The 99,544-nt window shown below is 36.8% G+C and carries 84 protein-coding genes and 1 pseudogene (1 of these 85 only partly in view); 55 read left to right on the top strand and 30 right to left on the bottom strand.

Going from position 1 to position 99,544, the window contains the following annotated elements; genetic code table 11:
- Positions 1 to 1,298: 1,298 nt before the first annotated feature.
- Both C1634_RS03630 and C1634_RS03625 read right to left on the bottom strand, forming a co-directional pair.
- Positions 1,299 to 2,345: a PA0069 family radical SAM protein gene (locus C1634_RS03630; protein WP_103231931.1), complete on the bottom strand. Its 1,047-nt coding sequence runs from the start codon at positions 2,343 to 2,345 to the stop codon at positions 1,299 to 1,301.
- 122 nt (positions 2,346 to 2,467) lie between these two features.
- The gene (locus C1634_RS03625) at positions 2,468 to 2,662 is read right to left on the bottom strand and encodes a hypothetical protein (protein WP_103231932.1); all 195 of its coding nucleotides are present in this window, start codon (positions 2,660 to 2,662) and stop codon (positions 2,468 to 2,470) included.
- 175 nt (positions 2,663 to 2,837) lie between these two features.
- On the opposite strand from C1634_RS03625, the gene C1634_RS03620 reads away from it, so the two are divergent.
- On the top strand, positions 2,838 to 3,188 hold the full coding sequence (locus C1634_RS03620; protein ID WP_103231933.1) for a hypothetical protein: 351 nt from the start codon (positions 2,838 to 2,840) through the stop codon (positions 3,186 to 3,188).
- Between the two features lie 111 nt (positions 3,189 to 3,299).
- On the opposite strand, the gene C1634_RS03615 is transcribed toward C1634_RS03620, so the two are convergent.
- Positions 3,300 to 5,951: an AsmA family protein gene (locus C1634_RS03615; protein ID WP_103231934.1), complete on the bottom strand. Its 2,652-nt coding sequence runs from the start codon at positions 5,949 to 5,951 to the stop codon at positions 3,300 to 3,302.
- A 24-nt stretch (positions 5,952 to 5,975) separates the two neighbouring features.
- Positions 5,976 to 6,770 carry a DUF2797 domain-containing protein gene (locus C1634_RS03610; protein ID WP_103231935.1) on the bottom strand — a complete coding sequence of 265 codons (795 nt, stop codon included), beginning with the start codon at positions 6,768 to 6,770 and terminating at the stop codon, positions 5,976 to 5,978.
- A gap of 89 nt (positions 6,771 to 6,859) precedes the next feature.
- On the opposite strand from C1634_RS03610, the gene C1634_RS03605 reads away from it, so the two are divergent.
- From C1634_RS03605 to msrA, 10 genes and pseudogenes are all read left to right on the top strand, one after another.
- Positions 6,860 to 7,888, top strand: a complete 1,029-nt coding sequence (locus tag C1634_RS03605) for a GDP-mannose 4,6-dehydratase (protein ID WP_103231936.1) — start codon at positions 6,860 to 6,862, stop codon at positions 7,886 to 7,888.
- A gap of 136 nt (positions 7,889 to 8,024) precedes the next feature.
- Positions 8,025 to 8,246, top strand: a complete 222-nt coding sequence (locus tag C1634_RS03600; protein ID WP_002662059.1) for a DUF2795 domain-containing protein — start codon at positions 8,025 to 8,027, stop codon at positions 8,244 to 8,246.
- Between the two features lie 125 nt (positions 8,247 to 8,371).
- The gene (gene secA, locus C1634_RS03595; RefSeq protein WP_109737903.1) at positions 8,372 to 11,446 is read left to right on the top strand and encodes a preprotein translocase subunit SecA; all 3,075 of its coding nucleotides are present in this window, start codon (positions 8,372 to 8,374) and stop codon (positions 11,444 to 11,446) included.
- A 150-nt stretch (positions 11,447 to 11,596) separates the two neighbouring features.
- Positions 11,597 to 13,804: a TonB-dependent siderophore receptor gene (locus tag C1634_RS03590; protein ID WP_103231938.1), complete on the top strand. Its 2,208-nt coding sequence runs from the start codon at positions 11,597 to 11,599 to the stop codon at positions 13,802 to 13,804.
- A 33-nt stretch (positions 13,805 to 13,837) separates the two neighbouring features.
- Positions 13,838 to 15,997, top strand: a complete 2,160-nt coding sequence (locus C1634_RS03585) for a TonB-dependent siderophore receptor (RefSeq protein WP_109737902.1) — start codon at positions 13,838 to 13,840, stop codon at positions 15,995 to 15,997.
- Between the two features lie 41 nt (positions 15,998 to 16,038).
- Complete coding sequence (locus C1634_RS03580) at positions 16,039 to 17,238, top strand: PepSY-associated TM helix domain-containing protein (protein ID WP_103231940.1); 1,200 nt, start codon at positions 16,039 to 16,041, stop codon at positions 17,236 to 17,238.
- Entirely contained in the window at positions 17,238 to 19,352 is a 2,115-nt protein-coding gene (locus C1634_RS03575) for a TonB-dependent receptor (RefSeq protein WP_103231946.1), read from the top strand. Before C1634_RS03580 ends, C1634_RS03575 begins: the two co-directional genes overlap by 1 nt.
- A 51-nt stretch (positions 19,353 to 19,403) precedes the next feature.
- Entirely contained in the window at positions 19,404 to 20,612 is a 1,209-nt protein-coding gene (locus tag C1634_RS03570) for a PepSY-associated TM helix domain-containing protein (RefSeq protein ID WP_103231941.1), read from the top strand.
- 79 nt (positions 20,613 to 20,691) lie between these two features.
- Positions 20,692 to 21,660, top strand: coding sequence for an ROK family protein (locus tag C1634_RS03565; RefSeq protein ID WP_103231942.1), 969 nt, complete (start codon positions 20,692 to 20,694; stop codon positions 21,658 to 21,660).
- A 331-nt stretch (positions 21,661 to 21,991) separates the two neighbouring features.
- Positions 21,992 to 22,635: pseudogene (msrA, locus tag C1634_RS03560) on the top strand (peptide-methionine (S)-S-oxide reductase MsrA).
- A 207-nt stretch (positions 22,636 to 22,842) separates the two neighbouring features.
- Here the strand turns inward: msrA and C1634_RS03555 are convergent.
- Both C1634_RS03555 and C1634_RS03550 read right to left on the bottom strand, forming a co-directional pair.
- Positions 22,843 to 24,603, bottom strand: a complete 1,761-nt coding sequence (locus C1634_RS03555) for a RagB/SusD family nutrient uptake outer membrane protein (RefSeq protein WP_109737901.1) — start codon at positions 24,601 to 24,603, stop codon at positions 22,843 to 22,845.
- Between the two features lie 18 nt (positions 24,604 to 24,621).
- Positions 24,622 to 27,666, bottom strand: coding sequence for a SusC/RagA family TonB-linked outer membrane protein (locus C1634_RS03550; protein WP_109737900.1), 3,045 nt, complete (start codon positions 27,664 to 27,666; stop codon positions 24,622 to 24,624).
- 332 nt (positions 27,667 to 27,998) lie between these two features.
- Here C1634_RS03550 and C1634_RS03545 point away from each other — a divergent pair, with 332 nt between their 5' ends.
- Positions 27,999 to 29,075 (top strand): phosphatidylinositol-specific phospholipase C1-like protein, encoded by a 1,077-nt coding sequence (locus C1634_RS03545; protein WP_109737899.1) that lies wholly within the window; start codon positions 27,999 to 28,001, stop codon positions 29,073 to 29,075.
- A 129-nt stretch (positions 29,076 to 29,204) separates the two neighbouring features.
- On the opposite strand, the gene C1634_RS03540 is transcribed toward C1634_RS03545, so the two are convergent.
- A complete protein-coding gene (locus tag C1634_RS03540; RefSeq protein WP_109737898.1) occupies positions 29,205 to 30,992 on the bottom strand; it encodes a metallophosphoesterase in 1,788 nt (595 codons plus the stop codon).
- A gap of 73 nt (positions 30,993 to 31,065) precedes the next feature.
- Positions 31,066 to 31,878 carry a hypothetical protein gene (locus C1634_RS03535; RefSeq protein ID WP_103232121.1) on the bottom strand — a complete coding sequence of 271 codons (813 nt, stop codon included), beginning with the start codon at positions 31,876 to 31,878 and terminating at the stop codon, positions 31,066 to 31,068.
- Positions 31,879 to 32,259: 381 nt separating this feature from the next.
- On the opposite strand from C1634_RS03535, the gene C1634_RS03530 reads away from it, so the two are divergent.
- From C1634_RS03530 to C1634_RS25790, 8 genes are all read left to right on the top strand, one after another.
- Complete coding sequence (locus C1634_RS03530; RefSeq protein WP_103232122.1) at positions 32,260 to 32,460, top strand: hypothetical protein; 201 nt, start codon at positions 32,260 to 32,262, stop codon at positions 32,458 to 32,460.
- A gap of 153 nt (positions 32,461 to 32,613) precedes the next feature.
- Positions 32,614 to 34,209, top strand: coding sequence for a tetratricopeptide repeat-containing sensor histidine kinase (locus C1634_RS03525; protein ID WP_123921366.1), 1,596 nt, complete (start codon positions 32,614 to 32,616; stop codon positions 34,207 to 34,209).
- 13 nt (positions 34,210 to 34,222) lie between these two features.
- Positions 34,223 to 34,888 carry a response regulator gene (locus C1634_RS03520; RefSeq protein WP_103232124.1) on the top strand — a complete coding sequence of 222 codons (666 nt, stop codon included), beginning with the start codon at positions 34,223 to 34,225 and terminating at the stop codon, positions 34,886 to 34,888.
- A 124-nt stretch (positions 34,889 to 35,012) separates the two neighbouring features.
- Complete coding sequence (locus tag C1634_RS03515; protein WP_103232125.1) at positions 35,013 to 35,276, top strand: hypothetical protein; 264 nt, start codon at positions 35,013 to 35,015, stop codon at positions 35,274 to 35,276.
- Complete coding sequence (gene yidD, locus C1634_RS03510; protein ID WP_103232126.1) at positions 35,248 to 35,535, top strand: membrane protein insertion efficiency factor YidD; 288 nt, start codon at positions 35,248 to 35,250, stop codon at positions 35,533 to 35,535. Before C1634_RS03515 ends, yidD begins: the two co-directional genes overlap by 29 nt.
- A 5-nt stretch (positions 35,536 to 35,540) precedes the next feature.
- Positions 35,541 to 35,873: a YegP family protein gene (locus C1634_RS03505; protein WP_103232127.1), complete on the top strand. Its 333-nt coding sequence runs from the start codon at positions 35,541 to 35,543 to the stop codon at positions 35,871 to 35,873.
- An 11-nt stretch (positions 35,874 to 35,884) separates the two neighbouring features.
- Positions 35,885 to 36,952, top strand: coding sequence for a type I restriction endonuclease (locus C1634_RS03500; protein WP_103232128.1), 1,068 nt, complete (start codon positions 35,885 to 35,887; stop codon positions 36,950 to 36,952).
- Between the two features lie 100 nt (positions 36,953 to 37,052).
- Positions 37,053 to 37,367 carry a hypothetical protein gene (locus C1634_RS25790; protein ID WP_123921364.1) on the top strand — a complete coding sequence of 105 codons (315 nt, stop codon included), beginning with the start codon at positions 37,053 to 37,055 and terminating at the stop codon, positions 37,365 to 37,367.
- 137 nt (positions 37,368 to 37,504) lie between these two features.
- On the opposite strand, the gene C1634_RS03490 is transcribed toward C1634_RS25790, so the two are convergent.
- The 3 genes from C1634_RS03490 to C1634_RS03480 all read right to left on the bottom strand — a co-directional run bounded on the left by C1634_RS03490 (position 37,505) and on the right by C1634_RS03480 (position 39,394).
- Positions 37,505 to 37,954, bottom strand: coding sequence for a GNAT family N-acetyltransferase (locus tag C1634_RS03490; protein WP_103232130.1), 450 nt, complete (start codon positions 37,952 to 37,954; stop codon positions 37,505 to 37,507).
- The gene (yihA, locus tag C1634_RS03485) at positions 37,947 to 38,570 is read right to left on the bottom strand and encodes a ribosome biogenesis GTP-binding protein YihA/YsxC (RefSeq protein ID WP_103232145.1); all 624 of its coding nucleotides are present in this window, start codon (positions 38,568 to 38,570) and stop codon (positions 37,947 to 37,949) included. Before yihA ends, C1634_RS03490 begins: the two co-directional genes overlap by 8 nt.
- Positions 38,571 to 38,632: 62 nt before the next feature.
- Positions 38,633 to 39,394, bottom strand: a complete 762-nt coding sequence (locus C1634_RS03480; protein WP_109737896.1) for an alpha/beta fold hydrolase — start codon at positions 39,392 to 39,394, stop codon at positions 38,633 to 38,635.
- Between the two features lie 272 nt (positions 39,395 to 39,666).
- Here C1634_RS03480 and mraZ point away from each other — a divergent pair, with 272 nt between their 5' ends.
- The 18 genes from mraZ to C1634_RS03390 all read left to right on the top strand — a co-directional run bounded on the left by mraZ (position 39,667) and on the right by C1634_RS03390 (position 60,031).
- Positions 39,667 to 40,125 (top strand): division/cell wall cluster transcriptional repressor MraZ, encoded by a 459-nt coding sequence (gene mraZ, locus C1634_RS03475; protein WP_103232132.1) that lies wholly within the window; start codon positions 39,667 to 39,669, stop codon positions 40,123 to 40,125.
- Between the two features lie 50 nt (positions 40,126 to 40,175).
- Positions 40,176 to 41,069, top strand: a complete 894-nt coding sequence (gene rsmH, locus C1634_RS03470) for a 16S rRNA (cytosine(1402)-N(4))-methyltransferase RsmH (protein ID WP_103232133.1) — start codon at positions 40,176 to 40,178, stop codon at positions 41,067 to 41,069.
- 66 nt (positions 41,070 to 41,135) lie between these two features.
- A complete protein-coding gene (locus tag C1634_RS03465; protein WP_103232134.1) occupies positions 41,136 to 41,501 on the top strand; it encodes an FtsL-like putative cell division protein in 366 nt (121 codons plus the stop codon).
- Positions 41,485 to 43,476: a penicillin-binding transpeptidase domain-containing protein gene (locus C1634_RS03460; protein WP_103232135.1), complete on the top strand. Its 1,992-nt coding sequence runs from the start codon at positions 41,485 to 41,487 to the stop codon at positions 43,474 to 43,476. Before C1634_RS03465 ends, C1634_RS03460 begins: the two co-directional genes overlap by 17 nt.
- Positions 43,477 to 43,536: 60 nt before the next feature.
- Positions 43,537 to 44,997 carry a UDP-N-acetylmuramoyl-L-alanyl-D-glutamate--2,6-diaminopimelate ligase gene (locus C1634_RS03455; protein WP_103232136.1) on the top strand — a complete coding sequence of 487 codons (1,461 nt, stop codon included), beginning with the start codon at positions 43,537 to 43,539 and terminating at the stop codon, positions 44,995 to 44,997.
- Between the two features lie 41 nt (positions 44,998 to 45,038).
- A complete protein-coding gene (locus tag C1634_RS03450) occupies positions 45,039 to 45,416 on the top strand; it encodes a four helix bundle protein (RefSeq protein WP_103232137.1) in 378 nt (125 codons plus the stop codon).
- Positions 45,417 to 45,459: 43 nt separating this feature from the next.
- Positions 45,460 to 46,701: a phospho-N-acetylmuramoyl-pentapeptide-transferase gene (gene mraY / locus C1634_RS03445; protein WP_103232138.1), complete on the top strand. Its 1,242-nt coding sequence runs from the start codon at positions 45,460 to 45,462 to the stop codon at positions 46,699 to 46,701.
- An 83-nt stretch (positions 46,702 to 46,784) separates the two neighbouring features.
- Positions 46,785 to 48,110, top strand: a complete 1,326-nt coding sequence (gene murD, locus C1634_RS03440) for a UDP-N-acetylmuramoyl-L-alanine--D-glutamate ligase (protein ID WP_103232139.1) — start codon at positions 46,785 to 46,787, stop codon at positions 48,108 to 48,110.
- 61 nt (positions 48,111 to 48,171) lie between these two features.
- A complete protein-coding gene (locus C1634_RS03435; protein ID WP_109737895.1) occupies positions 48,172 to 49,410 on the top strand; it encodes an FtsW/RodA/SpoVE family cell cycle protein in 1,239 nt (412 codons plus the stop codon).
- A 1-nt stretch (position 49,411) separates the two neighbouring features.
- Positions 49,412 to 50,512: an undecaprenyldiphospho-muramoylpentapeptide beta-N-acetylglucosaminyltransferase gene (murG, locus tag C1634_RS03430; protein WP_109737894.1), complete on the top strand. Its 1,101-nt coding sequence runs from the start codon at positions 49,412 to 49,414 to the stop codon at positions 50,510 to 50,512.
- A 109-nt stretch (positions 50,513 to 50,621) separates the two neighbouring features.
- Positions 50,622 to 50,915 (top strand): GIY-YIG nuclease family protein, encoded by a 294-nt coding sequence (locus C1634_RS03425; protein WP_103232142.1) that lies wholly within the window; start codon positions 50,622 to 50,624, stop codon positions 50,913 to 50,915.
- 143 nt (positions 50,916 to 51,058) lie between these two features.
- Positions 51,059 to 52,417 carry a UDP-N-acetylmuramate--L-alanine ligase gene (gene murC / locus C1634_RS03420; protein WP_103232143.1) on the top strand — a complete coding sequence of 453 codons (1,359 nt, stop codon included), beginning with the start codon at positions 51,059 to 51,061 and terminating at the stop codon, positions 52,415 to 52,417.
- A gap of 30 nt (positions 52,418 to 52,447) precedes the next feature.
- Positions 52,448 to 53,425 (top strand): cell division protein FtsQ/DivIB, encoded by a 978-nt coding sequence (locus C1634_RS03415; protein WP_185145113.1) that lies wholly within the window; start codon positions 52,448 to 52,450, stop codon positions 53,423 to 53,425.
- A gap of 78 nt (positions 53,426 to 53,503) precedes the next feature.
- Positions 53,504 to 54,889 carry a cell division protein FtsA gene (gene ftsA, locus C1634_RS03410; RefSeq protein ID WP_109737893.1) on the top strand — a complete coding sequence of 462 codons (1,386 nt, stop codon included), beginning with the start codon at positions 53,504 to 53,506 and terminating at the stop codon, positions 54,887 to 54,889.
- A gap of 118 nt (positions 54,890 to 55,007) precedes the next feature.
- Complete coding sequence (gene ftsZ / locus C1634_RS03405; RefSeq protein WP_109737892.1) at positions 55,008 to 56,924, top strand: cell division protein FtsZ; 1,917 nt, start codon at positions 55,008 to 55,010, stop codon at positions 56,922 to 56,924.
- A 171-nt stretch (positions 56,925 to 57,095) separates the two neighbouring features.
- The gene (locus C1634_RS03400) at positions 57,096 to 57,542 is read left to right on the top strand and encodes a GatB/YqeY domain-containing protein (RefSeq protein ID WP_103235093.1); all 447 of its coding nucleotides are present in this window, start codon (positions 57,096 to 57,098) and stop codon (positions 57,540 to 57,542) included.
- Positions 57,543 to 58,000: 458 nt separating this feature from the next.
- Positions 58,001 to 58,411 (top strand): BrxA/BrxB family bacilliredoxin, encoded by a 411-nt coding sequence (locus C1634_RS03395; RefSeq protein ID WP_103235094.1) that lies wholly within the window; start codon positions 58,001 to 58,003, stop codon positions 58,409 to 58,411.
- A 105-nt stretch (positions 58,412 to 58,516) separates the two neighbouring features.
- The gene (locus tag C1634_RS03390) at positions 58,517 to 60,031 is read left to right on the top strand and encodes a GH3 auxin-responsive promoter family protein (RefSeq protein WP_103235095.1); all 1,515 of its coding nucleotides are present in this window, start codon (positions 58,517 to 58,519) and stop codon (positions 60,029 to 60,031) included.
- Between the two features lie 70 nt (positions 60,032 to 60,101).
- Here the strand turns inward: C1634_RS03390 and C1634_RS03385 are convergent, their stop codons facing one another.
- The 10 genes from C1634_RS03385 to C1634_RS03340 all read right to left on the bottom strand — a co-directional run bounded on the left by C1634_RS03385 (position 60,102) and on the right by C1634_RS03340 (position 69,573).
- Positions 60,102 to 60,545, bottom strand: a complete 444-nt coding sequence (locus tag C1634_RS03385) for a hypothetical protein (RefSeq protein ID WP_103235096.1) — start codon at positions 60,543 to 60,545, stop codon at positions 60,102 to 60,104.
- A 25-nt stretch (positions 60,546 to 60,570) separates the two neighbouring features.
- The gene (locus C1634_RS03380; RefSeq protein ID WP_103235097.1) at positions 60,571 to 60,933 is read right to left on the bottom strand and encodes a hypothetical protein; all 363 of its coding nucleotides are present in this window, start codon (positions 60,931 to 60,933) and stop codon (positions 60,571 to 60,573) included.
- 4 nt (positions 60,934 to 60,937) lie between these two features.
- Complete coding sequence (locus C1634_RS03375; RefSeq protein ID WP_109737891.1) at positions 60,938 to 61,909, bottom strand: endonuclease/exonuclease/phosphatase family protein; 972 nt, start codon at positions 61,907 to 61,909, stop codon at positions 60,938 to 60,940.
- Positions 61,910 to 61,981: 72 nt separating this feature from the next.
- Complete coding sequence (locus tag C1634_RS03370; RefSeq protein WP_228409956.1) at positions 61,982 to 62,974, bottom strand: endonuclease/exonuclease/phosphatase family protein; 993 nt, start codon at positions 62,972 to 62,974, stop codon at positions 61,982 to 61,984.
- 9 nt (positions 62,975 to 62,983) lie between these two features.
- A complete protein-coding gene (locus C1634_RS03365) occupies positions 62,984 to 63,712 on the bottom strand; it encodes a rhomboid family intramembrane serine protease (RefSeq protein WP_103234398.1) in 729 nt (242 codons plus the stop codon).
- 5 nt (positions 63,713 to 63,717) lie between these two features.
- Entirely contained in the window at positions 63,718 to 65,508 is a 1,791-nt protein-coding gene (gene mutL / locus C1634_RS03360) for a DNA mismatch repair endonuclease MutL (RefSeq protein WP_109737890.1), read from the bottom strand.
- 314 nt (positions 65,509 to 65,822) lie between these two features.
- The gene (locus tag C1634_RS03355) at positions 65,823 to 66,650 is read right to left on the bottom strand and encodes a YoaK family protein (protein ID WP_109737889.1); all 828 of its coding nucleotides are present in this window, start codon (positions 66,648 to 66,650) and stop codon (positions 65,823 to 65,825) included.
- Between the two features lie 30 nt (positions 66,651 to 66,680).
- Positions 66,681 to 67,175, bottom strand: a complete 495-nt coding sequence (locus C1634_RS03350; RefSeq protein ID WP_109737888.1) for a hypothetical protein — start codon at positions 67,173 to 67,175, stop codon at positions 66,681 to 66,683.
- Between the two features lie 283 nt (positions 67,176 to 67,458).
- Positions 67,459 to 68,862: a sensor histidine kinase gene (locus C1634_RS03345; protein WP_109737887.1), complete on the bottom strand. Its 1,404-nt coding sequence runs from the start codon at positions 68,860 to 68,862 to the stop codon at positions 67,459 to 67,461.
- Between the two features lie 3 nt (positions 68,863 to 68,865).
- Positions 68,866 to 69,573: a response regulator transcription factor gene (locus C1634_RS03340; RefSeq protein WP_103234393.1), complete on the bottom strand. Its 708-nt coding sequence runs from the start codon at positions 69,571 to 69,573 to the stop codon at positions 68,866 to 68,868.
- Between the two features lie 254 nt (positions 69,574 to 69,827).
- On the opposite strand from C1634_RS03340, the gene C1634_RS03335 reads away from it, so the two are divergent.
- From C1634_RS03335 to C1634_RS03305, 6 genes are all read left to right on the top strand, one after another.
- Positions 69,828 to 70,397 (top strand): helix-turn-helix domain-containing protein, encoded by a 570-nt coding sequence (locus C1634_RS03335; RefSeq protein WP_103234392.1) that lies wholly within the window; start codon positions 69,828 to 69,830, stop codon positions 70,395 to 70,397.
- 541 nt (positions 70,398 to 70,938) lie between these two features.
- The gene (locus tag C1634_RS03325) at positions 70,939 to 73,764 is read left to right on the top strand and encodes a TonB-dependent receptor (protein WP_109737886.1); all 2,826 of its coding nucleotides are present in this window, start codon (positions 70,939 to 70,941) and stop codon (positions 73,762 to 73,764) included.
- A gap of 3 nt (positions 73,765 to 73,767) precedes the next feature.
- A complete protein-coding gene (locus tag C1634_RS03320) occupies positions 73,768 to 75,072 on the top strand; it encodes a DUF5690 family protein (RefSeq protein ID WP_103233047.1) in 1,305 nt (434 codons plus the stop codon).
- Positions 75,073 to 75,083: 11 nt separating this feature from the next.
- The gene (locus tag C1634_RS03315; protein ID WP_109737885.1) at positions 75,084 to 76,238 is read left to right on the top strand and encodes a TIGR03364 family FAD-dependent oxidoreductase; all 1,155 of its coding nucleotides are present in this window, start codon (positions 75,084 to 75,086) and stop codon (positions 76,236 to 76,238) included.
- A gap of 7 nt (positions 76,239 to 76,245) precedes the next feature.
- Positions 76,246 to 76,914: an HAD-IA family hydrolase gene (locus tag C1634_RS03310; protein WP_103233046.1), complete on the top strand. Its 669-nt coding sequence runs from the start codon at positions 76,246 to 76,248 to the stop codon at positions 76,912 to 76,914.
- Between the two features lie 413 nt (positions 76,915 to 77,327).
- Positions 77,328 to 79,181, top strand: a complete 1,854-nt coding sequence (locus C1634_RS03305) for an alkaline phosphatase family protein (RefSeq protein WP_109737884.1) — start codon at positions 77,328 to 77,330, stop codon at positions 79,179 to 79,181.
- 76 nt (positions 79,182 to 79,257) lie between these two features.
- On the opposite strand, the gene C1634_RS03300 is transcribed toward C1634_RS03305, so the two are convergent.
- The 8 genes from C1634_RS03300 to C1634_RS03260 form a co-directional block, all read right to left on the bottom strand.
- The gene (locus C1634_RS03300) at positions 79,258 to 79,734 is read right to left on the bottom strand and encodes a GNAT family N-acetyltransferase (protein ID WP_228409954.1); all 477 of its coding nucleotides are present in this window, start codon (positions 79,732 to 79,734) and stop codon (positions 79,258 to 79,260) included.
- 23 nt (positions 79,735 to 79,757) lie between these two features.
- Positions 79,758 to 81,173 (bottom strand): aminotransferase-like domain-containing protein, encoded by a 1,416-nt coding sequence (locus C1634_RS03295; protein WP_103233043.1) that lies wholly within the window; start codon positions 81,171 to 81,173, stop codon positions 79,758 to 79,760.
- Positions 81,174 to 81,212: 39 nt separating this feature from the next.
- Entirely contained in the window at positions 81,213 to 81,581 is a 369-nt protein-coding gene (locus C1634_RS03290; RefSeq protein WP_103233042.1) for a hypothetical protein, read from the bottom strand.
- Positions 81,582 to 81,812: 231 nt separating this feature from the next.
- Positions 81,813 to 86,615, bottom strand: coding sequence for a DNA repair ATPase (locus C1634_RS03280; protein ID WP_103233040.1), 4,803 nt, complete (start codon positions 86,613 to 86,615; stop codon positions 81,813 to 81,815).
- A gap of 141 nt (positions 86,616 to 86,756) precedes the next feature.
- Positions 86,757 to 88,778, bottom strand: a complete 2,022-nt coding sequence (locus C1634_RS03275; protein ID WP_109737883.1) for an SPFH domain-containing protein — start codon at positions 88,776 to 88,778, stop codon at positions 86,757 to 86,759.
- 125 nt (positions 88,779 to 88,903) lie between these two features.
- Positions 88,904 to 89,560 (bottom strand): hypothetical protein, encoded by a 657-nt coding sequence (locus C1634_RS03270; protein WP_103234622.1) that lies wholly within the window; start codon positions 89,558 to 89,560, stop codon positions 88,904 to 88,906.
- Between the two features lie 3 nt (positions 89,561 to 89,563).
- The gene (locus tag C1634_RS03265) at positions 89,564 to 90,265 is read right to left on the bottom strand and encodes a PspA/IM30 family protein (protein ID WP_103234623.1); all 702 of its coding nucleotides are present in this window, start codon (positions 90,263 to 90,265) and stop codon (positions 89,564 to 89,566) included.
- Between the two features lie 19 nt (positions 90,266 to 90,284).
- Positions 90,285 to 90,680 (bottom strand): type III secretion system chaperone family protein, encoded by a 396-nt coding sequence (locus C1634_RS03260; RefSeq protein WP_103234624.1) that lies wholly within the window; start codon positions 90,678 to 90,680, stop codon positions 90,285 to 90,287.
- Between the two features lie 122 nt (positions 90,681 to 90,802).
- Between C1634_RS03260 and C1634_RS03255 the strand changes: the two genes are divergently transcribed.
- Together C1634_RS03255 and C1634_RS03250 are read left to right on the top strand one after the other, a co-directional pair.
- On the top strand, positions 90,803 to 91,429 hold the full coding sequence (locus C1634_RS03255) for a helix-turn-helix domain-containing protein (RefSeq protein WP_103234625.1): 627 nt from the start codon (positions 90,803 to 90,805) through the stop codon (positions 91,427 to 91,429).
- Positions 91,430 to 91,648: 219 nt separating this feature from the next.
- Positions 91,649 to 92,395 carry a ThiF family adenylyltransferase gene (locus tag C1634_RS03250; RefSeq protein ID WP_103234626.1) on the top strand — a complete coding sequence of 249 codons (747 nt, stop codon included), beginning with the start codon at positions 91,649 to 91,651 and terminating at the stop codon, positions 92,393 to 92,395.
- A gap of 11 nt (positions 92,396 to 92,406) precedes the next feature.
- Here C1634_RS03250 and C1634_RS03245 read toward each other — a convergent pair whose 3' ends face one another.
- Complete coding sequence (locus tag C1634_RS03245) at positions 92,407 to 93,165, bottom strand: response regulator transcription factor (protein ID WP_103234627.1); 759 nt, start codon at positions 93,163 to 93,165, stop codon at positions 92,407 to 92,409.
- A gap of 125 nt (positions 93,166 to 93,290) precedes the next feature.
- On the opposite strand from C1634_RS03245, the gene C1634_RS03240 reads away from it, so the two are divergent.
- The 9 genes from C1634_RS03240 to C1634_RS03200 all read left to right on the top strand — a co-directional run.
- Complete coding sequence (locus C1634_RS03240) at positions 93,291 to 93,935, top strand: hypothetical protein (RefSeq protein WP_103234628.1); 645 nt, start codon at positions 93,291 to 93,293, stop codon at positions 93,933 to 93,935.
- A gap of 66 nt (positions 93,936 to 94,001) precedes the next feature.
- Positions 94,002 to 96,398, top strand: coding sequence for an outer membrane beta-barrel family protein (locus tag C1634_RS03235; RefSeq protein WP_109737882.1), 2,397 nt, complete (start codon positions 94,002 to 94,004; stop codon positions 96,396 to 96,398).
- Between the two features lie 87 nt (positions 96,399 to 96,485).
- A complete protein-coding gene (locus C1634_RS03230; RefSeq protein WP_076595230.1) occupies positions 96,486 to 96,665 on the top strand; it encodes a class I lanthipeptide in 180 nt (59 codons plus the stop codon).
- A 55-nt stretch (positions 96,666 to 96,720) separates the two neighbouring features.
- Positions 96,721 to 96,900 (top strand): class I lanthipeptide, encoded by a 180-nt coding sequence (locus C1634_RS03225; protein ID WP_076595229.1) that lies wholly within the window; start codon positions 96,721 to 96,723, stop codon positions 96,898 to 96,900.
- Between the two features lie 54 nt (positions 96,901 to 96,954).
- Positions 96,955 to 97,134: a class I lanthipeptide gene (locus C1634_RS03220; RefSeq protein WP_109737881.1), complete on the top strand. Its 180-nt coding sequence runs from the start codon at positions 96,955 to 96,957 to the stop codon at positions 97,132 to 97,134.
- Positions 97,135 to 97,183: 49 nt separating this feature from the next.
- Positions 97,184 to 97,363 carry a class I lanthipeptide gene (locus C1634_RS03215; protein WP_076595230.1) on the top strand — a complete coding sequence of 60 codons (180 nt, stop codon included), beginning with the start codon at positions 97,184 to 97,186 and terminating at the stop codon, positions 97,361 to 97,363.
- 62 nt (positions 97,364 to 97,425) lie between these two features.
- Positions 97,426 to 97,590: a class I lanthipeptide gene (locus C1634_RS03210; RefSeq protein ID WP_175579922.1), complete on the top strand. Its 165-nt coding sequence runs from the start codon at positions 97,426 to 97,428 to the stop codon at positions 97,588 to 97,590.
- Positions 97,591 to 97,671: 81 nt separating this feature from the next.
- On the top strand, positions 97,672 to 98,844 hold the full coding sequence (locus tag C1634_RS03205; RefSeq protein WP_109737880.1) for a lanthionine synthetase LanC family protein: 1,173 nt from the start codon (positions 97,672 to 97,674) through the stop codon (positions 98,842 to 98,844).
- Positions 98,844 to 99,544, top strand: partial view of a lanthionine synthetase LanC family protein gene (locus C1634_RS03200; RefSeq protein WP_103231565.1) — the 5' portion only. It continues 457 nt past the right edge of the window; only the first 701 of its 1,158 coding nucleotides appear in the window; its start codon is at positions 98,844 to 98,846; the stop codon falls past the right edge of the window. The genes C1634_RS03205 and C1634_RS03200 overlap by 1 nt, the downstream gene beginning before the upstream one ends.

Raw genomic sequence — 99,544 nt, 5'->3', positions numbered from 1 at the left:
GATCAAACTCTCCATTGTATGTTTGTCTGACTCACTCAAAGTTTTGACGCTTTAGTTTTTCCTTACTTGGTTGTTATATTGTATGTCAATGATCTTTATATCTTTCGCTTTATAACGAAACAATCTTCTCTGTCAGTGTTGCTCCGTATTTGCGAGTGCAAAAGTAAAACTTTATTTCTAATTGACCAAATGTTTTTGAAGAAAATTTTAAAGTTTTTTAAGTAACCTTAATCCCTCTTCTCATCACCTAATCTTCCACTCCTGCGCTCCCTTAATTGGGACTGCAAAGATAAGAACTTTATTTGAACTCACAACTTTTTAAATAAAAATGTTGAAGTTTTTTTCGCTCTTCCCTTTTGAAGTTTCTTATTGTTTTTGCTTATCTAAAAGCTCTTCTGCGCTACTGAATGTCTCTCGTTTTTCAGTGGGGCAAAGATAGAAACTTAACATACACCACGCAACTTTATTTAACATAAATTTTACCTTTTATTAATATTTAAACCTAAAACACTGGTAGGCAGAGAGAAAAATTTTAAACATTTGTTTGGAAGATCGAGAGGGAGTGTGGGAGGGTTAGAGCGTGTGAGGGTCGGAGAGTGTTTTGGGAGGGGTTCAGGATAGGATAAATGGGTAATGAGTAATGAGTAATGAGTAATGAGTAATGAGTAATGAGTAATGAGTAATGAAAGGTATGCCTATATAATAGTAGAAGCTTTTTTGAAAACAAATATTCTTTACTTAAGTTTGGGCTAAAGCCAATAAGGAGGTTTTATTTTTATTAAACGGGCTCCCTTAGACTAAGCTCAGGATTATAGCCCGTTGCTATTGAATTTTTATTGTCTGGATGAATATTTGGATGAGGATCATGATTATTCGTTGATAGGATCATCAACTACAGTGAGCACGGATTTGCACAGAGGATGATCGATATAATATAGATAAGAGAGAAAGCTGATGATACAGAATACATCTATTGACAACCTAAAACCTGGAATTGTAATCTCAAAACCCAAAAACCCGCAGCGCGAAACCCGAAAATCATCATTTATCATTCATCATTTATAATTTATAATTCCCTCTCCTAGCCCTGATAGGAATGGTTACCCCGCAGCTTGCGTTGGAGAGTGGGTGGGTTCAAGGGTCGGAGAGCGCTGGGGCGAGGAGTAAAAATGGATAGCAGGAATAGCTCCTAAGAAATAGGATATACTATATATATGATATACGAGTAATAAAAAATGGTTGGAAAGGACAAATCCACCTATACTATATATAATAGATAGGATTTTTGAGAAATCACATCAATCGAACAATCTCAATTGCTGATTACGGGTTCCTGTAAAGTTAGCAGTAGATAGTTTTGGAAATTCTTTACCCTCGAAAAACTTCTTTCTGCCAATCTTAAATGTTGTGTGAATCATTTCTGCGATATTACCCTCTCCTCTTTGTCTTTCAAAATATCTTTTATCTCCAAGCTTTCCTCCCCGTATAGAGCGAATGAGATTTAATACTTTCTGTGCTCTGTCTGGAAAATGAGTTTCTATCCAATTGACAAAAACAGGTTCAACCGTATCATTTAATCTTACGAGAGTGTATCCAAACCCGGAAGCGCCTGCCTCAGAAATTGCTTTTAATATATTCAACGGCTCATCGCTGTTGAGTCCGGGAATGATGGGAGCCACCATTACATGTACGGGAATCTTGTTTTCGGAAAGAATTTCTATGGCTTTTAATTTATTTTTTGCAGAGCTAGTCCTTGGCTCCATCTTTCGTCGCAGTTCTTCATTGATTGTTGGAATACTTAAAGAGACTGAAACCAGATTCTGTTCCGCCATTGGTTTTAGAATATCAAGGTCTCTTAATACGAGTGCATTTTTTGTCAGAACATTGACAGGATGTCTGTAATCAAGACAAACCTGCAGTATTTTTCTGGTGATTTCAAATTGTCTTTCGGCTGGCTGATAGCAGTCTGTATTTCCGGATAAAAGAATTGGGGCTGCTTTATAGCCTCTTTTTTGAAAAAATTTCTCCAATAATTCCGGAGCATTTTTCTTGACCATGATTTTTCTTTCAAAATCTATCCCGGCACTATAGCCCCAGTATTCGTGGGTAGGTCTTGCAAAACAGTAAGAACATCCATGTTCACATCCCTGGTAGGGATTCATTGAATATTCCATGGGAAGGTCTTCGCTTTTCACCTGATTTACAATGGTTTTGGGGAAAACCTCAGTAAAAGAAGTCTTTACGGTTTCGAAATCTTCATCTTCAGGTTCATAGGTATACCTGTCGAAACGGTTGATTACATTTCGCTGAGCTCCCTGACCTTTTATGAAATTTTCGTTTTGCATTGCGATGTAAAATTAGAATGGAATTTTTATAAAATAATGAGTTTTAACATTAAAGTTTTCCACAAAAAAATCCAACACTTTCAAAAGCGTTGGATTTAAACATAATTAAATATATTTTTTTACTACTTCAGTGCGTAAAATTCCACTCCGTGATGTTCATCTTCATTGTACTTTTCATCAAAGTGTCTGTGATGATCCGAATAAGAATCACTATATTTTTTATCTTTTTTATTTAATATCTTTTTAATACTTATTAAGCTTAATACTGCCAAAAGACCAACTCCCCCTGCCAGTAAAACTCCAATCTCTTTTTTCATATTTTCTTTGATTTATTATTGATACCATTGCAAAAAGTATACCTATTCTATTTTTCTAAATTATAAATTTTGTTAACATTAAAGTTTATTTTTAGGAAAATTATAATCTGCTATTTTTCTTATATTTAGAAATTGCAATGGTTTAATTATTGTACTTAACAAGAAAAATATTATTATGGAAAATCCAGAAAACATCGACAGAATGACGACCTTAAGTGAAGTCATGAAAACGCTTTCTGAAAGAGGAATACAGAGAGAATTCAGGATGAATGAAAATTGTGAAATGAAGTTTGAAAATTCTGACAAAATTTATCAGCCTGCGGAATTGGTTATTTTAAAAACATACCGTTTTGAAGGAGACAGCAATCCGGATGACAGTGCTGTTCTTTATGTGCTAAAAGATAACAATGGAAATCGTGGGATGATTATAGATTCTTATGGGGCAGACAGCAATTATCCAGGCGAAGCGTTTGATAAGTTCTTAAGGGATATTCCTATTTTAGAAAGTGACGAGTTCAATTTTTAACTGAATCTATCTTATATTAAATTTTTAAACCATTAAGCTTGTTTTAATTAAAAAGAACAGTTGTATTTATATACTCAGCAATCCATAATTACATCTTAGTGGTTTAAAGAATTATTCTTCAGATTTCTCCTTTTTCTTGAATATATTGTTCAGGAAGCCTTTCTTTTCTTTTTTCTCTCCTTCCGACAGGGAAGTTCCTTTTTTATTTTTGATTTCCTGTTTTATTTCTTTTACAGATTGCTTCATTTCTTTCACGGAAGAAACGGCTTCTTTCACTTTTTTTTCTGTTTTTTCGACATTTGCACCTATCAGCGTTTTCTTTAATCCCTGTTCAATTCCTTTCCAGAAGAGGTTAAAGAAAGACTTTGTGGGATCACGTTCCACATTTTCTACAGCAACGGCTTCAGGAAAGCTTCCTGAGTTTGATTTTATAAAAATATTGGCAACGGCCGTTAGAAAACCTTTCTTTTCATGATTATTTTTATTCAATACGGCAATCTTTAAGTCCTTATGTTTAAGATTAAAAGTTCCATGTAGCCCTGCCGGATTTCCTTTAAAATTAAAGAGCATCTCCTGAATAGTTCCTGCAGTAGCCGTCACATGAAGGTAAGGTCTGATAAAAGGATTAATTCCGCTGGCCGGAAGATTGGAAGTTTTCCCTGAAATCGTAAAGGCATCATTCTGATCAGCAACATCAAAGCTCCAGTTTACAGATAGCGGCGACAGGTCCATGAAAGAACAGTTGATTTTAATATCTACTCTGGTAGGTTTTCCTTTTATTTTAGCTGAGTTCAGATTTTTAACATTCATATTAAAATTACTGAATATCAGTTTTCCGGGACCCATGCTTTCCGGAGTATCTTCTTCATAGACTAATTTTGAGTTTTTAAGATCAAGAGTATTGATTGTCATCGGAATTTTGATGGATCTCAGCATTTTTGAATACAAAACCTTTACTTTTGGATCATCTTTCGGGATTTTACTTCTGAAAATATTAGCATCTGCTGATTGGATCGTTACGTGGGAAGCATTCACCATTTTATGCTGAGAAAACAGATCCCAGTTACCTTCAGCACTTATTTGTGCGACTTTCAAATCATAGAGATCTCTCTCAACGGGTATCATTTTGATAAACTGCGCTCTTGAAACAAGAGGCTTCATCGCAAAATTATTGATCTGAACTTTATTCTTATTCAATTTCAAAAGACCAAGACTAAGGTTATAGAATGGTGTTTTGTAAGCAAAATTCCGGGTGGTGAGATAATAGTCTTTTATTGTAAAAGAAAGTTCCTGCTGGTTTGGCTTAGGTGATAATTCAATAGCATTAAATGTTGCATTCAGATCATGAAAAGCCAGTGGTTGTTTTCCTTTCTCATAAGTAAGGTTTGAATTTTTTAATGAGGCTTTTCTTATGATGATTGAATTGATACTATTGGACTGAGGAGATTTGTTCTGTTTTTTTTCACCCGCTTTAACGGTTCCGTTTACATTTTCTACAAGAAGGTCTTTAAGATCTAGATTCAGTTTTTTATCAACGAATTCCAGTTTATTGATATTAAAAGCAATATGATTCACTTTTAAATCCATTGTTGTTTTTTCAATCGCAGGAGAACCCGGCGTTAGTACAACATCTCTTATTTCACCACTGGTAGGCTTCAGCGCAATACTTCTTACAGCGATATTTTGATGACTAGAATATACAATGTTGTTTCCGGCTAATGTGAAATCTTTATAACCGACGGGAACAATCTGATCTGAGGTTTCTTTATTAAACATCAACTGATTGATATTTACATTAAAGTTTCCGACAGACAAAAGTGTATTGCCATCCGGTTTATTGACCTGAACTCTACCGTTATTCAGTTTTATATTTTTTAAATCAACTTCAAAATTTGATTTTTTTTCATTCTTTTTCGTTTTTACTCCTGTATTATGGATTGTAAAAACGGGATTTTGAAATTCTGCATTGCTAAGAGATACCTTATTTTTATTCAAAACCACATCTTTGAATTCCATTTTCGGAACTGAACATTCAAATAACTGAGCTTTTTTAGGATAAAATCGTTTAAACTGAGCGAAAGAAAGAAGCGGAATCAGTTTGAAATCTCCCACTGATACTTGTCCATCAGCAGTATTTATGCTATTAATGGTAATAGCATAGGTTTCATCAGGACGGAAAAAGAATCTCTGTCCTTTTATACTGTAGCTGTCAAAAACAACGGGTAGTTTATCTTCTACAGATTCTCCGGTCATCTGTAGGTTTTCGACGAACAGATCCAGTTGCTCAACGGATAAGAATTTCTGTTTGGTAGGTTTGAAAACAGCAATCTTTCCATTATTGATCCTTATATTTTCAAATAAAAACGGATTTTTTTTCTTTCCGGTTTTATGATGGACCGGTTTTGCCAGAATGATATTTAAATTAGGTTTTGCCAGCAGCAAATCCGATGAGCTTATTCTTTTATTAAAAATAGCATCATAGATCCCAAAACGGTTTATTTTTAAGGTATCAATAGTTCCCTGCAGCCCAATAACATCTGTGTTTTGGGGATTTTTACTATTGACAGAAATTCCGGTGGCAAAGATATTTCCCGATCCTAAATCTACATCCAGGGTTTTGTAGGAAACCTTATAATCTGTATTCTTTTTTATATAATCGGGAAGCTGGGTTTTAAGCCATATATTCAGTCCGAAATTCGCGGCAAGAAGAATTCCTGCCAGGATTCCGAAACTTATCAATAGTCTTTTAACCCATTTTCTCATATTTTGTGATTTGGTTCTTACATTTTATATTATATCAAGCTCAATAACATACCCCTCATGCCCTCTTACATTGATGAAATTTCCACCTTCAAACCCTAGATACTGTCCTTTGATCCCGATAAGTTTTCCCGTAAATTCAGGCTTTTTATCCAAAGTAAATGAAGATACCTTTTCTGGTTTTTCAAAAGGGTAATCGAACATCCACAGCTCTTCTTCTTCTCTATAGAATTTTTGAAAATCTTCGGGAAAATATTCTTTTATCTTCTGTCGGAAATCAGCAAGATCCACTTCTCCTTCAAAATCATCCTGCAGCATCTTTCTCCAATTGGTTTTATCTGCTAAATGTTCTTTCAAAGCAACTTCTATCATTCCTGCTTCATACCGGTTTTCTGTTCTTGCAATGGGTAATGCAAAAGTTGCACCCTGATCAATCCATCTCGTAGGAATCTGCGTATTTCTGGTGACTCCCACTTTTACATCTCCTGTATAGGCCAGATAAACCGTGTGCGGCTGAAGCTGAATTTGTTTTTCCACCTCAAGATCTCGTTCTGCAACCCCTAAATGTGCCGTAGAGAGTTCCGGACGGATAATCGTATCGCTGGCATAAGGACTTTCAAAAAAGCAACTTTTGCAGAATCCCATTCTGTAAATAGGCTTATTTTTACCACAGTTTACGCATTGAAATCCCGTATGTTTTATGCTTAACTCCTTTCCTAACAGCTCATTCATGTGGATCAGATCCCCTGAAAGATTGAGGTAGTATTGGATGGGTTTTGCATCGTAGCTTGTCATCTTTAAAATTTGCCCTTGAAACTGCATATTATATTTATATTACTTTTTTAAGTAAATTTAATGATTATATTTTTCAAAAAGTAAAATTTATATTTTTGTACTCATAAAAAATACAAATGGTTTATCTTGTAACAGGCGGTAGTGGGTTCATCGGATCCCATTTAATTGAACGATTATTAAGAAATGGACATTATGTCATAAACATTGACAATTTTGATGATTTCTATAACTATCAGGTAAAAATTAAAAATACTTTAGAGTCAATTGACAAAATTTCGGATTTTGAATTCTCAGACAAAGAGAAGGATATCCAACATCTGATCTCCCTCTCTCATTCTGACCAATATTCCCTCTATTGGCAGGATATCCGGGATAAAAAAGGTCTTGAAAGTATCTTTAAAAATCATCATATCGACATGGTGATTCATTTGGCTGCCCTTGCGGGTGTACGTCCGTCTATTGAGCGACCTTTGGAATACGAAGAAGTAAATGTGCGCGGAACTATGAATCTTTGGGAACTGTGTAAAGATTTCAATATTAAAAAATTTATCTGCGCTTCCTCTTCAAGCGTGTATGGAAATAATGAAAAAACTCCGTTTGCAGAAACGGATAATGTAGACAACCCGATCTCTCCTTATGCTGCCACCAAAAAAAGCGGAGAGATTATAGGACATGTTTACCACAATCTATACCATATAGATATGATCCAGCTTAGGTTCTTCACGGTATATGGTCCCAGACAAAGACCAGATCTTGCTATACACAAGTTTGTGAAGCTTATTTCAGAGGACCAGGAAATTCCTTTCTATGGTGACGGAACTACAGCCAGAGACTACACGTATATAGATGATATTATTGACGGAATTATAAAGTCCGTTTCTTATTTAGAGCATCATTCCGGAGTATACGAAATCCTTAACCTGGGAGAAAACCAGGTGGTCACTTTATCTGAGATGGTTTCTACCATAGAAAAGGCATTGCAAAAAACTGCCACGAAAAAAATTCTGCCAATGCAACCCGGAGATGTCACAAAAACTAATGCCGATATTACAAAAGCAAAGGATTTAATAGGGTATGCACCGGCCACAGACTTCCAAAATGGCATAAAAAAATTTGTGGAATGGTTTTTGAGAAAACGACATTAAGTAAATTGCTGACACAGCTTTCATTCAGTTTGTGACAGCCATTTATAGAAAAAAATTATAAAAAGAATTGAAAATCAAGTATAAAAAAGTTTATTATACAACCTATTTTTATACTTTTGCAAAAAATTAGAAAATTATGTACTGGACATTAGAATTAGCTTCATATTTAAGTGACGCACCTTGGCCAATGACAAAAGCAGAGCTTATTGACTACGCGATCAGAACTGGTGCACCTATGGAAGTAGTTGAAAACCTTCAGGCAATCGAAGATGAAGGTGAAATTTATGAATCTATCGAAGAGGTATGGAGTGACTACCCTACTGACGAGGATTTCCTTTGGAACGAGGACGAATATTAATAAAGCGATAAGCTTTAGGCTGCGTGCTTAGAGCTTTTTTGCCCTTTTTATATATTAATTTACACGATAAGCGTGTCATTTAAAACGCTTAAAGCATCTTGCATTAAGCATAAAGCAAAAAATTTATGAGTTTTTTAAACAAAGTTCTTAAAGGGTTTTTGGGAGACAAAAAAGCGCAGGACCTAAAAGAAGTAAAAAAAGTTGTAACAAAAATCAAGGCTGTTGAACCCAACATCCAACAATTGACGGATGATGGACTGAGACAAAAAACGGCTGAGTTTAAAGAGAATATAAAATCTGCAACCAGCAAGATCACAGCTCAGATAGAACAGATTAAAGAGCAGATAAAAAATTCAACCAACGTTGACGAAAAAGAAGCTCTTTTCTCAAAAATTGAGTCTCTAAAGAAAGAATCATACGAAGTTGAAGAAAAAGTTCTGATTCAGGTTCTTCCCGAAGCTTTTGCATTGATAAAAGAAACGGCAAGAAGATGGGCTCAGAATGGAGAAATCCGTGTAACTGCTAATGACTGGGACAGAGAACTGGCTGCTGCAGGGAAAGATTTCGTTCAGATCGAAGGAGACACAGCTGTTTGGAAAAACTCATGGGACGCTGCCGGAACTCCTGTAGTTTGGGATATGGTCCATTATGATGTTCAGTTTATCGGAGGGGTTATTCTTCACAGCGGAAAAATTGCCGAGATGGCAACCGGTGAAGGTAAAACTTTGGTAGGAACATTACCTATTTACTTAAATTCACTTCCGGAAAGAGGAGTACACGTTGTAACCGTGAACGACTACCTTGCAAAAAGAGACTCCGCATGGATGGGTCCATTGTATCAGTTCCACGGAATGTCTATCGATTGTATCGATAACCACCAGCCGAACTCAGACGGAAGAAGAAAAGCATACAACTCAGATATTACTTATGGAACCAACAACGAATTCGGTTTCGATTACCTGAGAGATAATATGGTGACTTCACCTTCAGAACTGGTACAAAGAGAATTGAACTTTGCTATCGTGGATGAAGTAGACTCTGTATTGGTAGATGATGCAAGAACACCGTTAATCATTTCTGGTCCTGTTCCTCAGGGAGACAGACAGGAGTTTGATGTTCTGAAGCCTTCTATCGACAGAATTGTTGAAGTACAAAAGAAAACAGTTTCTGCTATTTTTAATGAAGCGAAAAAATTAATCGCTGCAGGAAATACAAAAGAAGGAGGATTCAAATTGCTTCAGGCATACAGAGGTCTTCCAAAAAACAGACAATTAATCAAATTCTTATCGGAAAGCGGAAACAGAGCATTGCTTCAGAAAGTTGAATCGCAATATATGCAGGACAACAACCGTGATATGCCGATTGTAGATAAAGATCTTTACTTCGTAATCGAGGAGAAAAACAATCAGGTAGACCTTACAGACAAAGGTGTTGAATACATGTCTCAAGGAAACTCTGACTCTAACTTCTTCGTACTTCCGGATATCGGAACTGAGATTGCTGAAGTAGAAGCTAAAAACCTTTCCAAAGAAGAAGAGTTTGAAGCTAAAGAAAGACTTTTCTCTGATTTTGCTGAGAAATCTGAGCGTGTTCACACGATGAGCCAGCTATTGAAAGCGTATACATTATTTGAAAAAGATGATGAGTATGTAGTCATTGATGGTGAAGTAAAAATCGTTGACGAGCAGACAGGTCGTATCATGGAGGGGCGTCGTTATTCTGACGGTCTTCACCAGGCGATCGAAGCGAAAGAGAATGTAAAAATTGAGGCGGCTACTCAAACTTTTGCAACGGTTACGCTTCAGAACTATTTCCGTATGTACAACAAACTTGCGGGGATGACTGGTACTGCTGAAACGGAAGCTGGAGAACTTTGGGAGATCTATAAATTAGACGTAGTGGTAATTCCTACCAATCGTGTTATTTTAAGAGATGACAAACAAGATTTAGTTTTCAAAACTAACAGAGAAAAATATAATGCCGTAATTGAAGAAATTGAAAAATTAACAGCAGCAAGAAGACCTGTCTTGGTAGGTACAACTTCTGTTGAAATCTCTCAATTATTATCAAAGGCACTTCAATTAAGAAAAATCCCGCACCAGGTATTGAACGCGAAACTTCACAAGAAGGAAGCAGAAATTGTTGCAGGAGCAGGACAGCCGGGAGTGGTAACAATTGCAACCAACATGGCAGGTCGTGGTACGGATATCAAGCTTTCTAAAGAAGTAAAAGAAGCCGGAGGTTTAGCTATTATTGGTACTGAAAGACACGATTCAAGACGTGTTGACAGACAGTTAAGAGGTAGAGCGGGACGTCAGGGAGATCCGGGAAGTTCTCAGTTCTATGTATCTCTTGAAGATAACTTAATGCGTTTGTTCGGTTCTGAAAGAATTGCTAAAATGATGGACAGAATGGGTCATAAAGATGGTGAAGTTATTCAGCATTCTATGATCAGTAAATCTATCGAAAGAGCGCAGAAAAAAGTAGAAGAAAATAACTTCGGAACAAGAAAGAGACTTCTTGAATACGATGACGTTATGAACAAGCAACGTGACGTAATCTATAAGAGAAGAAAGAATGCTTTATTTGGAGATCACTTGAAATACGATATCACGAATATGATTTTCGATGTTTCTAACTCTATTGTTGCAAAAGGTAAAGCAAACGGAAGTTATAAAGATTTTGAGTTTGAAATAATCAAACATTTCACAATGGCTTCTCCTGTTTCTGAAAGTGATTTCAGTAATAAACAAGTTCCGGAATTAACGGATATCTTATTCAAAGCTGCTCAGGAGGATTATAACATGAAGCTGAACTTATTGAAAGAAAAATCATTCCCTATTATTGAGAATGTTTACCAAAATCAAGGTTCAATGTTTAAAATGATTCAGGTTCCTTTTACAGACGGACACAAAACAATGACTATTGTAGCTGATCTTAAAGAAGCTTACGATACCAAATGTGAAAGTTTAGTGAACGACTTCGAAAAGAATATCACTTTATCAATCATCGATGAAAACTGGAAGCTTCACCTTCGTGAGATGGATGATCTTAGAAGATCTTCTCAGGGAGCTGTTTATGAGCAAAAAGATCCACTTGTGATTTACAAACAAGAATCTTTCCACTTATTCAGTGAAATGATTGACAAATTGAACAAAGAAATTATTTCATTCTTATACAAAGGAGAAATTCCAGCTTAAGGAAATTTTAATAATATTTTATAAAACCCGCTCTGACATTGATCAGAGCGGGTTTTTCTTATTTAACATATTATAATTTATGATAAATATCAATTTTATTATTTATTTAGAACAGTTAAAAATAATATATTTGCAGAAAATTTGACTTTCATGAAAAATGTACTGATCTGTGCTTCCGCACTGGGAACAATGCTGGTTTCTGCCCAAAAAAAAGATTCATTAACCACCAAAAGCATTGATGAAGTCATTATCAATACATATGTCAAGAAAGACAGTGAATACTCCAATAAGATGCCTTTGAAAGCAATAGAGGATCCACAAGTATATTCTTCTATTGACAAAGGAGTATTAGAAAATCAATTGTTATTTACCGTAGATGACGCTTTTAGGAATGTGGCGGGTGCACAGAAAATGTGGAGCGCTACCAACAGAGCCGGAGATGGAGGGATCTATCTTAACTTAAGAGGTTTTGTAGCCGGAAACTCTATTAGAAATGGTATGGTGGCTCCTATTACAACTTCTATGGATGCAATCAATGTGGAGAGAATTGAAGTTTTAAAAGGACCTTCCGCTACATTATTTGGTAGTAACGTGACGTCTTACGGAGGTGTTATCAACAGAGTTACTAAAAAACCTTTCGAAACTTTTGCAGGTGCTGTTTCTTTGGCAGGAGGAAGTTATAATTATTACAGAGTTCAGGCAGATGTAAATGCCCCTCTTACGAAGGATAAAAAGTTATTATTCAGATTAAATACAGCGTATACTAACCAGGGAACTTTCCAGAGAACAAATGCAAAGAACTCATTCTATGCATTTACCCCATCCATTACTTACCGTCCTACAGATAATTTAGAGATCAATGCTGAGTTGGAAATGTTTGAAACCAATTCAACTCCTGAAACAGCATTCTTTTTCTATGTTCCGAGTGCGCAGCTTGGCGCAGACAGTATGGACAAGCTGGAAAAACTAGGTTATAACTATAAGCAATCTTACACAGGAGAAGGTCTTAAAACTGTTGGTAAAGCAAGAAACTTCTTTGGACAGGTTAACTATAAGATTAATGAGCACATTAAATCCTCAACCAATGTAAGTACCTCTTATTCTTATTCAGACGGATTCAACCCTTATTTCTATTTTGCTCCGAAAGGAATGGTAACAGGAATTCCAACTGATACAGAATTGGGAGTTGTAAGAGCTGACCAATCGACTAAAGACAGTAAAAGAACTTACTTCCAGGTTCAACAGAATTTCAACTTTGATTTCAACATCGGAAGGGTAAGAAACAGAACGGTAGCCGGTTTTGACTATATGAGGTTAAACGATAATCAATACTTTATGTTCACCAATTTTGACTGGGTTCCTTTCACGGGTACAGACTATTCTAATATGAATGGACAGACATTGGGAGCAATGTATGACAATTTGAGAAATCAACCAGATTTTGAAAAAAACAGCACTTATATAAGTGCTGGTAAAAAAGATACTTACAGTGGTTATATTTCCAATGTGATTACTCCGATAACCGGTCTTAATATTCTTACTTCCGTACGATACGAAAGTGTAAATTTTAAAGGAGGGCAAACCGGACAGAAACTTACAGATTCATATAGCCAGGGAGCCTGGTCACCAAAATTTGGTATTGTTTATCAAATACTTCCTGAAAAATTATCCGTATTCGGAAATTACCAGAATAGTTTTTCAGTCAATGGATATTATACTTCAGATAAAACAGGAAATGTAGCACTTTCAACACCCGAAAGAGCCAATCAGTTTGAAGGGGGTATCAAAACAAATCTTATCAAAGGAAGAATTACAACCACTTTAAGCTACTATAATATCCAGGTAAAAAACACCCTTCTTAATACGGGTGAAATGACAGGAACAGGACAGGCTGTACAAAACCAGGCAGGTTTATTGAGAAGCCAGGGAGTTGAATTGGAAGCAAATGCTTATCTGATCAAAGGATTCTCTGTAATTGCTGGAGTAAGCTACAACGATATGAAATATACAGAAGCTGATGAAACGGTAATCGGAAGAAGACCTGCTACGGCATCATCTCCATGGTTGGTTAACTTCAATGCAAGCTACCAATTCCTTGACGGGAAATTAAAAGGACTTGGATTTGGGGTTGGAGGAAACTATGCGAGTGATAACAAAATTGTTAACTCAACTTCAATGGGAACTTTCATCCTTCCAAAATATCTGGTATTGAATGCTAACGCATTTTATGATACAAAAAAATTCAGAATCGGTGTTAAGGTAGACAACTTTACCAACGAACATTACTGGAGCGGATATACTACAGCCAATGCTCAGGCATTAGCGAATGTATTAGGAAGCTTCACTTATAAATTTTAAACTGTTAGAATAATTTATTCCCCCTTATAAACAATGAAAAGAATAACAATAGGAGCGGCATTATTAGCATCCATGCTAAGTTTTGCCCAGGAAAAAAAAGACACCATCAAATCCAACGATATTGAAGAAGTAGTTGTTAACGGAAGATATTATCAGAAATACAAACTCAACGAGGTTTCTGGTTCATTGAGAATCCAGACTCCGATTCTTGAGCTTCCACAGAACGTACAATCTATAAGCTCACAAGTTCTTGCCGATCAGCTTACATTGAATATGTCTGAGGGCATTGTTCGTAATGTGAGTGGTGCAAGAAAAGTAGAACACTGGGATAATGTATATTCCAATGTTTTCATGAGAGGAGCAAGTATTTCCACGTTCATGAACGGGATGAACGTTTCTTCTACATGGGGACCTATTAACCCTGATGCATCTATTATTGACAGAATAGAGTTCGTAAAAGGACCTGCCGGATTTATGGGTTCTATGGGCGACCCTGCCGGGTTTTATAATGTGGTAACCAAAAAACCAACCGGGAAATTTGCCAATAGCGTACGTTTCACTACCGGAAGCTATAACCTTTTCAGAGGTGAGGCAGATCTGGATGGAGTTCTTGTGAAAGACGGAGTTTTAGATTACCGTATCAACTTAATGGGAAGTTCTAACAATTCATGGGTTGAAAATGATAAAACAAGCAAAATTATTGTTGCTCCATCTATTACTTTCAGACCAACAAAAACGACTACGTTTACTGCACAGTACAACTATCAGTATTTAAAATTCAATCAGCCGGGAGCTTATCTGATGTCTAACGACGGATATGCTTCACTGAATGTGCATACCAACTTTAATGATCCTAATTTCAAGAAAACTGAAGTAAAAGATCAGAGCTTATTTTTAAGTTTAGATCAGAAATTATTCAAAGATTGGGTTTGGAGTACACAGTATGCTTATATGGATCTGAATTATGACGGTGGTTCATGGTGGGGAACTTTTGATCCTAACAATAAAAATGTTTTAAACAGAACAGTAAGCAACTGGCAGGCTAAAGGAAAAAATCATATTTTCCAGACCTATGTAAGAGGAAAGCTTAATACCGGAAATATTGTTCATAAAATAATTGCAGGATTTGATTACGGAGATAGAAAGTACAATGCAGACTTTTCATCTTTTGCAGGAGGACCATTCCCAATTGATATTTATAATGTTCAGTATGGTGTAGATCCTTCCAAGCTTCCTTCTTCTGACTTTTACACCTTAAACTCATCTGCTCCGTTTTATGATGATGAAGGCGTAAAATATACATCCTATTATGCTCAGGATCAGATTGAAATGTTCAACAACAAGCTAAGAATAACATTAGCAGGAAGATACACAAGTGGTACCACTTATGCCGGATATCCATATTTTTCACCAGGAAATGTTGTTCCAAGAAACCAAGCAGGAGAATTCACACCGAGAGTAGGATTTAGCTATTCTATCCTAAGCGATTTCTCTGCGTATGGAATCTATGATAAAACTTTTGTTCCGCAATCTGCAGTAGGAATTAATAATACTCAGATCACAGATCCTTTCAGAGGGCAGAATATTGAATTCGGATTGAAGAAAGACTGGTTCGGAGGAAAATGGAACTCTACTTTTGCCGTTTACGAAATCAGAAGACAAAATATTCTTGTTGCCGGAGCTAAAGAACAAAATGGAGGAAATCCTTTCCAAGTTGCTACAGGTGAACAAAGAGCAAGAGGATTTGAAACCGATATCAAAGGAGAAATCATCAAAGGGTTGAACATTGTTATCAACTATGCTTATACAGATGCAAAAACCATCAAAGACACGGATCCTACAAGAATTGGAATCCAGTCTCCGGGAAATGCGAAAAATGTACAAAATACCTGGGTAAGCTACAGGTTTGAGAATGGTCTTATGAAAGGATTCGGAATTTCAGCTGGTTATCAGTATCAGGGAGGAAGACAATCCTGGTTTGGGGTAGGTGCGACAAAAGATCAAAGCCTTCCGGATTATTTTGATACCAACTTCGGGGTTTCCTATGTTGCCAAAAAATTCGATGTTAACCTAATATTGAATAATGTCCTTAACAAAAAGCTTTACAGTGGATACAGAGGAGATGCCGGCGAATATGCTTGGATCTACAATGCTCCGCGTAACTGGAGATTATCAATAGGGTATAAATTTTAAAAAAATCAAAGGTTAGCCCCTCACGGGGTTAACTTTTTGCTATGAGAAAAAAGCATCATAAAAAGAAAGTTTCTCCGGTAAAGAACTGGTCTGCCAAGCTGCATTTGTGGTTTGGTTTATCTGTTGGTATCATTGTATTCATAGTCTCTCTTTCAGGGACTTTATATGTTTTTAAGGACGAAATACACAATACCTTACGCAAAGAAGCCATTGAACTCAAAAAAGAGGATATCGGGAAAAAGCCATTGCCTATTACTCTGCTTCGTGAAAAAGTATCGCTGGAGCTTAATGAAAAGTATCCTGTCAGTGCTGTAGAAATCCCTTTGGATAAAACCAAATCCTATCAGTTTGAATACTATGAAAAAAGCAAAAAAGGATGGAATTATTTTCAGCAGGTACGTATTAACAAGCTGGTTTATGTGAATCAGTATACCGGGCAAATCCTTGCTGTTTACAATGAAAAATATGATGTCTTCAGTATTCTGAAATATCTCCACTGGGGACTTTTGCTAAATTCAGAATGGGGACCCTACACCGTAGGAATCCCAACCGTTCTTTTTATCATCATGCTGATCACCGGAATCATTTTATGGTGGCCTAAAAATAAAAATGCCAGAAAAGGACGTTTCTGGTTCAATTGGGAAAATGTAAAAAACTGGAAACGTAAAAATTATGACCTTCATAATATCCTGGGGTTCTATGCATCGTTTATCGCTTTATTATTATGTATTACAGGGCTTTATTTTGCCTATCCCTACGTAAAAAATACGTTCACATTTGCATTATCAGGCTCCTGGGAACTTCCAAAGGAAAAAGAAAGAAAATCTCCGGACTCTCTGATGGCGAAGAATGAAGCTGTTTTTGATCTGGCTGCGGCACAGACTGAAAAATTGTATTCAAAATCATCCAGCTTCAGAATTAATCTAAACGGGAAAAATAAAAAAGGAAAAGAACTGAAAAGCCTTCCGGTAACCGTATACGGGCTTGACGGAAGATACAGTGAAAGAAATATCCTGACATTTGACAAATATTCAGGAAAACTACTAGCCAACAAACCTCATCACAAACTCAATACCGCCGAGAAATATTCTAACGCCAATTATGATATCCATACCGGATCTTATTTCGGAATCATTGGAAAAATCATCTGGTTTATCGCGGGTCTCATCTGTACATCACTCCCCGTAACCGGATTTCTGGTCTGGTGGGGGAAAAGAAAGAAAAAAGGAAAAAAAATATAATGAAAAAAGCACTTTTGTCAGCTGCCTGCTTAGGAACTACTACCGTTTTTGCTCAGGTTAAAGATACTTTACAGACCAAGAATGTGGACGAGGTTGTGATGACTGCCTCAAGAAAAAGAGAAAATATAAAAGAGGTACCAAGCTCTATTACCATTGTCGGAGAAAAGCAGATTCAGTCTCAGCTGACTGTTAACTCAGATATTACGAGCATCCTTCAATATACCGTTCCCAGTTTAGGAACCAACTCCGGACAGACTTCCAACTCCGGGCAGACGTTAAGAGGGCGCCAGGTTTTGGTATTGATTGACGGGATTCCACAGTCTACTCCACTTCGTAACGGGGCAAGAGATTTAAGAACTATTGACCCTTCAGCCATCGAAAGAATCGAAGTGATCAAAGGAGCTTCTTCTATCTATGGAAACGGAGCAGACGGAGGGATCATCAATTATATTACAAAAAGAAGCAAAACAGATAAAAAGATCTCTGGGGTTTCTCAGATCGGATTGACAGGACAGCCTTATGGCGGTACTTTAGGTGTAAGAGCAAGCCAGCTTTTAACAGGAAAGATCAAAAAATTTGATTATACCCTTTCATTAGCCTACGAAAGAACAGGATATACAAAAGATGGAGATGGAGTTTTGATAAGCCCTACCTACAGCATTGCCAAGATGGACAATTACAACGGATTGCTGAAAATAGGTTATGATATCAACGAAAATCAAAGAATCGAGGCTTCTTATATCGGTTATTCTTCAAGATCAGACCTTAATGTAGGATTAAAAACAGGAAAATACGGCATCACGCCCACTATTGGAGAAGGAATAGGAAAAGGTCAGGAAACTACACCTCAGGGAACTCCGAAAAACCACAACATCAGAGTGAGCTATGATAATAAGAACCTGTTTGCTGGGACTTCTTTAAATATTAATCTTTATTATCAAGATTTTAAAACCGTTTACGGATACAGCGATACCTTTTTCAATGGCGGACAGTCTAATGTTATTTCAAAAAAAGCAGGGGCAAGATTGAATTTCGATACCCAGCTTTGGAACTCAGCCAATTCTCAGGGAGAAATCATCTACGGAGCTGATATTCTGAATGATGAAACCGTACAAAAACTGGAAGACGGACGTTTCTGGACTCCTAATATGAATATGACCAACATTGCTCCTTTTGTATTGGCAAAAATTGATCTGTTCAAAAAATTAACCATCAAAGGAGGGTTTCGCTACGAAAATATCAAAGTTAATGTAGATGACTTCAATACCCTTTCTACCCTTAAAAGTGACGGAACTTTCACCAAAAGTATTCCGGTTGCAGGTGGAAAGTTAAATTATAATGCCTTAGTAGGAAATATTGGTATCCGTTATAATATTGAGCCTTATATCAATATTTTTGGAAGCTTCTCACAAGCCTACTCTATCAATGAATTAGGAAGAATTTTAAGAACCTCAACTTCTGAGACGATTAAAAACCTGGAAACAAAACCTATTATCGTTAACAATTACGAATTGGGAGCAACAGGGCAGCTTTCCAACTGGCTGAATTATGAATTGACTTCTTATGTAAGTACTTCTAAACTGGGAGCATCATTCGTGCAAAGCCCGGACAGAGCATTAATGATTCAAAGATCTCCCGAAATTGTATACGGAGTGGAAGGTTTCTTACACTTTACCCCAACAAAATGGATTCAGTTTGGAGGAAGCTACAGCTGGATGGAAGGGATCACTTCCGTAAAGGATGATGGTGATTATTCTGCAAAAATCAACAACAGCAGAATTTCTGCTCCTAAAGTTCTTGCTTATGTGCAGGCAAAACCTATCCCGGCCTTATCAGTTGGCTTAGACATGCTTCACTCTTTCCAACAGAACAGATTCGAGCCTAATGCTAAAACGGGACAGTATGGCTACGGTGAAGGATATGTTCCTGAATATACTGTATTTAATTTCAAATCAAGCTATGAAGTCAACAACAACTGGAGACTGTCATTAGGTATTGAAAACCTTTTCAACAAAGTATATCAGCCTGCTATTTCATGGTGGACAGCAAGAGACAGTGACTTCACCAACGCTCTTGGATTGAGAGGAACGTTCATGATTGAATACAAATTTTAATTAAACTAAATAAAAAGTAAAGCATATCTTTGCTTTACTTTTTACTGCTATATGAAGAAAAATCATCATAAAAAAAAGCCGGGATTCTTTAAAAAATGGTCTGCTAAACTGCACTTATGGTTCGGATTGGGAATAGGGTTTCTGATCTTTATTATCTCTATTACCGGAGCATTGTATGTCTTTAAGGACGAGGTGGAAAATATTACCCGAAAAGATGTTATTTACCATCAGGAACAGAATATAGAGCAGAAACAGGTGCTTCCCATCAGGGTAATGGAAAAAGCTGTTGCAGAGCAGGTGAAAGAAAAATATCCCATCCATTGGGTAAACGTTCCTATCGACAAGAAAATGTCTTACATGTTCTTTTGGTACGAGCACAATACGGATGCCTGGAATTATTTTGATGAATTTCCTATCTATAAACAAGCCTATGTAAACCCCTACACCGGGAAAGTACTAAGGGTATATGATGAGAAAAACGGATTCTTCAACATTGTAAAAATGATCCACTGGAGCTACCTGTTGAAGCAGGACTGGGGAACCTACGTAGTGGGAATTCCGGTTATCATCTTTATCATTATGCTGATCTCCGGGATCATTCTATGGTGGCCCAAGAACAAAGCAGCAAGAAAACAACGTTTCGCCTTTAAATGGAAAAACATTAAAAGCTGGAAACGAAAGAACTATGACCTTCACAATGTACTAGGATTTTATGCCTCTATATTTGCTTTGATTTTCTCTATTACAGGGCTATTCTATGCATTCTTTGTTGTTCAGGCCATGATCTATGTGATATTCTCCGGTGGAGAGACAAAGTATCCTGACTTCTCCCATATTAAAACAAAAGCTCCTATTGAGCTGAGAACGGAAGGAACACTCGATAAAATCATCAATACGGTACAAACAAAATATCCTGATTCCTATGGTTTTGCTATAGATTTAGGGCACCCACATATGGATGACCACGAACATCCCAACTTTGAGGTATACGTGAAACATCTTTCTTATTCTTACCACAAAAGCAGCAGCTTAATCTTTGATGAAAACTCAGGAGAACTGCTTCACACTCATGATCCAAAGGATAAAAACTTTGGCGAGAAAACAGTGAGTGCCAATTATGACATTCACGTTGGAGCCATTCTGGGGCTTCCAACCAAGATCATTGCTTTTATTGTAAGTCTTATCTGTGCCTCTCTTCCGGTTACCGGATTTATGATCTGGTGGGGAAGAAAAAAGAAAAAACCGCTAAAAACAGTTTAACATATTAAATAAAATAGAGTTAATAATCCATTAATACAATCTTTTTTATAATTTTAGCCCCTAGAATTTAATAATAGAAATGTCATTAATAGATTTATCAAAACAAGTTGCCCTTGGAGTTGACATCGGCGGAACCAATACCAAATTCGGAATCGTAAACCACCGTGGAGAAGTTCTGGATAAAGGAAATCTCAGAACTGATGCTTATGATAAAGTAGAAGATTTCATCGATGCTTTATACGAAAGTGTTCGTCCAATGATGGAAAAGTATGGTACTGAAGCACACTTTGACGGAATCGGAGTAGGAGCTCCCAATGCGAACTACTATAAAGGAACGATAGAACTGGCTCCCAACCTACCCTGGAAAGGAGTGATTCCATTTGCTGAGCTGATGACAGCAAAATTCAATCTGCCTTGTACCGTGACTAATGATGCAAATGCTGCAGCGTTGGGAGAAATGCTTTTCGGAGCAGCACGAGGGATGAAAGATTTTATCATGATTACCCTGGGAACAGGAGTAGGCAGCGGAATTATTGCGAACGGAAGCTTGATCTATGGACATGACGGGTTTGCCGGAGAACTGGGACATACGATTGTAAAGCCAGGCGGTAGAAAACACTGGAGCACAGGATCTGAAGGAAGTCTGGAAGCCTATGCCTCTGCAACCGGAATTACCATTACAGCCAAGAAAATGAGAGCCGAATTCCCGGAATCTATGCTGAACCAATATCCTGAAGACGAAATCAATTCTAAAACAGTATATGAATGTGCTATGAAAGAAGATCCAATTGCGATTGAAGTTTTCAGATACACAGGTCAGAAACTGGGAGAAGCAATAGCTAATTTTGTGATGTTCTCTTCCCCACAAGCCATTCTTTTATTCGGTGGCGTAATCAAAGCAGGAGATTTTATTTTAAAGCCGGCTAAACTTCATATGGAAAGAAACCTTCTTCCTATCTTCAGAAATAAAGTACAACTGGTTTTCAGTGAACTTGACGAAGCAGATGCTGCCATTCTTGGAGCAAGTGCTTTAGTTTGGGAAAAATAACTGAATACATTGTAAATAATATAGAGCATCCTTTTTAGGGTGCTTTTTTTTGCCCACGAATTACACAGATAATCAGATTGCATTATTCTTGTGCTTATTTGTGAAAACATTCGTGTTATTTGTGTTTAAAATTAAAATAGAAGAATATAATTCAGCTTAATTGAGATGCTTCGTGAACCTTCAGTTTATGCTCAGCATGACAATGCTAATACTAAATGCTTTACTATCATCTCCCTCATTTGCCTTCAATGTTTAGTTCATAATCGTGTTTAAAATCATTTGCAGCATCTATCATTGTAATTTGAGTTTAAGGAGCTAAAATCATGTTCAAATGAAAAAGTTTTTCCTATTTTTGATTGTCTTTTTCTCAATCATACAGAATGAAAAAAGAATTTTATAAATAAAATAATCAACCTTAGAATGGACAACAATAATTTAGAGCAAATAACTTTTGGTGGCGGATGCTTCTGGTGTGTGGAAAGCTGCTTTAACCTGCTGAAAGGAGTAAAATCTGCAATCTCCGGATATTCGGGAGGGCATAAAGATAATCCAACCTATCAGGAAGTCTGCACAGGCGAAACAGGACATGCCGAAGTGGTACAGATCACTTATGATCCTGCTATTATTTCTTACGAACAATTAATGGATGTATTTTTCTTCCTTCACGATCCTACTCAACTTAACAGACAGGGGAATGACATCGGAACTCAGTACCGTTCTGTTATTTACTATAAAGATGATGCTGAAAAAGCAAAAGCTGAAGAGGCCATCAAACTTTCTCAGGAATCAGGAAGATGGAGCGGAACTTATGTAACGGAATTAACACCATTCGACAAATTCTGGTCTGCAGAACAGTATCACCAGGGATATTACAATGACAACCCTACTCAGCCTTACTGCAGCGCTGTGGTGGGACCAAAAATCCAGAAGTTTAAAAAATATTATGGAGAATTGGGAATGCTGAACGCAGAATAAGATTCAACTATTTTTTAAGTTTCGGCTAAAGCCGGATTGATTTATACATCTATAAAATGGACTAAAGTCCGTTCCTATTGACATTTACTATCATTTTATGGGAATTGATGCCGAATACAGACAAATCGATATAAAATAACAGAAGCGAAGAGATTTTTCTCTTCGCTTCTTGTTTACACAAAAAATAATTGTTTGATATGAAGAAGACTAATATCCTGGGTTTTGTTTAAAATCTTTTGAGGCATCAATGGTAGCCTGAGGAATAGGAAAAATTCTTCTGAAAGACTGAGTCGCAGGCTTCGCTGTTCCCGGCAAATCAAATTTCTCGAATCTGATCATCGCCTTTCTTCTGTACATTTCCCAATACAATTCATACCCTGATTCTTTAAAAAGAATGTTCGCATCCAAAGCAGCGATGGCAACTCCCGGAGCATTACCCTTTAAGGCATCATTGGTTCTGCTTGTTCTCAGCTTATTGACATCTGCCAAAGCTGCTGATATATTTCCGTTTCTGAAGAAAGCTTCCGCTCTCATCATATAGATGGTTCCTAATCGGTATAATGGGACATCCATTCCACTTGTTCCGTTGTTTCCGTAACCAGGGTCGAATTCAAACTTGAAGTTTCTTACCCCTCTGTTGATCTGCGCCTGTGTAAATACAGCTTCTGAAGAATTGTCAAAGCTCAGTTCCGGAGTAAAATCTGCAGCAAGCGTAGTATTCTTTTCTGTGAATAATTTATATACTTTGATTCTTCCGTCCGGGGTCAGATCAAAGTTTCCGCTCGGAAGAATTTTCGGTCCGTATTGCTGACCCACCTGTAATCCTCTGTTGAAATGGAACCACGGTTTCCCTGTTCCTTCCACTTTACTTGTTGAGGGTACACTTACATCGGTTCCGTCATTTCTGAACCAGGTTCCGTCTTCATATTGATATGTTCTCTGGAAACGCGGATCATTATGATTTCCGTTCCATGAATAATAGAATTCCGGAGTGATACAAGATGCATTGGTTCCTCTGTTATCCGGTGAAGGTTTCTGAATCCTTTCCATAGACATATACGCGAGGTCATTATCTGCATTTCTGTTTGAATTCTTCTTCTGAACAATGGTAAAGATCATTTCCTTACTCGTATCATTATTGATATCAAAATTGTGGAAGTAATTCGATTCTAAGCTAAAAAGCCCGCCATTAATCAGCATATCGGAATACTTGATTACCTTATCCATGTCATTCCCTCCTCCACTTACAGCCTGTTCCTTAAAGTCGAAATTACCTCCCGTTTTGTTCTTTAATACAGCTCTGTTTAGATACATATCTGCCAGTAGTGCATACGCAGCCTGCTTTGTAAATCTTCCTGCGTGGGTATTCTGGGTTTTAATATCAGCCAGGTTTGGAATAAGACCTTCTACTTCAGTGATTAAGCCGTCAATTGTAGTATCTGCTTTTCGGATCTGTATAGGTGCATTTAAGTTATCCGGATCTCTGTAAGGAGCCTGCCCGTATAAATCGATTGTCGTATACGTGTAAAAAGCCAACAGTCCTTTTGCTTCTGCCAAAAATAAAGCCTTATTATTCCCATTACTTTTGTTGATACTTCCTATAGCAAACAGAGATTTCGTAATCCCTGAGTTCAGCTGATTCCATGTGTTTTTTACAACATCATTATTAGCATCCCAGGTGAATTCATGCATGGCTCTCCATTTACCTCCATCTCCCCAGTCACTTCCTCTTGTGGGTAAGATGGCTTCATCAGTAGAATATTCCTGCAAAGCAAACACACTTCCATGGTCTACAAAAGTTCCGTCACCAAGCTGTCCGTAAGCAGCAGCAAGAGAAGCTTCAGGGTCTGCGTTTTCAGTTCCCATTACCTCATCAATTACTTTTTCATCCAGATTTGTACATCCAATTAAAGACATTACTGCGATGCACAAAACGACTTTATTAATATTTAAAAATTTAGATTTCATGATTTCTTTTAACTTAAATTAAAATTTGATAGTAGCTCCCAAAATGAAAGTTTTTGCAGACGGATACGTCGTGTAATCAATTCCCAGGGACTGGTTCCCCTGCACTTGCTTATTCGTGTCAACCAGTGGATCGTACCCCGAGTAGCTGGTAAGGGTAAATAGATTCTGTGCACTTACATACAGATTGATACTTTTCAAAAATTTCAATTGATTCATGTCAAAAGTATATCCCAATCTTACATTGCTTAAACGAATAAAGTCTGATTTCTCAAGATATAAAGAAGAAAGCTGCGGCTGATTGGCAAAGCTTGCTCCTGAATCATAATATTTCTTCAAAACGTTTCTGTCTGAAGCTAAGTTGTTGATATTTAAATCCAAAGCTGTATTATTCACCAAATATCCTCCCGTTTGTCCAATCAAAGAGAATGCAAAATCAAACTTCTTGTATTTCATATAAGAGTTGATCCCAAAAGTGAAATTAGGAATAGCCCCTTCAAAGATCTTCCTGTCATTCGGGTCAATCTTTCCGTCTCCATTCAGATCTTCATAAATATATTTTCCGTTGGCATCAATTCCTAAGTAATTATACATATAGAAAGATCCTGCCTCATACCCATTTCTGTAGATATTTGCGGTAACTCCTGAAAGTCCGGGTCCTGAAACCTCCCCCGAATTAATGCCTGAAACCGGAAGATCTTTTACCACATTATTTACTGTAGCTCCATTGATATCAAAATTCCATGTGAAGTTTTCGTTTTTAATAATTTCTGAACCTAAAGAGAATTCAAAACCTTTATTCACAATTTTTCCATCAGCATTCAGCCAAACGAAATCGGTAGGGCTTAACGGAGTGGAAGGAATATATAATATTGGATTTTTAGTTGTTTTGTTGTAGTATTCCAATGAACCATATAATTTGTTTCTAAATAAGCTGAAATCCAACCCAATATTGGTTTGTGCTACAATTTCCCATTTCAGATTAGGATTGGGCGTTCTCACCACCTGAACTCCATTGATCAGGTTTAAGTTATCGTATAAATAATATCCCGCATTTTGTGATAATAAATAACTTGCTTTTGTAATTTTATTGAGAACCTCCTGGTTTCCGGTTTCTCCCCAGCTTCCTCTTAGTTTCAATTCGTTAATAAATGAAACTCCCTTCAGGAAATTTTCATTTGAAATCGTCCAGCCTACAGCCACTGATGGGAAATATCCATATTTATTGTTATCCCCAAAACGTGTAGAACCATCCGCTCTTAAGGACGCTGTTAAGAAATATTTTTTATCAAAATTATAATTTACTCTTCCGAAATAAGACTGTAATTCATTTTCTTGAGAGGTTCCTGGCTGTGGAATAAACACATCTCCGGAATATCCAGGGTTAATTTCTGGTGAGATCCCCACTCCCTGATTCACAAAGTTTCTGACTCCAAGATAAGTAGCTGTAGCTTTAAATTTCTGATAAGAGAACCCTCCCAGTATGCTGAAGTTATGTCTGTTTAAGCTAAGATCATACGTTAAATAATGCTCCAAAAGAATATTATAAGAATCCAGGTTGGCCTGAGAATAAATTCCTTTTGGGCTTCTGTCTGTAATGTTCGGGAACATGGTTGTATTTCTTTCTGATAAGCTTCTGTCAACCCCTAAATTAAATTTATAATTCAATCCCGGTAAAATTCTCAACGTGGCTTCCGTATTCCCCAACACTCTGAAAGTATTCGTTTTATCTTCGTAAACACTCAATAAATATAATGGATTGTAGTGGGCGTTCATATTGAAATTCGTATAATTTCCGTTTTGATCATATACGGAACGCGTAGGATTCGCCATCAAAGCATGGATAATCAGCTGGCCGTCAGACCCGGCATTTCCACCGTTTGGAATTCCTGTTTCTCTGATATCACTTGCGGTAAGGTTGAGCTTCACCTTTAGTCTTTTGTTATCAAAGAAAGACTCCTCTGCATTCAATCGCGCAGTTGTTCTTTTAAAGCTGCTGTTCAGCACAATACCATCCTGGTCCATGTGAGAAAGGGATGCAAAATAATTCCCTGTATCTGTCGCTTTTGAGAAGGAAACCGAATGATTGGACGACACTGCATTTCTGTAGATTTCGTCCTGCCAATCTGTATTTCCGCCATGGTCATAAGATTTATCAATACCTGCCGCTCTGTACTCGTCTGCAGTCATTAGATCTAATTTTTTTATCACTGAAGAAAACCCTAAATACGTATCATACGTAAACATAGGCTCTCCCTTCTTTCCTCTTTTTGTCGTTACCAAAACCACCCCGTTTGAACCTCTTGCTCCATAGATCGCAGCCGCAGAAGCGTCTTTCAAAACCGTGATGGATTCGATATCACTTGTATTCAAAAAGTTTAATGGGTTCTTTGCGGTTGTATTTCCCAGTCCTACATTCGGACTTTGTGCACTCACCGGATCATTATTCAAAGGAATACCGTCTACAACGAATAATGGGGTACTTCCACTTCTGATGGAGCCAATACCTCTGATCGAAACATTCACTCCCGCTCCCGGTTCTCCACTCGACTGAACGATACGGACTCCCGCGATTTTCCCCTGCATCAGGTTGTCAACAGAAATATTCATTCCTTCTTTGAAGTTCTCAGCCTTCAACTGGCTTACCGCTCCCGTTAAGTCTGATTTTTTCTGAGAACCATACCCGACCAAAGTGACCTCTTCAATGGAGGTAGCCTCTTTTTTAGACTGTAATTTTACAGCAATCGAAGTACTTGAAATCTTCATTGTCTGAATCCCATATCCGTCATAAGAAATGGATAGGGTCTGCCCGATATTCGCGGAAATTGTAAAGTTTCCGGATGCATCGGTAGTAGCGGTTTCTCCGGTTTCTATAACGGTAACTTTCGCTCCTTCTATTACAGAGCCTGTCTGATCCGTTACATTTCCGGAAATCGTTTCATTTACCTGTGAAAATACAGGATAGTTGGAGGTAAATCCTTTAGCATCAGCTTGGTTGGCCACCAAAAAAATTAATGCAATCGGAATTAGCTTTTTAAGCTTAAAAAAATTAATTTTGTGGTACATATCAATAAGTAAAGTAATTGCAAGACGTTACATTGCTTATTAAAAATCCGCTGTTGTTCCCGCAACAGTGGTTTTCTTTTCAGGCAACGGTTAGTTTTTATTTCGGCATACAAAGTAAAAGCATCTACCACAATTCTATTTTAACATAATATTATCTTAAAGTCAACAAAATATAAATATCTCATTTTGAGATATTAGAAATTCATTAATTTACAAGCATTTACAGTCATCCATTTTTTCAATAATTACAATTTTTTAAAGAAGACTTAACATAATATATAAATCATTCATCGGGAAGAGTCATTAATTTCGCAGTGACAAAATTCATCGAAATGAAAAAGGCTGTTTTCTTAGGCATCTATTTATCTTCCATCCATTTTCTTTGGTCACAGACGCAAAATATAAGCGAATTAAAAATCAATGAAATTCAGGTAATTGGTTCTCACAATTCTTATAAAAAGGCTATCCTTCCTGAAGTGTACGCTTATTTATCCCAAAAAGACAGTCTCAAAGCATTACCGAGAATTCAATATGAACACATTCCTATTCCCCAGCAGTTGGACCTTGGATTGAGAAACCTGGAGATTGATGTATATGCTGATAGTAAAGGGGGGAAATACGCCCATCCGAAAATTCTGGATCTGGTAAAAACAACCGAGTCTTTTGATCCGGACGGCAAAATGAAAAAACCGGGTTACAAAATGATTCATATTACAGATATTGATTTTCAGACGTGGTATTATACATTGGAAGACTGCCTGAAAGACTTGAAAAAATGGTCTGACCTGCATCCTGATCACGATCCTGTTTTTATAACCCTTGAACCTAAAGACGGAAAAGCCAACCAGTTTGGAACAGAACCTGAGCATTATACTTCAAAACTTTTTGATGATCTTGATCATGAACTGAAAAAATATCTTGGGAGAGACAAAATCATCGCTCCGGATGATATCCGCGGTTCTTATACCACTTTAAACGAAGCTGTTATAAAGAAAAACTGGCCAAAAGTGAAAGAGGTAAAGGGGAAATTCCTTTTTGTACTGGATAATAACAGTGAGAACAGGGATTTGTACATTAAAGACCATCCTTCATTAAAAGGAAGAATGATTTTCACTAATTCTAATCCGGGAACACCAGAAGCTGCTGTTTTGCTGATGAATGAGCCAAAGAAAGATGATACGGCCATAAAAGATCTGGTAAAAAAAGGCTATATCATCCGTACAAGGGCTGATGCAGACACCATGGAAGCCAGAAGTGAAGATTATTCAAGGTTTGAAAAGGCCAAGCAAAGCAGTGCACAGATTATTACAACTGATTATTATCATCCAAGCAAATTATTCAAATCCAATTATAAGGTAAGCTTTGAGAACAACGCCTATGAAAGAAAGAATCCTGTAACGGGAAAATAATATATTCATGATTAAATATTGAAAAGAAATGACCGTCAGAGTGCTGATGGTCTTTCTTTTTTACCACAAATTGCCCTTATATTTTTCATAAATAGAAATGTCCGTGAAATCTGTGATACACTAAAAAGATTACAGTCTTCTTATTTTCTGGTTTTTCAAATCTATTTCAAAATGATCTGCCGGATCTCCGTTAGAAAGCAGTGAAAGTATTTTAAAAACTGATTTTAGCTGGATCACCAATGGATCCTGCGAATGATTTTCCTGATATAATTGCTCCAATACCTGATACTGCTCCAATCTTTCTTTAGGAATATCTTTCTTTGCCAGTTCATCAGCAGACTGAAACTTATACAGATCCAATAACAGATCATCAACAGACCACTTTTTAAAGGTTTCTGATACAATCTTCTTCTCCTTCAGCTGATTTTTATTTTGAATAAGTAACAGGAGATCTTCTCCATTCATATTCTTAGATTTCTCAATAAAATCTTTCGGCCAATCATCCGGAATCATTCTCAGGCGAACCAATTCTTTTAAGTGAAAGAGCATGAAATCGTGATAGGATTTTGTTTTCAAAATATCTTTATTCCAACGTATTTTACCTGTATCTTTTTGCAACGCCTTATATTCTTTTTCATACAAAGGAAATAATTCATCAAAGCGCGGAACCTCATTCAAAACTTCGGTCTGCACTTCCATGGTGTCCGGAGATTGAATGGTCAGAATTTTATAGCTGGGCAAATATGCCGCCAGTGACGGAACCTGAACATTGATCAATACATGATCTCCTACCCTCCTAATTCCGGTATCATTAATGTGCATATGACCCGCAAAGTGAATCTGCAATCCGGCTTCTGCAAATACTTTTGCAACTTCTTCCTGAGGAACCCGCTCCAGCTGCCATTTCTTTTCTCCTAATACGTTTTTAATTTCCCGAGTGGCTCCATCATTAAAATCGATCATGGGATAATGGGTAAAGGCAATCAATGTTTTATTATTTTTCTTCGCTTCATCAGCCAGCTTTTTTACCCACTGTATTATATGTTTTTTGTTAGTCAGTACGTTATTATAACCAATGTTTGCTCCTTTGTAGTTGGATGTATTTTGGGGATTTTCATGGAGGTTTTTCGGAATATAGATATTTCCGTCGATGGCAATCATCCATACATCTTTCACGGGTTCAACAACATAACTTAAATCCGGAACATAAAACCCTTTTTCAACGTCATACATTCTTTGGGAGTAATCTGCCGATTGCAGCGCTTTTTCGTAAGAATAATTTTTAAACGAATCATGATCAAAAGGTGTACTCCAAAACAGATCTCCTTTTTTTGGATAGAAGCCAAAATCTTTTAGTTCATTCAGGATTTCAAGATATCCGGATTCTGCAATATCTTTTGTGATCACTTTATCTTTTGATTTTCCGATATTTTCTTTGCTGTAAATTCCCAGTGGATTTCCATCCTGTCCGAGAAAATCATCTTTTCCGCCGTCATTTCTGAATGGTCCTACGGGATCGTGGTTTCCTGTCGTCAAATAAAAATTAATCCTGTATTTCCGGTGGTATTGTTCTAGAATGGTATGAAGTCCACGAAGGTTATAAGCCTGTCCATCATCCGAAAAATCTCCGGGCATGGCTACAATTTTAATTCCTTTTGCAGCAATATCATCCAAGGCCTTAAGAAAAGCAAAATAATTTTCGTTGAAAATTCTTGTAGAGTGTAATTGAGAATCCATCGTCCTCAGAATTGTGGGTTTTCCTGTTTTAGGATTCAAAATTCCTTTAAAATCATGATCCGAAAAACGTCCATACAAGTCCTGAAAATGCACATCGGAAAGAAAAGCGATCTGCACAGGTTTTTGCGCCTGAAAAAGGGCAAATACAAAAAATAAAACGGGGAATATTCCTTTGCTCATCTTAAAATAAGACGAAATTAAGGGAATCGCTGTGGATTTGTTTTAATTGAATTTTAAATAATTGTGAAGGAAATTACTCTCCTTTGCCATATGTTAGGATCATATGATCAGTTGCCAGCTTTAATTCTTTTTTATTGTCTGGATTAACCCCATCCATTGTAAAAAAATTAACTTCATTATTATATTTGGAGCACCATACCTTCCCCAAGGAATTCCCAAGGGTTAACGTATCAGGTCTAGTAACTTTTTTAAAATAGTTAAGTTTTATAGTATCTATAGGGATAACTTGACGATGAGGATTTCTATCCTCACAAGATGTTATCTTATATTCAGTCCCGTTCCAATACATACAGTTTCTATCTACCTCCAGTTCATTGAATAAACCTAATCTAATCCCCCCCTCCTTTTTATCTTTTCCTCTGGGTAGATTGTAGTTTCCTAGCAAAATACTCCCTATAAGAAGTATTCCAGCAATGCCTAATCCATTTTTTTTCATGAATTCTGGTAGATTAAAGTACTGAGTAATATTGATTTTGATCCCCCTTCCAAACAACTCATCATTATCATCTACATCAATTCTTACGGTAGTTGATTTTTCTTTCTCCTCTTTTTTAATAAATGTATTGGAAAAATGAGTAAAGTCTATATAACCTACATATTCGCTAAGCTTATTTAAAATTTTTATGTCTTTTATATTAGGCTCACTATTATCCCGTATGCAAGCATCATAATACCGAACAAATGTTTTTTCATTAATTATAAATTTCAACTTTTTTTCAAAATGGTCAACAAGTTCTTTACACCAACCATTCTTAGTGCTTTCAGCGGGAAAATCTTTTCTTGCCTTCTCAAATACCTCATGAATTAGTAGTTTTTTCTTGGACATATCTAGTTTTTTCTGTCTTTACAAAATAGGCGATTATCTCTCATACCACATTACGGATTCCCATAAAGCCTCCGTTGTCCATTTCGTGTCCATAGATGTCCAGAACGTGTCTAACATCCGTCTTATGTTTTGTCTCATCTTTGCTTCAGAAATCAGTGATAAACAAAACATTACAAAAACAAATTTACAAAACTGATTTTAAAATCACCAGATAAAACGGAGGAAAACTCCGGGTTGGGAAGCAGATGTTTCTCCTCCGTTTTTGAAGGTTTACTTCCCAAAAAATTTAGAAGCGCTTCAATTTTTTTAATCGTGTAATACTATCTGCGATCTGTTTCGCAGGGAAGAACACGAATGCTTTAACAATAAATTTTTTGAACCATGTTAGAAATTATTTTAATGCTATTCGGTTTAGCATTCTCAAACAATACGGACAACGCAACAACTGCAAATGATAATAACCCAACAACTGTAACCACACAATCTCAGGGAGAGTCTACAGGTACAGGAGAGACAGGGGGAACCGGAAGTGGTGGAGATACCAGTGGAGAAACAGGTAATGTTCCTCCTCCTAAAAAATAATCATATTAAAAGGGCGATTAAATCGCCCTTTTTTATATATATTTAGGCTTCAATTTATTATGCATGTATTATTTAAGATTTTTCCTTCTTCTTTTTTTAATAAACTGTAATTATTCTGAAAATACACGATCAAAAACTACAGAAAATATTTCCGTGAAAAAAGCTGACAGCATTTATAATGAAGCTGAAAGTTTTTACTATAAAGATGATTATCAAAAAGCATTTTTATTATTTTCAAAAGCAGAGGATATTTATAAACAAAATAAGGATTCTCAGGATATAGCATCTAGCTTATCCTATAAAGCAATAATATTGAATGATATTGGAGATCACTTTACAAGCAATGAAAGAGCAATAGAAGCCTTAAGCTTTTTAAAACAACCTCAGGATTCAGCCCATCTGTCATCTATTTATAACTCACTTGCAATTGCCCAGAAAAATCTTAAGCATTACAAAGAAGCTTTGCAGTGGTATAAAAAAGCCTTATTAGCAAGCACCGTAGATAATAATAAAAAAACTATTAAAAATAATATTGCAGATCTCTATGCAAAAATGAAACAGTATTCAAAGAGCATAGAAATTTATAGTTCTCTCTTAAAAGATAAAAATATAACGATCAATAAGGACTATGCCATGATTTTGGATAATTATAATTATACTAAATGGCTGCAAAATAAAAACTTTAATCCAGAACCGGAACTTTTAAAAGTTTTACAATTAAAAAAAGATTTAAAAGATATTAAGGGACAAATATCTACACATTCTCATCTTGCAGACTATTATTTAGAAACTAATATTGCAAAAGCTATTCAGCATACAGATGCAAAATATGCGCTTTCTCATACTGTAAATAATCCATATGACAGGTTAGAATCTCTAGGAACTCTTTTGGAAATTTCTCCTACTATTGACAGTAAAAAATTATTTAATGAGTTCAAATATCTAAACGACAGTATCATTACGGCAAAAGATGATGCAAAAAACAGGTTTGCTTTAATTGAATATGGTGTTGAAAAACAGAATATTGAGAATCAAAGACTAAAAAATAGTGATGCAAAAAAAGAAGTTCAATTATTAAGGCAATATTTTCTTTCAGGATTACTTGTTGCACTATTAGTTATTATTATCATTTTATATAAGAAAAGACAAAAAAAACTTCAACAAGAAAAAGAAATTGAAGTAAAAAACACCCAGCTCAAAATGTCTAAAAAGGTTCACGATGTAGTTGCCAATGGGATCTATCAGGTGATGACCAAAATTGAGAATCAGGAACATTTTGATAAGAATACAGCGTTGGATGAGCTTGAATTTGTATATGAAAAATCCAGAGATATTTCCTATGAAAAACCTGATGCCCAAGACGTTGTAGAGTTTGATGAAAAACTCTCCGGACTTATTGGTTCTTTCAAAAATGAGGAAGTGAATACCTTTCTGGCCGGAAATGAAAAAAATATCTGGAACGGTGTGGATGATTCAGCGAAAGATAATGTCTATCAGGTGATCCGTGAGCTTCTGGTGAATATGAAAAAACACAGCCAGGCAAGTCTTGTTGCTTTTAAATTTGAAAGAAATAATAACCTTATCAAAATTCAGTACACAGACAATGGAATAGGTATTCCCGGAGATCTTTCCTATAAAAATGGATTGAGGAATACGGTTTCCCGTATTGAAAACATCAATGGAGAAATTACTTTTGACAACACAACAGAAAAAGGGTTGAAGATTTATATTTCATTCCCTGCATCGTAAAAAAACAAAAAGAATGTTCAAAAAAATTTTAATAGCCGAAGACCACGAAAGCAGCAGTATTTCTGTACAGAAAACATTAGAAGATCTTAATATTTCCAATGCAGATTATGTGTATTATTGTGATGATGCCATAGCCAAGATTCAAAAATCTATCCGGGAAAATGATCTATATGATTTACTGATTACTGATCTTTCCTTTGAAGAGGATCACCGTGAACAAAAAATTAAGGATGGTAAGGAACTTATCAGTGCTGCCAAAGAACTGCATCCTTCCCTGAAGGCCATTGTCTTCTCCGCAGAGCACAAATCCGGGGTTATCGATTCTCTTTTCTCAGAATATGGAATCAACGGTTTTGTTCGTAAAGCCCGAAATGATTCCAAAGAACTGAAAAAAGCAATCGCTTCTGTATACGTCAATGAAAACTATCTTTCTCTTGATCTCAAACAGGAAGTAAAGAAGCTGAACAGCTATGAGTTTTCAAGCTATGACATTACCCTGGTCTCTCTTTTATCTCAGGGAGTTCTTCAGAAGAATATTCCTGTATATCTTCAGAATAATAATATTAAGCCCAACAGCCTGAGCAGTGTAGAGAAAAAACTCAACAACCTGAAAGAAGATCTTCAGGTCACCAGTAATGAGCAGCTTGTTGCTTTTTGTAAGGATTTAGGGATTATTTAAGTCTCCAATACCCACACTTTGATATACAAACCTTTCATTTTTGAAAGGTTTTTTTTGCGTTACGGTTTCCCGTAAGGATTGGGATATAAAGGATGATACTTTTGGAGTATAAATAAAAACAATTATGGAATACAAAGTAATACCATTTGTTGCCACAGCCAATCAACAAAATATGAGTGCAAAAAACATTGCAGAACAATTAGACAATTTGATAAAAGTTCATTCCATTGACGGCTGGGAATATGTAAGACTGGAAAGTGTATCCACTTACATACAGCCTGTTCAGGGGTGTTTTGGAAATACAGCCAAACCGGGTTATATGACTTCTTATCAAATGGCGGTTTTCAGTAAAAAAGAAAATGAAAAATCTATTAATTCTTCTTATTAAAATTTATTGGTGGGGCATTCCTCCGGCAAAAAGAAGGAAATGTATCTTCAGAACCAGCTGTTCTAAGTACGTGTATGAAAAAACAATACATGATGGATTTATTTCAGGATTAAAAGCTTTCAGATATCGTTTTCAAAACTGCAGATCCGGCGCTCACCTTATAGAAAATCCTTCAGGAGAAATTCAAATCATTTTACCTAATCAACAAATTCTTAATGAAATAGAAATTTCAGAAAGATTTATTACAAATAAAAAATAACCATCATGGGAAAATTCGTAATCACTCAAAGAGTCAATAGAGAATATCAGTTCAATCTTAAAGCCGGAAATGGCGAAATTATTTTAACCAGCGAAGGATATGTTCAGAAAGCATCATGTCAGAAAGGAATCGAATCAGGAAGAGTCAATTCACAGGAAGATTCAAGATATGACAGACGTGTAGCCGTCAACAGCAAAGAGTATTTTGTTCTTAAAGCCAGAAATGGCGAAATTATTGGTAAAAGCCAATTGTATAGCACAAAATCTGGTATGGAAAACGGAATTGCTTCTGTAAAAAGCAATGCTCCGGGTGCAGAAATTATTGATGAAACCCTATAAAAATTACAACTATGGATCTTAAAATAAAACTAGAACAGCTGCATCAAAAAGTAACAGGCTTAAAGGAGCAGATCGGCACGGAAGAAGCTACAAAGAATGCTTTTGTAATGCCTTTTATACAAATTTTAGGCTATGATATTTTCAATCCTACAGAAGTGGTTCCCGAGCATGTTTGTGATATCGGAACCAAGAAAGGAGAAAAAGTAGATTATGTGATCAAAAATAATGATGAACCTATCTTCATCATCGAATGCAAACATTGGAAAGAAAGTGCAGACGCTCACAATTCCCAGCTTCACAGATATTATCATGTTTCTAAAACAAGATTCGGTGTTCTTACGAATGGTATTATTTATAATTTCTATACAGATCTTGAAAAGCCCAATATTATGGATGAAAAACCATTTTTCACGATTAATATGGAAGACTTGAAAGACAGTTCAATCAAAATCCTGGAGAGCTTTACTAAAAAGGATTACAACCTGGAAAGTATTCTGGACTCTGCGGAAGCATTAAAATATATTAAGGCGATAAGAAAGGAATTTGAAAAAGAAATAGAATCTCCTTCTGATGAATTGGTAAAGCTATTGGTAGGAAGATTCTTTGAAAAACCGATGACAGCCAACCGAATGCTTTCTTTTAAAGAATATACCAAAAAAGCATTGACTACTTCTATTAATGAATCAATCAGTTTCCGTTTAAAATCTGCATTGAGCATTAATGAACAGATTGAAAAAAGAGAAGATGATATAAAAACATCGCAGCCTATTGATGAAAATAATGATTCTAAAATTGTTACTACTGAAGAAGAGCTCGAAGGGTTCCAGATTGTAAAAGCAATCATGAGAGAAAAAGTTTCTTCAGCGCGTATAGCTTACAGAGACACATTATCTTATTTTGGAATATTACTGGATGACAATAACAGAAAACCGCTTTGCAGATTACATTTCAATACGGCAAATAAATATATTGAAACCTTTCATAACGGTAAAGATGCTGGAGAAAAAGTACTGCTGAATAATCTTGACGAAATATATAATTTCAGAGAAGAACTTCATAGAACCCTGGAAAACTATTAACCCCACACTTCAAATCAGATTAAAGTTCTAATAAATTGATTGACCATCAACCATTGATCAAAATCCCTGATAACTATTCACATCATTAAAAATAAATACCATGAAAAAACTACTTTTTACAAGCCTTCTAGGGCTGGGACTATTATTACCTGCTAACTTCTCCGCAACCACGTCCACCACTGTTTTTGCAAAAGAGCTTTCTGGCAAAAAACCTAGAAAAAGTAAAAGCAAATCGAGCAGAAAAAGCAGAACTACAGGCAGTGCATCTTCAGGATATTCAAGAGCATACTCCTCAAGCAAAGGCTGCACGTATAACGGACAGCAATTATATGTAGGATCAAGAGGTGGATGCTATTATTATTCGGGAAGCAGTAAAAAATATGTAGACAGATCTTATTGCTCTGGATGTAACTAAATAAAAATAATAACCATGAAACTTAAATTTACCCCTTCTTTTGAAAAATAAACTTTTTTCAATAAGAAAGATAAGCCTAAAAACACACTCAGCATATAACAAAAAAAGCATCTCGGTTTTGAGATGCTTTTCATATTTTATTTTCTGATCATTTCCGTATGGGGAATATCATCTTCCAGATATTTCTTTCCGGTATCTACAAACCCGAATCCGCTGTAAAATCTCAACAGATAATCCTGCGCTGATATTTTGATTTCAGAAGTATGAAAACGGTTTTCTATGGTTTCTACGGCGTATTGTATCAACTGTTTTCCAAGGCTTTTTCCTCTTGCCTGCTCTGTAGTCAGAACCCTGCCGAAGGAAGTCTCGTCAAATTTTATTCCTTTATCAAAAACACGGCAGTAGGCAAGAACCTGCCCATCTTCTTCCGCCCAGATATGAACTCCCTTCTGATCATAATTATCAAGATCAGGATAAGGACAATTCTGCTCAATAACAAAAACATCTATACGTGCTTTCAGTACAGCATATAATTCAGGAACCGTAAACTCGTCAAATGTTTTAATTTTCCAGACTATATTACTCATCGAAACTTATACTATTATTCGTTAAAAATTCATTGGTTTTTTGTATAAAATCAAGAATCTTGTCTCCCCCCTCTTTCTTTTCTGCTGAGGTAACATATAATTCTGGAAGATCTTCCCAGGTCTTATGAAGCTCGATCTTATAATCCTCTACGTTTTTGATAACGATATTCGGTTTTAGCTTATCTGCTTTTGTAAAGACAATTGAGAATGGGATTCCGCTTTCCCCACACCATTGGATAAATTCCAGATCAATTTTCTGTGGAGTATGTCTTGAATCTACCAAAACAAAAAGGTTCACCAGATTTCTTCTGTTTAGAATATAATTGGTGATCAGTTTTTCAAAATCCTTTCGCTGAACTTTTGAAACCTTTGCATATCCATATCCTGGTAAATCGGTAAGGTACCAGTTTTCATTCACCAAAAAATGATTGATCAGCTGAGTTTTCCCCGGAGTCCCCGAAGTTTTAGCCAAATCTTTATGATTCATCATGGCATTGATCAGTGATGATTTTCCTACGTTTGACCTTCCGATAAAAGCATATTCGGGAATATTGGGCTCAGGGCATTCCTGCCATTTTCCACTACTCTTTACAAACTCTGCTGTTTTAATAATCATTTTTGAATGTATTTTAGAAAAATAAACCATTAAGAAAAGCTCTTAATGGTCATTTATATATTTTAAACTTTATCTTTTACCCAGTTGTATAGGATTTCATTGAATTCATCAGGCTTTTCCATCATCGCAGCGTGGCCGCAGTGATCGATCCAGAATAAATCCGAATTTGGAATAAACTTGTGCATATCTTCTGCCACTTCCGGAGGAGTTACATTATCCTGTCTTCCCCAGATCAGACAAGTAGGAGTCAGAATCTTCGGAAGATCATTCAACATGTTGTGCTTAATAGCACTTCTTGCCAGCATTACTGTTTTTATTCCTTTCATCCTATCGTTGACTACTGCAAAAACTTCATCTACAAGATCTTCTGTCGCTACTTTTGGATCATAGAAAACTTCTTCCGTTTTCTTTCTGATATAAGAGCGGTCATTCTTTCTCGGAAAACTGTCCCCGAAAGTTCTTTCGTATAGTCCAGAACTCCCCGTAAGAACAAGATTTTTTACCAGATCAGGTCTTGCCAAAGTTAGAATAAGCCCTACATGCCCTCCCATCGAGTTTCCTACAATGGTTACAGGTCCTGAAATATGACTTTCTATAAACTTGATAATATATTTTGCGATAGTGGTAAGATTCGTATTGAGTACCGGAAGATCATAGATGGGTAATTGAGGCACATATACTTTGAACCCCCTTTCCGAAAAAAAACTTACCATTTTATCGAAATTACTCAAACCACCCATTAACCCGTGCAACAGCACCAATGGATGTCCTTCTCCTGCTTCTACATAGGAATATTTCTTTTCTTTTTTTGTACTAAATATCATAAAACGCCTTAATAAAGCCTTGCAAAAATACAAATTAAACCTCAAAAAAATTTTGATTATCCTAATTTAAGATAAAAATAATATAATATTCCCCTTTTTAACTTTTTTTTTCAAAACCGCTTTATTATGGCTAAAATAACACTTCCAGCAAGTGTCTTCATATCAGTATTTTACATTATTGAGATTCAATCTTTAATAAAACTTATTAACATTGAGTCAAAAAGTGGGAAAAAGTGGGAAATTTTGGAAATTATTATATAAATTTGTCCCAAATGAAAAATTTCATTGGAACATACGAGTGTAAAATTGACGACAAAGGCCGCTTAAAAGTTCCTTCATCTTTAATCAAACAGATGGAAGACTTCGAAGACAACGCATTTGTAGTCAAAAGATCTGTGTTCCAACCTTGTCTGGAGGTATATCCTATGAATGCATGGGACAAACTGATGGGCAAAATTAATAAACTGAACAGGTTCATAAAAAAGAATGCTGATTTCATACGAATGTTTACGGCAGGAGTAAAGACAGTAGAATTGGATAATGCAGGAAGGTTACAGATCTCCAAAGACCTGACGAATTTCGCAAATCTTCAGAAAGATATTGTGATTACCAGCGCGGGAGAGCTCTTCGAAATTTGGGATAAAGATGCCTATGAAAAGGTAATTTCCACCAATGAAACTGATTTTGCAAGCCTTGCAGAAGATGTGATGGGTTCTTTCGATGAAGAATAACTTTAGTAGGTTATTAATTGATTATTATTAAATAAAAAACACAATTAAGCATGTATCATAACCCCGTTTTGTTGAAGCAGAGTGTTGATGATTTGGTGACGAATCCTGACGGAATATATGTGGACTGCACCTTTGGAGGAGGAGGCCATTCAAGAGAGATCTTGAGCAGACTATCCGATAAAGGGAGATTGTTCAGTTTTGATCAGGACCTGGATGCACTTAAAAATACAATTGATGATCCACGGTTTACATTGGTAAATCAGAATTTCAGATTTCTGGAAAACTCTTTACTGATGTACGGAATTTCTCAGGTAGATGGTGTTTTGGCAGACTTAGGTGTTTCATCACACCAGTTTGATGAAGCTGACAGAGGATTTTCCACAAGAAGCAATGCTCCTTTGGATATGAGAATGAATGTAATGCAGAATCTTGATGCCAAAAGAGTAATCAATGACTATGAAGAAAGTGAGCTTGCGGATCTTTTCTATCATTACGGAGAGCTAAGGGAAGCAAGAAAGCTGGCAAGAGAAATTGTTCATCATAGAAAGATAAAAACGATAAATACTACAGAGGATCTGAAAAAGCTTTTCAGCTATATTCCGCCTCATAAAGTAAATAAGTTCTATGCTCAGCTTTTCCAGGCGATAAGAATTGAGGTGAACCAGGAACTGGAAGTATTGAAAGAAATGTTGGTTCAGGCTTTCAATGTATTGAAACAGGAAGGAAGATTAGTCGTTATTTCTTACCACTCTCTGGAAGACCGTTTGGTAAAAAGATTCCTGAAAAACGGAATGTTCGAGGGAGAACCGGAAAGAGATATCTACGGAAACTATAAAAAGGCATTCGAATTGATAAAGAGTAAAGCAATCATTCCTGACAATCAGGAGATCGAAGAAAACTCAAGAGCAAGAAGTGCCAAAATGAGAACAGGAATAAAGGTATAAATGATAAATCATAAGTGATAAGCGATATCAATTATCTTTTATCATTAATCAATTATAAAAAAAGCTTTGGCAAAAAGAACAACAAATCGCCCCCAGAAAAGACTCACTTTTATAGATATTATAAAAGGAAACTTTCTGAATCGTGATGAGATCAAAATACATTACAGGTATTTTCTCTTGTTGTTTATACTGATGATGTCCATGATTTATACGAATCATCTCGTCAATAAAAAAATTAAAATTGTAAACGCCTTAAAGGAAGAAACAGAAGAATATAAATCGAGAAACGCTTACGCCCAGAGTAAGCTGATCAAAGTGAAAATGGAATCAGAGCTGGGGAAAGAAGTCGCCCGGGATTCATTGATGACCCTGGAAAACCACCCTCACAAATTGCTAATAAAACTGGATAGTACAGATGCAAAAGCAAAATGAATATGACAATAAGCGTAAGAAAACGTTACGATGGGGCTACCTCTTTGCAGTGGTAGCTTTGTGCGTGTTTGTAATGTTCTTGGCAAGGATTGTTATCCTTCAGAATACTAATGTCCAGGAAATTAAAGATGATTACATTAATAAAAATTATCGTGAAGCCACTTTAAAGGCTGCCCGCGGTAATCTTTTTGCTTCTGACGGTTCTATTCTTGCCACAACGGTAATGCGATATGACATCTATCTTGACTTCAAAACGATGAAAGATACGGTGTACTCCAACAGCATTGGAGCATTGACTGATTCTCTGAGCAAAATGTTCGGAAAATCCAGAGGAGAATTCAGACAGAAATTTGACGAGCAGAAGAAAAAGAAAAACCAATATTACACTTTGGTAAAAGGTCTTGATTTTGACCAATACGACAGAATCAGAAAATTCCCAATCTTCAAAAGAGGTAAAAATAAAGGCGGATTCATTGTCGACAGAAATTATAAAAGAGAATTGGCCACTTCAGAAATCGGAGCCGGAACCATTGGTATGGACAACGGAGAACTTAGATCCGGACTGGAAGGTGCTTTCTCAAAATATCTGACAGGAACTAATGGTAAAAGACTGGAGCAGAGAATCAATTCTTCACAATGGAAACCTATCGACTTCTGGAAAGTTCAGGAACCTGTAGATGGAGAAGATGTCTATACCACTTTAGACCTTAGAATTCAAGACATTGCACACTCCGCTCTGGAGAAGCAGCTGCTTCATTTTGAAGCCAAACATGGTACCGTAATTGTGATGGAGGTTGAAACCGGAAAAGTACGTGCCCTTGTCAACTTAAGAAGAACAGAATCAGGAGATTATGAAGACTCTTACAACTACGCACTGAAAGATAATATTGAACCGGGATCCACTTTTAAAACCATTTCGCTTTTAGCAGCAATGGATGACGGATTTATCGATGAAAATACAACGGTAAATGTAGGAAACGGAGTCTGGGTATATGCAAAACAGAGAATCTCTGATGGCCACGGAGGAGGAACTTACGATATCAGTGATGTATTGGCGAAGTCCAGCAACGTAGGAACTTCAAAGCTGATCACAAAGTATTATGCAGAAAAGCCACAGATTTTCCTTGACCACCTGAAACGTTGGAAATTATTCGACAAAATGGACATTGAACTTCCGGGAATTACAAAACCAAAGATCGTTACTCCACAAAACAAGAGATGGAATGCAGCAACACTGGCCTCTATTTCTTACGGATACTCTTCTAATATCAATCTTCTGCAATTAACAACATTCTACAATGGAGTTGCTAATGGAGGTAAAATGCTTAAGCCTTTATTCATCGATAAAATCATGAAAGATGGTAAAGTGATGTACAATGCCAAGCCTGAAGTAATGGTCAATAAAATGGCTTCTGAAAAAGCGATTAAAATGATGACCAACGCCTTAACCAAAGCAGTAGAAAAAGGAACGGGACGAAGCATCTTTACCCCGAATCTTAAAATGGCAGGAAAAACCGGAACCGCCCGATTTGAATATTGGCTTCCCGGCCCTATGAAATACAGAGCATCATTTGCAGGATTTTATCCGGCAGATGCACCCAAATACACCTGTTATGTAATGATAAGCGAGCCCAATACCTCTATAGGATTTTATGGAGGCTCCGTTTCAGCACCGGTGTTTAAGGAAATTGCAGGAAAAACATTCCTGAAGACCCCTCAGAATATTGAAAAAGAAATGCTTGTAGACAAAAAGGTAAACCTGAGCAAAATGGTTGAACCTAATGTAAAAGTAGCAGTTAATGATAAACAAATGCCCAATGTAGTCGGATTAATCGGTAAAAACGTAATCCCGCAATTGGAAAACTTAGGATACCGTGTCGACTATAAAGGAGTGGGAAGAATCAAAGAACAATTCCCGCTGGAAGGCACAACCATCAGTAAGAATCAGAGAATTTATTTGTCTCTGCAAAATTAAAGAAACAGAACTCCAAAAGAGTGATATAAACCAAAATAGAGTAAAGCTCTATTGATAAAGATGATTATAACAGAATTAGTAAACAGAATCCCAGTACTGGAAATCCACGGTGATAACAACCGTGAGGTTACTGAGTTGGTGATTGATAGCAGAAAGGTGACAGAAAACACTCTGTATGTTGCGATGAGAGGAACAGTGGTGGATGGTCACTCATTCATTGTATCTGCTATTGAAAAAGGAGCTGCAGCAATCATTTGCGAAGAATTTCCTGAGACATTGGCAGAAAATGTCACTTATGTCAAAGTGAAAGATTCATCTAAAGCTTTGGGCCATCTCGCTTCCAATTTCTATGGAAACCCTTCTCAGAAACTAAAACTGATTGGCGTTACAGGAACTAACGGAAAAACATCTGTTTCTACCCTGCTTTTTGATGTTTTCAAAAACTTAGGATATGATTCTGCTTTACTCTCCACTGTTGAAATCAGAATTGGTGAAGAAATTATCCCGGCAACACACACTACCCCTGATGTGATTACGATCAACAGGATTTTGGCTGAAGCGGTAGAAAAAGGATGTGAATTTGCCTTCATGGAAGTAAGCTCACACGGCATTGCTCAGAACAGAATTGAAGGATTACATTTCAAAATAGCGGGTTTCACCAACCTTACTCATGATCATTTAGATTATCATAAAACGTTCGAAGAATATTTAAAAACAAAGAAAAGATTCTTCGATCAATTAGAAGATACAGCCATTGCCATCACCAATGTGGATGACAAGAATGGAAATGTCATGCTTCAGAACACTAAGGCCAAAAAGAAGTCTTATGCTTTGAAAACCATGGCAGATTATCACGGGAAATTATTGGAAGTGGATTTCAACGGCATGCTGTTGAACTTCAACGGAAAAGAATTCTGGACGACACTGACCGGAAAATTCAATGTATACAACTTGCTGCTTGTATTTGGAATTGCTGTAGAACTTGGTTTTGAGCAGGATGAAATTCTTCAGGCGATCAGCAAATTAAAAAGAGTTTCCGGAAGATTTGAAACATTCAAATCCGATGGTGGAATTTTCTTTATCGTAGATTATGCGCATACTCCGGATGCCTTGGAAAACATTCTGGACAGCATCAACGATATCAGAACCAAAAACGAAAGATTGATCACCGTGTTTGGTTGCGGAGGAGACAGAGACCATTCCAAAAGACCTGAAATGGGGAATATTGCCTCTAAAAAATCAACATTGGCAATCATCACTTCAGACAACCCGAGAACAGAAGATCCGGCACAGATCATCAAAGAAATTGAAGCAGGCGTTGAACCCCAAAACTTCAGCAAATACACTTCAATTCCGGACAGAAGAGAAGCCATAAAGATGGCCATAAAGTTTTCAGAACCTAAAGATATCGTTTTGGTTGCCGGAAAAGGCCACGAAACCTATCAGGAGATCAATGGTGTGAAACATCATTTTGATGACAAAGAAGTAATTAATGAGCTTTGGAAATTAATGTCAAAATAGATTGAAAGATTGAATTCATTGAAAGATTTAAAAATTTGATAATGACCAAGAATTTTGAAAATTTTCCTGTATACATCAAAAGCTTAGATCTGATAGAAAAAGTTTATCAATTTCTTCGAAGTCAAAGTTTTGAAAAAGAATTTGAATTTAATAACCAAATAAAAAGAGCGAGCTTTTCAATTAGCAACAATATTGCGGAAGGCTCAGAGTATAATAATAACAGACAATTTATAAGATATTTAAAAATTGCAAAAGGCAGCTCCGCTGAAGTAAGAAGCATGCTGATTGTAAGTAAAAGATTAAAATTAGGTGACGAAAATAAAGCTGAAGAAATTATAACTCTTTCCAAAGAAATTTCTTCAAGCATTTCAAACTTCATTAAATATTTAAGTGAAAATATTGAGAAACCCAATCTTTAAATCTTTAAATAAATTAAATTTTTAAATAATAAAAAACAGAAACATGCTATACTATCTATACGAATATCTAACCAACCATGGAATTCACATTCCCGGATTAGGACTGTTGAAATACATCTCCTTCCGTGCCGGAATGGCTGTCTTATTCTCTCTGATTATTGCTCTTGTCTACGGAAAAAGAGTAATCAATTACCTGAGAACAAAACAAATGGGAGAATTGGTGCGTGATCTAGGATTGGATGGTCAAAAACAAAAAGAAGGAACTCCTACCATGGGAGGTCTTATCATTATTTTGGCAACCATCATTCCCGTATTGTTGTTTACAAGAATTACCAATGTGTATATTGTTCTGTTGCTGGTTTCAATGTTCTGGATGGGTGCCATTGGTTTCCTTGACGATTACTTAAAGAAAATCAAAAAAAATAAAGACGGACTAAGTGGTAAATTCAAAATTGTAGGACAGGTCGGATTAGGACTAATTGTCGGAATTACAATGTATTTCCACCCGGATATTACCGTTAAAAGAAAATATGCAGACGCTAAAGTGGTAAACAGAAACAATGTAGAGCAGAACTTTATGCCTACAGAGAAAATTACTGTTTCCACCGTTCCTTTTGCAAAGAATAATGAGTTCGATTATAGTGGAATTTTGTTTTGGATGAATGATAAGGATGCTCATGAATGGGCATGGATTGTCTTTATTCCTATCGTGATCTTCATTGTAACAGCAGTTTCAAACGGAGCCAATATCACAGACGGAATCGATGGCCTCGCAGCAGGAACCAGTGCTATTATACTGCTCTCGCTGGCTCTCTTCGCCTATCTTTCCGGGAACATCATCTTTGCAGACTATCTCAATATCATGTTCCTTCCGAATATGGGGGAAACCACCATTTTTGCGGTGGCAATGGTAGGTGCCGTGATCGGATTCTTCTGGTACAACACTTATCCTGCCCAGGTTTTCATGGGAGATACCGGAAGTTTAATGCTGGGAGGAGTGATTGCTGTGCTAGCCATTATTTTAAGAAAAGAATTGTTGATTCCTGTATTATGCGGAATCTTCCTGATTGAAAACGTATCTGTCATGCTGCAGGTCATTGTTTTCAAATACAGAAAAAGAAAATATGGGTTGGAATATGCCCAAAACAATAGACTATTCAAAATGTCACCATTACACCATCATTATCAGAAAGAAGGATTTCACGAAAGTAAAATCGTGAACAGAATGATCATCATTGGAGTAATACTGGCTATTGTCTGTCTGATCACATTAAAAATGAGATAAAAAACCAATTTAAAAATTAAAAGATTGAAACATTAAGGAATTTTTTTAATCACTAAATCTTTTAATCATTACATCAAAATAATATGAAAATAGTTGTTTTAGGAGGTGGAGAAAGCGGATGCGGCGCTGCTTATTTGGCTAAAAAGAAAGGTCTGGAAGTATTTCTTTCAGATAAAGGAGCCATTAAGGATAACTATAAGCAGTTTCTTACCGATAATGAAATTGAATTTGAAGAAGGAAACCACGATGAAGAAAGGATTCTAAATGCTGACTGGATCGTAAAAAGCCCTGGAATTCCGAAAAAAGCGGAGATCATTTATAAAATTCATGAAAAAGGAATCAGACTTTCCTCTGAAATTGAATTTGCTTCTGAGTTTACAGATGCAAAGATCATCGCCATTACAGGAAGCAACGGAAAAACAACAACGACATCCCTGATCTACTATATCCTGAAAAATGACGGATTGAATGTAGGCTTGGGTGGAAATATCGGATATAGCTTTGCCAAGCAGGTTGCAGATGAAAACCATGAATATTATGTCCTGGAAGTAAGCTCTTTCCAGCTGGATGATATTCAGAATTTCAGACCGTATATCTCTTTATTGTTGAATCTGTCTCAGGATCACCTGGACCAGTACAACTACAACTATGAAGAATATGCGTTGGCAAAATTCAGAATCACTGAAAATCAGGAAAATGATAATTTCTTCATCTACAACAAAGATGATGAAATGAGTAAAAATCTTCTTGAAAAGCTTGAAATAAAGGCTAAAATGATTCCTTTCTCAACAAAAGAGAAGTTACAGGAAGGAGGTTTTGTTAATGAAGATGAAATTGTGGTAAAAATGAAAGACGAATTCGCAATGAAGGTTGACGAATTGTCTCTATTGGGAAATCACAATGTAGCCAACAGTCTTGCAGCATCTATTGCCGGTAAGATATTAAAAATCAACAATGAAAGCATCAGACATTCATTGATGACATTCCAGGCGGTGGAACACAGATTAGAGTTTGTAACTGAAATTGATAACGTAAAATATATCAACGACAGCAAAGCAACCAATGTGAATGCCACTTACTATGCATTGGAAAGTATGAAAACACCAACCGTTTGGATTGTTGGTGGATTAGATAAAGGGAATGACTACACGGAAATTGAAGATTTAGTCAAAAGAAAAGTAAAGGCAATTGTTTGCCTGGGAGTGGATAATAAAAAGATCATTGAGTTCTTTAAAGACAAAAAAGAATTCATTTATGATACTTCAAGCATGGAAGAAGCAGTGAAAATTTCAAAATCACTGGCTAAAAAAGGCGATACAGTTTTATTATCTCCGTGCTGCGCAAGCTTTGACTTGTTCAAAAGCTATGAAGACAGAGGACGCCAGTTTAAAGAACAGGTATTAAAATAAATGTAAATGTTGGATGTAAAAGTACATTTTACTTCGTACATCATACATCAATACAATCAATATGGACGAACAGAACACAGAAAGCAGATTTGAATTTCTAAAGGGCGATAAAGTACTTTGGATGGTCATCCTTGTGATCTCCATTTTCTCTATTTTCCCTGTATACTCTGCAAGTTCAAATCTCGAATACATCGTCAATAACGGGACCACAACAGGTCACGTTATCAAACATATGTTCTTTGTAGTCTTAGGATTAGGAATTATGAGACTGGCAGGAACCGTAAAATACGAATACATCGGAAAGCTCAGCAGTATTCTGCTCGGCCTGATGGTTGTTTTACTGGTTGTTACCATGTTTACAGGACAGACCATTGATGGGGCCAGTGCTTCAAGATGGCTGAAAATTCCGGGAACCCCTATTTCCTTCCAGCCTTCATCGTTTGCCTTTTTAATGTTAATCATCTATCTGTGCAGATATTTAACCAAAAAGATAACAAGAGAAAGACTTCCGATAGAGAATATCATGTATATTTTCGGGCCTATTCTTCTTGTTTTCGTATTGGTCGCCAAAGATAACGGATCTACAGCATTAATGATCTTAATGGTTTCCGTGATCGTTCTGATCATAGGACAGCTTCACTGGAAATACATTGCAGGATTTATTTCTGCCTCATTCATAGCCATTGTATTATTTTTATTAATAGCCCTTAATACGAATATGATCGGCGGAAACCGTGTTCACACATGGATGAGCCGTGTAGAAACATTTACTTCAAGCAAAGCAAAATCAGCCGATGTAGATGATGAAAGTATAAAAGCGAAAAACTACCAGGTAATGCAGGCTAAAGCAGCCATTGTACACGGTGGGATTACCGGAATGGGACCTGGAAAAAGTGCATTGAAACAGATGCTTCCACAGTCTGCCTCCGACTTTATCTTCGCCGTCATTGTAGAAGAATATGGCGTGATAGGCGCTGCTTTTCTGATCTGTTTATACCTGATTATGATGATACGGATTGTAATGATCGCCAGTAAAATGCCTGCATTTTTTGGATCCTTACTTGTGCTCAGTCTCGGGGTAATGATCTTTATTCAGCTTTCGGTAAACATAGCTGTTGCCGTGAACCTGATCCCGGTAACAGGGCAGCCGCTGCCTTTGATAAGTTATGGAGGAACCTCAATGCTGGTAACCTATTTACAATTAGGTATTATTTTAAATATAAGCTCAAGAATACAGATTTATGATGAAGAAGGAATGGGCAAAAAACAAAGTGTAGCAGAAATAAACGATATCGCTTAACATGAACAAAAAATTGAAAATACTATTATCAGGCGGAGGAACAGGAGGACATATCTTCCCTGCCATCGCCATTGCTGATGAAATCAAAAAAAGATTTCCTGATGCAGAATTTTTGTTCATTGGTGCCAACGGAAAAATGGAAATGGAAAAAGTTCCGCAGGCAGGCTATACAATAGAAGGAATTGATATCGCCGGAATCGACAGAGGAAACCTTTTGTCCAATTTGGGGCTGCCTTTCAAGATTCTGAAGAGTTTATCAAAATCTAAAAGGGTTATCAAAAACTTCGCACCGGATTTTGCAGTAGGAACAGGAGGATTTGCCAGCGGGCCGGCTCTTTATGAGGCAAGCAAAATGGGAATTCCTATTTTCATACAGGAACAGAATGCTCATGCGGGAGTAACCAATAAAATTTTAAGCAAGAAAGCAAAAGCTGTTTTTACAGCCTATCCAAAAGTAGAAGGTTTTCCGGCAGAAAAAATAAAATTCCTGGGAAATCCGATTCGTGAAAACATTATTTCAGGAATGCAGGACACTGCTCAGGCAAAAGAGAAAATGGGCTTGAATAAAGATAAACTTACGATATTATCTGTAGGGGGTTCTTTAGGTTCCAGAACATTGAACAATGCCTGGAAATCTCATTTAAAAGAAATAGTAGACAAAGACTATCAGCTGATCTGGCAGACAGGAAAGCTTGATTATAAAGATATTTTAGACGAAACAAAAGATATAGAGACGAGAAATATTCAGATCCTTGAATTTATTAAAGACATGGAACTGGCATATTCTGCAGCGGATATCATTGTTTCGAGAGCCGGAGCCATTGCCATTTCAGAGCTGGCTGTAGCACAAAAACCGGTCCTTTTGGTTCCCTTCCCTTTTGCAGCGGAAGACCACCAAACCAAAAATGCCATGAACCTGGTTGAAAAAAATGCAGCCAAGATGGTAAAAGACTCTGAAATGCAGGAAAAATTCTGGAATACATTATCAGAGATCTGCGAAAATGAAAGCGTAAGAAAAGAAATGTCCGACAATCTGAAATATTTTGCCAAGCCTAATGCCGCAAAAGAGATTGTAGACGAGATTTTTAAAGTGATACAATAATTAGGAAAGGCTTCACAACAAGCTCAACCTGATATGAATAAAATAAAACAGTTAGTATTAGATCTGTCACCCTGAGCTTGTCGAAGGGCCAGTAAGCAAACACAAATGAATGAAAATATATTATGTATACATTGTGAAATGTTCTGACAATTCTTATTATACAGGCTTTACCAACGATCTGGAAAGAAGAATTAATGAACACAATGGCGGATTAAATCCTGAAAGTTACACGTATACAAGAAAACCCGTAGAACTTGTTTTCTACCATGAATTTAATGATGTTACTCAAGCTATAAGCTTTGAAAAACAAATTAAAGGTTGGAGTAGAAAAAAGAAGGAAGCGATAATAAATGATAACTGGGATTTATTACCTAAGCTATCAAGAAATAGGATGAAAGATTAGAGGCTTCGACAAGCTCAGCCTGACACCGTTAAAATTTAATTATTTAACGAGTCATTGATGTTAGTTGATTAAAGCCTTATAATATAAAATAGTAGTAATAAAACTCTGAACAGATTCAAGAGTCATTAAAGATTAAAGTATAAATGAATAATTTACAAACATATCAGACTTTTTACTTCGTTGGAATCGGAGGTATCGGAATGAGTGCATTGGCGCGCTATTTCAATGCATCCGGGAAAAAAGTATTGGGTTACGACAAAACCAATACAAAATTGACTCAGAATCTGATGAACGAAGGGATTGATATTGTTTTTGAAGATCATATTGATGAAAGGATCACTTCCCTTCAGAAAGAAGATACATTGGTCATCTATACTCCGGCCATCAAAACACTTGGAATTTTGGATTATTTCAACCAAAATCAGTTTGAAGTGTTGAAAAGAGCCAAGGTTTTAGGATTAATTACAGAAAATACAGACTGTATCGCCATTGCAGGAACCCATGGAAAGACCACAACGTCTACCCTTGTGGCTCATTTATGCAAAGAAGCAGATCTTCCCTTCTCATGCTTTTTGGGAGGTATTTCTGAAAACTTTAAATCCAACTTCCTGTACAACGGATCTACCTATTCTGTAGTGGAAGCTGATGAATATGACAGAAGTTTCCTGAGCCTATCCCCGGATTGGGCTGTAGTAACTTCTACGGATGCTGACCACCTGGACATTTATGGAGATAAGAGCCATATTGAAGAAGGATTCAGACAGTTTGCCGCTTTGGTCCCTCAAGACAAGCAGCTCTTTGTAAGAAAAGGAGTAGAAATTGGCAGAGGACATCAAACCTACGCGGTAAATGAGCCTGCAGATTATTATTCAGACAATCTGCGTATGGATCATGATAAAATCTATTTTGATTTCCATACGCCAACGGAAACGATAAAGGATTTTGTCTGGGAAATTCCGGGAATCCATAATGTGGAAAATGCTACTGTAGCCCTGGCTATTCTGCATAATTTAGGCGCAGATTTTGATACGCTGAAAAAAGCAATTGCCAACTTTAAAGGAATTAAAAGAAGATATACCAAACATATCTATCCAAACGGTAAAATTTATATTGATGACTATGCCCACCATCCTACAGAAACCAATGCTGTAATAGGCTCCATCAGAACATTTTACCCTGATAAAAAATTACTGGTAGTCTTCCAGCCTCACCTTTTCAGCAGAACAAGAGATTTCGCAGACGGGTTTGCAGAGAGTTTAAGCAAAGCAGATGAACTTATTCTGCTTGATATTTACCCTGCAAGAGAGCTTCAGGAGAACTTTGAAGGAGTGACCTCAAGCTGGCTGCTGGACAAAGTAACATTAGATAAAAAAGAGGTATCGACATTATCCGATGCTTTTGAAAAAATAAAAGAAAAAGATTTTGATATCCTCCTTACAGTAGGCGCAGGAAATATAGACACCCTGTATGACCCTATTTGTGAATGGATCGAGAAAATTTGAGTATAAACGAAATGCTCGCGAAGAAAAAATATGAAAAATAAATACAGAATATTAAAAATTGCTGTCACTGTAATCATCCTTGGATTGTTACTGAGTTTCTCGTTGAAGAGATTCAGCCACCAACAGATTACGGACAATAAGATTTCTGTAAAAATGAGTGAGAAAACTCCGGTGTATTTCGTTGATGAAAAGGATATCAGGGAGATTGTAAAAAAAGAAAATCCATCAGGAAACGTTGGAGATCTTAATATCCCTTCTTTAGAAAAAAAGATTAATTCTCTTCCAGCTGTTGACAGTGCCAATGTCTACCTGAATCTGAATGGGAAGCTGAATCTGGATATCAAGCAGAGAGTCCCGGTTTTCAGACTTAACAAAGACGGGAAAGACTTTTATGTGGATGAAAAAGGAATTGAATTCCCTATTTCAAGGACGTATTCGCACCCTTGCATGCTGGTAACCGGAAATGTACAGCCGGATGAATATGAAAAACTGGCAGAACTGGTTGAAAAGATAGACAAGGATGATTTTAGCAAGAAATACTTCATTGGGATTTCAAAATATAAAGACAGCTATAATCTTCTGACAAGTGAAGGAAATTACAGAGTAGAGATCGGAGATCTTGATAATATTGATTTTAAAGTAAAAGGATTTAAAACGTTCGTGGAAAAATACCTCGTATATCAGGATCCACAGAAGTACAGCATGGTTTCTGTAAAATATCAGAACCAGATTGTCACTACTTTAAACCCTTATTTTAAGGAAAACGACAGTATTTTGAAGGCTGGAAAAATGGAACTGGCAAAAGTACCTTCTTCTACAACTTCTGGCAAGAAGACAGAGATCAAGCCAAAAGCCGCTGAAACAAAAAAAACAACCTCTGCACCGGCAAAACCGAAAGAGAATACAAAAACAAAAACACATACAAAAGAGACGAAAAAAACAGAGAAAAAATCAACCGCTAAGGCCCTGTCCAAACCAAAGCCAAAGGCAAAAGTAAAAATAGAATAAGTTATTCAGCACATTTAATACACAAATAGGAGATCCTCCTTAAAGGAAAAAAGTAGAAAAAATCAAATCGATATAAAAATGGAAAATCAAGAGTATTCAGTAGGTCTGGACATCGGGACAACAAAGATAGTCGCGATTGTCGGAAGAAGGAATGCACACGGGAAAATAGAAGTTCTCGGTGTAGGAAAAGCTAAAAGTCTTGGTGTTCATAAAGGTATTGTGAATAATATTTCACAAACCATTAATTCAATCAAGGCTGCAGTATCCGAAGCACAATCCAGTGCTGGAGTTCCTATCCGCAAAGTTACGGTAGGTATTGCAGGAAAACACATTCGTTCTCTGCAGCACTCCGATTATATTATGCGTGAACATCCTGATAAATTTATTACAGACGATGACATCGAAGCATTAAAAGATCAGGTAAAAAAGCTGGTCATGCTTCCTGGAGAAGAAATTATCCATGTACTTCCTCAAGAATATAAAGTGGATTCCGAGGGTGAAATTCAGGAACCCGTTGGGATGCACGGAAAACGTTTAGAAGCAAACTTCCATGTCGTAGTAGGCCAAATGGGCAGCATCAGAAACATTGCAAGATGCGTTCGTGAAGCAGGACTAGAAATGGAAGCCCTTACGTTGGAACCATTAGCCTCCTCAGAAGCTGTTCTTACAAAAGAAGAAAAAGAAGCCGGTGTAGCCATTGTAGACATTGGTGGTGGTACAACAGATATTGCCATATTTAAAGATAATATCATCCGTCACACCTGTGTTATTCCCTACGGAGGCGGAATTATTACCGAAGATATCAAAGAAGGCTGTTCCATTATAGAGAAACATGCAGAACAACTGAAAGTAAAGTTTGGTTCGGCTGTTCCCGAATTAGAAAAAGACAGTACTTTTGTAACCATTCCGGGGCTTCATGGAAGACCGGATAAAGAAATTTCTTTAAAAACTCTGGCACAGATTATCAATGCGAGAGTAGAAGAAGTTTTGGAAATGGTAAATACAGAGCTTAAAGCGTACGGAGCTTTTGAACAAAAGAAAAAACTGATTGCCGGAATTGTTCTTACTGGTGGGGGTTCAAACTTGAAGCATCTTCGTCAGCTGGCCAATTATACCACAGGTTTTGACAGCAGAATCGGTTTTGCGAATGAATATATCGCCAACGATAAAAATCAATATCTGAAAGGTCCTGAATTTGCTACGTCTATCGGGTTACTGATGGAGAGTTTAAAAATCAGAGACAAAAGACAGAATATTGATGAAGAGGTAGAAATTGTCACTGAACAATCAAAACCGGAAGTCGCTGTGGCACAGACAGAAACTGTTCAACCGGTTCAGCAGGCAACACCCGCTCAGGAGCAACAATCTTTTGAGAGAGAGAAGCAAGAAAACAGAAAAGCGAAATTGACCTTCGGGCAGTCGCTTATGGAAAAAGTAAAAAAATTCTTTGAAGAAGTAGAATAAATATAAATGATAAAGATTTTGATGAATTATACGTAAAATAAATTAATATTTATTAACTTAAAACGAATATCATTCACCAATTATCATCTATCAGTTATCAATTATTAAAAGTATAGTTATGGAAAATATAGGTACACAAGGATTTTCATTTGATTTGCCAAAAGGAAATTCATCCATCATAAAAGTAATCGGTGTAGGGGGCGGTGGAAACAACGCTCTGAAGCACATGTACGAAAAAGGAATTCACGGAGTAGATTTCGTGATCTGTAATACGGATGCTCAAACTTTAGATAATAACCCCGTTGCTAATAAAGTTCAGTTAGGAACAACAATCACAGAAGGTCTTGGTGCTGGTGCTGACCCGGAAGTGGGAGAAAAATCAGCGATCGAAAGTATTGAAGATATCAAAGCTGCTATGGGCCAAAACACCAAAATGGTGTTCATCACTGCCGGAATGGGTGGTGGTACCGGTACCGGAGCAGCCCCTGTCATCGCCAAAGTAGCAAAAGACATGGGGATCTTAACAGTGGGTATTGTCACTGTTCCTTTCAGTTTTGAAGGAAAAAGAAGACTAGACCAGGCTGAAAATGGTCTTGAAAAATTAAAAAATAATGTTGACTCATTAATTGTTATCAACAATGATAAATTAAGACAACAGTTTGGAAACCTTGGATTCAAACAGGGATTCTCCAAAGCTGATGAAGTCTTAGCAAACGCTGCCAAAGGAATGGCAGAGGTGATTACGGGTTATTTTGATGTAAACATTGACTTTAGAGATGCTAAATCTGTACTTCAGAACTCCGGAACGGCGCTTATGTCTACCGGAACAGCTTCAGGAGAGAATAAAGCTGAAGAAGCAGTAAGAAAAGCCCTTGACTCCCCATTATTGAATGACAATAAGATTACAGGAGCTAAGAATGTTCTATTGTTGATCAGAAGTGGTGCAGAAGAAGTAACCATGGATGAGATCGGTATCATTATGGATCATATTCAGAAAGAAGCAGGAAATACCGCAGATATCATCTTCGGGGTGGGTGCTGATGAAGAATTAGGAGATGCTGTAAGCGTTCTTGTTATTGCAACAGGATTCTCTAATGATAACAAGAAATTTGCGGGCCCTACTGAAAAAATCAGAATCAGTCTTAACGATAGTTTTGAAGCTCCAAAAAACTCTCCTTTCAAAACAAGAGAGGAAAGAGAATCTGCTCCAGAGACCGCATATGACACCAACAGAAGCAATCATTTCAGATTAGATGATGAAGACCACAATACTCCACAGTTTAAGGTGACATCTATTGAAAAAAAAATGATTATTGAGGAGGAAGAAATTAAAACTGATGTAAGATTCTTTGATAAAGAGGAAAACACAGTAAATACCCCTGAACAACACTGGAGAAACGAAGAAGAAGGCGATCAGGAATACAGCCTGTTGTCTATTGATGAAGAAAATGAAGACCCGAACGATCTGGAGATCCAGTCTTTCTCATTTGATTTTGAAAATAAAAAAGATGAGCCGCAATCAGGAAGCACATTCAACAACTCTTTTTCAGAGGAAAAATCTGTTGAATTCAGCTTCTTTGTCAACGAGCCTGTCAGAAATGAGCCCAATACAGATTTTGGACAGCCAAAAGCAGAATTTAATACCCCTTCAAATGCTGCAGTAGCTGAGCCTACTCAGAAGATTGAAACATTCTACCAGAAACAGGAAGAACCAAAGGCAGAAACAAGATCAACTTTTGAAAATAAAACAGAAATTCAAGCTCCTCAAACTGAAGAATCGGAATTCACGTTTGTGAATAAAACGATGGATCAGGACAGAGTGGTTGAAAGAAGAAATAAATTAAAAGAATTCAATTCTCGCTACCAGAATTTTGACAGCAAAAGTGAATTTGAATCTATTCCTGCTTTCAAAAGAAAAAATATTTCGATCGACGGAACCAATGCTTCAGACCAGAATATCAACACATATCTATCTGACAACAATGGATCTATGCAGATCAGAGAAAACAGATTTTTAAATAAAGACGTAGACTAAAATTAATTTGAAAATGGAATAATTTGAGAATTTGAAAATTAACCAACTGTTAGAAAGTATGAATTCGGTGTATTAGCTAATTATTTTAATTAATAATATAAAGCTCAATCATTTACCATTGCTTTTATTATTTTCAAATTATTTCATTCTCAAATTCTCAAATTATAATTTATGAGTTTAGAAAATATCATCAGTGAGGCTATAAAAACAGCCATGAGAGAAAAAGACAGAGTCGCTCTGGATTCTCTTCGTGCTGTAAAAGCACAAATTCTTCTTTTAAAAACAGAAGCTAGAGGTGCTGAAGTTTCTGCTGAACAGGAGATCGCTATTCTGCAAAGAATGATCAAACAGCGTAAAGATTCTTTCGAACAGTTTTCAGCTCAGGGCAGACAGGATCTGGCGGAAGTAGAAGACGCTCAAATGAAAGTCATTGAGAAATTTTTACCTAAACAGCTTTCTGCTGAAGAATTAGAAACAGAAATAAAAAACATTATTTCTGAAACCGGAGCTGAATCTCTTAAGGATTTAGGGAAGGTAATGGGAGCTGCCTCAAAAGCATTAGCTGGAAGATCAGACGGAAAAAGTATTTCCGAGATGGTTAAGAAGCTCCTTTCATAATGTGACCGTGTTCCGGGAGTTGGATTGATTTCAAATCTCACACAACACGTATCTCATTCCATAACTAAGGATATACAACCTTTGCATATCGATTTGATTAAACAAGCCCGAAACTTTTCAGTTTCGGGCTTCGTTTTCTTGGATATTAAAGTTTGTTAATCAGTTTTGATTCTAAACTAAAAAAAAGAATTAAGATACTACCATATTTCAGAAAGTATTTAAGTGATTGATTGCTCGAGGGAAAGCCTTAAATGTTTTTTTCATGGTCGTTTGTTTTTCAGAATCATTTCAAATTTAATACTAATATTTTATTATTCCTAATTTTAATTCATCATTTTTTAAATATTATTACAATATTAATATCTGGTTAATTTTATATGACTAAACGATTGATAGTTTTTATATATTGAACAAACGCAAAGAATTTCTTAACTTTGTAGCGATAAAAAACAAAATATATGTATCCAACAGATTTAGTAATGCCAATGAAGGCAGAGCTTACAGATAAAGGTTTCCAGGATTTAACAACTCCGGTTCAGGTAGAAGATGCACTGAAGCAGTCTGGAACTACACTATTGGTAATCAACTCCGTATGTGGATGTGCTGCAGGAGCTGCAAGACCAGGGGTAGTATACTCTTTGACGGGAGATAAAAAACCGGATCACTTAACAACTGTATTTGCAGGATTCGATACAGAAGCTGTGGTAGAAGCAAGAAAACACCTTGCTCCATTCCCACCAAGCTCTCCGTGCGTAGCGCTTTTCAAAGATGGTGAATTGGTTCACATGTTGGAAAGACACCACATCGAAGGAAACCCTGCAGGAGCTATTGCAGCCAACCTTCAGGCAGCATACGACGAGTATTGTTAAGAAACAACAATCTAAATATCAAACCGTTACATATTTTGTAACGGTTTTTTTATTTAATTTCTGAAAAAATTTCCTAAAAATTCAAATATCATTATATTTGTTGGAATGGCAACCAAAGCACTTTTCAATACTGTAGTCAATTGGTTTATCCGTCAAAGGATAGATCAGATACAAAATTTCATGGACCATCCCATTGAAACACAGAAAGGTATACTCTTTTCTCAGCTGTTTCATGCAGAAGATACGGAGTATGGTAAATTATACGGATTCAATTCTATATCAAGTTATCAGGATTTTAAAAACAAAGTTCCTATTGTTACGTACGAAGAAATGGAGCCTTATATTGAAAAAGCAAGACAGGGACAAAAAGATGTAAGCTGGCCCGGTTATATCAAACATTTTGCAAAATCCTCTGGAACAACAAATGCGAAAAGTAAATTCATTCCTATTTCAACGGAAAGTCTTGAATACTGCCATATGAAAGCCGGAAAAGATATGGTTTCCATTTACGCCAATAATCATCCTGAAAATCAGCTTTTTAATTATAAAAACTTACGTTTAGGCGGAAGTTCTGAATTGTATGCAGACTTTAATACCAAATTTGGCGATTTATCTGCTATTTTGATCGATAATCTCCCGTTTTGGGTAGAAATAACGACAACTCCCAGCAAGAAGGTTTCTTTGATGGGAGAATGGGAAAGCAAGCTGAAAGCGATTACCTCTGAAGTAAAAAATGAAGATGTGGGAAGTATCCTTGGGGTACCCAGCTGGATGATGGTTCTTCTTCAAAGAGTATTAAAGGAGACGAATGTAGAAAATGTTTCTGAGCTGTGGCCCAATTTGGAGGTGTTTTTTCACGGTGGAATCAGCTTTAAGCCCTACAGGGAGCAATTCCGACAGATCATCGGAAAAAACATCAATTACTACGAAATTTATAATGCTTCTGAAGGGTTCTTCGGTATACAGGATAGATCTGACAGTGATGAAATGCTTCTGATGCTGGACTATGGAATATTTTACGAATTTATTCCCATGGATCAGTTTCATTTTTCGAATCCAAAAGTCGTAAGTCTGGAAGATGTGGAAGTTGGAAAAAACTATGCTATGGTTATCACAACCAACGGCGGTCTATGGAGATATCTCATAGGCGATACGGTAGTCTTTACTTCGACAAACCCTTTCAGAATAAAAATAACAGGAAGAACCAAACACTATATCAATGCTTTTGGGGAGGAACTGATGATCACTAATGTAGAATCTGCCCTGGCAAGAGCTTGTGAAGCCACAGGAGCACAAATCACTGATTTTACAGGAGCCCCGGTGTTTATGAAAGAAAATGAAGGGGGTGCTCATGAATGGATCTTTGAATTCAGCCAGCATCCGGATAATCTGGATAGCTTCGTTGATGCTTTTGATAAGCATTTAAAGACCATCAACTCTGACTATGAAGCGAAAAGGTACAATAATATAACTCTTAAAAGACCTATTGTACACATCGCTAAAAATAACCTTTTCTATCATTGGCTGGAGGCCAAAGGAAAACTGGGAGGGCAAAATAAAGTGCCAAGGTTGAGCAATGACCGGGAATATATTGAGCCCTTGCTGGAAATGAATAAATAAGAGAAAGAATTTTCCTTTCAAATTAATGAATAAAAAAAGCCGCAATCTCATTGAGTTGCGGCTTCTTATTTTACTTGCTTAAGTCTTCTTTTACTTTTTTAGCAGCTTCCTCTACTTTTGAAGCTCCTTTTTTGGCGGCATCTTTTGCATCTTTTCCTACTTCCTGCGCACCGCTTTTAATATCTTTCCCAACTTTGTTCGCTTCAGTTTTGATATCTTGTCCTGCCTTGTGAAGATCCTGTTTTGTCTTGTCTGCAGTGGCATCAATTTTATCTTTAGCTTTTTGGGCAGCATTATCTATCTTATTTCCAGCTTCATCTACTTTAGCCTTAACGTCCTCTTTTGTTTTGTTGACTTTGGCACTATCAACAACATCAGGCGTTTCCGTAACTGTAGTTGTGGTCGTAGTAACTGAGCCGTCAGAACTTTCTACTTGTTCTGTTTTTGTAGTTGATTTTGTGCATGCTACAGTGAATATTGAGATCACTACAGCTGCCAGGATTTGCTTTTTCATATTATATATTTTTAATGATATTGATTTATTCTGGTTTGGTATTTTGTGCAGATGGTGTTTCTGAAGCTTTATTCTTCTTTTCTGCGTCTGTTTTTTTCTTTTCTTCTTCCTGTTTTGCTTTGTTCTCTTTTTCAAGCTCTGCTTTAAGCTTACTTTCTTCTGCCTGAAGCTTTTTAGCCTGTTTTACAGAGTCCAGATATTGGGGCGAGGACATTCTTATCTTACGGGCAATATCTACTGAAACAGCTCCTGTAGAAAAGGAATCAACAGCAACAGTGTCATAATGCATCTTAACATCCTGTTCAGCAGCGAAACCCGGAGATTCTTTCTTAGAGCAGGCGGTGAAGAGAATTGTAAAAATAAAAATCGCAGACAGTAAATTTTTCATGGAACTAATTTAGCAGAAATTCTGCAATTACAGGATAGTGATCCGATAATTTCACAGACTGGTCTACTTTATAACTTAGTGGAATAATTGATTTCGAAGTAAAGATATAATCGATCCTTAAAGGGACTTTATAATCATGAAAACTGCTTGCACTTCCCTTTCCTGCCACCAAAAAAGCATCCTGAAGATCTTTTCCGAGGTTATAATATTCATAAGAATTGGGAACAGAGTTGAAATCACCGGCTAGAATAACCGGATAGGGTGATAGATCTACCATTTTTCTGATTCTTTTCACCTGATCTTCATGCGCCTGAAATGTAGGTGTCATATGAGATAACAAGGTAGAAACATTCCCAAAACCTAGTGCATCGAGCTTTGTAAACATTGATTTATGAAGTCTGAAGGGTTCCAGATAGACATTTATAATTCTGATAATTTTTCCATTGATATCTATATCAGCATAAAACGAATTTCCTCGTGCTTTTTCATCAATCAGCTCTGCCTGTCTTACAATTTTATGCTTTGTTTTAAGAATAACTGAAGGATATTTTATAAGATCTCTCCTCAATGCGCGATTGGTGTCTTTTTCCTGTACAAGAATAATGTCGGCATCCTGTGCTTTGATATAATCTTTTACTTTATCCCAGCCATATTCTCCATACTTTACATTGAAAGTCAACACTTTGATATCCCGAATTGTTTTTAAATTTTCTGTTTTGGGAGAAAAGTTGACCCAACGTCTGATCGGGTTAACAAAAACAAGAGTCCCTAAAGCAAAGGCAATAGCAATTTTTTGTCTTTTAAAGACCCATACCAGCGTAAGAATAAGGTATGTTGCCATGATGTAAGGGAAACCAAGAGAGAGAAGATTAAGAGTCCCCAAAAGATTAGGAGGAATCCACGCATTCCCTAATGTGCATAAGAGTAAAACAGCAACAACGATATGTATAAATAGTAATATCTGATTCGACTTCATAAAAACGGTCTTGGTACGGATGTTTTTAAGCAAAAACCCTACCAAGCAGTGAAACTTTAACTATTTTTATGATTACTTACCCTCTGTTGAAAACTTTACAATCACCGGATAATGATCTGAAATTCTGACAGAACGATCTACTTCATAGGACAATGCACGTAATGATTTTGAAGAAAAAACATAGTCGATCCTGATGGGGAATTTATAGTCATGAAAACTGGTCGCACTTCCCTTTCCTGCTGTTAAAAATGCATCTTCAAGTCCTTCAGAAAGATGGTAATATTCATAAGAATTAGGAACAGAATTGAAGTCTCCGGTTAGAATAACAGGATAAGGTGAACTTTCAATGGATTGCTGGATCAGACCTACCTGATCCTGATGTTTCTTAAAGGTTGGAATAAGTCTTTTAATAACGTCTTTTACCTTTTGTTCATTGGCATCGGTATTTCCGTTAAGCTTCACCATCTCTTTTTCGAAACGGAACGGATTAAGATAAACATTAATAAACCGATATACTTTACCATTAATTTCAATATCGACCTGTAAGCCGGGAACCCTTAGATTTTCGTCCTGGGGGTCGATAACTTTCTGGCTGATAATTTTATTTTTCGTCAAAACAGTTAATCCGATAGATGGATTTGCTTTTTGATAGCCTTCAAATTGATATTCTCTCCCAGCATCTTCCTGCAATAGAATAACATCTGCGTTCTGAGATTTCAGATAAGGTGCAATCCCTTCATTTCCTCTACCTCCTGCTCTGGTATTGAAGGAAACCACTTTTATCTCAGCGTCCCCTTTTTTAGGAGAGGAATAATTGACCCATCGTTTTACAGGATTGATAAATGCCAACCCCATAAACATGAATACAAAAGCTCTCTTTTTCCAGCTGAATACCCAGAATATTGTTAGAATGACATATAAGATAATAAGCACCGGGAAACCTAAAGAAAGCAGATTAAACCAAGGGAAAACCTTCGGTGGAACATAGGCATTCAATAAAGTGCCCAGCAGTAAAAATAGAATTCCAAGATGTAAAATCAATAGGATGAGTCGGAAAACCTTCACAATGTTATTTTAATTGAATCTATACAAATGTTTTTTCCAACTCAGTGCCAACAGCCATCCTACCAAAGCTCCTCCTACGTGAGCTAAGTGAGCAATGCCGCCTCCATTACCGGAAAGACCAAGGTATACAGAAACAACAACAATAATTGGAAGGAGATATTTTACTTTAATCGGAACAGGAATAAACATGATTCCAATTTTAGAATCGGGATATAGGGTTGCAAATGCGGCTACTACTCCGAAAATAGCTCCGGAAGCTCCTACCATTGGTGTTGCGACAATTCCTTTTAAACTTCCCAGTAATTCTTTCTGCTTAAGAATAGCATCCGCATTTCCTGCAAATTCAACACTTGCTCCCGACATATAGGCATTTACATTAAAGCCTAACTGCTGTAGCTCGCCCGATATCTGCTGAACTTCTACAAAGTTCCATAGGTTAAAAAGGAAAAACGCCCCTAGACCGCTTGCAAAGTATAAAATCAAATACTTTCTGTCTCCTAATGACTGCTCTAGAATAGGCCCAAAGCTGAAAAGCGTCATCATATTAAACAAGATATGCATAATACTTCCATGCATAAACATATGAGTAATCACCTGCCATGAATGAAAAAAAGGAGAAAATGGATAAAAGGCTGCGAGATACTCGACAATCTTATCTCCAAGTAAAGAAGTTATAATGAAAACTATAACATTGATTATTATAATGTTCCTTGTAATCGGCGGTATATTGTTAAACATATTTTTTAAAATTTGTTTTTAAAATCATTAAACGGAACTTCATAGAAGCATCTCTTGCCGTCTGGTAAAAATTCTGGGAAGCCTAATGCTGTAAAGTCTTTAATAAGCTGTTCCGCATCTTTTTTATAAATAAAGTCAAATCTTGACTTCGACTGCATTTTATTCCATTGGTTATGGTAATACTGCATAAATTCATCTTCTGTCTTGTATTCTAGAATTTCAAAAAGGTTCTCCAGAAACTTCATTGCCTGTGTTTCTTTCAATCCTTCAGGAAGTGAATCTATTCTCAGCACACTTTCATGTGCAATTTTCATGTCAAACCCTAATTCCGGAAGATATTTTTTGATCGAATTGTATTTTGTCTTTTCGATCTCATTCATATGATACTCCAGAGAAAAAAGAAGAGCATGACTGTTTGTACCTGATTTTCTGGTAGATTTGTTACCATCAGAAACCAATAACCGGTGCATTCTCCCCAAATCCAGCATGAGTGTAACATCCCCTTTATTGAAAAGCCAGTATCCGTTGGGAAGTCTCATAAGATCTTCGTCAAAATCTTCATCCTCAAATAAGTTGATCTTTGAAGGCTCTGCCGTAATATTCTGATGGTACATTTCTGTAAGGTTCTGAATTTCCTCAGGATGCACTACAATTTTTTCTTCCAGAAACGGATTATAATCTTTGTCTACAATAATCTCGGGCATTTTTACAAAACCACCTCCACCACCATTTCCTTTACTTGGAATCGGCTTATTCATCATTTGATCTAATTCCGGGTCTCTGTCAAAATCAAGGCTTGGAGAAACATTGTAAATTCCTAAAGATCTTTTAATGGTTGATCGAAGCAAAGCAAAAATAAGATGCTCATCTTCAAATTTCACCTCTGTTTTCTGCGGGTGGATGTTCACATCTATTTTCTCCGGATCAAGATCCAGGAAAAGGAAAAATGACGGCACATATCCCGGTTGAAGAAGTCCTTCAAAAGCTTCCTGTACTGCTTTATTGAAGTAAGGACTTCTGAAATATCTTCCATTCACAAAAAGAAACTGCTCGCCTCTTGCTTTCTTAGCACCTTCAGGCTTTGCCACAAAACCATGAAGCTTACACCAGATAATATCTTCTTTGATCGGAATCAAAAGCGGCTGAAGCTTTCTTCCGAAAACATCAACAATACGCTGCATCTGACTTCCTTTTCTCAGTCTGAAAACAGCTTCATCATCATGAAAAAGAGAAAACTCCAGATTCTCATGAGCCAATGCAACACGTTGAAATTCATCAATTACGTGTCTGAATTCAATATTATTATTTTTCAAAAACTTCCTTCTTGCAGGAACGTTATAAAAAAGATTTTTTACTAAAAAGTTTGATCCGTCTGCTGTCTGAATAGGGTCCTGAAACTGAAAAACTCCACCTTCGATATAAATATTAGTCCCAATGGAAGTGTCTTTCTGCTTGGATCTAAGTTCCACCTGGGAAACCGCTGCAATAGAAGCCAAAGCTTCACCACGGAAGCCTTTTGTTGAAATCTTAAAGATATCCTCTGTCGCTTTGATTTTGGAAGTGGCATGTCTTTCAAACGCCATTCTCGCATCTGTTTCGGACATTCCTTTTCCGTCATCTACCACCTGAATAAGGTTTTTTCCGGCATCCCTGATGATCAATTCAATTTTCGTTGCATCTGCATCTATAGCATTTTCCAAAAGCTCCTTCACAATGGATGCAGGGCGCTGCACCACCTCTCCCGCTGCAATTTGGTTGGCTACATGATCCGGTAAAAGCTGAATAATATCTGACATAAAAACGTAAATCAACTTACAAAAATAGTCAATGAAAACGGGAATTAAAACACTAAAATCGTGATTTAATATTTAATTATCAACATTTTTGCCCATTTATCCCCAACCATTTTTTTTAATGTTTGTAATGAAGGGCTTTAGCAAGTTTATTTATTTGATCCGGAAATTTTCATTTTTACACCCATAAAAATTAGCAAAAAACAACCAGACTATTGATATATGAGATAATTTTTCAAAAAAATACCCTTATTCTATAATAAAATAAGGGCATTTACAGCTAGTTTATACAAAAAATTAATAGTGTGTTTTATATTTTAATCCTCAAAGACAAGCTTTCTTTTTTCTTCTCTTTTAGGAATTCCATGGATTTTATCATAAAGGTAAGCCAAGAGGTTAGCCTTTTTATAAATCCTGTTGTATCTGTACTTCGTATTGAAGTGACGCACATGAATTTTATAAGCATCATACCCAATGACAATCAACAGACATAAACTGATCACGTAGAATACCCTGAACTCCAGATAATAATAAGTCAATCCAGAGAAGACGGCTCCCGTGACGTAAGCAAGCATAATACTCATCAGCAGTTTTGCTCTACCAATCAACTCTCCGTTTCTTCTGTATTTTTTCTGTGTAAACATAGATACCAGGATTCCTAAGTCGGTGGTTGTTCCGGTAAGGTGGGTGGTCTTCACAGAGAAATTGGAGATACTTGCCGTCAATCCATTTTGCAATCCTGTAGCAAAAAGCATCAGGGCTACCAAATATTCTGTCTCTTCTAGTGTTTTCTGATAATAGAACTGCCCATACACCCCTACAAAAAGCAGGCATATAATTTCCAGCACAATAGGCATAGAATGGGCAAAGTATTTACTTTTCTTATTAAAATTGATCACAATAAAGTTGGATAGAAAACTTCCGAAGAAGAATAAAAATATCCATCCGCCTACGACTCCTACCTGAGTCCAGTTTCCTTTACTGATTTCTGCCGCCAAAATAGCGTAGTGTCCCGTTACGTTCGATGTAAAAGAGAGAAATATCAATAGGGAAGCAATATTTATAGTACCCGCCGTAAAGGCAGTCAGCGTCCCCAACCTGATATTGTCTCCCAGTGTCCTGCTGTTACTATAATTTCTTAACATTTTTTATCTTTTTAAATAGTGTTTAATTTTTTAGACCTCTACAAAGATCTCTGCCAGTCTTCCTCTTTCCGGAAGTCTTTCTCTTACTTCAACCGTAATTTCACGAGACTGAAGCTCTTTGCATTTTTTGATATAAGGAATCAGATCGAATTTCCCTTTCCCTTTGCTTTTGATAGAGGGAGAATAATATGCCTCTTCAATATTTTCTGCTTTTACATACTGGTTGAATGTTCTTTGGAAGCTTCCTGTAAAAACATCACAGATAACTTTATTCACCAGATGAGGGTATTTATTACTGATTATTCCATAGGCATCACAAAATTCTTCAGGTCTGATTTTATTGAAAACCGATGTTTTGGTTGTGAATAAAAGGTCTCTGATAGAATCTCCCGAATCGTATCCGGAAGTCAGAAGGATATTATATTGATTCTGATCTTCTGATGCATCTTTCTCCTTAAGTACTTTTTTCAATATATTCAATGACTCAAGAGAGTAATCTGTCGCAATTAAAATTGTTTTAGCCATGTTCTTTATTATTTTGTATTGTGTTATCTTTTTTGATGATACAAAACTAGAACGACCAAATTAGAAGATCTTTGGAACGGAATTAAAATGTGATTAAAGAGATTAAAATGAGATTAGAAAATTGTTAAGGAGGTGTTAACATGGCAAAAAAGCAAAATCGCAAAATGGCGAATTGCTTATAGAAATTGTTTGCTATCAGATTGTTTTTCAGGCTAAATAAAAGAAACAGGGCTGTAATAAACTGAGAATTCCTGAAAAGGAAGACCCTTATTTGCCCATTCGCTTATTCCCCTTTCTGCATCATACTATAGAAATTCGGGAAACGCATTTGTACCGTTGTCCCTTGATTTTCGTGTGAACTTACGATCAGTTCGCCGTGGTGCATTCTTACAATGTTTCTTGCCAATGGAAGCCCGATTCCGTAGCCTTCATAGTTATTCGTATTGGAAGCTCTGAAGAATGGGTCGTAGATTTTATTCATTTCTACTTCAGGAATTCCGATACCGTTATCTTTTATAATGATGTAGACATCCGTATTGGTGGCTCCTAAAGAAACTTTTACCTGTTGGAAGTTAGAATATTTACAGCCATTACTGATGATATTGGCAACGGCAAGATGAAGAAGCTGTTCATTTCCCTGTACCTTTAGTTTCTTCGGATTATCGGGAAGCATACTGATATCCAGATAAATATTATTTCTGGAATCAATTCTTCTCAAGGTTTCAATAACATCCCAAAGCAGCTGGTCGATTCTTACTTTATCCATTTTCTGGATCTTTCCATCGAAACCGGTTTGGGCAATCATTAATAAAGCTTTGATCTTTTTATCCAGCTTTTCGGCTTCATCCAGAATGATTCCTAGGGTTTCTTTATATTCGTCAGCTGTTCTGCTGATAGAAAGCGCAACATCTGCCTCTCCCATAATTGATGTAAGAGGAGTTCTCAATTCGTGAGATACATTTCCGATCAGATGATTCTGGGTTTCAAAAGAGGTTTCAATACGGTTGAGCATATCATTGAAGGTATCCACCAATTCATTAAGCTCTTTATTATCCGCCTGAGCTTCTAGCCTTAAGTGAAGATTTTCAGAACTGATTTCCTTTACTTTTCCTGTAATTTTTAAGATCGGTCTGAATAAAGTTTTAGACAGATAAAAAGAAAAGATCATACTGAAGAACAGAGAAAGCACAATACAGGTAAGCAGGGTTCTTTTTAAAAAGCCAAGATAATAAACAACGTAATGGTTTTTGGCCGAGGCAATCGCAATATAATCTTTATCATCATACTTGAAACTCTGGCCTATATAATAGAATTCCTCATCATTATAATTGGATTCACCTTGTTTGATAATATTTTTAAAGAAATAATCCGGAATATGAACTTCCTGAGAAATTTTCTTGAAATTGGAATCTGTAGGCACCGCGAAAACGTAGTCTTTTTCCATCGGAAGTTCCTCATCATTCAGGCTGCTGAGAACATAGTTTTCCGGAAGATCGAGGTGGTCTTTGCTTTTTTCAATCTGAACAATGGTTGCCGTCCTGATCTTTAGAAGCTCATAAAACCTCTGATGTGAAAAATTAACGATTGAAAAGTACACCAAACCACTGAACAGCAAAATGATGGCTGTAAAAACCAACATCAAAAGCACCATCGTTTTGGTCTGATTTGTAATCACTTTATTAAACATCCATTATGTTTTTTTCAATACATACCCCATTCCTATTACAGTATGAATCAGTTTATTATCATCCTGATGATCCAGTTTTTTTCTTAAATAATTGACGTAAACATCTACTACATTGGTTCCCAGCTCATAGTTTACTCCCCATACCGCATCCAGAATTTCCGCTCTTGAAATTACTTTTTCAGGATTATTCAGGAAATACAGCAGAAGTTTGTATTCTGTTGATGTCAGAGAAATATCTTCTCCTGCACGGCTCACCTTCTTGGTATAATCATTTACCATCAGGTCTGAAAACTGAAACACATGTTCATTATCCGGCTCCGGTTCAGCGATTTCCTGAGGTCCGTTGTTGTTGCTTCTTCTCAGCAAAGACTTCACACGCGCTACCAGTTCAATGAATTTAAAAGGCTTTACCAAATAATCATCTCCTCCACTTTCCAGTCCGAGAACGATATTTTCAGATGTTCCTAAGGCGGTAAGGAATAAAATAGGAACGCTTTGATTGGTTTTTCTTATTTCTTTACATACATCCAGACCATTCATTTCCGGAAGCATAATGTCCAAAATTACCAAATCGAAATCATTGCCCTGCACCAATTGCACTCCTGTACGACCGTCAAAAGCCACAGAAATTTCATATCCATTTTCCTGAAGTCCTTTTTTGATAAAAGAGACTACACTGGTTTCGTCTTCGATAAGAATAATTTTTTTCATAGATGAAATAAGGAGTTTTACAAAAATAGGGAAATTTTCTTGGGATGGGCAAAAAGGGAAATGAGCGATTCAATTCTTTTCAAAAGAAAACCTGCCTTGTTGTTCTTTCACATCATTGGCCTCCTCCAGCCTTTCATCCTCTATAATAATTTTCAATGAATTGATTCCCGCCCTTGTCCAAACTCTATAGAATAATATTACCTTTGCTTTTAATAGAATGACGAAAAAATAATTCAGGTTAAATTGCACAGCGTATGAACGACTTTTTAATAGGTATCGGTAAGAGATTAAAGGATATTAGAAAAAAGAATAATTTAACCATCAACGAACTGGCTTTCAAAGCGAATGTGAGTAACGGTCTTGTTTCCAGGATTGAAAATGGAAGAACGATTCCTTCGCTTCCTGTTTTACTGGATCTGATTCAGTCTCTTGAGATTGATGCCAGTTATTTTTTCGAAGGAGTGGAGAAAAAGTCCAATGCCAAGTTCATTTATGTTCCAAAAGAAAGCCAGCAAACCATAGAAAAAGAAGTAGAGGCTGAAGGATTCAAGTATATGCATATCTTCAGCAAAAGCCTTCATTCTTTGGGTTTTGAAGCAGTATTATTGACTCTTGAACCTAATTCTAAAAGAGAAAAGGTAATTACGGATGCCTGGGAATTCAAATATATCCTGAAGGGAGAAGTAAAGTATCTGATTGATAATGAGGAAATCATCTTAAAAGAAGGAGATTCTTTATATTTCAACGGAAAGTTTCCCCACGTTCCGGTAAGCATCAGCGATGAAAGCTGTGTGATGCTTGTTCTTTATTTTTATACTGCTTAAATACTTTTTTTAACGCAAAGTTTTTATCCAGCAAACCTACGACCTTTAAGAGAGCAAAGAATGGAATCAATTTCATTGATTCTTTCTAAGCGTATACCTAATCATTACACTTCATCAGCGACAACGTCGCTGTCTTTGCTTTCTTAAAATATATCAGCTGACCTATTAAACTTTGCATCTAAAAAATAATCACTTTTATTCTTCACTCGTCAAATTTTGATTTCAAGTCTCTTACAAAAGTTTACAAATATGCAACTTTTGTTTTTCCATTTTCTTCCAAGATGAACGAAATATTAAGTAAAACAGGGCAGTTTTCGGAAGATTTCTATTCCTTTTATTTTCAGTAAATATTTGTGAAAAGTATTGAAATAGTGAATTTAAACTTTGTTTCATCCTGTTTTCAAAGGCTGGCATTAATGGGTTTAAAAGTAAAATAGGCGTAACAAATAGCACTTATTTGTTAAATAATACTTAACACAAAATATTTATATATATTAAAATTATTGGCGTGATTTGCATAAAAAATTTAATATATGTAAAAATGAAAACAAATTTAGAGAAATTACTTACCCTTGTTTTTGTCTGTTTCATAGTCTTTATTTCAGCGCAGAAACAATTAATTATAGGAACGGTTCTTGACGACAGCCAGCCTCTCCCCGGGGCCACAGTCAAAATAAAAGGCTTATCTAAGAATATAGCAACTGATATTGAAGGAAAATTTACCATCAATGATATCAAAGAAGGTCAATATATTTTACAAATCAGCTATATCGGTTATGAATCTACAGACATCAATATTGATCTGAAATCAGAGCAAACGGTAGATTTGGGAATCATCAAACTTTCTCAGCCGCGAAAAAGCATTGATGAAGTGGTTGTTACCGGAACGTTGAAAAATACGGAAGCAAGAGCTTTAAACCTTCAGAAAAACGCGATCAATATCACCAATGTAATTGCTTCTGATGGGATTGGGAAACTACCGGATAGAAATGCTGCAGAGACGGTACAGCGTGTACAGGGAGTTTCTATCGAAAGAGACCAGGGAGAGGGAAGATTTGTTTCTCTGAGAGGACTTCCGCCATTCTGGGCCTCTACCACCATCAACGGAAACAGGCTTCCTACTGCTGAGGAAGAAACAACATCCAGAGCAACAGCATTCGACTTCTTTCCTACAGAACTGATCTCTTATGTACATGTAAATAAGTCTTTTACTCCTGACATGGAGGCTGACGGCATAGGAGGAGGTGTGAATTTTATCACCAAAACGCCGCCTATGAAAACAGAGTTCAAAGCAACGGTAGGAAGCGGATACAATGCTAAGTCTGACAAAGGCGTTTACAACCTTGGATTTTTATATGGAGGAAGAACAAAGGATAAAAAATTCGGGTACTTATTCAATTTTGCCCATTTCATAAGGAATTGGTCTACGGATAATTTTGAAGCGAGAAGAAGTGGCGATGAAGGCGTTTTCAGACTGGAGCTTCGTGATTATAACGGAGTCCGAAAAACAACAGGGATCAATACTGCTTTTGAATACGTATTGTCTCCAAAAACAACCTTCTATTTAAAAGGAATGTATGGTACGCTTTCGGATGACGAAACACACTATAAACACAGAATCCGATTTGACAAGTTCAGCAGTGCCAACAATACCGCAAGAGTGGAACTTCAGAATATCCACAACTTATTGATTACAGAACTTACTTCTGTGTCTTTGGGAGGTATTCATAATTTAAATAAAGGAAAGATCGACTGGGATCTATCTTATTATGATAACAAATTCAAATATGGAAATATTCCTGACAAACAGAACAATTCTTACTATGTTATTAAATATACTCAATCCGGTGTGGGCATCAATCCTGATTATATTTCAAATCATGGAAATGGTCCAAGAGCCTACTGGAAAGTTGATGGCGGGAAGTTAGACTATAAAAATCCGGATGCTCTTTTCGGTTTCTATAGCGATCCGAACTTTAAAATGGATGCTTCTCAGATGAGATTTACAGATCTTGAATTCTATAAGGTTTTTGTAGAGGAAAAAGATAAGATTGTAGCAGCATTCAACCATGAGATCAATGCTTCTGATAAGCTTACTTTAAAATATGGTTTTAAATATAGAGATAAAGAGCGTAATGCCAGATTCTCCGATATTTTCTACAACTGGAGTAGCGGAACAGCGCCCCTTCTGTCTGATTATTCGCAATACATCACGACACAAGCCAACGGACCGCAATATTTAAGTGAAATGAATACCCACATCGGTAATACTTTTGGCCCTGTACTTTCTACCAACGGAATGAACCAGTTTTGGTATCAGAATCAGGGAAATTTAAAGATCAATACCGCAGATTCCGAAGCATTGGAATACAATAAAGCATTAGGAAGAAACTTTGATGTGCTTGAAAAACATGCAGACGCCTATGGAATGGCAACGTATAAACTAAATGATAAAATCACCATTCTAGGAGGAATCAGATTATCAAACACCAATACTAAAGTGAAAGGATACACCGTGAATGATGATGTGCTGACTCCTGTAGAAAATTCCAAAAATTACCTGGCAGTACTTCCGATGATTCATTTGAAATATACGCTGAATGATAAAACCAACCTTCGTTTTGCTGCGACAAGAACTTTCTCAAGACCCAACTTTGGAGATCTGACTCCAGGTGGTACTTATAGTGAAGCGGATAATGAGTTTAAAGGTGGAAATCCCAATCTTAATCCTACCTATTCTTTGAATTTTGACCTGATGGGAGAATATTACTTTTCCAATGTAGGAATTCTGAGTGGCGGTGTTTTCTATAAATCGATTACAGATCCTATTTTCCAGGATTCTTTTATCGGAAATTATAATGGAATGAATGGAGTACAGTTTACGGCTCCCAACAACGGAAAAGCAGCTTGGCTTGGAGGTATTGAGCTGGGAATTAATAAAAGATTCGACTTCCTTCCAGGGTTTTTACAGTATTTCGGAGTTCAATTGAATGCCACATTCATGACTTCTGAAATGGAGAAACCAAGCGGAAGAAAGGTAGCTCTGCCGTATCAGGCAAAGGAATTGTATAATGCACAGCTTTTCTTTGAGAAAAAAGGATTCAATGCAAGACTTGCTTACAACTACAAAGGAAAATACGCTGTAGAATATGCTGAAGACGATATCAATGACTCTTATTATGGTAAATACAGCAATCTGGATTTCGGAGGTTCTTACCAGTTTACGAAATACCTGACTCTGTATGCAGATGTGAACAATATTCTGAACAAGCCTCTGATCTATCATTTCGGTAAAAATGAAGACCGTCCTGAGCAGGTAGAATATTATGGCGTAAGATTCAATCTTGGAATAAAACTGAATTTCTAAACCATGGCCAGAACCATCAATAAAAAAACATTAGTAACACTGAAGGCAGCTTTTGCCGCTTTCGGTGTTTACTTCTGCATGTACGGTTTCCGAAAACCTTTTACTGTAGCTTCATTTGAGGGACTTGCCTACTTCGGGGTTGATTATAAGATTCTGATTATTATTGCCCAGGCTGTAGGGTATTTCATCTCGAAATTCATCGGAATCAAGTTTATTTCCGAACTGAAACCTCAGAAAAGAATCACCTATCTGTTCACCTTCATTGCTATTGCTGAACTTGCCTTATTCGGATTTGCAGTTGTTCCTGCTCCTTATAATATTCTATTTATGTTTATCAACGGTATTCCGTTGGGAATGATCTGGGGAATCGTTTTCTCCTATATTGAAGGACGCAAAACGACAGAAATTATAGGGTTATTTTTATGTTCAAGCTTTGTGGTTTCTTCAGGTTTTACAAAATCTGTGGGAAAATTTCTGATGGATACTTTCAACATTTCAGAATTCTGGATGCCCTTTTCTGCCGGACTTATTTTTATCATCCCTTTACTGCTTTTCGGATTGCTTTTAAATAAAATTCCGAAGCCTACAGAAGAGGATATTTTGCTTAAAAACAAGCGACAGCCGTTGAATGGAAGAGAAAGAAGAGCACTCATCCAGCAGTTTTTTATTCCTATTGTGTGTATTATATTTCTGTATATCTGTTTAACGGTTTTAAGAGACTTCAGGGATAATTTCAACCGTGAAATCTGGGATGGCCTTCATTTTAGTTTTGACAGCTCTATTTTCACCTTAACGGAAATCCCTATTGCAGTAATGGTGCTATTAATCTTAAGCTTTATGGTAAAAGTAAAGAACAACAAAAAGGCGTTTGCCTACTATCATTATATTCTTTTTGCCGGAATTATTACGGTAGGACTTTCTACCTATCTGTTTCAGCAGGGCTCATTATCTCCTTTTTTATGGATGACCATTTCTGGCTTCGGAATGTACATCTGCTATATTCCTTTCAACGGAATTTATTTTGACCGAATGATTGCAGCATTTGAAATCAAAGGAAATGTAGGTTTTCTGATCTACATTGTAGACTCATTCGGGTACCTTGGGAGTGTCTTGATTCTGCTGTACAAAAACTTCGGATCAGCTCAGACTTCATGGCTAAATTTCTATATCAACTTAAATTATATTATTACAATCGCTGTTTTAATTCTCTCGGTGATTGCTTTTCTGGCTTTCCGAAATAAATCAAAGCCGAAATCAAACTCAAATTCTAATCAATTCATCAATTTCGATACGTCTAAAATTTTATAAATAATAATACAATGACAACAAAATTTGATTTACTCGTTGTAGGAGGTGGAATTTTAGGAACATTCCACGCTTATCATGCGCTGAAGAAAAATCTTAAGGTCGCTTTACTGGAAAAAAATTCTGTTCCTCAGGGTGCCACGGTAAGGAATTTCGGACAGGTAGTACCCTCCGGAATGGATCTGAAATGGCAGAATTTCGGAAGAGAAAGTCTGGCCATATATAATGAACTTCATGATCAGGCAGATCTTACCATCAGGCAAAACGGATCTGTATATATCGCTTCCAATGATGAAGAGCTTCAGCTGATTGAAGAACTTTATGAAATCAACAGAAACAATGATTACGAATCTGTTCTATTATCAAAAAACGACTGCATCAAGAAGTTTGACGGACTTCGTTCCGATTACTGCAAAGGAGGTCTGTTTTTCCCACAGGAACTTTCAGTAGATTCTGCAGAAATGATTGTAAAGCTTCATAAGCTGCTTCAGGAAAAAATGGGCTTGCAGATTTTCTACAATACAACGGTACTGGAAACCCATGAAGATGATCAGAAATGTACGGCGGTAACTGCTGACGGAGCGGAATTCAATGCTTCTAAAATCATTATCTGCGGAGGACACGAATTTAAAACTTTATATCCTAAAGTATTCAATGACAGCGATCTGGAAGTAAGCAAACTTCAGATGCTTCAGACCAAACCGCAAGGAATTTATTCGCTTCAGGGAAATATTCTTACAGGGCTTTCTATCAGAAGATATGAATCTTTCGCTGAATGTGCTTCTTTTCAGAAAATCAAGGCTTTAGAAGATCCAAACTCATTTGAGAAGAAATATGGTGTTCATATTTTGTTCAAGCAGGCTCTTGACGGTTCTGTCATCATAGGCGATTCTCATGAGTATGCTGATGCTAAAAATGCTGACGATCTTGGATATGATCTCAATATGGAGATTGATGAGTTTATGATTCACGAGGCTAAAAAAATTATTGATCTTCCCACGTATGAAATCCAGAGAAGATGGTTCGGAATCTATTCCCAGTGCAAAACAAAAGATATTTTTGAGCACAGCCCATCTGCCAACATTCATATTGTAACGGGTATCGGTGGAAAAGGAATGACGGGAAGCGGAGGCTTCTCCAAATTTAATATTGAAAAAATTTACGCATAAAATTTAAATGAAAAATATAGAATTACTGGTTCTGGATATGGCCGGAACAACAATTGATGAGGACAATGTAGTATACAAAACGCTTACGAATGCCGTGAACGATTACGGCTATGTGGTAAGCCTGGAAAAGGTATTATCCAGCTGCGCCGGAATGGAAAAACTGGAAGCCATTACAAGTCTTTTAAAGGAAATCAATGGCAATCCAGAGGATGCCCCTGCTATTTTTGAAAATTTTTCTGACCAGCTAAAGGAATCCTATAAAAACCTTGAGGTAAAACCTATTAACGGAACCGAGGATTTTCTTCTAAGCATGAAGTCTCAAAACAAAAAAATCGTTTTGAATACAGGATATACTTCTGAAATCGCTCATCAGCTTTTGAATAAGCTCAACTGGAAAGAAAGTATCCATTTTGATGCTTTGATTACTGCAGATGATGTCTCAGAAAGCCGTCCCAGCCCTGAAATGATTCTTCTTGCGATGAAGAAATTCAATATTACTGAAGCCAATAAGGTTTTAAAGGCAGGAGATTCTGTGATTGATATTGAAGAAGGTAAAAATGCGGGCTGCGGACTAACGGTTGCTGTACTTTCAGGGGCTCAAAGCAGAGAAGAACTGCAAAAAGCGTCGCCTGATTATATTCTGAATACCATTTCGGAGGCTGAAGGTATTCTTTAGCATCCTCTTTTTCAACCTATTTTTTTAATACTTCTTGGCACAAATGTTTTCATGGATACTTCTATTGAAAATGTTTGTGTTTTTTTTAACCACCCCGTCAAAAATTCTTTGAATTTTTGCCACCCCTCCAAAGAAGGGGAATATAGTACGTTCGATTGAATATTTATTAAAACCAGAAACTTCAGGCAAGCTTTTGTGGACTTTCTATTCACAAAGTCTTTAGCTTACAATAAGTAATGTCATTTTCTTTTGTGGCTTTTGTGGTTAGCATTCAAGCTTTTTTCGTAAGCTTTTTAATTATCAATAAATTAATTTTCAGTTCACACATGTTTACAAATAGTAAACTAATTTTACAATTATTAAAAATAAATTACTATTTGTAAACTTTTACGATTTAAAAACCTTTTTTTCCCATGAAAACAAAACTATTCTCAATGGCTGTTGTAATGAGCTGTTTCCTTGGAGCTCAGACCAAAAAAGTTCTTTTTATCGGTATTGACGGATGCCGTGCAGATGTAATGATGTCTACCCCCGCTCCTAACATCCAAAACCTCATCAGTCAGTCGATCTATTCTATTGACGGGCTTTGTGCTTCCACTACCTGGAGTGGAAACGGATGGAGCACGATGCTTACAGGTGTATGGCATACCAAACACAATGTTCAGGACAATAATTTTACCAATCCGAACTATGTCAATTATCCTGACTTTTTAACAAGAGCTGAAACCTTCAATCCCAGTCTGAAAACGATTTCCCTTGCTCACTGGGCCCCGATCAATGATAAGATTGTACAGAATGCTGATGTAAAAACCAATCTGGCAACAGATCTTGCCGTGAAAAATGCAGCCGTAACCGCTTTGCAGAATGACAATCCTGATATTCTATTCGTAGATTTTGATGATGTAGACCATGCAGGACATTCTTATGGTTTCGCTTCCAGCATTCCACAATATGTATCTTCTATTCAGACGACAGATACTTATATAGGAGAAATTGTGGCCGCTATGAAAAACAGGCCTTCCTATAATAATGAAGACTGGCTGGTAGTACTGACCACAGATCACGGAGCTATTGAAAGCTCTCACGGAGGAGGAAATCTTTCAGAAAGAAATATTTTTACGGTGTATTCCAATCCCGGATTTACACCACAACAGATCAGCAAAACTGTTCTGGAATCTAACAAAACGTTTAATCAGTTGAATTTCCCGGCGGGAACTTATGCAAAACCTGCTAACCAGACTCCTTTTAATTTTGGATCGAATCAGGATTTTACGATTGAATTTTGGGTAAAACCTAATACAGCCTACTCCAGTGATCCGGCGATGATTGGGAATAAAAACTGGGCAAACGGAAAAAATAAAGGGATTATTTTCTCAGGATATTCCGGGCAGACTTTCAAGATGAATATTGGTGACGGTACCAATAGAATTGATCTTGTGGGCGGAAAAGTGGAAACCAATAAGTGGAAACATATTGCTGCCAGCTTTGACAGAGATGGTCTTGTAACCCTTTATGAAGATGGTGTTCCTGTGACTTTTGCTAAAATGAATACCATTGGAAATATTGATTCCGGGCTTCCTTTCACACTAAATCAGGATGGAACCAATACCTACGGGATCAATCTTGCCGCTTCTTATAAAGATGTAAGAGTCTGGAAATCTGCTCTTCCCAATGATGTTATCGTGAACTGGGCTAACCAGGATATTACACCTTCGCATCCTTATTATTCTCAGTTATTGGGCAATTGGAGATGCAATGAGACCTCAGGAAATACGTTGACAGATTCAAGTCCAAATGGCAATAACATGACGGTGACAGGTTCTCCAACGTATAATGCCAATACTGTCAACAATTTTAAAGTTTACGATTATACCTCAACAACAAGAGAAACCGACCACTTCCCTACGGTATTGAACTGGCTTTGTATTCCGGTACAGTCTTCATGGGGAATTGATGGAATCAACAGAATTCCTGCTTGTATCAACGAGGTTCTGACAACAAAAGAAACGAAGGCAACAACTAATGATTTTAAGGTATACCCCAATCCTATTTCAACATTCATCGGAATTCAGTACAAGTCTGATGATAAGGAAATTAAAGCAGAAATTATCGATAGCAAAGGGGCTCTTGTTTCTACAACCCGTTTACAGTCTTCGAGAGGTTTTTATGATGAAAAAATCAATATTGGAAATATTCCGGCAGGGGTATATTTCATTAAAATCAACGGAAGCAAAAAGTCACTGACCAAGACTTTTATCAAGAGATAAAAACAGTAAAGCAATTAGATTTAATTTTAATATTAGAACAAGGATATTCTTATCCGAGTTCTAATATTTTTTTTGCTTATTTGCTGAAAATCAACTCCATTCGAACATCTGCACGATCATACTCAGCTTTGCCGATAGGAGTATGAATAAAGCCTAATTTTTCATATAGTTTAATAGCCGGAACCAAAATAGAATTGGTCACTAAAAAGACTTTTTCTGCATTAAGCTCTTTCGCTTTTTCAACCAATGCATTTCCCAGCAGGTAGCCCAACTTTTTACCTTGAGCTTTAGGACTCACAGCCATCTTGGACAACTCAAAAGTAAGAGGATTATCCTCCGTTTTTACCAGGGCACAGGTTCCTACTGCTTCTCCATTCAGCAAAGCAAAAGCAATATGTCCACCTTTATTTAAAATTTCCTCTTCCGGATGATCCAGCAGTTTATAATCTCCTGGTTCCATCACAAAGAACGTTTTGATCCATTCTTCATTCAAAACTTTGAAAACTTCTTTATACTCAGGTTGATAACTTATTATTGTTACTTCATTATTCATATCATTCATCTCTTTAAATGGTATTAAATTCTATTTTTAATCATTTTTCCCAGTTTTTCCAGGTCACTTTCTACGCGGTCTGTCCATTCCAGGGCGTAATTCAACCGCATACAGTTCTGATACTGGTTATATTGTGAAAACATTCTTCCAGGGGCAAAGTTTACCTTCTGACTGACAGCTTTATCATAAAGATCTTCTGTACAGATTCTCTTATCCAGCTCCAGCCAAAGCATAAAACCTCCTTTGGGTTCTGAAATTTTGGTATTATCCGGAAAATATTGGGTCACCGACTTCTGAATCTGCAGATAATTAGCATACAGCTTTTTCCTGAACGTCATCAAGTGATGATCATAGCGACCATGCGCAAGAAAATCCGCAATCACATCTGAAAACAAGGAAGGTCCGCTTACCGTCTGAACCAGTTTCTGACGGATAATTTTCTCTTTAAACTTTCCGGGGGCCACCCATCCTACTCTAAAGCCCGGAGCTAATGTTTTGGAAACGGAGCCTACCCACATTACAATTCCTGCTTCATCATAAAATTTACAAGGTTTCGGTCTTCCTGCCCCGAAATAAATATTTCCGTACACATCATCTTCAACCAAAGGAACGTTGTGCTCAGTAAGCATTTTTACCAGCTCTTTTTTGTTCTCATCAGGCATCTGAAATCCCAGCGGATTATTATAGTTCACCACAAAACAACATGCAGAGAGCTTCGGAAGTACCTTTTTCAAGGCGTCCAAATCTACTCCTGTGATGGGATGTGTAGGAATTTCCACAGCTTTCAATCCTAATAACTGAATCGCCTGAAGAATTCCAAAATACACGGGACTTTCTACCGCTACTGAGTCTCCGGGCTGCGTGACAGCCATTAAACAGTTATAAACAGCATTCATTGCACCGGAAGTAATGACCAGATCATCTTCTGTGATTCTCCCTTCCATGACCATTGACCATTTGGCAATTTCCCGACGCAGCACTTCGCTTCCCTGTACAGGTTCGTAATTGGTTCCGCTGTCACTCTTCCTTTTCATCACGTCAATCATACATTTCTTCATCTTGGCAACCGGAAGAAGGCTTTTTCCGGGAATACCTAATGCAAACTGCGTAACATCTGTACCTCCAATGCTTCCAAATACTTTATCAATTAAATCCTGTGGTGTATTCTTACTTTCCGAAACCTTCATCTGGGTAACGGACGGTAGCGCAAGCTTTCGCTGGGAAGTCTGGCTTACATAATATCCATACTTGGGGCGTGATTCTACCAGGGAACGGCTTTCCAGTTCCATATAAGCCTGCTTTATGGTGTTCAAACTTACGTTATACAATTTCTGGGCACTTCTGAGCGAAGGCAGTCTGTCTCCAAACTGCAGTGTTTCGCTTTTGATCTGCTCTGTAACAGAATTGGCTATTTTAAGGTATAGAACATCTTTCGGCATGAATACGGTTTTAAGTAAATGTACAATTTTATACGGGTTCTATTCAAGATTCAGCCAGCTGATCATTCGATTGATACTGCTTTTCAATTGTTCCGGATCTCTGAAATTGGGAGTATTATTCTTTTTACAATATCTTTCAGCACTGGAAAAAAAGTTCTCCATTTCTGCTTCTGACATTCTGTGTTTATTATAAATTTTAAAAGAGATTTCCCCTTTTTCACTCATAATAAGACTGGCAAAAGCAATTACTTTATTTCCATTTTTAGCCAAAAGAAAAGGAAGTCCGAAATTCCGATCCGCTTTCTTCAAATTCTGTGTCTCCAGAAAAATATTTTTCAGCATCCACATATCTGATATATAAGCTTCAGCATATTGGAATTGTATCTGACGTTGAACGATGGTTTCCATATTTTCTTCTTTAGCTAAACAAAATTATGGAGTATTTAATCTTGGATACAGATACAGAACTATACAATATTATGGGTACAGAATTTTTTATGTAATCATTTTTACTCTCGCAGATGGAGCAGATTTTTCTCATGAAGAGCTGGTGACTGTAAGATTGACAAAAGCATAGGAATACAAAACAGGCTGCTTCTATCTGAAACAGCCTGTTTGCAACTATTTAAAGTTTCATGGTTATTGTTCTGCTTTTTTCAGGACTTCTTTGATCCCTTCTAATCCGTCACCAAACTGAGCCAGCAGCGCTACAATCTGTGACATCCTGTCGTTTTCTCCTAAGCCTTTTAAAGTTTTGTTTTTTACAAAAGTCTTCTTGATTTCCTCCCAACGTCCTCTCTCTTCTTCTGAAATAGCACCTATCAGCTCTTTCAATTTCAGCATATTAGATTCTGCTCCTGTCGTCAGGGTCTGAGATTCGTTCTGATAATGATTCAATACAATCTGAACGACTTCATTCGTTTTCAGGATCGGCTGGATCTGTGCAATAAGCTTATTCATATTACGATAAGATCCCTGCAGTTTGAATGGTGGTTCATTCCTGTAATCATCTGACATGGCAGCAGATGCAATATATTCTTTATTGACCTTTAAAACCATATTTCTTACCATGATGGTATTGTGTAATACTGCTCTAAAATCAGCGATTTCATTTGAACTAAAGTTTCCTTTCAGGTTATCCGCAGGATTATCGGTCATCACACAGTCATACAATTCATAAAGATTCTCCATTCCCGGATGGGTCAATCGGGTCAGATATTCATTAGACATCAGGGCATTTTCAATAAGGCTCAGATCAAAAAGAGTTGTTTTTGATCCCGATATTTCTCCCAGGTTGTACGTATCTGAACGGTTGGCAAGCATATCCGGGATTTTAAATTTCTCTCCATTCTCGGTATATGGGTTTCCTGCCATTACCAGACAGAATCGCTTGGATCGAAGGTCATATGTTTTACTTTCCCCATTATAGATCCCTTCAATTTTTCTCTGTCCATCAGCAAGGGAGATGAATTTCTGTAAAAACTCAGGGTTACAGTGCTGGATATCATCCAGATATAACATGACGTTATCCCCCATTTCCAGCGCAAGGTTCAGCTTTTCAAGCTCCTGTCTTGCTCCTGCATTTTTGGCTTCTGCAGGATCTGTGGATACAATATCATACCCTAAAGACGGTCCATTTATTTTCATAAATACCAATCCCATACGCTCCGCCATATATTCCATCAGGGTTGTTTTTCCATAACCTGGTGGAGATACGAGAAGAAGCATTCCCATTCTGTCTGTTCTTTTGTCTGAACCTGCTGTTCCTAATTGTTTGGCCAGATTGGCTCCAATCAAAGGAAAATAAACATCATTGATCAGTTTATTTCTCACGAATGAGCTTAATACCTGAGTCTTAAAAGTATCTAGTTTGAGTGCTTTTTTCTTGTCGCTTACCCATTTGTATTTTAATTCCTGTAATTGTTTATACTTTGGAACCGTGACTGTATTAAAATGGTTCAGGCGGGATACGAATTCAAAATAGTTAAGATGATATTCTGTGTCCTTTTCAAGAGATCTTAGTTCTTTTATGGCTACTTCAAAAGAGATACTTTTGATATTTTTGGGATCAAACCTTTGGGTAATGATAAATCCTGCGGTCTCCTTTATGATATTTTGATCCGCTTCGGAATCAAAGGCCTGTAATGCGCTTTCAGCAATATAATAACAAGCTGAAGGATACTGATACATAGCCTGTAACTGCGCAATAAACTCAAGATCTCTGCCCTTTTCTTTCAGCTCTTTCAAGAATAATTCATATAAAGCACCTGCTTTTTCTGAGATCAGGAAGTTGTCTTTGTCTTCCTGTTTCAGGTATAGGGCAGCGCTGATATAATCTGTATCTGCAAAAACGCCATGAGATGATGCAAAAGCATTCATTTCCTGTGACAATTCCCTGCTTAAATACTCAAACCCCTGTTTTACAGTAAATGATTGGGCAATAATGGCTGCCGCTTCAAACTGTTTAGCATAATATTCTTTTCTTTCATTTTCCAGAAAAAACCAGAAAAGCTGTGCTAATGCCCTCTCCTGTGCCGTGAACCTCATCAGTCCCAGCTCATTGTGCATCTGCTGAAGTTTCATTACAATGCTTTGGGCATCTTTATCATGAATTCCTTTTACTAAACCTTCTCCGAAATGTTCGGCCGTGAATTGTTGTACAGCTTGTTCGTTTTGCATCTCCGCAGCCACTTCCTTATGGGCAGAAAATACATTCCAGGCCAGATATTCAAATCTTTTTACCTTGCTGTTTTCTGAAACAAATTCCTGATTCCAGACTTCTTTGAATTCCTCTGTGGTGAAGTTCAGAGGTTCATAAAAACTGGTTCCGGTAAGGTGGTAATAATATTGAGCATTTCTCAAAACCAGGGTAAGATCCAGTTTCTGCTGGTTAACCGCAAATTTATAGTCTCCTAATGTAATGATGCTTTCACCATCTGTATAGATCTCTTTTTTATCTTTAAGCTTTCTTACGGCTTCCTGCTGAGAGGTTTTCAAAAGGGTCTGAATCTCTTCCGATTTTGCCGAATCTTCCAGTTCTGAGAGCTGTCTTGAAAGATCTCTTACCTTTTCAACCATCAGATCTGCAGCAAAATAGCCATTGATCTCATTTTCAGAGTCTAAAGATTCTGCTTTGGTCTGTACGGATTTCAGAATTCTCTGTGCGGAATCGAACAGGTTCTGAGTTCTTTTATTTCTTGATTCGGTAAGCTGTGCTCTTTTGTTCTGGAAATGTCCGTAGACTTCTTCTCTTTTGGTTTCTATCTGCTGGATAAATTCTTCAAAGTCGATAAATTTCGCCTCCATCTCTTCCAGCTGAATAGAAAGTTTGGTGAGATGTTCATCACATTTCTCAGGCGTTTGGGAAAGCTCAAGGAAATTGATCACAGACTGGTCAAATAGGGTAATCTGAGCCTGGAAATCTGAAGCCAGTTCTTTTCCTGAAATTTCTCTTTTTCTTTTGCTGAGTTCCAGCCTTTCCTGATTCAGTCTTGCAAAGATCAGCGATATGTTTTCTATGATCTGAGTAGATTGAGAAGTATCTTCTATTTTAAGATTGTTGACAATATCTACCAGTAATTCAAGCTGGCTGGAAAGGATATTGATATTTTCTTCAATTGTTTTTGCATCAATTGCTTTCTGCAGAGCCATGATATCTTCTGAGATCTTTTGCGCTTTTTCTTCATAAGGCAGCAATGCTCCTTCCTGCAAAAGAAAATCCACACAGGCATTTGAAAGTTCTGTATAACGGTCTGCAAGGGATTTATCCAGTGAATCCAGCAAAGCGGTATCCGCATATTTAAGTTCTCTTGCGCCTGCAACATCTCCTCTTAACGCTCTGATCTGCGAAAGGGCATCAATATATTCTGTCAGCTGTGAATAGTGAAGCCTTTTGGTATCGTCCAGAATTTTTTCACAAGCATGTTTTATCTTTTCTAAAGCTTCTTCCGTGTTCTTCTTCTGCTCTACTACTTTTTCGTATTCATTGATTGCGGAATGGGCAATCCCTCTGATCTCTTTCAAGGGGACATCCAACTTCTGAACTTCATCTTCATTCAGGAAATAATACGTATCCAGAATAAAGGTGGAAAGCTTCACAATATCATCATAAAGACCACTGTATGAATCTTTTTTATTGAGAAGTGTGATCAGCTCCTGGCTTTCTGCCATTACCCGGACTATATCTTTATTTCCTATTTTGTATAATAAACTGTCTGCTTTTTCAATATTGGGAGCCAGTTCTTTGGAAAATGGGGTCTGCCAGATCTGAGCCAGATGGTGTTTGGTTGTTTCAATACTTTCTCTGAGATAGATCAGCTTTCCGTCGTTGAGAAAGGTAAATCCACTGCATCTAATGGGGGTTTCTATGGTCTGTGTGATGATATTATAGGAAATCAGCTGATAATTGTTGGTTTTATCATCATAGAAAACATATAAAAAATTCTCACCGTTAGGCTCTATAACGGTTTTCAGATAGTAAAGTCTGTTCTCGTCCTGAGAAATAACTTTTAATCCTCCGGTTTGAAGGGCATATCCGTTGGAAAATAATACCCCTTGATTTTCCGGAAGCAAAAGTCCTGAATATTTCAGGGCATCTGCTCTGGAAACCTTTTTTTCTTTGTGGTTATAAATGAAATAACGTTCTGTTTCCTGGTAAGGCTTTATTTTAAACAAAACAAGATTATCCAGATCGCAGAAATGGATCTCTGCATCATCAAGATTCTGGTCTTTATGGAGTACATCTTCGGAATAAATCCCTTTTCCCGTATCTGTATTGTCTTCTACTTTGATGGTAATATCTCCGCCAATACTTTCTACAAAAACTTTATCTGCTAATGAAATATGCGGATGTTTTCCCGACCGCTGCATATCTCTTGTTGCCTTTGTCCATACAAAAACGTGCTGAGGAGGATATGCCGTTTCTGAAGCACTTCTGGAGTTGATGTAAATAAGCTTATTTTCTTTAATAAGCCATTTAAAAGCTTTGATATCTGTCGTACTTTCTGACAGTTGAAAAACCATATACAGATAGTTTTCCGTAAAGGCGAATCTGGCAAAGAATGTATTTCTGTAATATTTGTAAAGGTTTTTGAACTCGTCAATAAACACCTCATCATTGATTAAGGTATAGTCCTGAGGTTCAAAACGGTTGTTATTCATTTTATAGATTGAAAAAACATCCGAAATGTTGATTTCTGTCTGAAGCCCAAGATGTGCATTGGAACCAAATATCAACTGATCACCCAAAGAATAGATATCTTTTGCAATACACGTGTGATCTGTAGAAATTCTTTCGTTGGCAATAAGAGAAAAATCTACGCCTCCAAATATATTTTTACGGTTCTCATTGAGCTTCTGAAGCCTCTGAATCAGGTCGTTTTTCTGCTCATTCAGACGGTTTTGAATGATTTCGTAGGTTCCGGAATTAAGTTGTTCTGACATCGTTTGTATTTAGGTTGTCATGACTGCTGATGGACAGCAGATCCTTGTATAAACTTATGATACTTTGGAAATTTTACCTTATTGAAACCTTATAGGTTTTGAAAACCTATAAGGTTTAAGTCTCCCTAAAGTATTGTTGAATTAAATAGGGTTATTATTCACCGGTTTGTTTTCCACTCCCAGATGTTTAGCCATATCAAGTGCTCTTTCCAGAATTCCTTTTTCCTGTTGACTAGCAACTCCGTTCAGCTTAAAGATCAGAGAAGCAATGCTCATGTTTTTAATATCTTCTGAAGAAATCTTGTATTTATCTACCATTCCCATCACTTTTCCAATGATGTTTTCTCCATCACCCAGAAGGCTTTCTTTTACAATCTGTGCATTCTCACTGTGGCTGATAAACTTGTCCAGTCCTTTTCCTGCTGAAACCTGACGGATCACGTTATCAAAGAAGGTATTATCTCCCCCTACGATATCAATTTTTGCAGATTTGAAGGCTTCTGCCAGTACCATAGACTGAGCTTCTGCAATATCTTTCTGAATAGCAATTTGTGCCAATTCCACATCTTTTTCTTTTGCCAGCTGAAGACGGAATTCTTCGTGGTCTTTTCCGGCATCGTTCAGTTTCTTCATTGCTTCAGCCTTTTCGGTGATTCCCGCTGCTTCTGCCAATGCTTTTTCTTTGATCACTTCTGCCTGTGCAATTCCTTCTTTCTTATTGGCATCTGCTTTTTTCTCAATAACAATTGCTTCCACGATCCCTTGTCTTTCTGCAGCATCAGCTTTAGCGTGCAATACCTGAGCTTCTGATAACCCTACTGTTGCTTCTTCTTTTGCTTTGGCATCTGCGATGATTTTACGGGCTTCCGCTTCTTTTTCTGCAGCATCTCTTTTTGCCTGTGCTTCGATGACGTATTTCTGTGCATCTTTTTCTGCTGCCAGTCTGCGTGATTCTGCAGCTCTGGTTTCTTCGATCAGCTTTTTCTCTGCTTCCTGAGTGGCAATGGTAATTTCTACCTGCTTATTTCTTTCTGCGGTTTTGAAAGCTTCAAGATCTTTGATTCCCTGCTGCTCTTCAACTACCGTTTTTTCCATTGTCAAACGCTCACGGATGGCATCCTGAATGCTTTTCTTCTCCAGTTCTATTGCTTTCTCTTTTTCAATCTGAGCAAGAGAAACAACCCTCTCTCTTTCGGTCGCTTCAAGCGCTTTGTCTTTTAATACTCTTTCTGTTTCTACAAGGTCTGCGCGTTCTTTATTTTTAGCAGCAATAACGACCTGACGAAGTTTATTTTCTTCTGCAATCTGCAGTTTTTCTTCCGTTGCAATGCGTACGGTTTCATATCTCAGACGTTCTTCTTCTCCTACTTTTAAGATCTCCGCATTTTCACGGGATTTGATATTGGCTACTTCTCTCTTTTGAGATTCTTCTTTTTCTGCCAATTGTTTTTCCAGTTCCAGGATGGCTTCACGGGCTTCTACATTCTGCTTTGTAATGGTTTTTTCTTCATCACGGCGAACCTGATTAGCTTTGATATTCTGAGTTGCTGTAAGTTCTGTAATTTTCTTAATACCCTCAGAATCAAGAATATTGTCTTTATCCAGTTTATCAATAGAAGTCTGTTCAAGGTAGTCTATTGCACAGTCGTCCAGTACATATCCGTTAAGGTCTGTTCCAATGATATCAAGAATTTCCTGACGGAATTCGCTTCTGGCTTCATATAATTCGGTAAAATCAAATTTCTTTCCTACGGTTTTAAGGGCTTCTGAAAATTTTGCTTCAAAAAGCTCTCTCAATGTCTGTGCATCCGAAGCACGCTGACAGCCAATTGTTTGACCTACATTCACAATATCATCTACAGACTTGTTGACGCGGATAAAGAAAGCCACCTGAATGTCTGCTCTCATATTGTCTTTACAGATCAGTCCCGCTCTTCCTTCTCTTGATATCTCCAGTTTTTTTACTGAAATATCAATAGATTCCATACGGTGAATGATAGGGATAACAATACCGGCATTAAAGAAGACTTTTGTACCTCCATAGCCAGTTCTTAAAATAACGATTCCCTGAACGGTTTTTTTATACATCGATAAAATCCAGAAAATCAATCCGACTGTTGCTACGACAGCAACAATAATTCCAGCAATTAAAGGTAAGTTCATAGTTTTATAAGTTTATAGTTTATATATAGATGTGTTTTTTGTTTTAGATATACTGGAAAAGGATTTCCAGAATATAGTTCAGCATGATCAAAAAAATGGTTAACATGGTTATTAGTCTTTATATTTTAATATCTCATTGATCGCTGTACATAGTAGAGTCTTTTTTCCGGTTCTTCATCTACAATCATGACACGGGTGCCATGCTCCAGCCTGCTTCCATCTTTACTTCTCACCATCAGCGTCATAGGGTCGCTTCCGATAAAGACTTCCATCATTCCTATTTTATCATCCTGAATGCTTGATTTTAATCTTCCCTCTCTTCCTAAAAAGGCGTATGATAGCTCGCCTTTATGGTTGATTTCTTTAAAAAAGGGATTCAGGGGCTTTAGAATTATTTTGGTCAGCAGCATTCCTCCAATCATCAATGGAAACAGGATTAATATCCCTGCCCATGTAGGAAGTGGAATAAAATAATTCAGATAAAATGATCCCAGCCAGGTTATCAGCAATGACAGCGTAAGAAAATAGGTCACCGGAACGATATCCAGATTAAGAAATTTCAGGAAATGCATCCATGCGGAAGGATCATGATCCGCAGCGTGAAGATGCCCATGCGGAACGTCTATATCTGTATCAGCATCCAGGTCGGAATGAATTCCTACATCGATATCCAGTCCTGTAAGAATGGTAAAGAGCCAATAGACTACTGAAAGCCCAAGAAGAACCGTCAGCACCGTATTCACCGGAGAAAATGCTACATTTAAAAATTCCTGAAAGGTCATATATTAGCCTTTTTTAAGTGTTTCTTTTAATCTGTTTAAAGCTTCTTCAGCTTTTGTATCGTGATTATTTACAATGGCATCTATTTCTTCATCAATGCTTTTTCCTGATTTTGAAAGATCCGAATAGGCTTCTGCCAGAGCTTCCTGCTGTACAACGCGGTCCTTTAGTTTTTCCAGCATACTTACCGTACTTCCGGTATCCATCTGGGTCATCTTCTGATTGATATCTTTTGTGGCTTCACTTACCTGAACTCTTGCTTTCAGGGTTTTCAATTCATTTTCCCACTTGGCAATGCTCGATTTCAGATGATTGATATTTCCCTGCATTTTTTCGCATTCGTTATACAATTTTTCATGCTCTTTCTGAAGCGTATTTGCATTATCCTGTGAAGAAGTCTGCTTTTTCAGAGCTTCTTTGGCAAGACGGTCTGCTTCTGCAGTTTCCACTTCTCCTTTTTCTGCTTTCTGAACGATTACAATAGCTTTATTGTAATAATCCTTAGCTGTCTGTTCTTCTGTCCCCGCTTCATTTTTTTTGCGAATGGCAAGAGCTTTCAACTGGGCAAGGGCTTCAATGCTTTTTCCCAGCTGTTCTTTCATTTCACGGATACCCTCTTCCGTTAAATTGATGGGGTCTTCAAAGCTCTCGATCACAGAATGGATCTCTGCTTTTCCTATTGTCAACAATCTTTTAAAAATGTTCATTTTAAATATCTTTTGTGAATTACTTACTCATTTCAAGCATTTCGGTTGTAAATTCTCCTACAAGGATTCCCAGTGAATTGATAGAGGCCATTACTTCGTTCTGAGCCATATTATCGGTTGGTAGTGTATCTCTGAAAATTACCCGTCTTCCGGTTCCGTCCAGTACAAATGCGCCGTGAACGATATCTCTGTTCTTCTGAAGCAGTCTCAGGAATATTTTTTCTGATGGGTTTTTGATTTCAAAAAGAAACTGTTCCATAATCAGAATAGAGTCTGATATTATAAGGATCATGTTTTTTATCCCGTTGGATTCTTTTTCAATGATTAAGATTCTCTGAGCTTCATCCTCCAACGTGATGTTAAACTCATAATCTAGCAACCACTCTTTGACCGTACTGAATATTTGATTTCTCATGATGGCTGGTTTAGTGTTTTATTTTCGTCTACACAAATATAAAATAAAATTTCCAAAATGCAAATATTATTAGCAATTATTTATTTCAGATTCTCTATCTTTGCAAAAAAGATTAGACAAAAATGAGCTTCTTTGGAACTAATATTAAGAAAATAAGACAGGTGAAAGGACTTAGCCAAAAGGCCTTTGCAGACATGTTTGATCTAAACAGAGGAGTCATAAGCTCTTATGAGGAAGGACGTGCCGAACCCAAAATCGAAACGATATTAAAAGTAGCCCACCATTTTAACCTTAATCTTGATAAATTACTCACTGAGCCTTTACAGGTAAATCAACTGGTAAGTGTATCTGACATTGATCAGCTTATGCTTTTCCCGGAATTGGCTATTCAGAACAGCAAAGAAGTTCAGGCAAAAACGGACAACAATAATCCCAACGCACCAATATTGCAAAAAATATTAGCATCTGTTGATCTGGTCTATGAATTTACTCCTGAAAAACAATTGCTTCCTGAATATCATTATGGAGACGTTTTATTTTTAAATAAGGCAGATCTGAAAAACAATCCTTTATCTAGTCTATTGGTATATAAAGATGGCAGCCTGCAATACGCCTCTGAAACAAAACCCAAAAACACTGATAATCAGGAATATTATAAGATTGTAGGGTACGTTTCTACGGCAGATAAAAATATTTTCTCAGGTATTTTTGAAAGACTGGAAAATCTTGAAAATAAGTTCAAAAACTAAATCATCAATTCAACAGCGTTTGAATGGTAAAATAACTGAGATGGCTTCTACCATTAAATTAATCACCAATTATTGAATAATAAAATATTGTAATTGTGTCAAACCCCATATTTAATGTATGTTTTGCACACTTTTATTTTGATTTTCAGACCTAAAACTAAACTGTTGTGTAGTCGAAATTAAGACGTTTAAACCTATTTTTGTTTCAAAATAGAAGCAATGGAAACAAAATATTCTCGAAACAGGTTATACGTACAGGAAGAAGAGCAAACAGCAATAAAAAACTTCTCTATTTTACTGGCAGGAAGTGGCATAGGCAGCAATATTGCCGAATGTGCCTTGCGTTTTGGTTTTGAAAATATCACCATTGTGGATGGCGATACCATTGAGCAGTCTAATCTGAACCGGCAAAACTATACCCATCAGGATATTTCTTCCTATAAAGCAGAAACATTGTACCATCGTCTGAAAAGCATTAATCCTGATGCCAATATTCAGTACCGGAGCGAATTTATCACCCAGGATAATGTTCATGAAATTATAGGCAACCATGATATTGCGATCAACGCACTGGATTTTTCAAGCAATATCCCTGTGGTCTTCGACAGAATATGTCAGGAAAAGGACATGCATGTATTGCATCCCTATAATCTTGGCTGGGGAGGCTTGGTGGCTGTTCTGGAGCCTAATGGTCTTCCTCTAGACATTCTTTCTGATGATAATTTTAATGAACTCAAAATGGTAGAATACATTGCGGGCTATCTTCGCTTTTGGAGAACTCCCAATGAGTGGCTTGAAAATATTATTGACGATTATAAGAACGAAAAAGAAAATCTTCCTCCTCCTCAATTAGCGATCGCTTCATGGATTGTTGCCGGAATGTGTACGCATGTAATGTTCAAAATAGCCACAGGAAAACCTTATAAAACCTTTCCCCAGTTTTACATGAACGCTATCTCCGAATAAATATCAGGAATTTAAATCAGTTTATAATTGGTTGCATAAGATAATGCTTCTGTGATATTACTTACGCCCATTTTATCAAATAATTTTCGTCGGTGAAACTTCACCGTATCTCCTGTCACGTAGATCTTATCGGCAATTTCATTGATGGTAAGTCCCTGGGCATATAACCTCAGTATCTCTGCTTCTCTTTCCGAGAGCTTTACTTTCTCTTCTTTGATCCATCTGTTATCTTTCAGATCATAATTCCAGATCTCATCTGTTCCCTGCTTTACAATAGAAATATTTCCGGATGCATGATTATGGGATAGTGATACAATACACATCGCCTTCCACATTTTGCCTTCTGAAGATAAGAAAAGCGGGGTGAGCTTGTGATTGATAAGGATGGTATTTTTACTTTCATTGACTAGATGAAAATCATAGGAAATTGTATATAGCTTTCGCTCATTCACGGGCAGATTCTCATAGAATTCAAACCCTACTTCGTTGATTTTAAACAACAGATCCAGGTCTTCTTTTTTCACATGCCGGAAATAGAAAGCATACCCCATTGTTTCTACCTCTTTGGGCGTATGATCACAAAGAAATAACGGATTATCTGAGACATACTCAAAATTTTGTTTCTGATAATCGATGACATACAAACTCATATAAGTGATCCTGGCAAAGGCTTTAATCACCTCAAGGTAATCAGATGTCTGATGATTCTCTGACTCTGAGATCGCATCAATGCTGTTTTTTTTCGAAAAGAATTTACCAATCTCTTCCATAGTTAAGTTTTTAAGGTACAGTTTTTAGGTTACTACACTTTAGTGTAGACTTTAAGGAATCTACACTAAAGTGTAGCATATCCCACTATTCAGTGTAATAATTTTACTATAAAGATAAAAAAAATATGGAACATCTTAACTTTTATTCTTTAAGTAATAAAAACTTATACGAATTAGCAGAATTTGTTGTTACCGAAAACTTTAATCATCATGAAAGTTATTCTGATACGGATCAGTTTAAGGCTGAAGTAGAGGATATCTATCATGAGGAAAAGAACTTTAAAAAGTCTAAGGTTTTTGTCTCCAGAGATCACGAAGGTAAGATCAATGGTTCTATAAGAGTTTTTAAATGGAATCATAAGGATATCCTTCCATTGGAAAAACTTTTCCAGATCAATCCATCTTCTTTTATCAAAAATAAAACAACCAACATTTGGCACATCGGAAGATTTGCTATCAAAAAAGGGATTGATAAAACAGGCTTTGGAATTTTCAAAACGTTAATGGCATATGCGCTTAATGAAGTTTGTCAGAATGAAAATTCTGTTGCCATTGCTGAATGTGATGCCAAGCTTTTGAAAGTTCTTAAGCTTATGGGAATAGAAGCTGTTATACTGGCTGAACCTATTCATTATCTGGGGTCTGAAACAATTCCTGTAATGCTTACTTATAATGGACTGAAAAACTTCTTTGATAAGAACTGTCATTTGATATCAACACAGCAGGTGAGCGCCCTACACCAAAGTGTAGTATTGAAACAAACCGCCTAAAACTACACTTCCGTGTAGCAACATTCAAAACGCAACATTCTACATTTGAAATATAAAATAAAAGACATGACAAAGAAATACTTAATACCGTTATTATCCTTTTTAGGAATGGGCATTCATCTTAATGCTCAGAGTATTTCCGGTAAAGTATCTGATGAAAAGGCAAAAAATATTTCTTATGTAGAAGTGATCCTGTTGGCAGGAAATGATAAGTTCTCAACGATCACTGATGAAAACGGACTTTTCTCCATTAAACTTCCGAAAGCTGATTCTTATAAAATGGAATTTTTCCTGAACGGAAGCAAAGTATACGAAGGAAATGAAAATATTGAAGGTGAAATTACAAGAAGCTATACGATAAAAGACAGTCAGCAAGAAAGCCAGGAGATTCAGGCGATCAGTCTGACAAAAAAGAAAAAACTGATTGAAAGAAAAATAGACCGTCTTGTTTTCAATGTAGAAAATTCGGTTGCGGCAACAGGAGGAACGGCATTGGATGCTTTGAAAACGACTCCTCTGGTTCGTATTCAGGATGAAAAGGTTTCTATTGTTGGAAAGGGTGAAGTTCTGGTCATGATTGACGATCGTATTCAGAGAATGTCCCCGGATGATTTGTCAAGCTTACTAAAATCTATTCCTTCAGATAATATTCAGTCTATTGAAGTGATCACTACTCCACCGGCAAAGTATGATGCAGAAGGAGACAGTGGGCTAATCAATATCAAATTGAAAAAAGGAAAGGCGAATTCCTGGAATGCCAATATCGGGGGTAACTACACCCAGAAAACCTATGCAGGAGGAGGCCTTCAGGGAGCATTTAATTACAACCGCAACAGGCTGTCATTACAAATAACCGCCAATACCAATTCCCAAAGGCTTCGCACTACATCTGACAGTAAGATTTACTATCCGGATGAACTATGGATCCTGAATGTCAAAAATAAATCTGAAGAGAACAATCTCGGGCTGGGGTTTGGCATTGATTACAAAATATCGGATAAATGGACAACGGGAGCAAAATATCTGGGCAGTTTTACCAGAAATACCTCATCAAACAGTCCTTTCACCTCAAGGTTTAATCCTTCAGGAGCCGTGAACTCATACATTACGTCTGATGTGGATGCCAACAATAAGCCTAATATGAATTCTCTTAACTGGTACAACACCTTTAAAGTAGATTCTGCAGGGACAAAAATCACCACTGATTTTGATTATTTCCACTACAAAAAAAGTGATTACAACTTTTATGCAGGAAATGAGCTGGATCCCCAAAGAAATATTCTTCCTGGAAAATTTTTCTCAGCCACGAATACCAACGTGAACCGTATTGAAAACTATTCCGGAAAAGTGGATGTGGAAATGCCGTTGAAATGGGCTTCTTTAAGCTTTGGAGGAAAATATACCTATACGAATACCAATAATGACCTTGTCGTTTTGGATCACAAAACCGGAACGCCTGTTTTAAACACAGATCAGTCTAATATTTTTAATTATAAAGAGCATAATGAAGCGTTGTACGTTTCTGCAAGCAAAAAGCTGGGTGAAAAATGGGAAACCCAGGCTGGTTTGAGGATGGAGGCTACACAAACGACCGGATATTCGCATAATCTTAATCAAACCAACAAAAATGATTATGTCAAATTGTTCCCGACAGCGTATGTGACCTATAATCCTAATGATAAAAACTCTTTCTCACTGAACTATAGCAGAAGAATCCGCAGACCGAATTTCGATTATCTGAATCCGTTTGTGGTACGCACCAGCCCTTATTATTATTCGGAAGGGAACCCGTTCTTGAAGCCGTCAATAATAGACAATATTGAGTTTTCATATGTAAGAAATCAAAAATGGGTATCCTCAGTGTATTATTCTCAGGTATCAGACTTCAGCCAGGATCTTGCCATTCTGGATCAGAATACCAATATCACAAGAAGCACGCCTTTGAATTATGCCAACACCTATCAGATCGGGGTTTCTACGTATTACAATTTTAATAAATGGTTGTGGTGGAACAGCTTTACAGGGTTTAATGTCAATTACCAGAAGGTAAAGTCCAAAACAGATTTCATCAGCTCGATAGACGGGTATAATGCCTATTTCTATTCGAATAATGACTTCACACTGAATAAGTCTAAAACCATATTCGTCAGTGCCAATTATGGGCTGCAGCTTCCGGGACGCTATCAGATCTTTCATATTTCAACGATGAATATTCTGGATGTTTCTATGAAATTCCTGCTCCTGGATAAGAAACTGACACTTACCGTTACCGGTATGGATCTTTTGAACGGCCAGCGTCCTGTGATCACTTATGAATCGAATGGTGTAAAAACAGACTTCAGCAGCTATGGTGACACAAGAGGGGTAAGAGTCTCTTTAAGCTACAAGTTCGGAAACAAGAATCTAAAATCTGAACAACAGAGAAACTTCGGAAACGAGGACGAAAGAAACAGAATTAATTAATCAAATATATACTTGCAAGTAGGGTCCAATAAAGGTTTTATGACTTGAAAAGATAACCAGAACTAACCATACTAAAATTTTAAAATCATGCACAAAATTAAATTAACAAAAGGATTACAAATCAACAAAGAGCAAATCAGCAAACTACAGGAAGAGCAAATGAACAGCCTTAAAGGAGGGGTTAACAGCCTGCAGGCAGCAGCTCAATCTTGCGGACAGTGTTCTTGCGGTGGAAACACAATCGTAAAAACAAGAGCTGCTCAATAATCAGCTTCCCCAATCACATTTACAATAAACAATAACAATTTAAAAATCAAACATCATGCACAAAATTAAATTAACTAAAGGATTACAAATCAACAAAGAGCAAATCAGCAAATTACAGGAAGAGCAAATGAACAGCCTTAAAGGAGGGGTTAACAGCCTGCAGGCAGCAGCTCAATCTTGCGGACAGTGTTCTTGCGGTGGAAACACAGTGGTAAAAACAAGAGCAGCTCAATAATCAGCTTCCCCAATCACATTTAAAATAAACAATAACAATTTAAAATCAAACATCATGAACAAAATGAAATTATCTAAAGGATTACAGATCAACAAAGAACAAATCAGCAAACTTCAGGAAGAGCAAATGAACAGCCTTAAAGGAGGTGTTAACAGCCTTCAGGCAGCGGCTCAATCTTGCGGACAGTGTTCTTGCGGTGGAAATACAGTGGTACAAACAAGAGCTGCTAAGTAATTCTCACAAAAATCCGAAAATATTTATAACAATTTAAAAATCAAATATCATGCACAAAATTAAATTAACTAAAGGTCTTCAAATCAACAAAGAGCAAATCAGCAAACTTCAGGAAGAGCAAATGAACAGCCTTAAAGGAGGTGTTAACAGCCTTCAGGCAGCAGCTCAGTCTTGCGGACAGTGTTCTTGCGGTGGAAACACAATCGTAAAAACAAGAGCAGCTCAATAATAAGCTTCCCCAATCACATTTACAATAAACAATAACAATTAAAATCAAACATCATGAACAAAATGAAATTAACTAAGGGTCTTCAAATCAACAAAGAGCAAATCAGCAAACTTCAGGAAGAGCAAATGAATAGCCTAAAAGGAGGTGTTAACAGTCTTCAGGCTGCAGCTCAGTCTTGTGGACAATGTTCTTGTGGTGGAAACACTGTGGTACAAACAAGAAAGTAATCTACTCCTATAAAAGAGGGAGAACTTTTGACAGACCTCCCTCTTTTAAAAAAAATTATATAATCTCATAGCTCTCAGATCATGCAAAAAGAAAAACTAATCATCTCAGAAATAGAAGAATGTATCCGCAAAAAAGATACTTCCCTTACCGGAATCGGTCTTAATAACGGGATTCTAAGTGCTTCAATGTTCTATTATTATCATTATCTAATGACCAAAGAATCGGAATCTTTAGAACTGGTAACCCATTACATTGAGAAGTCTCTGTCTGTTTTAACAGAAGATTATAAAAGTCTTCATTTTAATGACGAAATAAGAGAGCTAGGATTATATCTTATGTTCCTGAAACAGGAAGAAGTTTTAGACAGCGAAATTGATTCTTTACTGGAGAATATAGATGAAATTCTGGAAGAAATACTGATCCAGCAAACAGAGAAAGGAGATCTTGACTTAACAAGCGGTTTTCCAAGTTTTGCCAAATATTTTGTACTGAGAAATCTTGAAGGCAAAAAACATCTGATAGACGAAACGCTGAATAAAATCATTGAGCTTGCTCATCCTCATGAAAGCGGAAGCTACTGGAAATTTGATCTTCGGGATAAAGAAAATCCTTATGTGGAACTAGGTTTAGGACATGGAACCACAGGAGTGATCAACTATTTGTTATTCCTTTATAAAAATAACATCTACAACCAGGAATCTCTGGAGCTCATTCACAAAGGACTATCATTCATATGGAACTGCAAAGAAAGCAACACGGACAATATCACACTTTTCCCGTTCAATGCCTTTGAAGACGTCTACATAGATTATCACAATCTCGCTTACGGTGAAATAGGAATTGGTTATACTTTTTATAACGCCGGAGTTCTCTTAGAACATAAAGAGTATTGCGACAAAGGATTACAAATATTGATCAACACTACAAAATTTAAAGATACTGATCAGTCTGCCATCCTGGAGCCGGGACTCATTTATGGTTCCGCAGGATTATCCGCCTTGTACAAAAAAATCTATCATCTTACTGAGCAGGATGTCTTTTTGGAAGCCAAAGAATATTGGCACGAGCATCTTCTTCAATCAAAAAATAATGAAAGTGAAAAATGGGCAGGATTTAAAGCCTATTACAATGCAGAGTTTGACAACATCAATATGGCCCTGGGCCAAGGCATAGCAGGAATCGGGATTACCCTGATGAACAATGTCATTAAAACCAATCACAACTACGTCTCATTCTATAATTACGATCTATAATGGAAACTCTACAATCTCAAAATATTACGACCATTCTTCATGAATACGATCAAAAACTTCTTGATTTTGATTATGGAAATTTACCTGATGGATTGCTTTATGGAAAACTGGGACTGCTGCTCTATTTCTTAACACAATATCAAATCTCCGGAAATGATATCTATGTAAACAAGGTAGGAGCTATCCTTGAAGAAGTCTTTGAGAATGGCAATCTGCAAAAAGAGAGCAACGTATATACACTCCCGAATCTATCCAAAGGAATGACCGGATTGGGCATTATCCTGGATTTATTAAAAAAAGACGGATTAATACAAGATGACTTTGATGAACAGATTACTGACATCGGAGAACTGATCTACCAGCAATCCGTTACCATGCTGAAGGAAGACAATTATACTTTTTTTGATGGGCCGATAGGAAATCTTCATTACTTCAACACCATCAGAAATGAACAGTACAGCAGCGAAATTGTAGATCTTCTTTATGATGAATGCATTTCCCACCCCATCCCATTTGAAAATAAGCTGAATGACAGCTATGCAGATGGTATTAATTTAGGATTCAACTATGGCTATCTTTCTATTGTTAATAATCTTTTGAGCCTTCCGGTAATGACGGAAAAAGCAAGGCATATTATTAACACCTGTCTGGATTTCATTATTTCCAATTTTGATGTCCACGAAGTAGAAAACGCCAGAAT

Source organism: Chryseobacterium viscerum, assembly GCF_002899945.2.
In the GTDB taxonomy this organism is placed as follows: domain Bacteria; phylum Bacteroidota; class Bacteroidia; order Flavobacteriales; family Weeksellaceae; genus Chryseobacterium; species Chryseobacterium viscerum.
The sequence above is the reverse complement of the archived record's forward strand: the minus strand, read 5'-3'. Positions and strand labels throughout refer to the sequence as shown.

Coding starts and splice junctions, on each gene's coding strand:
- C1634_RS03630 (WP_103231931.1), bottom strand. CDS start 2,345: ATGCAAAACGAAAATTTCATAAAAGGTCAGGGAGCTCAGCGAAATGTA.
- C1634_RS03625 (WP_103231932.1), bottom strand. CDS start 2,662: ATGAAAAAAGAGATTGGAGTTTTACTGGCAGGGGGAGTTGGTCTTTTG.
- C1634_RS03620 (WP_103231933.1), top strand. CDS start 2,838: ATGGAAAATCCAGAAAACATCGACAGAATGACGACCTTAAGTGAAGTC.
- C1634_RS03615 (WP_103231934.1), bottom strand. CDS start 5,951: ATGAGAAAATGGGTTAAAAGACTATTGATAAGTTTCGGAATCCTGGCA.
- C1634_RS03610 (WP_103231935.1), bottom strand. CDS start 6,770: ATGCAGTTTCAAGGGCAAATTTTAAAGATGACAAGCTACGATGCAAAA.
- C1634_RS03605 (WP_103231936.1), top strand. CDS start 6,860: ATGGTTTATCTTGTAACAGGCGGTAGTGGGTTCATCGGATCCCATTTA.
- C1634_RS03600 (WP_002662059.1), top strand. CDS start 8,025: ATGTACTGGACATTAGAATTAGCTTCATATTTAAGTGACGCACCTTGG.
- secA (WP_109737903.1), top strand. CDS start 8,372: ATGAGTTTTTTAAACAAAGTTCTTAAAGGGTTTTTGGGAGACAAAAAA.
- C1634_RS03590 (WP_103231938.1), top strand. CDS start 11,597: ATGAAAAATGTACTGATCTGTGCTTCCGCACTGGGAACAATGCTGGTT.
- C1634_RS03585 (WP_109737902.1), top strand. CDS start 13,838: ATGAAAAGAATAACAATAGGAGCGGCATTATTAGCATCCATGCTAAGT.
- C1634_RS03580 (WP_103231940.1), top strand. CDS start 16,039: ATGAGAAAAAAGCATCATAAAAAGAAAGTTTCTCCGGTAAAGAACTGG.
- C1634_RS03575 (WP_103231946.1), top strand. CDS start 17,238: ATGAAAAAAGCACTTTTGTCAGCTGCCTGCTTAGGAACTACTACCGTT.
- C1634_RS03570 (WP_103231941.1), top strand. CDS start 19,404: ATGAAGAAAAATCATCATAAAAAAAAGCCGGGATTCTTTAAAAAATGG.
- C1634_RS03565 (WP_103231942.1), top strand. CDS start 20,692: ATGTCATTAATAGATTTATCAAAACAAGTTGCCCTTGGAGTTGACATC.
- C1634_RS03555 (WP_109737901.1), bottom strand. CDS start 24,603: ATGAAATCTAAATTTTTAAATATTAATAAAGTCGTTTTGTGCATCGCA.
- C1634_RS03550 (WP_109737900.1), bottom strand. CDS start 27,666: ATGTACCACAAAATTAATTTTTTTAAGCTTAAAAAGCTAATTCCGATT.
- C1634_RS03545 (WP_109737899.1), top strand. CDS start 27,999: ATGAAAAAGGCTGTTTTCTTAGGCATCTATTTATCTTCCATCCATTTT.
- C1634_RS03540 (WP_109737898.1), bottom strand. CDS start 30,992: ATGAGCAAAGGAATATTCCCCGTTTTATTTTTTGTATTTGCCCTTTTT.
- C1634_RS03535 (WP_103232121.1), bottom strand. CDS start 31,878: ATGTCCAAGAAAAAACTACTAATTCATGAGGTATTTGAGAAGGCAAGA.
- C1634_RS03530 (WP_103232122.1), top strand. CDS start 32,260: ATGTTAGAAATTATTTTAATGCTATTCGGTTTAGCATTCTCAAACAAT.
- C1634_RS03520 (WP_103232124.1), top strand. CDS start 34,223: ATGTTCAAAAAAATTTTAATAGCCGAAGACCACGAAAGCAGCAGTATT.
- C1634_RS03515 (WP_103232125.1), top strand. CDS start 35,013: ATGGAATACAAAGTAATACCATTTGTTGCCACAGCCAATCAACAAAAT.
- yidD (WP_103232126.1), top strand. CDS start 35,248: ATGAAAAATCTATTAATTCTTCTTATTAAAATTTATTGGTGGGGCATT.
- C1634_RS03505 (WP_103232127.1), top strand. CDS start 35,541: ATGGGAAAATTCGTAATCACTCAAAGAGTCAATAGAGAATATCAGTTC.
- C1634_RS03500 (WP_103232128.1), top strand. CDS start 35,885: ATGGATCTTAAAATAAAACTAGAACAGCTGCATCAAAAAGTAACAGGC.
- C1634_RS25790 (WP_123921364.1), top strand. CDS start 37,053: ATGAAAAAACTACTTTTTACAAGCCTTCTAGGGCTGGGACTATTATTA.
- C1634_RS03490 (WP_103232130.1), bottom strand. CDS start 37,954: ATGAGTAATATAGTCTGGAAAATTAAAACATTTGACGAGTTTACGGTT.
- yihA (WP_103232145.1), bottom strand. CDS start 38,570: ATGATTATTAAAACAGCAGAGTTTGTAAAGAGTAGTGGAAAATGGCAG.
- C1634_RS03480 (WP_109737896.1), bottom strand. CDS start 39,394: ATGATATTTAGTACAAAAAAAGAAAAGAAATATTCCTATGTAGAAGCA.
- mraZ (WP_103232132.1), top strand. CDS start 39,667: ATGAAAAATTTCATTGGAACATACGAGTGTAAAATTGACGACAAAGGC.
- rsmH (WP_103232133.1), top strand. CDS start 40,176: ATGTATCATAACCCCGTTTTGTTGAAGCAGAGTGTTGATGATTTGGTG.
- C1634_RS03460 (WP_103232135.1), top strand. CDS start 41,485: ATGCAAAAGCAAAATGAATATGACAATAAGCGTAAGAAAACGTTACGA.
- C1634_RS03455 (WP_103232136.1), top strand. CDS start 43,537: ATGATTATAACAGAATTAGTAAACAGAATCCCAGTACTGGAAATCCAC.
- C1634_RS03450 (WP_103232137.1), top strand. CDS start 45,039: ATGACCAAGAATTTTGAAAATTTTCCTGTATACATCAAAAGCTTAGAT.
- mraY (WP_103232138.1), top strand. CDS start 45,460: ATGCTATACTATCTATACGAATATCTAACCAACCATGGAATTCACATT.
- murD (WP_103232139.1), top strand. CDS start 46,785: ATGAAAATAGTTGTTTTAGGAGGTGGAGAAAGCGGATGCGGCGCTGCT.
- C1634_RS03435 (WP_109737895.1), top strand. CDS start 48,172: ATGGACGAACAGAACACAGAAAGCAGATTTGAATTTCTAAAGGGCGAT.
- murG (WP_109737894.1), top strand. CDS start 49,412: ATGAACAAAAAATTGAAAATACTATTATCAGGCGGAGGAACAGGAGGA.
- C1634_RS03425 (WP_103232142.1), top strand. CDS start 50,622: ATGAAAATATATTATGTATACATTGTGAAATGTTCTGACAATTCTTAT.
- murC (WP_103232143.1), top strand. CDS start 51,059: ATGAATAATTTACAAACATATCAGACTTTTTACTTCGTTGGAATCGGA.
- C1634_RS03415 (WP_185145113.1), top strand. CDS start 52,448: ATGAAAAATAAATACAGAATATTAAAAATTGCTGTCACTGTAATCATC.
- ftsA (WP_109737893.1), top strand. CDS start 53,504: ATGGAAAATCAAGAGTATTCAGTAGGTCTGGACATCGGGACAACAAAG.
- ftsZ (WP_109737892.1), top strand. CDS start 55,008: ATGGAAAATATAGGTACACAAGGATTTTCATTTGATTTGCCAAAAGGA.
- C1634_RS03400 (WP_103235093.1), top strand. CDS start 57,096: ATGAGTTTAGAAAATATCATCAGTGAGGCTATAAAAACAGCCATGAGA.
- C1634_RS03395 (WP_103235094.1), top strand. CDS start 58,001: ATGTATCCAACAGATTTAGTAATGCCAATGAAGGCAGAGCTTACAGAT.
- C1634_RS03390 (WP_103235095.1), top strand. CDS start 58,517: ATGGCAACCAAAGCACTTTTCAATACTGTAGTCAATTGGTTTATCCGT.
- C1634_RS03385 (WP_103235096.1), bottom strand. CDS start 60,545: ATGAAAAAGCAAATCCTGGCAGCTGTAGTGATCTCAATATTCACTGTA.
- C1634_RS03380 (WP_103235097.1), bottom strand. CDS start 60,933: ATGAAAAATTTACTGTCTGCGATTTTTATTTTTACAATTCTCTTCACC.
- C1634_RS03375 (WP_109737891.1), bottom strand. CDS start 61,909: ATGAAGTCGAATCAGATATTACTATTTATACATATCGTTGTTGCTGTT.
- C1634_RS03365 (WP_103234398.1), bottom strand. CDS start 63,712: ATGTTTAACAATATACCGCCGATTACAAGGAACATTATAATAATCAAT.
- mutL (WP_109737890.1), bottom strand. CDS start 65,508: ATGTCAGATATTATTCAGCTTTTACCGGATCATGTAGCCAACCAAATT.
- C1634_RS03355 (WP_109737889.1), bottom strand. CDS start 66,650: ATGTTAAGAAATTATAGTAACAGCAGGACACTGGGAGACAATATCAGG.
- C1634_RS03350 (WP_109737888.1), bottom strand. CDS start 67,175: ATGGCTAAAACAATTTTAATTGCGACAGATTACTCTCTTGAGTCATTG.
- C1634_RS03345 (WP_109737887.1), bottom strand. CDS start 68,862: ATGTTTAATAAAGTGATTACAAATCAGACCAAAACGATGGTGCTTTTG.
- C1634_RS03340 (WP_103234393.1), bottom strand. CDS start 69,573: ATGAAAAAAATTATTCTTATCGAAGACGAAACCAGTGTAGTCTCTTTT.
- C1634_RS03335 (WP_103234392.1), top strand. CDS start 69,828: ATGAACGACTTTTTAATAGGTATCGGTAAGAGATTAAAGGATATTAGA.
- C1634_RS03325 (WP_109737886.1), top strand. CDS start 70,939: ATGAAAACAAATTTAGAGAAATTACTTACCCTTGTTTTTGTCTGTTTC.
- C1634_RS03320 (WP_103233047.1), top strand. CDS start 73,768: ATGGCCAGAACCATCAATAAAAAAACATTAGTAACACTGAAGGCAGCT.
- C1634_RS03315 (WP_109737885.1), top strand. CDS start 75,084: ATGACAACAAAATTTGATTTACTCGTTGTAGGAGGTGGAATTTTAGGA.
- C1634_RS03310 (WP_103233046.1), top strand. CDS start 76,246: ATGAAAAATATAGAATTACTGGTTCTGGATATGGCCGGAACAACAATT.
- C1634_RS03305 (WP_109737884.1), top strand. CDS start 77,328: ATGAAAACAAAACTATTCTCAATGGCTGTTGTAATGAGCTGTTTCCTT.
- C1634_RS03300 (WP_228409954.1), bottom strand. CDS start 79,734: ATGAATAATGAAGTAACAATAATAAGTTATCAACCTGAGTATAAAGAA.
- C1634_RS03295 (WP_103233043.1), bottom strand. CDS start 81,173: ATGCCGAAAGATGTTCTATACCTTAAAATAGCCAATTCTGTTACAGAG.
- C1634_RS03290 (WP_103233042.1), bottom strand. CDS start 81,581: ATGGAAACCATCGTTCAACGTCAGATACAATTCCAATATGCTGAAGCT.
- C1634_RS03280 (WP_103233040.1), bottom strand. CDS start 86,615: ATGTCAGAACAACTTAATTCCGGAACCTACGAAATCATTCAAAACCGT.
- C1634_RS03275 (WP_109737883.1), bottom strand. CDS start 88,778: ATGAACTTACCTTTAATTGCTGGAATTATTGTTGCTGTCGTAGCAACA.
- C1634_RS03270 (WP_103234622.1), bottom strand. CDS start 89,560: ATGACCTTTCAGGAATTTTTAAATGTAGCATTTTCTCCGGTGAATACG.
- C1634_RS03265 (WP_103234623.1), bottom strand. CDS start 90,265: ATGAACATTTTTAAAAGATTGTTGACAATAGGAAAAGCAGAGATCCAT.
- C1634_RS03260 (WP_103234624.1), bottom strand. CDS start 90,680: ATGAGAAATCAAATATTCAGTACGGTCAAAGAGTGGTTGCTAGATTAT.
- C1634_RS03255 (WP_103234625.1), top strand. CDS start 90,803: ATGAGCTTCTTTGGAACTAATATTAAGAAAATAAGACAGGTGAAAGGA.
- C1634_RS03250 (WP_103234626.1), top strand. CDS start 91,649: ATGGAAACAAAATATTCTCGAAACAGGTTATACGTACAGGAAGAAGAG.
- C1634_RS03245 (WP_103234627.1), bottom strand. CDS start 93,165: ATGGAAGAGATTGGTAAATTCTTTTCGAAAAAAAACAGCATTGATGCG.
- C1634_RS03240 (WP_103234628.1), top strand. CDS start 93,291: ATGGAACATCTTAACTTTTATTCTTTAAGTAATAAAAACTTATACGAA.
- C1634_RS03235 (WP_109737882.1), top strand. CDS start 94,002: ATGACAAAGAAATACTTAATACCGTTATTATCCTTTTTAGGAATGGGC.
- C1634_RS03230 (WP_076595230.1), top strand. CDS start 96,486: ATGCACAAAATTAAATTAACAAAAGGATTACAAATCAACAAAGAGCAA.
- C1634_RS03225 (WP_076595229.1), top strand. CDS start 96,721: ATGCACAAAATTAAATTAACTAAAGGATTACAAATCAACAAAGAGCAA.
- C1634_RS03220 (WP_109737881.1), top strand. CDS start 96,955: ATGAACAAAATGAAATTATCTAAAGGATTACAGATCAACAAAGAACAA.
- C1634_RS03215 (WP_076595230.1), top strand. CDS start 97,184: ATGCACAAAATTAAATTAACTAAAGGTCTTCAAATCAACAAAGAGCAA.
- C1634_RS03210 (WP_175579922.1), top strand. CDS start 97,426: ATGAAATTAACTAAGGGTCTTCAAATCAACAAAGAGCAAATCAGCAAA.
- C1634_RS03205 (WP_109737880.1), top strand. CDS start 97,672: ATGCAAAAAGAAAAACTAATCATCTCAGAAATAGAAGAATGTATCCGC.